This is a genomic window from Clostridium oceanicum, from assembly GCF_039521385.1.
Lineage (GTDB): Bacteria > Bacillota > Clostridia > Clostridiales > Clostridiaceae > Clostridium_F > Clostridium_F oceanicum.
On the sequence record NZ_BAAACG010000009.1, the window covers coordinates 1 to 115,343 of the forward strand.

Genomic DNA, 115,343 nt, shown 5'->3' on the forward strand with positions numbered 1-115,343 from the left:
CTACTATCATAGCTCTATTTAAAGAACCTTCTGTTAAATCTTTCATAGCAAATCCTAGGTAAGGTACTCCTGATGGAATATGTCCTTGTGTTGGAGCCCAACCTGGCATTCCATGATCTTTTATAAAGTCATTTAATGCTTTTCTTTCTATGTGTTTTTTCTTAACTCCTAATGCACCTATCATTTTATAGTTAGATTGCGGTACATCTCCAGCTCCTGCTGGTTTTGTTATATCTGGATTTTGCATTTCTGCTGAATATCTATCAATATCAGTTATTTTAAGTCCAGCTTTTTCTATAGGATCTGTTACTAAAGATCCTATTACAGCTTGTGGTGATGCTCCAGTTCCAACAGTGTGTCTACCAACTAAATCTGTTCTAAGAATTGGGTTTACTCCATCATTTTTGCTTATTAATACAGCAAATCCACCTAAACAATCTTCAAGAATTGGCATATCTTTTTTAACATGATCTTTACCATTCATTCCAAGTTTTGCGCTAGCTCCACCACCTACAATAACTACGTTATCGTAAACTCCTGATTTAACTAAAGCTGAAGCTGCAATTAATGAATGTGTAGGTCCTGCACAGAATCCTCTCATATCAGCACCTGTAGCATTGTTGCATCCGCAAACTTCTGCTAAAGATTTAGCAAAGTTTCCGCCACCTCTTTGGTTCATATCTCCACAAGCTTCTTCTGAGCATTCTATAACATAATCTATAGAATTAGCATCTAAGTTATTTTTAGCAATAAGGTTTGCAAGAGCTAATACTCCTGAAGCTTTTACTACTAAGTTTTCAAGCATAGTATGAGCTGTTAGATTAAGATCTACATCATGAGCTCTCTCAACACAACCTACTAATTCTCCATCGTTATATAATCCTTCAGAGTGAGATTCTTCTACAGATTTTTTTATACTTTCAGCATCTACACCTTCACCAATTTTTGAAACCATTTCTTCTGTGATTAATGGGTGTTTTGCTAATTTTTCTTTTACTTTTTCTGCAAAAGTTTTTTCTAGTTTTACTAAATCAAAAACATCACAGATTTCCATTAAACCTAAGAATTCATCTTGTGGCATTATTTCACCAAATTTTCCGTATCTATCTACTTCTTCCATTGGCTTATCAAACCAAGGCATTTTTACTTCTCTTAAATCATCTGGAGTTTTATTTCCTATGTAAACTTGATTAGGCATATATTTTACAACCTCATCAAATTTTCTTAGATGATTAGGTAACTCTTTTAAATAATCTGAGTCTGGATTTACTACCTTTTCTGTTGTTTGAGTAGTACCATTGTGAAGTACCATATCTGGAGTATGAACTAAAATATAGCCTGCTCCTTTTACTACTGGATAATCCATTTTTATCCCTCCGATTTTAATTTATAAGCTATTTTACAAACACAAATACTTTACATATAAAGTTTAAAACTATTCTTTTTAAAATCACACAATTAAAACTTCTAAATAACTAACAATTTAAACTTATATTTGACAAAACAAATAAGTTTAGAATATTATTAGTTATGATACTATAAATTTTAACAAACACTTTAACAAACACTTTAACAAACACTTTAACAAACACTTTAACAAACACTTTTAATTTTAACATCTATAATATATAAATGTTTTAAAATACTACTATATTAAACCTTAATTATATTTTATAGATTTAAACCATTTAATTAAAAATCATATTTGATAAGGCAAATATCAAATATCAACAAAACAAACATTTTAGAATACTACTAAATAAAACTATACTTTATATTAAAGTTAATAATTTAAATAAAATATATTAAACTTACAATATTTTATTTTATAAATGGGTGATATTATATCACCCATTTATAATGAGTTTTTTTAATACTAATCGTTAAATTTACAGAATTCTTCTCTTATATCAGTCATTTCTTCTATGATTTCATCAATATCTAAAACCATTTCCATCATACCTATTTGTTCATCGTATACTTCTTCATCTACTTCTGCTTTAAATTCTGGTTCTACTGCATGATAAGCTCTTAATCCTAAAGCTACATTTGATAAAGGTCCAGCAAATGTTGGATCTCCGTTTGTAACTGTTTCAGCTGCAAGTCCTGATGCTTCACCTTCTGCTGCACCTAAAACTACAACTATATTTTCTGCTCCGTATTTATCAGTTAATGCTTTTACTCTTTTTTGATTTTCCAAATCCATTGCACCAGCGGCAGTTCAGACAAAGCACTCAGTTGATGAAAATACCACTTCTGATTCTGTTTTTTCTAAACATTTTTCTATAGCTGGTCCTGGTATACCGTCTCTGTCTCCAATGATTATTACTTTTCTTCCTTCTCCGAATAAACTCATGTTTATTTCCTCCCTTGATTTATTATGTTAATTTATTTATGGTTAATTTATTATTAGATCCACTTAAACAAATTTTTAGCTTTTATAACTATCCAATGTTTTCAGTTATCATTTTTTCGATGTTTTCTTTTGTAGCATCTTCTTTAACTACTTCTGCTACTTTTTCACCATCTTTATATAAAACTATAGCTGGAAGACCTAAAACTCTTTGAGATATAGCAAGTCTTCTTGCTTTTGTAGTGTTTAATTTGCAGAATTTAACTTTTCCTTCGTATTTTTCTGCAAGTTCTTCTACATCTGGCATTAATGCCTTACATGGAACACAACCATCTCCAAAATAATCAACTACTATGAAACCTTCTGATTCTAGTACTTCTTCTTTAAATGTTTTTTTGTCTAATAATAACATTATTATTACCCCTTTCTAAACTGTATATAAAATTTATTTATAATACTTTGATAATAAACTAACTTATCAAAGCTTTATAACTTAAGTTAAAAACTATTTACTTTCAATGTATTTTTCTGCACAAACAGCTGCTGTAGCTCCATCTCCTGCTGCAGTAACTACTTGTCTTAAAGCTTTTTCTCTTATATCTCCAGCTGCAAATACACCAGGTATATTAGTTTCCATTTTATCATTAGTTAAAATGTATCCTTTTTCATTCATTTCAACTTTACCTTTAAATAGGTTATTTATTGGAACATTACCTATAAATACAAATACTCCAAAAGTTCCATCTTCTTCATCAGCAAAGAATTCATGAGTTTCTCCAGTTTTTCTATTTTCAAATACTGCAGATTCAACTATTCCATCACCTTTTATTTCAGTTATAACAGAATCCCACATGAAATCCATTTTAGGATTTTTAAAGGCTTTTTCTTGAATAGATTTTGCTGCTCTAAGTTCATCTCTTCTGTGAACTATTGTTACTTTTCTTGCAAATTTAGTAAGATATAAAGCTTCTTCTACAGCTGAATCTCCTCCACCTACAACAAATACTTCAAGGTCTTGGAAAAAGTCTGCATCACAAGTAGCACAATAAGATACACCTTTTCCTGTTAATTCTTTTTCTCCAGGACATCCTATGTATCTTGGAGATGCTCCTGTTGCTATAATAACAGCTTTAGCTTTATATTCTTCTTTTTCACCTTTTAAAACTTTGATATCTCCTTCAAGTTCTACTTCTTTTATGATATCTTTTTTTCTTTCAGCTCCAAATTCTTCAACTTGTTCTTCCATTCTAGCAATTAAAGTTTCTCCAGTTGCTTCTCTTACTGATCCTGGATAATTTGCAACTTCGTCTGTAATTACTATCTGTCCACCTGCTTTACCTTTTTCAAGTATTAATGTTTTTAATTTTGCTCTTGATGCATATAATCCTGCTGAAAGTCCTGCTGGACCTGCACCTATAATCACAACGTCATAAATATTATCCATTATTTCTCCCCCTTATGATAAATAAAATTAAATGTTATATTATTGATTTAAAACTTTTTCTCCTACTATTTTTTTCTTTGTTTTTTCCTCTGTAACATTCTCTGTTTTTAAAGCTTTAACTAAGGATATACACCCAAATACTAATATAAATATGAATGGGAATGCTGCTGCTACAGATATAGTTTGTAAGCTTTCAAGTCCTCCACTCACTAAAAGAGATACTGCAAGTGCTGCTTGTATTACCCCCCATAATATTTTCTTTGTATTTGAAGGATTCAAATCACCGTTAGAAGTAAACATAGCAAGAACAAAAGTAGCTGAATTAGCTGATGTAATAAAGAATGTACATAGTAAAACTATAGTTATTACAGATACAAATGTAGCTAAAGGATAATTTTTAACTACTGAGAATAATGCTGTGTCTGAAACTTTTGCTATCTCTCCAAGTGCTGTAATAGATAGTTTTTCTTTTAAATTAATTCCAAGTGTACCAAAAGCTGAGAACCATATAAATGATGCAACTGACGGTGCAACCATAACTCCAAGAACAAATTCTTTTATAGTTCTACCTTTTGATATTCTAGCTATAAATGTTCCAACAAATGGAGCCCAAGCAATCCACCATGCCCAGTAGAAAATTCTCCATTGACTTATCCAAGAATTATTACCAAAAGCCTCTATTTTTAAACTATCTCTAACAAAATCAGCTATGTAAAATCCTAACCCATTTGTTAAAGAATTAAAGATTTTCAAAGTAGGTCCTATTAATATAACTGACATTAATAAAACAAATGCTAAAATTAAGTTTATATCTGAAAGTATTTTTATTCCTTTTTCTATACCAGAAACTGCTGTCCAAATAAATATTATAGTAACTATTACTATTATTATTAATTGAACTAATGTAGTTTTAGGTACATTAAATAAAACATTAAATCCACTATTTATTTGAAGAGTTCCAAGTCCTAAAGATGTAGCAACTCCTGAAACTGTAGCAAATACTGCAATTCCATCAATTACTTTACCTAATGTTCCTTTTGCTCTTTCTTCACCGATAAGTGGAATAAATATGCTACTTATAAGTCCAGCTCTTTTTTTTCTAAATTGAAAATATGCAAGAGCTAATCCAATTATGCTATAACTTGCCCATGGATGAAAACCCCAATGAGTAAAAGAAGTCTTCATTGCAAAGTTAGCAGCTTCTACACTACCTGCTTCTAAACCATTTGGGGGGCTTGTAAAGTGAGAAAGTGGTTCTGCAACGCCCCAAAATACTAGTCCTATACCCATTCCTGCACCAAATAACATTCCAAACCATGAAGATGTTTTGTATTCAGGTTTTGAATCATCTGGTCCAAGCTTTATTTTTCCATATTTACTAAATGCTAAAATCAGTGCAAATACTACGAAGAAAAACATTGCCATAAGATATAACCAGCCAAATTTATCTGTTAAGAATCTATATACTGCATTACTAACATTAGAAAAATTTGTTGGAGCAATTAATCCCCAGAAAACTATAGTAAAAACTACTATTAGGGATCCTATAAAAACTTTATTATCACCTGTCTTCTTTTCTCCCATTAAAACAGCTCCTCATTTTTCCTATAGTGCTAGATCTTAATTTGAAATATTAATTAAAATATATTATAATCTAACACTATAGGTCTTATTATATTTTAAAAGTTCTAATTCTAAATTTTAACATCAAATATAGTTTGATCTTCAACATCAGTTGCTAAAGAGTCTAATGCTACACCTACTCTATGGTATCTAAGTTTCCATTGTTGGGCCTTTGGATCTTTTGGATCACCTAGTGGGTAAGGTATAGATATTGTTGGTACTATTTTGTTTGCTCCAACAGTTTTAGCAACTGGTATTAAGTTACACATTTGAACTACTGGGAATCCTGCTCTTTCTATTTCTTTTACCATCGTTGCACCGCAACGTGTACAAGTTCCTCATGTAGAAGTTAATATAACTCCATCTACCTTAGCTTCTTTTAAATATACTACTATTTCTTTTGCCATTCTAGACGCTTCTGCTTCTGTTGTTCCTGTTCCTACTGTTGAGTAGAAATATTCATGTACTTTTCCTATTTTACCTTCTTTTTCATATGCTCTTAAAGCATCTAAAGGTACTATAACATCTGGGTCTGCATCTGCTGCAGCTGGATCAAATCCTGCATGTATAGTTTTATAAACTCCACCTTCTAAATCATCTAAAGCTGATATATCATATCTTCCCCATCTTGTAGCTGAAGCTGATTGAATTCTATCTGGATTGTCTACTGGAACTATTCCACCTGTTGTTACACAAGCTATATTAGCTTTACTTAAATCTTTTATTGGTGCTGCAATTTCTACTCTATCTAATTTTGGAATTGGAAGTTCTGTTTTAAATTCTTCATCATTTAACTTTTTAATCATCATTTCTACTGCTCTATCTGAAGCAGGTTTTCCTGATTCAAGCCAAACTTGATGTCTTATTCCTCTTACAAAGAAACCTTCTTCTTCTGCTGATAATAATTTTTCACCAGCTAATATTTTATCTCCAAATGCTGCCATAGGTTTTATATCTTTTCTCATTCTTCCAGCATTATTTCCACCTACAAATACATAAGCATCTTTCTTAAACATATCTACGCCAGGATTTTCTACATGCATAGATGTTATAACTGGAACATTGAATTTTTCTTTAACAGCTTTACATATGTTACCACAAGCAACTCCGTATCTACCAGCTTGGAATGCAGGTCCTGCAAAGAATATATCAAATTCCTTATCTTCTAAAAATCCAAGTATTTTTTCTACTGCTTCATCTTTATTAGATCCCATAAAGTTATCTCCACATATTACTGTATGAGTAACTTCAGCATTTTTTAATCTTTTATTAAACTCTGTAGCAGGTCCAACTAAACCTTCTCTTATTTCTGGAGCAAAATCTGCTTTATCTTCTCCACCAATTTGTCCAAAGAATTGATTTAAATATACTATTGCCTTTTTCATCTCTATTGCACCTCCCTAAAATTCTTTCATTGTCTTAGGTGACCATCCTGTTACTTGGTCTCCACAGAACATTGCGTTGTTTTCCATTATTATTGATCCATCTTCTTTAACTGATGATCCTAATATTTCATCATCTGCCCATCCGCCAGATAAACCATCTCTAGCTAAAGATTCAAGTTCTCCTATAACAGTTTCCATTGGAGGAAGTTTTATAAGTTCTGAAACATTTCCACAAGAAACTATTGCATTTGCTTTTTCATCTAATGTAACTAATGGTTGAGATTGTCCATCTCTTCCTGTACATTCGTTTGTAACTCCAACTGTTTTAACTCCAACATCTTCTAATGCTACTATACATTCTATAAAGTCAGCATCTGGATTTCCGTATCCTTCTTCTGCAACTATAGCACCATCTGCTCCAAGAGATTTTGCCATTTGAGCTACAAATATTGCTGAACGTTTCTTTTGTTCTAAAGCAACATTTAAGTTTGACATTATAATTCCTAAGAAATTAATTGTTTTTCCATGTTCTTTGTAAAGTCTTTTTATTGTTTGATTGTTTTGGAAATCATAAGTTGACCATTTTGAAGAACAAGGCATAAAGCTTCCTGAAACTACTGCTCCATCTAAAATTTCATTTGGATTCATAAAAGTTGGTACCATATGATTTGCATCCCAACCATAAACTAAATCATTATATCCCATCTCTTCCATTTGAGATTGTGGTTGCATTACCATAACTACTGAAGGTAAATCTGAAACTTCTTTTGATCTTTTTATTACTGGTTGTAATTCATATTCTTCAACTTCTTCTGGTTTTAAATCTTTTACACATGAAGCAACATATTCTGCAAGTTTATGTCCTGCAAGTCTTAATGCTTTATTTTTCTTTTGTTGTTCACGTTTTTCAAAATCTTCATCTGTATCTGCAACAAGAACTATATTCTTAAGCTTAGAGAAGTATGTATATTTTGCTCCTTCTCCTGACATGTCTATAAGACCGTCTTGGAATCCACCCCAGTGCTTTCCTACTACTAAAACACTACAATCTTTTAAAGCATGAGTTACTCCTTTTCCTGCTGGAGCTACTTTTCCTGTAAATCCTGGGAAAATTGTTTCTCCACCTTCTACTTTAACTCTAGGTTCAATAGCTTCTTTAACAGGAACAAGTCTAACTTTATCTCCTGGTTTTACTATTACTAAATCTGCTTCTGTTATGTGTTCATCTTCTTTAACAAAGTTTAGTGCTTCTTCTTTATTAATTGTTAAAATTCCGTCATTGTAAGACGTAGTTTCTCCAAACTGGATATCCTTTACAAAGAAATTACCAATTTTTAAATTCATATTCTACACCCCTTTTTTTACATATTTTTTAATTATTACTGTAAATAAACAAAATATAACATTTTATTCGTTTACAATTTTCTGACTTGTCTTAATTTTACCACACAAACAATCTTTCTGTAAATACGATTATCATATAATCATGGTTATTTTTGTTATAAAAATAACAAATAGCACTTATCAATTTTACTTATGCATTCCACATATTGTAATTTAAATACATATTAAGGTAAATATATCCCCTTTTTTATTGAATTTATTACATATTAAATATATTTTAGAATTTTATTACATATTTTTTGTTTTTTCTTTAATGCTTTTATTAAAATTTCATGGATTAATTGTTTGATATTTTTTAATCTTTATCCATATATTAGAATAATATTTTTTTAATTTTCTAAAAAATAAAAAAACTATATCAAAACAAATATAAATTCATTTTAATATAGTCCTTTTACAAAAATAAAACTACTATTACTTAGCTCTTTAACCTAAGATTTAATAATTCTCTTTATCTTAATCATTAAATTTACAGAATTCTTCTCTTATGTCTGTCATTTCTTCTACGATTTCATCAACGTCTAAAACCATTTCCATCATACCTATTTGTTCATCGTATACTTCTTCATCTACTTCTTCCTTAAATTCTTTTTCTACTGCATGATAAGCTCTTAATCCTAAAGCTACATTTGATAAAGGTCCAGCAAATGTTGGATCTCCATTTGTAACTGTTTCAGCTGCAAGTCCTGCAGCTTCTCCTTCTGCAGCACCTAAAAGTACTACTATATTTTCTGCTCCATATTTTTCAGTTAATGTTTTTACTCTTTTTTGATTTTCCAAATCCATTGCACCAGCGGCTGTTCACACAAAGCACTCAGTTGATGAAAATACCACTTCTGCTGCAGTTTTTTCTAAACATTTTTCCATAGCCGGTCCTGGTATACCATCTCTATCTCCAATAATTATTACTTTTCTTCCTTCTTTAAATAAACTCATTTCAAATACTCCTTTATATATTAATTTAAAATAATTTAATGTAAATTTAAAGTTATACTACAACTTTTAAATCTTATACAAACTATTTATACTTAAGAACTTACATTGTTATTGCTTTTAACTGTTATATTTTTTTTCGAATCATTTTCTATAGTTTCCTTACCTTCTTGTTGCAAAGCCTTTACAAATGAAATACACCCTAAAATCATTATGAATATAAATGGAAAAGCTGCTGCTACAGAACAAACTTGTAAACTCTTAAGTCCTCCTGTTAATAACAATACTGTAGCAAGAAGAGCTTGTATCACACCCCACAATACTTTTTTACTATTTTTAGGATTTAAATCTCCATTAGAAGTAAACATACTTAAAACAAATGTTGCTGAATTAGCTGATGTGATAAAAAATGTACACAATAAGAATATAGTTATTAAAGATACAAGTACTGCTAATGGGTATTCATTTATAACTTGAAACAATGCAGTCTCTGGTACTTTTGCCATTACTCTTAAAGTATTTAAACTTAACTTGCTACCTAAATTTATTCCTAAAGTTCCAAAAGAAGCAAACCAAATAAAAGATGCTAAAGATGGAGCAAGAATAACTCCGATTATAAATTCTCTTATAGTTCTACCTTTAGATATACGAGCAATAAAAGTACCTACAAATGGTGCCCAAGCAATCCACCATGCCCAATAAAATATAGTCCAATTACTTATCCAAGAATTATCTCCAAAAGCCTCTATATGAAGACTATTTTTCACAAAATCACTTATATACATTCCTAAACCATTTGTTAAAGAATTAAATATTTTTAATGTAGGTCCTATTATTATAACTAAAAGTAATAGAACAAATGCTACATAAAGATTAATATCAGATATTAATTTTATACCTTTTTTTATTCCTGTAACAGCTGTCCAAATAAATATCACAGTTATTATACCTATTATAACCATTTGAACAATTTTATTTTGTGGAATATTAAACAAGTAATTTAGACCACTGTTAATTTGAAGAGTTCCAAGCCCTAAAGAAGTAGCAACTCCTGCAACTGTAGCAAATACTGCAAATATATCAATTATTTTTCCTTTTGTACCACGAGCCCCTTCTTCTCCTATAAGTGGAATAAATATACTACTTATAAGACCTGGTTTTTTCTTTCTAAATTGAAAATAAGCTAATGCCATTCCAAGTATGCTATAGTTAGCCCATGGATGAAATCCCCAATGCTTAAAAGATACCATCATTGCAAAATTAGCAGCTTCAGTTGATCCTGGTTTTAATCCTGGTGGATTTACAAAATGAGAAATCGGTTCAGCTACCCCCCAAAATACTAATCCAATACCCATTCCTGCACCAAATAACATAGCAAACCATGAAGATGTTTTATATTCAGGTTTTGAATCATCTGGTCCCAATCTTATTTTTCCATATTTACTAAAAGCTATAGCCAATCCAAAAAACACAAAGAAAAGCATTGACATTAGATAAAGCCATCCAAACTTATCTGTTAGAAAACTGTATGCTTTATTACCTACATCTGAAAAGTTTTTTGGAGCAATCAATCCCCATAAAACTATAGCAAAAACTATAACTAACGATATATAAAAAACTTTATTGTCCTTCTTCTCTATTTTATTTGCCATCAACACACCCCTTATTGTATATCAGAGCTGCCTTAAAGATAGCTTTATATTGGTATATAAAATTTAATATAAGCATTAATAAATACATATAGTATTTTTCCATTTTAAGACAGCTTCTTTTACATAAACTTTAAATTTTTACATCAAATATAGTTTGATCTTCAATATCTGTTGCTAAAGAATCTATAGCTACACCTACTCTATGGTATCTAAGCTTCCATTGTTCTTCTTTTGAGTCTGATGGATCACCTAGTGGGTAAGGTATAGATATTGTTGGTACTATTTTATTTGCTCCAACAGTTTTAGCAACTGGTATTAAGTTACACATTTGAACTACTGGGAATCCTGCTCTTTCTATTTCTTTTACCATCGTTGCACCGCAACGTGTACAAGTTCCTCATGTAGAAGTTAATATAACTCCATCTACCTTACCTTCTTTTAAACATTCTACTATTTCTTTTGCCATTCTAGAGGCTTCTGCTTCTGTTGTTCCTGTTCCTACTGTTGAATAGAAATATTCATGTACTTTTCCTATTTTGCCTTCTTTTTCATATGCTCTTAAAGCATCTAAAGGTACTATTACATTAGGATCTGCATCTGCTGCAGCTGGATCAAACCCTGCATGTATAGTTTTATAAACTCCACCTTCTAATCTTTCTAATCCTGATACATCATATTTTCCCCATCTTGTAGCTGAAGCTGATTGAATTCTATCTGGATTGTCTACTGGAACTATTCCACCACTTGTTACACAAGCTATATTAGCTTTACTTAAATCTTTTATTGGCGCTGCAATTTCTACTCTATCTAATTTTGGAATTGGAAGTTCTGTGTTAAATTCTTCATCATTTAACTTTTTAATCATCATTTCTACAGCTCTATCTGAAGCAGGTTTTCCTGATTCAAGCCAAACTTGATGTCTTATTCCTCTTACAAAATAGCCTTCTTCTTCTGCTGATAATAATTTTTCACCAGCTAAGATTTTATCTCCAAATTTAGCCATAGGTTTTATATCTTTTCTCATTCTTCCAGCATTGTTTCCACCTACAAATACATAAGCATCTTTTTTAAACATATCTACACCAGGATTTTCTACATGCATAGATGTTATAACTGGAACATTGAATTTTTCTTTAACAGCTTTACATATGTTACCACAAGCAACTCCGTATCTACCAGCTTGGAATGCAGGTCCTGCAAAGAATATATCAAATTCCTTATCTTCTAAAAATCCAAGTATTTTTTCTACTGCTTCATCTTTATTAGATCCCATAAAGTTATCTCCACATATTACTGTATGAGTAACTTCAGCATTTTTTAGTTTTCTGTTAAACTCTGTAGCAGGTCCAACTAAACCTTCTCGTATTTCTGGAGCAAAATCTGCTTTATCTTCTCCACCAATTTGTCCAAAGAATTGATTTAAATATACTATTGCCTTTTTCATCTCTATTGCACCTCCCTAAAATTCTTTCATTGTCTTAGGTGACCATCCTGTTACTTGGTCTCCACAAAACATTGCGTTGTTTTCCATTATTATTGATCCATCTTCTTTAACTGATGATCCTAATATTTCATCATCTGCCCATCCGCCAGATAAACCATCTCTAGCTAAAGATTCAAGCTCTCCTATAACAGTTTCCATTGGAGGAAGTTTTATAAGTTCTGAAACGTTTCCACAAGAAACTATTGCATTTGCTTTTTCATCTAATGTAACTAATGGTTGAGATTGTCCATCTCTTCCTGTACATTCGTTTGTAACTCCAACTGTTTTAACTCCAACATCTTCTAAAGCTACTATACATTCTATAAAGTCAGCATCTGGATTTCCATATCCTTCTTCTGCAACTATAGCACCATCTGCTCCAAAAGATTTTGCCATTTGAGCTACAAATATTGCTGAACGTTTCTTTTGTTCTAAAGCAACATTTAAGTTTGACATTATAACTCCTAAGAAATTAATTGTTTTTCCATGTTCTTTGTAAAGCCTTTTTATTGTTTGATTGTTTTGAAAATCATAAGTTGACCATTTTGAAGAACAAGGCATAAAGCTTCCTGAAACTACTGCTCCATCTAAAATTTCATTTGGATTCATAAAAGTTGGTACCATATGATTTGCATCCCAACCATAAACTAAATCGTTATATCCCATCTCTTCCATTTGAGATTGTGGTTGCATTACCATAACTACTGAAGGTAAATCTGAAACTTCTTTTGATCTTTTTATTACTGGTTGTAATTCATATTCTTCAACTTCTTCTGGTTTTAAATCCTTTACACATAAAGCAACATACTCTGCAAGTTTATGTCCTGCAAGTCTTAATGCTTTATTTTTCTTTTGTTGTTCATGTTTTTCAAAATCTTCATCTGTATCTGCAACAAGGACTATATTTTGTAGCTTAGAAAAGTATGTATATTTTGCACCTTCTCCTGACATGTCTATAAGACCGTCTTGGAATCCACCCCAGTGTTTTCCTACTACTAAAACACTACAATCTTTTAAAGCATGAGTTACTCCTTTTCCTGCTGAAGCTACTTTTCCTGTAAATCCTGGAAATATTGTTTCTCCACCCTCAACTTTCACTCTAGGTTCAATAGCTTCTTTAACAGGAACAAGTCTAACTTTATCTCCTGGTTTTACTATTACTAAATCTGCTTCAGTTATGTGTTCATCTTCTTTAACAAAGCTTAATGCTTCTTCTTTATTAATTGTTAAAATTCCGTCATTGTAAGACGTAGCTTGTCCGAACTGGATATCTTTCACAAAGAAATTTCCAATTTTTAAATTCATATTTTACACCCCTTTTATATTTTTTAACAATTTAATTAAAATTGTTGTGAATATTTTTGAATAATTGTTATTTATTGTGATGTATAACTAAATATTAACATATTATACTCCTAGATGTAAACACGATTAATGGATAATCATGTTTAATTTTGTTATTTAAATAACAAATACTACCTATAAATATAAATAATACCTTTATATTTTCATAATAATTTTATATTTACAATATTATTACTTTGTAATATATTCCTATTAGTTAACAAAATAGTAATTATTAAATACTATAAATTATATCTATAACTAATCTCCTTTACATAAGATAAATTAATAGTTATAATATGTTTGGATTTGAAAATAAATATAGAAACGGTGATTTAAATGGACAAGAAAACTATTCAGAAAAAAAGAATGATGAAATATTTTATATCTGCCACTCAAAAAATCATTGAAAAAGAATCTTTTGATTTAGTTACAATCAGAAAAGTATCAGATTTAGCAGGATTTAATAGTGCAACTCTTTATAACTATTTTAAAAACCTAGATGAACTTGTGTACTTTAGTTCAATAAAATATTTAGAAGATTATGTTCATGAACTACCTAGTTTTATAAAAGATTGTGAAAATACTTATGAAGTATTCATAAATATTTGGCGTTGTTTTTGTATTCATTCATTTGAAAAACCTGAAATATATTTTCATCTATTTTTCGCTACTGATAACGATTCAAATGAACTTATAAAACAATACTTTTCACTTTTCTCTGATGAAATTAGTAAACAATCTAAATATTTACTTCCTATGTTTTTGAGTGAAAATCTGTATGATAGAAATTTATCCCTTCTAAAAGAATGTATAAATGAAGATTTTTTAACATCTTCTTCTATTACAGAATTAAACGAAATGATTGTATTGTTATATGAAAGTATGCTTTACAATATTTTAAATAACAAAGTATCATATTCAGTAGAAGAAGCTACAGATAAGATATTAAAATATATAAAAAATTCTATCCTTTCTTATATAAACGATGAAATGCCTAATGCATTTTATAATTTATAAATTACTTCTAGAGTATATACATAAAAAATATTTAAATAAATAAAAATTAAAAAGATAGGGCTAAACTTTAAATTTAAAGTTTAGCCCTATCTTTTATTAGCCATTCTTTTATCAGTTTATTATTATAAACTTAACCTAATATTTATAATATTGCTTTACTTCATATCCTTTACTCTTTAGTTTAGACCATATAAATTCTACATTCTCTAACTTAACTTTTATAAGGTTCATATCTACTGAAAGTTTTTCTACGTTTATTTTTTTTCTTTTCATAAACTCCTTATAATCTTCACTTTCTTTTGGAATAATTGAAGCTAAACCATTAATCTGTATTCCTCCTAAATTGTCCATACTATGAAAATCATTATAAATAGAAATACTAACTCTAGGATTCATAATTATATTAGCAAATTTTTCTCCACCTTCTGATATAAAAAACATATAATCATCTATATAAGTATACTCTATGGCAGTAGACCTTACATTTTTATCAAATCCTGTACAAAGAGTAGAAGTATTGTGGTCACTTATAAACTCATCTATATATTTTCTAATATCCTCTTTATTTTTTTTAAAATCAAAATCTCTTTTTCTTTTAATCTCTAAACCACAATTAACTATCTCATAAGTATTGGATTTATCAATATTTTCAAATGGCATTCCTGACATATCAGAAAATTTTTTCATAGATAAATAGTCTTCTTTATTTAATTTATCTAATGTAAGTTTTCCTAATATAGTTTTCTTAAAAACTACTGATTCTCCTAATATGTCTAATAGTGGCTTTATATATTGTTTGCTTCTTTCCTTACTTAAACAAGTACAAATAACCGCTATAGGCTTATGAGTAAGCCACTTTTTATTTTCACAAACAAATTTATATATTTTTTCACTAATCTTTTCATAATTTACTGAAGATGCAATAACAAAGAAATCAAAATCTTTATACTCATTTTTAAATTCTTCTACTGTACACATTTTTGAAGGTCCTAATATCATGGAAATTTTTTCTATAGCTTCTTTTGTAAAACCATATCTACTTTCATATAAAAGTAAAGTTCTTTTCATAATTAATCACTCCTATTATATAGTTTTTCTAATTTAAAGTATATTCTTCAAGTCATATATTAATTATAAATCTTTTCTATTATTTTACATATGTTTATAATATGAAAAATAGAGCAATTACTTCTTTTATCCTACTACTTCATATTATATTTGCACTTTAATTAACAAAATCTGATTTATATAAAAAATCGTAACATTATAAATAAAAAATTTAATCTTATATAATTTTAATATTATAAATAAACTATATAAAAATAAGTCCATTAGTACTGGAAGATTTTTTTATATGCTTAACTAATTAGTGATATAATATATAGAGCATTAAATTAAAATTTAAGGAGAATTTATTATGGCAAATAATAATTTTTATACTAAAGGTGAAGAAATAGCAAATGCTATAACTCATGGTATAGGTTCACTTTTGGCTATAGCAGGACTTGTAATTTTAGTTGTTCAATCAGCAAGATATGGAGACCCATGGTATATAACTAGCTACTCTATATTTGGAGCATGTATGATAATACTTTATTTAGAATCAACTTTATATCACAGCCTTCCTGGAAAAACTGTAAAAAAAGTATTTAGAGTTTTTGATCATTGCTCTATTTATCTATTAATAGCAGGAACATATACCCCCTATATACTTACTTCCCTTAGAGACCCCCTTGGTTTTACTATATTTGGTATAGAATGGGGACTTGCTATATTAGGTATTGTAATAAAATCCTTTACTACTGGGAAATTCGAAAAATTATCTACACTTATATATCTTTTAATGGGTTGGCTTATAATACTTCATATAAAAAAACTTTCAATAGTAGTTCCTACTATTTCTATAATATATCTAATAGCAGGTGGACTTAGTTATTCTTTAGGTTGTATTCTTTTTATAAAAGATAATATACCTTATAATCATCCAATATGGCATCTCTTTGTAATTGCAGGAACAACTTTTCACTTTTTTTCACTTTTATATATGATTCCTAAAGTTTAACTAATATATAATAATATACTAATGATCAAAGGAGAGATATAGAAAATGATTAAGAATTATATGGAAGATATAATAGATCATATCTTACCAGATCTTATAAAAGAACATAAAGACATATGTACTTGCGATAGATGCATAGAGGATATAAAAGCTGTAGCTTTAAATAAACTTCCACCTTTATACATCGTTACAGAAAAAGGGTTAGTATATACAAAGCTTAATGAATTAAAATCCCAATTCAAAATCAATGTAATTACAGAACTAGCTCTTGCAATTGAAATAGTATCTCAAAATCCAAATCATTAAAATAAATTATATTATTAATATAAAAAACACATTACAATAAATAATTATAAAAAAATAGTACTAGAAAACTTTCTAGTACTATTTTTATACTTATAACCTATATTAAAAAACTATCTATTTCTTCCTCTAAATTTTCTATTATATTTTTTAGTTTCCTTATCTATATTAAGCATTATAACTTGGAATTTAGTATAATCTTTTCCTAGTAAAATTTCAGCAGCATCTTTTACATCTTCCATAGTATATATATGGAATTCTCCTTTTAGTATAGCTCTTTCTACTTCTTCATTTAATACTAAATTATCTTTATTAGATTTAGGTATTAAAACCCCTTTTCCTTTATATCCTCCTAAAGACTTGCACACATTAAAGAAGCCTTCTATTTTTTCATTTACTCCACCTATTGGCTGAACTTCTCCAAATTGGTTTATAGAACCTGTTACTGCTATATTTTGTTTTATTCCTATCTTAGACAAAGCAGATATTATAGAAATAATTTCTGCGACAGACGCACTATCTCCATCTACTTTTCCATATATTTGTTCAAAACTTATATGAAAATCTACTGGTAAGTTATCATAGGCTCCCACTAAATTATTTATATAACCTTTTAATATATTTATAGCTTTGTCGTGTATACTACCACTTAAATTACTTTCCTTTTGTATATCAATTATATTTCCATGACCCTTATAGCAACAACAAGTTATCCTTATAGGTCTTCCAAATCTATGATATCCTAAATCTATAACAGATAATCCATTTATTTGCCCTACTTTAGTTCCTTCTATACTCATAAATATTGTATTATTTTTATACTCATCTAACACTTCTTTTTCTATTATTTCATCTTTATATATTACTTTTTCAATATCTTCTCTTTGTATTGTATTGCTATCTTTTTGTTTTTTCACTAATCTATCTGCTTCTACCAATATATTATTTAGTTCAAAATCATTGAAATAAATTTTATTTCTATTTTCTGCTTTTCTAGAAAGATATTTTGCTACTTCTAAAATTCCACCTTCAGATATATTACTTAGCTTTTTACTATTACATATAGATTTAATATTATAAAATAATTCACTTTTACAAGAAGGTGTCATATTTATTACAGGATTATATTCTCCTTTTAACTTGAATATTTTCTTAAAGTCTTCATCATAGCTGTATAGTAAATTATAAGTTTCATAATCTCCTATAAGTATAACTTTAGTATTTATTGGTATTGGTTCTGGTTTTAAACCACTTAAAGCTAAAACTTCTAAATATCCTTTATTATAATCAAAATCTACTTTTCCATTAAGAAGTGACTTTTTTAAATAATAATAAGCTAATGGATTTGAAAATAAACTATTTACCCTTAATATTAAACATCCCTCATTAGCTTTTATCATAGAACCTGCTTTTATTAAATTTATATCTGTTACATATACGCCATTTTTATTTTCATACTCTATACTACCAACTAAATTAGCCATGCTAGGGTCATCTTCAAATATAACTAAGGGATTTTTATTTTCACTATTATCAACTAAAACATTAACTTTATACTTATATATTATTTTTGCTATTTCCTCTAAATCTTCTTCATAATTTATTGTATAATTTTCAATCAATTCTTCTTCTATATTTCTACAAACACTATTTAAAAATTCTAAAGCTTCCATGCTATTTTCAAATTCTCTTCTAAAGTCTTCTTTATCTTCTTTCATGTTTTCTAAAAGATATTCTTCTAAAAGTACTTTTATTTTCTCTACTCCCTCTTTTTCTATATCCTTTAACTTCTCTAACACATTTTGTGCTTCTTTTTTAAGTTCTGTAACTTTACTTAATATAGCTTCTTTTTCTTCAACTCCTAAATTATCATAATCATCTTCACTTAAAATTTTGTCTTCTTTTATAGGCATAAATACAAAACCATTATCACTAGATTTTATACTAAATCCTTCTTTTTTAGATAATTTAAGAAGATCATCTATAAGCTCATTTCTTTCCTTTTGCAAATTTTCTATTATAGTTTCTTTATTATTAGATAAATTATTATAAAATTCATATATGTGTTCACTGTAATTATCTTGAATTTTCTCAAGAGTTTTACTAAGAACCTTGCCCATACCTGAATCCAGTTTTATTGAATATGGATATTTTTGATCCTCATTAGTTACATAACAAATATCTTTAGGTGAAGGCTTATAGGATAATTTGTTTTGTATAAATTCTTTTATATTTTCCACTTTATCATTGGAAAAATCATCTACTATATATAAGTTATACCCTGATTTATCTATCTCCAAAGAAGTTTGTATTTTTTCGTAGATGCTTTCATACTTTGGAATAGTTTTTAAAGATCTATCTATATTAACATCACTAAAATCTAAATCATACAATATATCTTTCACATTTAATTCCTTTAGCATTATACTTTTCCTCCTTTCACCGATTACTATAATAATATTCATAAATAACCAATTTAGTAACAAAAATAGAACAAAAAACTTGGATATTATTTTAATATTTAAGGTTAAATACTTCTATTTAATTACATAATCTCTTGTTTTTAATAAACTTTATATTTAAAATACATTTATATATAATTTTTAAAATTAACTTACTAATACATATATATAGTACAAAACTAAGTTTTGTTAACGGTTTAACGTATTTATCAAGTTAATTGTATAATTATTTCATAAAATAAAAACACTTGATTACCAAGTGTTTTAGTTTTATGCAAAATAAAAAACTAGCACAAGCTAGTTTAGTATTATATTAATTTATATCTATAATTATGTCATATTTAAAGTAAAACGTCTTTAAATTTTATAAAAAAATAGGTCATTAAAAATGAACAGCCAATTAATAAAAAAGTTATAACTATCCTTTTGACGGCATAGCTTTTACGGTCCACAAAAATCCACTCCTAATATGTTTTAAAATAAATAAAACTCTTGTATTAATTTTAACTTAATAAGCATTTTCAATCAAATTTGATAACACTTAAGTTTTCCTAGAATTCAACACTCTAGTCTATTTATTATCTATAAATCTATGTCTTTAACAATATTTTAACACAATTTGTTAATATTTATTCATAATTATTAAATTCTAATAATAAAATAGTATTTACTATATATTATATTGATAAATTCGTATATAATAAGTAATATAAAATAGTTATTATATTGTATCTATTTTGTTATATATGGGAAAACTATAATTAGATTCTAACTTGTTTAAAAAATTTTAATATTATGTTATAATTAATTATTGTATAATTAATTTCATTATATTATCAACATAAATACATATTAGTAAAGGAGTTATACTTATGGGTTTTAAAGAAAAGCTTGGAAAATACTATACAGATTCTTATTTAAAAAAATATGGTGATAGAATTACCCAAACTCAAGGTAATGTTGTTTCAGTAAAAGTTGAAAAGAAATCTATTCTTTGGGTTTTCCATAAGCTTACTGTAACTTTGTTAGTAAGACCAGAAAGAAGCAGAAATATCGTAAGATGCATTTATAAGAAAAATAAGTGGTTTAAGAAACCTGAATTTATAAATATGTCTCAAGGAAATTTTGTTATTGTTCAAGGACTTAAAGGCAAAAAAGGCAAATCAGCTAGAGAAAGTATAGAAGTAATTAACGTTAGAAACATGACTACTAAAAAAGATCTAGTTCCTATGGAAGGTAAAATTCAAAAAACTAGAAAAGTTCAAAGAATGAAATAAAAAATAGAACTTAGAATTTACTAAGTTCTATTTCTTTATTTATCTAAAATATCAATATGATCTTCCTCTACTTTTGCAAGTGCTTTAAAAACTTTTTTAACAGAGTCTATTTTTATTTCTCTTATATATTTATTATAATAAGCTACAGCATGCTTTTCTCTTTTAGATGCCATATCTAAAAATATTTCATCTTCTTTATATTTAGTATAGTCCATATCTTTAAGTTTAGGAATTTCTTTTATATGTGCTAATCTTTTATGAACATTGGCATGAGAATTTTCTATATTTGCTAAATCACTAAAAATCTTAGATATTTTTTTATCTTTAACTAAAAATGATGCTTTTTTATAAAAATCACCATTAAAAGTCTCTAGTTTCATCGCATGGTCTAGTATTTTTAATGTATTTTCATCTAACTCTTCTTCTTTAGTAGTATATATATAATATTCTTCTTTTAAATACTCTCTTGTAACACCACATATTGGACAAAATTTTATCATATCATTTACATTATAATCTTCAAATGCAAATTTATTAATGTTGTAATTTTTTTCATTTATTTTAGCTCCACATATTGGGCAAAATAGTTCTTCCATATAAACACTCCTCAAAGTACAAGTTTATCAACTATTCATATTATAGTATAACACATTAAATAGAAAAAACATAAATTTTTTCCTTGATTATTTTATTAAATTATAATAAAATTATCCTATAAATTATAAAATTACTATTTAAAGGGGAATCACTAATGAAAACTTGTAAAAAAAAGGGCTTTTTAAACTTAGGTAACGCAATTATAATTTCTATGATTTTAGGTATTTTAGCTGGTATACTCCTAGGCAAAAAAGCCTCTGCACTTGCTCCTCTTGGAGACTTATTCATGCAACTTATCAAAATGGTAGTAATACCACTTATTCTATGTTCTATAGTAACAGGAGCAGCATCTATAGGTAATAGTAAATCTGCTGGTAAAATAGGTGTTTCGACTTTTGTGTACTACTTAGCCACTACAGCTATAGCTGTATGTATCGGTCTTGCTTTTGGAGAAATATTCAAACCTGGTTCTGGAGTACCTGTAGACTCCATCAAATCTATGTTTTCTAATGAATACGCAAACAAAGGATCCATACCTGGCTTTTGGGAAACCGTAAAAGGTTTTATACCAGAAAACCCTATAAAAGCATTAGTAGATGGAAATATTCTTCAAATTATAACTTTTAGTTTATTCTTAGGATTTGGTATATCTTCACTACCAAAGGAGAAAAAAGAATTTGCTGTTAATGTTTTTAGTTATGTAAATGATGCTTTAGTTTATGTAATATTAAAAATAATGTATGTAGCTCCTATAGGAGTTTTTGCACTTATGGCTGACGCTACAGGAACTTTTGGATATGAAATACTAAAGAGCATATTAAAACTTCTTATAGTATACATTGGCGCTTTAGCACTTCATAACTTTGGTGTATATTCTTTATTTATAAAACTTCTATCAAACACACCTTTAAAAAAGTTTTGGAAATCAATATACAAATCTGAAGCATTAGCATTATCAACAGCCTCTTCAATGGCAACTATTCCACTAAATATGGAAATCTGTGAAGAAGAGTTTGGAGCTTCAAAGGAAACTACTTCTTTTGTTCTTCCTCTAGGAGCAACAATAAACATGGATGGAAATGCTATATACTATGCATTAGTATGTTGCTTTTTTGCCCAAATGTTTAATATAGATTTATCCTCCACTCAATATATAGCTATAATATTCACAGCTACTATAGGATCAATAGGTCAAGCTGGAGTACCTGGACCTTCTCTTTTAGTTGTTGCTGTTCTACTAGCTGCAAATATACCAGTAGTTGGATTACCTATACTATTTGGAGTAGATAGATTATTTGATATGTTAAGAACTGCAGTAAATATAACAGGAGATGCTTCTTGTGTATTAGTAGTAGATAATATTGCTAATTCATCAACATCAAAAGAAACTATTTCTAAAGAATCAATTTAACATTATCTAAAAAATATTATAATTAATATATAAGAGGCACAGATATCACTCTCATCTGTGCCTCTTACCTTATTTTTATTAAATTTATCCATATTTTCAATTATAACGCTATCATTACCTTTAATCTACTATAGTATAAATCTTTAATTTTTTATTAATTTATTATATCCTTTATAAAAGGAGGTTTTATATTTATGAGTTTAAAGAAAAAATTATTTTCAATCTTTTCTACTTTTTTTGTTTTATTAATTTTAACATCTACCAATGTATTTGCTAAAGATTCTAGTAACATTACATTTTTCACAAAATATGTAGTGAAAAGTGGGGACTCTCTTTGGAAAATCTCTAAAAGATTCAATTCTTCTATAGCTAACTTATATAGCGCAAATCACCTAAGTAACTATAACTTATATCCTGGACAAGTTATATATGTTCCACCAAACAACATATATATAAATGCAGTTAACATTAAAACTAGCAATTACACAGTACAAAGTAATGATAACATATGGTCTATATCAAAAAAATTCAACACATCTATAGATGCTATAATGAAAAGTAACATGTTAGTTACTAATACATTAATGCCTGGTCAAACTTTAACCATCCCTGTAAATTCAAAATCCACAGTACTTCCTAAAGGAATAACTATATATAAAAATAAAATTAATTACAACTATGGGGATGTGTATACCTGGAAAAATGCAATGAGAGTTTGGACTGTAAATACTACTGGAACATTAAAAGATTTGTATACTGGAATATCATTTAATGTAAAATATTATGGTGGTTCTAATCATTCTGACGTAGTTCCTCTAACATTACAAGACACAAATAAATTGAAGAAAATAGTTCCTAAATGGTCTTGGAGTGCTAAAAGACCTATGATTTTATATTTTAGGAAAAATGGAATGAACTATCAAATGGCTGTTAGTTTTACTGGATTTCCACATTCAACTACTAACATATATAATAACGGAGTAAATGGACATTTTGATTTATATTTTTATAACAGCAAAGGTCATTCCAACCCAAAAACAGATCCTACAGCTCAAAAAAATATTCTTAAAGCTAGTGGAAGATAAAATATAAGTAATATAATATTCTCCCCTTACATAATTATATTAATATTAATAATTTGTAAGGGGCTAGTTTGATTTGAAAAGAAGTAAATTTTTTAACCAATCCTTAATACTTATAATATCTAATCTAACTACAGGTGTATTTGCTTTTATTTTTTCTATAATACTATCAAAAAAACTTGGTGCAGAAGGTATGGGGCTTTATGGTATTATAATGCCTATATATGATTTATTTATTTGCTTAATAAATGGCGGAATGGTAGCGGCTATTTCTAAATCATCTGCAATTTATATAGGTAAAAATGATTACAGTAATCTACATAAAACAATAGAGTCAACTATAACATTTGAAATCATTTGGGCCATAGTCATAGTTTGTCTAGTTTTTATAAATGCTCCTTTTATAAGTTCTAAAATAATAAAAGATGGAAGATCTATTCAGGCCTTAAGAGTAATGTGCCCTGCAATGTTATTTATAGCCTTATCAGCTATTTTGAAAGGATATTTTTACGGTGTATCAAAAGCTAAAACTGCTGCAGTAATCGATATACTAGAAAAGGGATTTAGAATAGTTATATTTATGTGTATTGTAAATTTCCTAAATATATCTTCTGTAAAAAATACAGTAACAGCAGCTTATACTACTTTAACCTTTGGTGAATTAATAAGCTTTATTTTCTTATATTTAGTTTATCTTAAACACAAAAGACATCATCTTTACACTTACAATTATAACAATCGAAAAAGTGAAGATGGTCTTCAACTTTTATTTGATGTTTTAGTAGTTTCCGTACCCTTATGTTTAAATGGATTTTTAACTACAGCTTTATCTACTGTTTCTACTTTAATAACACCTAGAAGGCTTGTAGATATAGGTTTTACTCATAAAACAGCTTTATCTATGATAGGAAGATTTTCTAGCATGGCAATTTCCATACCACTTTTTCCTTTAGTAATTGTAACTTCTATTTGTACTATACTAATTCCAAACTTATCAGAAAACTTAAGTAAAAAAAATTATTTTTTAATGGAACATAGAATAACTAAAGTAATAAAAATATCAATACTTTTAGGTTTATCTTCTTTAATAATTTGTAATACTATCCCATCTGAATTAGGATTTATGTTTTTCAAACGTAAGGATTTAGGAAATTACATAAGATTTTTAAGCTTTATAGTTCCATTTATTTATATTTCAGTATTAAGTTATTGCGTTTTAAATGGAATAGGAAAACAAAAGATTTTACTAAAAAATTCTATAATAACAGCTATCGAAGAAGTTATTTTACTTTATGTTTTAACAGGAATACCTTTTATAAACATATATGGATGTGGTTTAACTATACTAATAACTTGTTTAACATCTATAATTTTAAATTTTAAAGAAATAAAAAAAATTTGTTTTGTAAAAATTATAGATTATGAAAATTTTATATATTTACTTTGTTCTGTTCTTGGCTTTTTTATTTTAAATATAGTTTCAAAATTTATAAACTTTAAATTAGCCTTTATAAATAACATAATAATAATTTTATGTGGATTTTTAATTATGTTTTCTTTAGCAAAAATATTAGGAAAAAAAGAACCTACAAATATTTACTATACTAAATAAAACTAGAAAACATAATAAAAGCAAAAGATAAAATTAAAATAGCTACTATAGGTGTTAAAACTTGCATAAATGACAATATTGCTTCTTTATCCATATTATTTTGGTTATTTAAATCTTCTTGATTTTTCATTTTTCAAACTCCTAACTAATGATATTTTATATTCAATTAAATTTTGATATATTTTAATTTTAAACTAAAACAGTAGAAATTATACAAATTTATGGTAGAATTATAATATTCAAACAATTTCAACTAATGAATAATTTACTATTTTTTTACTATTCAAGTATAACACTAATTATTACTATCTTTCAATATATTTTTTATTATATTAAGAGTTAATTTATACTTTATACATTTTTAAACCTAATATGAATAAATTTATAACACAAATTTTTATAATATTATACTCTAACCTCTGTTACTACAAAATACTAAATATATTTGTAAATTCATTATTACTACTCTTATTTTCGTTTATTTCATTTATATTGTAAGCTAATAACAATTTTATTCATAAAAACTTTATAAATATCTATATCATTAAAAGTTCTAATCAATATTCCACTTATTTTAATGTATCAATTATTGAAAAAAATAAAAAATATGCATTTAAAAATAATTATTTTTAAATGCATATTTTTTATTTATATTTTATCTAATCATTCTTTTCATAAATCCCGGTATAATCTTTACTATTTTAGGTGGAAACTGATTTAAATCCTTTTTCCTTATCCCTCTAGTTAATATAAGAGCCATTCCATAGGCAAATACTCCTAATAAAATTGAAGATACAGTAGATAATACAACAGTTAAATAATGAATATTAGTTAATATAAATATTGAATTAAATAGCTTGTATCCTATAAATACAACTGCTCCCATCAAAAGAGATGAAATTAATGGCTTTATAGATATCTTTATTAAAGATATTTTTACTCTTAATGAATTTCTTATAGTTAAATGGTTTAATATAATAGGAATTAAAAATCCTGTTACACTACCATATATAGCTCCCATTATGTTTATACTAGGAATAGCTATAAGAGTATAATTAACTAATATTTTTGCAACTATTCCTATAACAGAATAAAAAGTAGCTAAATATAATTTACCGATACTTTGAAGTATTGTTGTTTGAATTTGAGATAATGCCATAAGAATAAGAACCACCGCTCCATATTTCATTATGTCAGATCCTTCACCTAAATGTATCATTTTATATATAGGAGAAGAAAGTACTGTAAGACCTATAGCTGAAGGAAGTGTTATTAAAAAGCATAATCTAAAGCTATAATTTATATTACCTTTAGCTTTCTTTTTATTACCACAAGCTATTGCCCCTGATATCGCTGGAAGTATAGCTGCTGCCAGTGAGCTTACTATAGCTATAGGAACATTTATAAGCTGCTGATATTGACCTAACTGGCCATATAATATATTTGCCTCACTATTTGAAAGGCCAGCTACTAATAATCTGGACTTTGTATTCCATAAATCCACTATGTTTCCAGCATAATTCATTCCTACACATAAAGTTATAGGTACTCCATATTGAATTATTTTTCTAGCTAATTGTTTTTTAGTATATCTATGTTCTCTTTTTATTTCACCTTTATGTTTATATGGTCTAATTTTCCCATGTTTGCTGTAATAATATATTAGATATAATGCAGAAATTAGAGCTCCTAAAGATGTTCCTACCGTTGCACCTGCAACCCCTTGTTCCAATCCTTTTCCTATAAAAAAAGCTGCAAATATTAAAGAAAATACTATATTTATAAATTGTTCTACAATTTGAGATATTGCAGTAGGTGTCATATTACCTCTACCTTGAAAATATCCTCTATATGCACAGGATACAGCAGTAAATAACACTGATGGAGCTAAACATAATACAGAAAGATAGGCCCTATTATATTTAACTAAATTAGCTAAAGGCTTAGCAAATACTACTGTAGCTATAGCCATTAAAGTACCTATACCTAAAAGCATAAGCCTTGCTATTTTAAAAGCTTTTAATGCATTTTTATGATTTTCTGTAGCTGTAAATTCGGATATTAGCTTAGATATAGCCACAGGAACACCAGCATTTGTAATTACAAATATAAAGGTATATACCTGATAAGTAGCCATATATATACCATATCCTTCAGGTCCAATTATATGTTTTAAAAATGGTATGTATAAAAGTGATAAAACCTTTCCTAGCATCCCTGCTATAGAAAGTATAGCAAATCCCTTTGCAATTGATTGTTTTTTCATATTCTACTCCCCATCACAATATGTTCATTCTGTTAAGTTAAAAGGATTAAACTAACTCCACTTGAAAATTATAATAACTTCACTAAAGAAAATATTATGCCCTTTTTAAAAAGTAGTTTAATACCTAAATCTATATTAAAATTTAAATACATCTTTTTTAATTTTTTTAAATACTGGAGGTAAACTTTCAGATATTGTTTTATTTTTCATGTAAGATAGTTTTTCTCCACATTCTCTAAATATAAGTTTATAAGCATACAAATATTGATAACTTAATCCATATCTATTATGGAAAAAACTATTTAATTTTTTATCTCCATATTTGGGATCACCAACTATTGGATTACCAATATAGCTTAAGTGAGCTCTTAATTGATGACTTCTTCCTGTTAAAAGCTGTATCTCTATAAATGAAAATGTTCCACATGTTTGTATAGTTTTAACATCCATAGCAATTTTTTTAGAACCCTTAACTTCATTTTCATATATCCTTGATATATTATTATTTTCATTTTTGTGTATATATGCTTCATAAGTTCCATCTTTTAGTTTTCCTTTAACTAAAGCACAATAATATTTATCTATATCTCTATTTCTTATAATTTGATTTAAAGCTTTTAAAGACTCATAGTTTTTACCAAAAATAACCATTCCAGATGTATTTCTATCTAATCTATTACAAGATGCTGGAGTAAATGTAACTTCTTTTTCTGGAGTATAATCACCTTTATCATAAAAATATGAAAGAACATAATCTGTAAGCGTTGGTTCTCCATTTTTCTTATCTGAATGAACTAAAACTCCTGGCCATTTTTCTACTAGAAGCATATTTTCATCTTCATAACTTATTTTTAAATTATTATCTATTCTTTCAAACTTTGCTTTTTTAGCATTTGTACTTATGTATTTTACTTCTACAATATCTTCTTCTTGAAGAAAATATTTTTCTTTAGACTTTTTTCCATTTACTCTTATGTCTTTTTTTCTTATAGCTTTATATATAGTACTTAAAGGTACATCTTCTAGCCATTTTCTTAAAAATTTATCTAATCTTTGTCCTGCCTCATTTGGTCCTATTACTACTTTCATTTTTTTAACACTCCTTACAGAATTCTATGCAAAATTCTAATCAACATTCAAATAATCCCTTTTATCTTTATTACTAACAATTAATTATATATCACTATAATAGTTTAATCAAATAAATATTTAATTAAATAACCATAAAGATAAATAACTATAAAGAAAAGGGGACTGAATAATATTCAGTCCATAATTTCTTATTTATTTAATATATCAAAGGCTGCTTTACAGTGAAGAGCTACTCCAATCTTAAGACAATCTTCATCTACTTTAAACAAACTATTATGCGCAGGATGTATTATACCTTTTTCTTCATTTCTACATCCTAAATAATAAAACACAGAAGGTTTTTCCATTGAAAAGTAAGCAAAACTCTCTACACCCATACTTGGTGCTTTAAGCATTTCTATATTATTTTTTCCTACAATATTTTTTGCAGATTCAACAAATCCTTCTAAAACATTATCATCATTATAAAGGCAAGGATAACTTTCTTCTATATCTATTTCACACTTACCTCTTAAAGATTTAACTATGCCTTCAGTTATCTCTACTAATCTACTTTTAACATATTCTCTGTGCTCAGTTTTCATAACTCTTATTATTCCAGATATCTCTACTTCATCTGGTATTATATTTTGAGCTGTTCCTCCATGTATAGTGCCTATAGTAAGTACTGCTGGGTCTTCTGGTGGAAGTTCTCTACTTACTATTTGTTGAAGAGCTATAACTACATTACTTGCTATAACCACAGGATCAATTGTGCTATTAGGTTTTGCTCCATGACCTCCTGCTCCTTTTATCTTTATAGTAAAAGGATTTGAAGCAGCATTAACTACTCCTTTTCTAAGTCCAACTTTACCTGTTTCTATCCTTTCATCTACATGAAGGCCTATAATCTTATCTACTTTAGGATTATCTAATACTCCTTCTTTTATCATAAGTCTTGCTCCACCTGTAGTTTCTTCTGCCGGTTCAAAAAACAGCTTTATATTTCCTTTAAGCTCATGTTTTATACTATTTAAAATTTTTGCAGTTCCCATTAAAATAGCTGTATGAGCATCGTGACCACAAGCATGCATTCTTCCATCTATTTTAGAACAATACTCGCACTGATTTTTTTCTTGCAAGGGAAGTGCATCCATATCTGCCCTAATCCCTACTGTTTTATTTCCTTCACCTTTTATTAAAGCACATATTCCAGTATCTGCTGTTTCAAAATACTCAATTCCTTCATCTCTTAAAAACTCTTTTACTTTTCCAGAAGTTCTAAAAAGATTGTAATCAAGTTCTGGGTTTTCATGAAAATCTCTTCTAAATCCTATAACTTCCTTTTCTATTTTTGTTGCCATTTCCATAAAATCAATTGAATTTATTTTTTCCATTTTTTATACCCTCCAAATGTGATCTATTCCCATCTTATTTCTATTTTGTCCCCATTTTTTAGGTTATCATAATATTTTGCTTCTTTTCCATTTAACTTCATTACTAAATTTCCTCTAGGAACAGACAAATCAAATTCTACTTTATTAAATATATCTACAAATACATAATTTTCTTTTCCTTCTAGTTCAATTTCTTCCTCATTAACTATAACATATAATTGTTTTTTGTTATCACCTTTGTTTAAGTCATCCTTTTTAGTATCTCTTTCACAATCTACAGCTACTTCTTCTATTGCTTCCTTTGTTTTATGTAAATCAAAATTTTCATCTTCTTTTTTTATTTCAGAGTTATATATATCTTCTTTTTCATTTTGAAGCTCATCATCCATGTTATTATTTTCTATATCTTTTATAACATGATCTTTTTCTTTTTTTATTTTATATATTCTATCTCCCTCTTTTATTATATATTCATCTTCAATGAATTTTGACTTTAAAAAATAAGTATATCCTTTTGTTTCATTTTCATAATATCTTTTAAAATCACCTAAAGTTTTTGGAAATACTATTTCAACTTTATCATTTTCTTGTATTTTAGAATCTATTGAAACTTTATTATTATTTATTATTGCTATAGGCTCTAAATTTTCCATTATATCATTTATGTAAAAACTTACTGAATTTATTTTTTTTATATAATCTTTAATTTTAGGTTCAGCTGTTTTACCATTCTTTGCAAACTCAATTTCTATATTGTCTCCTTCTTTTACGTTACTTTCTACAGTAGACTTTATACCATTTACTTTTATTTCCGCATTAGATGCTAATGTACCAAAGGCTACTCTTTTTATATTATTTAAAACAAACCTAATATTTTTCCCATTTTTACCCATCAAAACTTTAGGATTAATACCAGCCTGAAGTATTGCATCCATAACAGAGTGAGTGTGAGAATTAAATAAACTCACTATATTTCCATTTAGCATAACATCTATAAAATCATTACCTATTCTTCTTATAGAAGTTAAAGCAATACCTAAAACTGTTACTCCTTCACTTCCAAATTTGTTTTCTTCACATTCACAATCTGTAACAGCTTGTCTATCTTTTATTGCTATTCTTCCAAGTGGTAAATTTAATCTTTCACTTATTTTTTCTTTTAAAAGAGGGGTATGTGCTCCTCCTCCTACTAAAAACACTGCATTAGGAGCTTTTTCTCCATTGACCTCTAGCATTTTAAGGGATATTTCTTCAGCTATTTTTGTTACTACCGGTTCTATAATCTTAATTATTTTATCAGATTCAATTTCATTTTCTAATCCTACTACATCTGTATATTTAACAGTATCACTAGATAAACATTCCTTTTTTATTCTTTCAGCTGTATCAAAATCTACTAAATAATTTTGAGCTATTGCCTCTGTAACTTCATCTCCTGCTACAGATACCATTCCAAAAGCACTTATAGAATCTTTACTACATATAGCTATATCAGATGTTCCTGCTCCTATATCCACTAATGCTAAATTTAAAAGTCTTAATTTTTTAGGTATGGCCGCTTCTATAGCTGCTATTGGTTCTAAAGTTAAACTATCTACTATAAGTCCTACTTTTTTCATAACAGAATATAAACTATCTACTACATATCTAGGCAAGAAAGTTGCTATCACATCTACTGCTATACTATCTCCTTTTTGAAGTAATAAATTACTTATAATGTACTCATTTAAATAATAATTTTTTACACTGTATCCAACACAATAAAGTTTACCTTTAGATTTTTGGGATATTTCTTCTTCTGCTTTTTTTACAGCAGTAAGTTCTAAGCTTCTTATAGTATCCTTATCTATTTCTATACTATTATCTACTTCTACTTCAACTTTTGACATATGAGTCTTTAAAAATCTACCTGCTGCTGCTATAGATACTTTTGTAAGCTGTATATTCAATTTATCCTCTAAATTTCTTTTTACCTTTTCTACAGTACTAGAGACTAATGAAACATCATGAATCTGTCCATCTACCATAGCTCTTTCTTCATGTTCTATATAACATTCTTCTAAAACATGAAATTTTTTGTCTCTAATAACACCTACAGTTCCTAAAACAGATCTTGTCCCTATATCTAAGGCAAATATTATATTTTGTAAATTATTTTCTGTATCTTTCATAATATAAACCTCTTTTATAATAATTTAAAAGCTCATATTCCAATTTAAAATTAAGAATATGAGCTTAATAAAATTATATAACATTATATACAAAGATTCAACAAATTACTCTGATACAGTTATAACTCCGTTGTTATCATTTACATAAGGTAACTTTTTAACCAAATTAAAAACATATTCTTCACATGGGTTACCTAACTCACTTATTTCGCTTTTATTTACCTCATTTAAGCATAGCATTTTACACCAAAAATCAACAAAATCGTCTTTTGTTACAATTTCTGTACCCTCATTAGTTTTAACTACAAAACCTGTTTTAAACATTTCTACTATTTCTATATCTTCTAATGTATCACTTTTTATAATATTACATACATCTTCCCACATTTTTTTAAAATGTATCATTTATTTTCCTCCTTAACCCTAATAGAGTAACACATATTATTTTCTTCAAATATAGTATATCACTTTTATGAATCATGTCAATTATATTATGTATTTTAAACTATAAGATTATGCTATATCCTTTTAAATTTAAATTACTTATAAAATTATATACACATATACCATATATATAATATAAAATATGCTTAATACATGGTATATGATATAAGTATTACTTTATTTTATTTATTATTTTTCCTCTTATTAAAGTATCAATATCAAATTGTCTCTCTATGTTATCAGAAAACACTATTGTAATTATATTTTTATTTATATTTTTAATTGTTCCTTTTCCAAAAACTTTATGAAATATTACTTCCTCTTTTGAAAAGCATTCTTCTTTAGATCCAAGTCCTTCAAATTTACATTCCTTTATAAAAGGAGATTCATCTACATTTCTACCCCTTAAAAGCTTAGTTGTACATATACAAAGATTATCTATAGCTCTAGTTATACCTACATAAAAAAGTCTTCTCTCTTCTTCTTTATTTATTTCTCCACTATAAGTTTTATATGGTATATTAGAATCATTACAATTTATTATAAATACATTTTTAAATTCCATTCCTTTTACACCATGTATTGTACTTAAAGTAATACTCTCTTCATTTAAATCTTTTTTATTTATTTCATCTTCCACCGCTTCAACATGAACTAAAAATGTAAGAATACTTGTATATCCTTTAGAAGACTCTTTAAGTTCTTCAACTATTTCCATAAGTTCTCTTTTATCTACTTTTATTTTTTCACTATAACTTTTTATATATTCACTATATTCTAAATTTCTAACAATATAGTTTATTGCATCTTCTACATACATTTTTTTTATTTTCTTTATATCCTTTTGCAATTTTTCTAAGTTCTTTATTTGAAAGGGTTGAATATCTTTTACTTCTTTTAAAATGTCAAAACAATCCTCTTCATATTTATAATTTCTAACTTTTTCAGTATTTAATTTACTTACATATCTAAAAGGCTTGTTTATTATTCTTAAAAAACTTTTTTTATCTTCAGTATCTAAACTTAATTTCATATAAGCTAAAATATCTTTACATATAAAGTGGTTAAAAAAATTATACCCTTTATCTAATATTGTAAAAGGAATAGATTTTTTAAAGAGCAAATCTGTTATACTTCTGCTTTCAATATTAGTTCTATAAAGAATTGCTATATCTTTATAATCATAACCATTTTTTATTATTTCATCTATTTCTTCCGCTATACTTTCAGCTTGACTTCTTTCATTTAAAAAATTTCTTATTTTTATAACTTTGTTTTCTTTATTATATGCTTCTATAACCTTATCATTTCTAACTTTATTATTATTAATTAAATTTTTAGATATATGAACTATATTATTGGCACTTCTATAATTATATTTCAAATAAAGTTTTTTAGATTCTTTAAAATATTCATTGAAATCAACCATACACTCTGGCTTAGATCCCCTAAAAGAATATATGCACTGATCTTCATCTCCAACTGCAAAAACAGAATTATGTTCCCCTAGCATCTGAACTAATCGTATTTGAGTATAATCGCAATCTTGAAACTCATCTACTAAAATATACTTAAATAGTTTTCTATATCCTAAAAGTAACTTTTTATTTTCTCTAAATAATTTTATCATTTTTATCTGCAAGTCATCAAAATCTAAAAGATTCTTTTCATTCTTATGCTCTTCATATGTATAATAACAATTTTTAAATATACTTTTATCTATTTTAGAATCAAAAGATTCTATATCAGCTTCAGTATTTTTTAATAAAGATATATCATTTAATACATCCCTTACTTTATCTTCATTAACATTATCTAAATAAGATGTTAAAACATAATTTATAAGATAATAACTTTCTTTAGTTTGTATAATATTTATTTTCCCATAATATCTACTTAAAATTTTATAAAACAGTCCATGAAAAGTCCCAAAAAAAGGTGTTCTTCTTCCTTTTGTTATTTTCTTATATCTGTTTTTCATATTCATAGCCGCTGCTCTAGTAAAAGTTATAACAACTATATTACTAGGATCAACTTCTAGTTCTTTTATTAAATAGGCTACCCTATTTATTATAACTGTAGTTTTTCCACTTCCTGGTGGAGCTACCACTAGAGTATTTTTCCCTTTTGTTTTAACAACTTTTTTTTGATATTCGTCAAGAAAATCATAATCTACCATAATGAATCTCCTTTATTTTAATTTCTAGTAAGTATCAAATATTACTTTACTAGAATAAAAATAAAATATCAAACCTATAAAAAATTAGGTTTGATATTTTATATAAATACTTAAATAAACTTATTTATAACTTTGAGATAAGTTTTTTAACATTCTTCACCAAAACTTCTCCAGCCTTTATATCAAAAGGTGAAGACAACGCTTCATAATCTCCATGCTTGTACGATTCTTCAGTATATATATACCCTTTCATAGAATTAGTATAAGCAGCTATTATTACATTTTTAAAATTAATAGTTTCTTTTATTTCCAATCCATATTCTACAAATAATTCTGCTGGAATTCCTACGATTAATATAAATCCTAATTGTATCAATTGTATAGGTAAAACTATATCTTCTTTTTCTTCTTTAAAATTCTTTATATTATCAAGAGTTATTTTAGCTCCCTGATATCTTGTAATAGCTATCCTTTTATCAAAAGGTTCACTGTCTTTATTTTCTAGAATCTTTTCTTTTTCTTTCTTTGCTTTATTATATATTTCCAAAGCTTCTTCTTTAGATGGTAATTTTTTTCTAGGAAATTTCTTATCTTCTTTTATACTAGATAAATCTATCCAATTTTTAAACTGTTTTATTCCCTTTATTGCTCTAATGGAATTTTTATATAAAATATTTCCTAGTCTTTCTACCTCTTCAAAGTCTTGACTTCTTCTTGTAAATCTAGTACTTTGATTTCCACAAGCCCCATTTATAAACATAGCTACACACTCACCATCATACTCATTTTCAATAAGAGTTTGAAGTACTCCTGGATAATCTGAAGATATATATAAATTGTCACATCCTAATACAGTAGGATGACAAGCATAGTTAATTAAGGCACATATAGCTCTATCATTATAGTCTACAATTTTAATAACATGTAATAAATTATCTGTAACTGCTTTTTTATCAATTCTATTTGAAGCTACATCATTGCATATACTTTGTCCAAATCCTATTTTTGCAGGAATAAGATTTTCTATAGAAGTCAAAGCATTTTCTGCTATAACATTTATTATATTTTCTTTTAGTTCTTTGTGCTTTTTATCCATTTCGTAATTACCCATATGCCATTTGCATATATCTGGTCCAGAATGAGTATGAGATGCACAGATAAAAATATTTTCTTCAGGTATGTCATGTTTTTTGTTAATTATACTTACCACATTATTAACAATATAGCTATCTATACATAATAAATCATTAGTTATAAGAACAATCTTCTCTTGCCCATTATCTATAGTAACAGCTTTTGTAAATAGATTATCATGTGTCCCTATGTTTTCTTTTTTTCTATTAATATATCCAGACATTTTTATTCCTTCAGGAATATCTAAAACAGACTTTGATGCATTAGCCATCAATTTATCTAACATACAATACTCTCCATTCTAAATTTAATTTGTATATTATTAATTTTAAATTGTGTATAGGTTTAATTATATTTTATATAATTTATAGTTTCGTGTAAATACAGATATGCAACTGTTATCTAATTTTTAAAAACTTATTTTCTATTTAGCACTCTATATAATACATGTTTTTTATATTTTAACTAACTTTACTGTATTTTCCTCACTTTATTATGTCTATTAGTATCAATAGTATATACTAATCTGTTTTTTTCTTTATCAGAAAGTATTATTTTAGCTATACCATCTTCCCATACTATCTTACAATTATGTTTGTTAGGGGTTTGCCCATCATTATAAAGGTAAGTTCTAATTATATTCTGTTTAAATAAAGATGTTTTTTTTCTACAATAAATATTTACTTCTTGAGGTCCAAACAAAAAACCATCTTTATAATCTACTATAACTTCATACTCTTTACTTGGAGATTGAGAAATAAGAAGTTTATTTTGAGAAAAAAACACATAATAAATACAAATTAAAAATAAAGCAAGCATAGAACATAAGATCATAGAACTTACGCTCAATTTTTTGTGTAATTTATTTTTATAATTTTTCATATCTATAGAACACCCACTTAAGAATAATTCTTTTCTATAAATATGCTTAAAAATATAATAATACTACTAACACACAGTATTATTTAACATTTTTAAGCATTGGGTTATATATAATAACATTTTTTTATTATCTAGTACTTATATAACATTGTAGATAAAATCAAATTTGTTTTTAAATTAATCTATATTTATTTAAATTTAAATAACCTCTATAGGATAAAAAAAAAGGCAGCTTTTAGCTGCTAAAAATAAATTAATATATATAAATTGTGTAGTTAGCATATTAATTATTTAACTCTCTTTTAAATCAATTCATAAATTTTAGTAACTGAATTCATTTAAAATTTTCAAGAATAGTTTCTTATATTTAAATACAAATGATTTATATCAATCTATATTTAATATAATTGAATTTTTTCTTGAACTCACATTTTCATTATAACTCTTTTTATATAATTTTGTCTATTGTTGTATTAAAATATAATTGGAAATATATAAAATATCTTTAATATTATAAGTTATATATTAGTAAAATATTATTTATTTTCTATTTTTTATTTATGTTGTAAATATTTTAATCATATTAATAATTTCACTTTATTTATTTACGTAAATAATCTTACCTACATAATAGTTTTTTTGTATAATGTATATTAAATAGATTTAAATAAATAACTAATAAGTATATTAAATAATTTAAATTCAAGTTAATATTTTAACTTAAATACTAAGTATTGTAATAATCTCTCCAAAGTATTACAATATTTATGTAAATTATAATGAATATACATTTACTTAATATCGCATCCCCTTATAAATAAAATAGAGGAGAATTGACTATGAAATTCAAAAAAAATTTTGATGTGAGAAATACTAGAAATCTTACTATGCTTGTAGATTTTTACGAACTTACAATGGGTAATGGATATCTTGAAAGTGGCGTAGGAGATAAAATAACTTATTACGATATGTTCTTTAGGAAGGTACCAGATGGCGGTGGTTATTGCATCATGGCTGGTATACAACAACTTATAGAATATTTATCTAATTTGAGTTTTTCTGATGAAGATATAGAATATTTAAAAAGTAAAAACCAATTTTCAGAAAAATTCTTAGACTATCTAAAAAACTTTAAATTTTCATGTGATGTATGGGCTGTAGAAGAAGGAAATCCTGTTTTCCCTAATGAACCTTTAGTTACAGTAAAAGGGCCTGCAATTCAAGCTCAATTTATAGAAACTATGGTTTTACTTACTATAAACCATCAAACATTAATAGCCACTAAGGCTAATAGAATTTGCAAAGTAGCAGAAGGACGATCTGTTATGGAATTTGGTTCTAGACGTGCACAAGGATATGATGGTGCAATATATGGTTCTAGAGCAGCTGTAATCGGTGGATGTGATTCAACTGCATGTACAATATCAGAAGAAATGTTTGGAATACCTGCTGTAGGAACTATGGCTCATAGTTGGATTCAATTATTTGATAGTGAATATGAATCATTTAAATATTGGGCAGAAGTTTATCCTGATAATTGTGTTTTACTTATAGATACATATAATGTTTTAAAATCAGGACTTCCAAATGCTATAAAAGTTTTTGATGAAGTTTTAAAACCTAAAGGTATAAGACCAAAGGGAATAAGAATCGATAGTGGAGATATTACTTATTTAACTAAAAAATGCAGACAAATTTTAGATAATGCAGGTTATACTGATGCAAAAATAATAGTTTCTAATTCATTAGATGAATTTATAATAAGAGATGTATTAAGTCAAGGAGCTAAAATAGATGGCTTTGGTGTAGGTGAAAGATTAATCACAGCTAAATCTGAACCTGTATTTGGAGGAGTATTTAAACTATCTGCAGCAGAAAGTTCAGATGGTCTAATTATTCCTAAAATAAAAATAAGTGAAAATGAAGAAAAAATAACTAATCCTGGGTTTAAAAAAGTTTATAGAATATATGATAAAGATTCTAATAAAGCTTTAGCAGATCTTATTGCTATGCATGATGAAGAAATTGATGAAAATAAGCCTTTAGAAATATTTGACCCTGTATTTACTTGGAAAAGAAAAAAATTAAAAAATTATTATGCAAAACCTTTATTAACTAAAATATTTGATAAAGGTAATTTAGTATATGAAAGTCCTAGTGTTATGGAAATTAAGAAATTTTCTGAAAAGCAAACAAAAAGATTGTGGGAAGAAGTTTTAAGACTTGAAAACCCTCATAATTATTATGTAGATCTTTCTCCAAAACTTTGGAGAATAAAACAAGAACTCCTTCATAAATATTCTGATATTTATGAATAATAAATAAGATAGGGATCTCCCTATCTTATTTTTATTTATCTTAAAATGGACTTATTATTTTTTTTATTTTATTACTACCAATATTGGTTTGAAGAATTATCATAACTTTTAGTAAAAAAACTAAAATTTTCATTCATTATACTTTCTAATTCTTTATAATTTGAACTATCATCCTCAGTTATTTTTTCTTGTATAGCTTTAAAAGGACATACACCATTATTAAAATCACATTTATATAAAGCACATTCTTTAAAGCATTCCACAGACTCTTCTAAAGTAGATAAAAATGGACAGTCCATAAAAAAATTCCCCTCTCCCAAATATGATTTAATACAATTATACATTAATTATTATTAAAAATAAAACCCTATTTCAAAAATTAATTAAATTTTTATAATATTTAAAAAATAATATACTTTTTATATAAATCATATTTTAAATAAAAATTAACAATATAATAATTTTTATAATTATATTATATCTAATTGGTTATAATAATAACAATTATTTTATTTAGTTTATAAAAGGAGGAACTTATATTGATAACGACTATTTCTCTTTCTTATTTATTTTTAATAATAGCTGTATTAGATTTAATATTTTTTATCTATTTTAAATTAATAGTATCTGCATCTTCAAAAGAAGATGGTAAGAAAAATAAGATAACTGGAAAAATGAAAAACCCAGAAGAATGGCTCAAAAGAAACTCTAAGATGAGTTATGTATGGCTTTTCTGGTCTGTAGTATCTTTATTTTTATTTGTATACCTAAAATTTTTCATAACCCCTAGTCTAGTTTCTATATTTTATATAATAGGATACGCTATTGCTCTTATATTATCTGTTATCATATTTGGAATAAAAAATCCAAATTTTAAAAAACAAAAATAATATTTAAAAAGCTGGTAGTAAATTTTAAAATTTACTACCAGCTTTTTTATTATTTCTTTTTAAAATAAAATCTTATTTTAAAAATGTTTAAATAATTAATATCTATACTTCATCATTCATTATATCAGTAAATTTTTTTATAATTAAAGCAGTAAATCCCCAAATAACATATTTATCATATTTATAAAAATACTGATTTATTTTTCCTTTTTTAAACTTATACTTTTTTCCTCCTCTTATAAGTGAATATGGAAAATCAGAACTTAACCTAGGTATTATTTCTGATTCATAAGATAAAGGTGTTTGTTTTATAAAATGATCCATAGGAACTTCAAAAATATGATCCACTTCATTTTCATTAGGTATTATTTTATCTGTTGTTTTTAATATTCCTACAAAAGGATATATTATAAAGTTATATGGACTTATAAAAAAATCCATCTCCCCTATAATTTCAATATCCTCTTTTTTAACATTAAGCTCTTCTACTGTTTCTCTTATAGCTGCCTCTGAAGTTTTCTCTCCTTTTTCTACTTTTCCCCCTGGAAGACATACATCTCCTGGTTGATGCCTTAAGTTATAGGATCTAACTTCAAATATTATATTAGTTTCATTATTCTTTTGGTGTAACAATATAAGTACTGCACTTTTTTTAAACTCACCTATAGGCTTACTCTTTCTATTTTTAAATATATTATGAACTATATCAATACTTTTGTTTTTAAACATACTTTATCCTCCTATGAAAACTATTTAAATTTATTTCATAATAGACTTATATTTATTTCATTAACATTAAGGAAATAAAATGTTAATAACCTTATTTCAAGTTTGTAAATGAATTTATATAATGATATACTTGTATCTGTAATTATACTACATATAAATAAATGGAGAGATGGCCTATGAAAATTAAACAAAAAACACTCACAATAATCACAGTATTATTTTTATTATTTACTTTTAATTCAAATATATTAGCTGCTTCTTCTAACAATAATGCCCAGCCTAATATATATGGAAAATCTGCTATAACAATAGATGTTAAAACCGGTGAAATAATATATGCTAAAAACGTTGATAAAACCATGTATCCAGCAAGCACAACTAAGCTTTTAACAGCTCTACTTTTTGCTGAAAATAAAAATAAAAATGATGATATAACTTACACAGATTCAGCTAAAAAACAACCAGCTTTTTCACTAAACACTAGCCTTCACGCAATTAAAGTAGGTGAAACAATTAAAGCTTCAGATGTAATGGATGGTCTCCTTTTATATTCTGGAAATGATGTAGCTTACATGATAGCAGATAGTGTTTCTGGAAATTCTAAAAAATTTGAAGATGCAATGAATAAAAAAATACATAGCTTTGGATTAAAAAACACTCATTTTGTAACACCAAATGGATTACATAATAAGGAGCATTACACTACAGCTTATGACTTAAGCGTAATTTCTAGAAAAGCATTTGAAAACCCTTGGGTTTATGAATCTTCTCATAAAAAGAAAAGCTCTGTTACAACCTCTACTGGTACAAAAATGCTTATAGAAAACAGAAATAAACTTTTACAAAAACATGGAGAAGAAGATGCTGCAGCAGGTAAAACTGGTTATACTAGTCAAGCTGGTAGATGTTTAGTCTCTTTATTTAATAGAAACGGTAGAAAAATATTAGGTGTAGTTTTAGGATCTGTATATGATGCAAAAGATTCTTTTGTATTTAACGATATGGAGAAAATAATTGACTGGAGTTATTCTGCTAAAAAAACCTCTTTATATAAAAAGGGATCAAAAATTAATAAAAAAGATATATCTTATAAACCCTTAGGTTTTGGTCCTTCTATAAAATTAACAGTTCCTTTAGAATCTAAAGACGATATTAGTTATTATAAAAATGATGTAAACTCTAAAGAACTAAAAAAATCTATTAATTTAACTTCAGTATCTAGAAGTTCTCTTTTAGGGAAAAAAGAAATAGGAACCTTATCCCTTACTGAAAGAGAATCAAAGAACAACTATAAATTATACTCATCTCTTTCATCTAGTGAATTAAATAAAAAATGTCTGCCAATATATTTAGGGGCAGGAATACTTATTATAATAGTTATTATTTTAATAATACTATTAATGAAATTCATAAGCTTTTTAAAAAGAAGAAGAAGAAGAAAAAGGAATAGATATTGGTAACTTACCATAAATACTAAAAAGATATGGATTAAATAGAATTTTATTCTATTTAATCCATATCTTTTTTTATATTACTATAATTTAAACTAATCATCATTTAAATTCTTATTATTTATTACATTTTTATCTCAAAACTAAATCATCTAATTTACACCTTAAAACTTGCGATAACACAACAATTTTTTCAAAGCTTGGGTTCATTTTATCTCCTCTCTCTAGTTCTTCTAAATAAGATTTAGATATGGATGTATTAAACCTAGGATTTTTTGAAAGTTTTTCAACATCCTTTGATGTATATCCTAATTTCAACCTTATATTTCGGATTTCATTACCATTTAGCATAAAAGAATCCCCCTTAATCAAATGATATAAATATTAAGTTCTTTAATACTATTATACAACCATTTTATAAAATTTTGTAGCTACTATATTTGTATGCAATGTTAAGTTTTTGTATTAGTAACTTAACATTCTAAAATATAATGAAAATTCATAAAATTTGTTATATAATAGTATAATCGTATGTTTTAATATAATATCAATTCTAATAATTGGTAATTATATTATGCAAAAAAATTACTTTCATGGGAGATGGTTTATATGAAATCAATAATCACTGTATTTGGAAAGGACAAGTCTGGTATAACTGCATCTGTAAGTCAAACTCTTGCAAATTCAAATGTAAACATACTAGATATACAGCAAACAATCTTACAAGAATATTTTACTATGATTATGATAGTAGATATTTCTAAATGTACAAAAACATTTAAAGACTTAAGAGAAGAACTTAATAAAACCGGTACTAAAGTAGGTGTATCTGTAAATATACAAAGAGAAGATATATTTAATTCTATGCAAAGCATTTAAATTATATTTAGTTGGGGAACTATGGGGTAAAAATCCTTACAAATTCATAACATGCTAAAAATCAAAAGGAGAGATTTTTATGGACAATCGTAAAATATTAGAAACTATAAAAATGATAGAAAATCAAAATTTAGACATTCGTACTATTACTATGGGAATATCTTTAAGAGACTGCTGCAGTTTCAATGGAAAAAAATCACGAGAAAAAATATATGATAAAATAACAAAGTATTCTGAAAATCTAGTTAAAGTTGCTAGAGATATTGAACTTGAATATGGTATTCCTATAATAAATAAAAGAATATCAGTAACCCCTATATCTTTAATAGCAGAATCTTCTGATGATGACAACTATGTAGAATATGCTAAAACACTAGATAAAGCTGCAAAAGCTGTTGGAGTAGATTTCATTGGCGGATTTTCTGCTTTAGTCCATAAGGGTTACTCTAAAGGTGATATAAAATTAATTAATTCTATCCCTGAAGCATTAAGTATTACAGATAAAGTTTGCTCTTCTGTAAATATAGGTACTAGTAAATCTGGAATAAACATGGATGCTGTAAAACAAATGGGAGAAATAATAAAATCTACAGCTTATCTTACAAAGGATTCAAATAGTATTGGTTGTGCTAAATTAGTAATTTTTGCAAATGCAGTTGAAGATAATCCTTTCATGGCTGGAGCTTTTCATGGTGTAGGTGAAAGCGAATGTATAATAAATGTTGGTGTAAGCGGTCCTGGAACTGTTAAATGTGCTCTTGAATCTGTTAAAGGTCAAAGCTTTGATGCAGTTTCTGAAACTATAAAGAAAACTGCTTTTAAAATAACTAGAATGGGACAACTAGTAGCTAGAGAAGCTTCTAAAAGACTTAATGTTCCTTTTGGTATAATAGATTTGTCTCTTGCTCCAACCATTGCAGCTCAAGATAGCGTAGCTCATATACTTGAAGAAATCGGTGTAGAAAGTTGTGGTGCTCCCGGTACTACTGCAGCTCTTGCCCTTTTAAATGACGCTGTAAAAAAAGGTGGTATAATGGCCGCTTCTTCTGTTGGAGGATTAAGTGGAGCTTTTATTCCTGTAAGTGAAGATTCTGGAATGATAAATGCTGTTTTAAATAATTCAATAAACATAGAAAAATTAGAAGCTATGACCTGTGTTTGTTCTGTAGGACTTGATATGATAGCAATACCTGGGGATACTCCAGCAGAAACTCTCTCAGGCATTATAGCTGATGAAGCAGCTATTGGAGTTATAAACAATAAAACTACTGCTGTAAGGCTTATACCTGTACATGGTAAAACTATAGGAGACACCGTTGAATTCGGTGGACTTTTAGGTAGCGCACCAGTAATGAAAGTAAGTCAGTTTAGCAGTAAAGATTTTGTTAATAGAGGTGGTCATATTCCTGCTCCTATTCATAGTTTTAAAAACTAAATCTTACTAACTAAATTAGTACATTATAAATAAAATATGCTTATAAAAAAGTGGTATTAATGAGTTACACTAATACCACTTTTCTTTTATATTCTACTTAAAACTACCACTTATTAAATAGTATCTATAGCTTTCTTAATTCTTTTTAAAGCCTTTTCTAGTATACTTCTTTGACAAGCTATGTTTATTCTTTCAAAGCCTTCTCCTTCTTTTCCAAATATATATCCCTCATCAAAAGCTACTCCTGCTTTTTCAAGCATAAATACTTTTAATTCACTCTTTGTCATACCTAATTCTCTACAGTCTATCCAAATAAGATATGTACCCTCTGGTTCTATAACTTTAAGTTTAGGTATATTTGTTTTTACATATTGCTTTAAAAATTCTTTGTTACCTTCTAAATAGTCTATAAGCTGTGAAACCCATTCTTCTCCCTTTCTATAAGCTGTTTCACATGCAATATATCCAAATAAATTGAGCCTGTTTATCCCGGTATTTTCCATAGTCAAATTATAAGCAGTTCTCAATTTTTCATTTGGAATTATTATATTAGATGTTTGAAGACCTGCTAAATTAAAAGTTTTGCTAGGAGCTGTGCATGTTATAGAAATATCAGCAAATTCTTTACATATTGACGCAAATGGTATATGCTTATATTCCTTATATATTAAATCTGAATGAATTTCATCTGATATAACTAATACATTATGTTTTAAACACAGCTTGCCCAGCTTTTCAAGTTCCTGTTTTTGCCACACTCTTCCAACAGGGTTATGTGGACTACATAGTACCATAATCTTAACTCTAGAATCTTTAAGTTTTTTATCTAAATCTTCAAAATCCATTGAATATTTTACACCATTAAACTTTAATGGATTATTAACTATATGACATCCGTTGTTTTCTATAGCTTTAAAAAATGGATAATAAACTGGTCTTTGAACTACTACTTTATCACCTGGCCTTGAAAAAGTTCTTATAATTGTATTTACAGCTGTTACTACTCCAGGGCTTTCAGTTAACCATTCTTTCTTTATTATAAATCCATGCCTTTTTTTCATCCATTCTATAACAGCTTCATGATAAGATTCTGTGTTTTTAGAATATCCATAAATCCCATGACTACATCTATTAATTAAAGCCTCTTTAACTTCTGGAACAGTTTCAAAATCCATATCAGCTATCCACATAGGTATAACATCTTCATAGCCTAATAGTTCTTTATTGAAATTCCATTTAACAGAAAAAGTATTATCTCTGTTTACTAATTTGTTAAAGTTATACTTCATGTAACCCCTCCCATTTTTTACATAATATATCATATTAACTTTTTTAATTATAATACCAATTTTTTACACGGTCATATTAACATAATATATTATATTATTTCATTAGTAAATATTATAACATAGTTAATTTTTTTAAATTATTCATCTATGTGCATAAATATATAATACATTTTTTAATATATTATATATTTATGTAAATAATATATTTGAGTCTTTTAAAAAAAAACTATACTAATTGCCGGTTTTTTAGTATAATAAGTATTAAATTTAGTTTCTATAAGTATTTTAATACAATACAACATTTAATTATATATTTGTAATATATTGGAATGTATATTTTTAAGTTTTAAATTATAAGGATGTGATAAATTGGAAAGCTTAGATAAATTATATACTCTAAAGGGTATATTAAAAGACAATAATAATGATGGTCTTTCTGACGATTTAAGAGGAAAAATCATAATAGATAAAAATTCCAGTATAACTGAAAAAAAAGTAGCAATAAACTTATGTGGTAGACTTTCTTTTGAAAGCACAGCATTAAATCTACCTATTGTAGAATTTAACGATAATGTACCTAATTGTGAAAATCTTAACATAATAATAGAACCAATAAAAAATCCAGGAGATTGTTCAAAAAAATACAAATCTAGTATTGATTTTAAAAAGGGAAAAGATGTAATTATAAAATCCTCTTCATCTACGTCCCTTGAAAACATAGGTCAATACCTTTATTCCAGATTTCCTTATATATGGGAAGTAAATCCTAACACTCCAAAATTAGATAACATTAAGGATGTTTTGTTTAATAACTTAGATACAGATAAAATAACAATATCTGAAATAATATTAGATGAAAGATATATTGGAATTGATAACTTAATAATAAATATAAAATGTAATGATATTATGCTTTTAGAAAAAGATATAAAAAATAATATAAATAAATTAAAATGGACTTTTATAAAAAAATTAACTTTTATAATGAATGATGGATCACTAACTAAAGAATTATTAATTGAAAATGAACAATTTTCAACTAATATCTCAAAAATTACAAATTGTACCTCTACTTTAAATACTAATAAATTTGCTTGTGAAAATATGGATTTATCTAATATCTTTTCTACAAATGGAATATTAATTGATACTAATAATGATTTTCTTCCAGATACTATAAACGGAAAGATAGTTATAAAAGACAACGCTAACGATTATGAACTTATGGCTGCCTGTAATGTAGCATCAAGACTGGGTCTAGAAACCTTAGGTATTGAATTTCCTATAGTTTATACAGAAAAAGAAGCGAAAAACTATTCTTTTAACAAAATCTTAATTGGAAATGAATTTAAAACTAATAGCTTTTTAGAAGAAACTAATAGCTCCTTTATTAAAATTATTAAAGAAAATGATACTACATCAATATTATTAAAAGGGGAAAATGAAGATTTAATAAAGTGTTCTGAAATATTTTCTAAAAATATACCTTACATAGATAAAAACAAAAAAATAACTTTAAATAATCTTAAAGACAAAATATCCTCTTCAATAAAATTAGAAAATTTAGAAGGTCAATTATCTTATCTTTTAGATTCATTAAACAAAAAGGATTTTTCTAATAGTTCAATAGACTGCTATTTAGAAAAAAATAAAGACAATTTAGATTCTAATAAAATATTAGACTTATTTAAATCTACATATAATTTAACAAATTTCAATTTACTAGAATATGCAAAAAAAGAAACAATATTAGAAAAAGAATTTGATATTCCCTGGGAAGTAGATGAGTTTCAATCTATATTAGAAAAAAAATTATATAAAAACATAAATCCTGGTGATACTGTATCTATTTTAGGAATTTTAAGTGAAGAAAAATCAGTAAGAGATATTTGCAAAAATAGTATAACTCAAAAATTAAATATTAAGAAAGCAACCATTGAAAGATGTGATATATACTGCTCCTATAAACAAGGATTAAGTTTCATTATGGAAGATATTGTTCCTAAGCTAAAGGATAATACTCTTATAAAAAAAATTGATACAGTAACTATTAAAGTTAAGCCTTTCCTTCCAAAAGGAAAAACTGAATGGGATGAAGAAGATGGAGTTATTCCTAATCTTACAGCTCCAGTAAAAGATGATAAAGGTAAATGGTTTGACTTACCTATAAGGTTTTTACAAGAACTGTATCCTATAGATGATTTAATCTCTAATGAAATTAATATTCCTCGTGATAACATAGTTTTTGAATTTATGGAAAATAATAATACTAATAACACTTATGAAGTAGAAGTAAAAGATTCTTCTTCTAATATGTTATTAAAAGATAGTTTTGAAGTAAAATATTCTGAAAGACCTTATTTAGACGAATATCCTTCTATAGGAAAAGTTCATCCTTCTACAGGATTCATAAAAGTTTTAGTAAATGGAAAATGTATAATAGATGAACCTATAAAAACTGATTTAGAAAGGATATGGGATATATATCAAAAGGATATATTACCTGATTGTAAAAACTATATTTTAGAAAAAACTAATAATAATCCTACTAAAGAAAAGCAACCATTTTTTAATCAACTTAAGTTAGACATAAATGTAAGTGAACCTGATTATCCTTTAGATGTAAGAAAAGATATGATTTCTTCTCTAGATGCTTTACATGAAGATTTGTATTTCGTAGGGTTAGATTTTTTCAAAACCTTTGGAATGAAAACAGTTAACGAGAAATTAGATGAACCTGGATTAATTTTACCTTGTATAAACAAAGTAAATAATTCTAAACCTTACATGAAAGTTTCTTTATACAATGAAAAATTTAAAACTCCAACTATATTTATAAATGGTAAGAAAGACTTTTGTTATAAGAAACCATCTTTTTCTTTAAATATAAATGAAATTTCCTTTAAAGATTCTAAAATAGACAAAATATACTTTGATGTAAAAACAGATTGTGATTACAAAACAATATCATCTACTATCAAAGGTTACTCTAAACTATTCAATTTATTAAACATAAAAGATACTTTCGAATATAATTTTAATTTTAATGAATTAATCTTTAGAGTATATGAAGAAAATATTTTAAAAGATACTATAAAACTACAAGATGAAAAGAATAATAAAAATGATCTTTCATTACAGCCTGTATCTATAGAAGACATAAAAATGCCAGATGATGAAGTTATAGGTTATGAAGATTACATAGAGATAATAAACAAATTAAAAAGAGTACCTGAATTAAATGTATGGAAGGTTTCTGATTCTTATCAAGGTAGAGACATATATGCTATAGATTTAGTACACTCATGTAAAAGTAATGTTATATCTACAAATAAACTTATAAACTATAAGCCTGTATTTATGATAAATAACAGACATCATGCAAATGAAATATCTAGTACTAATTCTGCATTTATGCTTATTAAAAATATGTTATTAGATAAAAATTTAAATAACTACCTAAAAAATATAAATTTAACTATTATTCCTTTTGAAAATGTAGACGGTGGTTATATTCATCATAAACTTCAAAAGGATAATCCTGAATGGAAACTTCACATAGCTAGATTTAATTCAGTAGGAAAAGAATTTTACTATGATTATTTCCAAGATAGTAAGTATCCTGAAAGTACAGCAGTACCAAAGGTTTGGAGAAAATGGCTTCCTGACTTTGTAGCAGATAACCATGGTGTACCATCTCATGAATGGGATCAACAATTTTCAGGTTATGTATCTCCTTGGTTTAAAGGCTTTTGGCTTCCTCGAGCATTATTTTATGGATATTTTTGGTACGTAGATTCTGAAAAGTATCCTAAACATAAATCTTTAAATGAATCTTTACAAGACAAAGTAGCCACTTGGATAAATAATGATGAAGAAATTTCAAAATGGAATGAAGATTGGAAAGATAGATTTGAAAAATATGCTCATAAATGGATGCCAAAATTATTCCCAGCTAATTACTATAAGAATCTAATTTTTTATTGGCTTCCTTATAAACCAGATAAAGATTCAAGACATGTTTCTCATAGATACCCTTGGATTACAGCAGTAGATTGGACTACTGAGGTTTCTGATGAAACAGCTCAGGGAGATTACTTAAAATTATGTACAAAAACACACTATATATCAGATGTAGCAACTATAGATATGCTTTCAAAAGCAAATTTTGATATAGAAGATCTATCAAAAGAAGAAAGCACTAAAATAACATTAAAAAAACTAAGAAAACGTCCTTTAAAATTAAAATAAATAGAAAAACTATTTACTTATTTTTCTATTTTATATATCAAATTTTATATACAATAAACAAAGGAGATGAAAAAAATGATTAGATTAATTGGTGTTTTAATTATCATTGTAGGTTTTGCATTAGGTTTAGATGCAATAGGCATCGTAATGGGTGCAGGACTTGTTACCGGTTTAGTTGGTGGCATGAGTATAAATGATATTTTAACTACTTTAGGAGGTACTTTTGTAGCTAGTAGATACATAGCTTTATTTCTAATTACACTTCCTGTAATAGCAGTTTTAGAAAGAAATGGATTAAAACAATCTGCTGCTAACTTTATAGCTAAAATAAAAAATGCTACTCCAGGAAAAGTAATTATAAGTTATGGATTTGTAAGAATAATTCTTGCTGCTTTCAATGTTTCTGTTGGTGGTGTTGCAGGTTTTGTAAGACCAATTGTTTATCCTATGGCTACAGGTTCTATAGAAAATGAAGGTCACAAATTAGATGAAAAAGATGCAGATGAAATCAAGGGCTTAGCTTCCTCTTCTGAAAATGTAACTTGGTTCTTTGGTCAAGTACTTTTCATAGCTGGTGCCGGTATACTTTTAGTTAAAAGTACATTAGAACCATTAGGATATTCTATAGATCCTCTTCAAGCTGTTAAAGCAGAAATTCCTGTAGCAATAAGTGCTCTTGTTCTGTCTTCCCTATACACATATTTTAAAGATAGAAAAATGATGAAAAAATACACGAAAGTTTCTAAAAAATAGAGGAGGTACTATAGATGAAAGCTAATATATTAGAATTTATGTATATAATATGTGGTTTAATCTGCATATATATTGGATTTGTAAGTTTAAATGATAAAAAACATAAAGCTAAAATTGGAACAGCAATATTTTGGATTGGATTAGGTGTATTAATGGCTTTTGGTAAATGGATTCCTAGTTTATACGCTGGAATTATCATAGTTATTACTACTCTTCCTGCAATGTTTGGAAAAGTTAAAGTTGGGACTAATAAGACTACTAGCATTGAACATAGAAAAGCTATGGCAAACAAATTAGGTTTCTTTATATTTATACCTGCTTTTACAATAGGTATTACAGCTTTATTATTTGCTGTAATAGCACCAAAACTTGGTGCTTTAGTAGGTCTTGGTGTTGGTACTTTAATTTCTGCAATAATAATATTATTAATGTCTAAAGATAAACCTACAGTAGTTCTATCAGAAGGTAAAAGACTTCTTGAAGCAGTAGGACCACTTTCTATACTACCTATACTATTAGCCTCTTTAGGTAAAATATTTACAGAAGCTGGTGTTGGTGAAGTAATAGCTTCTGGTGTTAGTAAAATTATACCTCAAGGAAATATAACTGTTGCAATTATTGTGTATTGTGTTTCTATGGCATTATTTACAATGATTATGGGAAATGCTTTTGCAGCTTTCTCTGTTATAACTGTTGGTATAGGAATTCCTTTTATACTAAAATTTGGATTAAATCCTAATATAGTTGGTATACTAGGATTAACTAGTGGTTATTGCGGTACTCTTTTAACTCCAATGGCTGCTAACTTTAATATAGTTCCTGTAGCGGTTCTTGAGATGAATGATAAATATGGAGTTATTAAAAAGCAAGCATTAATAGCATTTTGTATGCTTATTATACAAATATTATTAATAAACTTCTTAGCATAGTAATTTTAAAAATTAAAATTTATTTTCTTATATAAAAAATAACCTAGTTAAGTTTAAAAATATAAAATTACTTAGCTAGGTTATTTTTATAAGTAATTAAATGTTTACTTTTTTATTATTTCTAGTTCAGTAGATTAATAACTATTTCATTAAAATTATTACCATCTTGCATTATGCTCTTCTGCTATACCTTTAATATTTTCTATTAGTATTTTTTCTTCTTTTTTATTTCTTATATACCCAGAAAATTCCCCTATGATTTGATGTACTTTAGAGCCTAATATTAAAAACTTAGTCTTAGAAATCCTATCGTATAAAGGATGAAATTGCAGATTAACTTTATCAGAAATCTCTGTTCTTATATTCCATGTACCCATTAAATTATTAAAATCATAATCATATATAATATTTTCATTTAACTTAATTATTTTATTATTGATTGAAATAGCATTTTCTGTAATTCCAGTTCCATCTGTCCATTTTCCTCCTAAATTTATGCCTATCAAATTATCCTTTTGAATTCCAGAAAAGGTTGCCCAATTCCACATAATTTTAAAAGGCCAAACCCCTCTACCAAAATCAAGGCCTGCAAAACTATTTTCTTTATAAAACTTATAACTTTTTTCATCTAACCTTACTTCTCCATCTACAGGAATACAATTTTGCTTAGATGTAAACTGAAATCTATTTTCATTCCAAGGAATAACTACATTTAAAGTTTCATAATCTTTTGAGTATATAACATTAAAATATGCTGTGAGTTTCTTTCTCATAAAATTATTATAATTAACTATTATCTTCATAATATTATTTTCTTTTTCCCATTTAAAAAAAATGTTTGTTTTTCTATTAGAAAATTCCATATTATCAAAAACATTTTTGCTCATATTACATCCTAGAGCAAATGGAATAACTTGAGTATCTTCTGTAAATTCTCCATCAGTAAAATCATATAAATAAGTAAATACCATACCTATATAATCTACATTTACTATTGTTACAGAAAATAAGCATTCATCATTTACCATATACCAATAATTCCATTTTTTTTTCCTAAGTAAGTGTTTACTTATATTACAATCTATTATAGGTTTCTTAGCCCATCCTATACTTTCATTAGATAAATATCCCTTCTCGTCACATAAACATTTATATTCTTTTATCTCTTTTTCATCAAAATATTTTTTATTTATTGACATATATACCCCATTAAATAAACATTATTATATTAAACTTTATGTTATAAAATTTAATTTTAGTATTTATTTACAGCATCCTATATTTTATTAACAAAATTGTAACTTAAATCCCTAAAATAAAATCATTATTTAAAATCAAATTTTTAAATTATTCATATTATAATATTATAGTATTTTTTAATGGAGGATTTTAATTGAAAAAGTTAAACCCTAATAAATTATATGTAGAATACAGAGATGGTACAACTAAAAAAAGCCCTATACTAAATAGAAAATATACCTTAACCCATTCTGATGAAACAGGAGATTTATTTCTTACTATAGGACTTAATTATGCCTATGATAAAATTTCTAAAAAAATGAGAGATGAAGTCTTAGCTACTTGGTACAAAACATATAATGGTTCTTATGCTCTTTATGTAAATGTATTTGTAGATGATCCAACTAAATTTACTTATAAAAGTTCATTAAGAAGAAATGAAATTTTCATTAGAGAACTTCCCCTAGCATTACAAGCTATATTTTACGGAGATAGAGATCTTTTAAAAACTAATCCTGAGTTATATAATGCTCCTATATATATAAAGTTCAACTCTATGTATCCATGTATAGATCGTACTGAATATTGGTTAACCCCTAAAGATTACATGGTAAAATAAAAAAAAGCATATATTAATAAAAATCATTTTTAATCTTAAAAAATACTAATTTGTTTTTAAGATTGTTTAAATGTTTTTAACTTAATATATGCTTCTTTATCATTAAAATATAAAAATAATATTTTATTTTATAACATTACCAGCTTTTTTATTCCCTGTAGATTTAATAAATTCTAGCTTAGTTTCTGAAATAATTATAGCTATAAATATAATAATACAACCTACAACCATATTTATAGTAAATACATCACTTAAAAATATTACAGACAAAACAGCTCCAAAAACTGATTCTAAACAAAGTATTATACCTACATGATTAGGCTGAGTGTATTTTTGTGCAACATTTTGAATTAAAAATCCAAGCATAGTACTAAAAACTACAAGATAAATCACAGGAAAAAGAGCATTTTTACTTATTCCTACAAATTTAGGTTCAAATATAATTCCTGAAATTAAAGATATAATTCCGACAAAAGCCATCTGCAATATAGATAAAACTACTGGATCTAATCCTTTAGATCCCTTTGCAAAATGATTAACTGCTACTATGTGACCTGCAAATAAGACCGCACATATCAATGTTAAGACATCACCAAAATTCATACTAAACTCAAAACTTTTATTTATAGTTAAAAACCCTATTCCTGCAAATGCTAATAATGTTGCTCCTATATCATAATAATCTGGTTTATTCTTATCTACAAACCAAACTAAAAAGGGTATTATAACTACATATACTGCTGTCAAAAAAGCTTGCTTACCTGCAGTAGTATATTGAAGCCCTATAGTTTGAGTAGTAAATCCTCCAAATAAAAACAATGCAATAATAAAACTAGCCTTAAGATCTTTTTTTCTAATATTTTTTAATTTTTTAAAAAATATTATTCCAAGTATCAAAGATGCAAATATAAATCTTATAGCAGTAATATACATAGGAGTTACATTATCTAAAGCATCTTTTACTGCTACAAAACCTCCTCCCCACATAAGTGCTACTATAAGCAAAGATGAATCTGCTAACATGCTCTTTTTATTATTTTCTTTTATCATAAATAAGCCCCTCCTTTCAGCTATACAAACAAACTTAAATATAAGTATATATCTAACACTTATTTAATTCAATACATATTTTAGAGTATTGATTTAATTAAATTTACTGTATGGTTAATCATTTAAATATAAAAATATTTTTATATTTATATGAAGTTTAAAAGTTATATTTTTATATAAGAATTTACTATAGATGAACATAATAAAAAAGCTATCTTTAAATTTTATTTTAGATAGCTTTTTAAAATTAGGATATAATAGTTTTTAATTATATGACTTAAAACAAATTTCTATGAAAATATTTATTTTATTCTTACACATTTTCCATCACTAGGGTAAGTATCTTTATATATGTGTCCTGAAAAATCTATATAATATCTTCCTATGGCATATTCTTCACCGGAACTTCCCATAAGTCCTTCAAAAGTATATACTCTCTCATCTATTAATTCTTTTGGAAAAGCCTTATAAGATTCTCTTATATTAGGATATGGAACTTTTTCTATTCCTAAATATTGAAGCTTAACATTTTTTTCTTTAATAGAATCTACTAGTTTTTCTGCTGTTTCTCTTGTTATCATTATACTTGAATTAACCTTTTTAGCAGTATCTATATCTTTATTATTTCCATCTGAATTTTCTTTTTTATGATTATATTGATTATTGTTAAAATTATTATTAGAATTAATCTTCTCATCTATAGAATTTTTAATATCTATTGCATCTTTATTATCTGGATCAAATTCTAATACTTTATTTAAGTTATTTTTAGCTTTATTATACTCACCTTTTTTAAAATATTCTTTAGATTGAGTTATTATTTCTTTGTTACAATTTCTAATTTCTTTGTTAGCATTATAATAAAGTTTCTCATCCTTTTGTGTTATCTTATTAAAATTTTTTAAAGCTTTATAATATTTTTTGTTTTTTACTAAAGTTATACCTTCATCATATAAATCTTTTTCATTTTTTAGTTGTTTTGATGTTTTAATATATTTATCTACTTTCTCATTTTTTTTATAATCTAAAGAACTATTAAAACATTCTAAAGCCTTATCATATTTTCCCTTATCCATATAGGTTTTACCTGAAGATACTAACTTATCATAACTTCTAATTTTATTATATCTATAACCACTAAATATAGCACATATAGCTACTATAAAAATTACTAAATATATAGCTTTATTTCTATTTCTTTTCATAATATTACCTCCTTATCAAACTAAATATCAAAATTTATATAAAATAACATCTTTATAAAATATTATTCCATTATAGTTTATTATTTATTATATACATTTGATATTTATTATTATTAATTTTAAGGAGTATATATAACTATTTTATAAGTTATATATTAAAAATTTAAAAAAGAAAACTTATTTTTAAATTTAAAATTACACATAAAAATAGAAGATAAGTAAAAACTTATCTTCTATTCATCATACACACTCTATAAATATGGGGGATATTTTAGAGGGATTGATTTAACTTTACAATATCTATTATATCCACATATTATTAACGTATTATTAATTTAATGCTAAATTTATTTTAAATTTCACAAAGTTATACTTTTTATTCTTTTAAATTACAATCATTCTTACTTATTTTTCAAAATAAATTCTTTAATTGTTTTTTCTAAAAGTATCCCTTCTTTATAAGGATAATCATATTTTAAGCTAACTTTCATTCCTTCTTCTACAAAGTCTGTTGCTATTTTTAAAGCCTTATCTATAGAATACTTTTTAAGTAAACTTCCAACTATTACACTAGTAAATGCATCTCCTGTTCCTGGATAGTTAGCCTTTAATTTTTCTTTATGTATTACATAAAATTTATCATTTATTTTATCATAACAAGCAGTTGTAACAACGTTATCTTTTATAGGCACACTAGTTATTATAACAATATCTGGTCCAAATTTTGAAAGACTTTTCAACATATTTTTTATACTAATTTCAGATATAGGTTTTACACACTCTTTCCCTAAGATATAACATGCTTCTGTAAAATTAGGAGTAATAACATCTGCTAATTTTATAAAACCTCGCATTTTATCCACCATATCTAACCCCATATTAGAATATAGTTCAAAGTCATCGCCCATTACTGGATCTATTACTACTAAAGTGTCTTTATGTTTAAATCTTTTTATAAAATTTGTTATAATATCTATTTGATAAGCTGAACCTAAATATCCACTATATATACAATCAAAATTTAAATTTAATCTTTCCCAATGGGATATGTATTCTTCTATATGATCTGTTAAATCTACTATTTTAGGCTTTCCAAAACCTCCAGTATGTGTAGATAAAACTGCTGTAGGCACAGGACACACTTGGCATTCCATTGCAGATATTATAGGTATAACTGTAGTTAAAGATGCTCTTCCAAAACCTGAAATATCATGAATAGCAGCTACTTTTTTTAAATCTAGCTTCATTTGTACATCTCCTAACACTATATAAAAACTAATATTTTAAATAAATTGATATTTTTTAAATTCATATATAATATAACTATTTATGAGTATAAATCAATTCATTATATTTATCAAATAAATTATAACTTTTAAAAGACATATTATACAATATGAAAACTAAATTTTCTAAACAATTTTATTTTTTATGGCTAAATAATATGCTCCTTTACAAGAAGATATATCTTCATCTATTATTTCTACACTTTTAATCTTACTTTTCACATAATCTTTAAAAGTGTTATTTACTATAGTTATCTTGGTCAATATACTACCTTTTATTCCTATTTTTACATTTGTAGGCTTGCCTAGTTTTATAAAAGCACCTTCAGTTATTTTTCCAAGTTCATTACCTGAATTTTTTAATATTTCCCTAGAAATATTATCTCCCTCTTCTGCCATTTTTGAAATTAAAGGAACAATAGATGCAATTTTATTTTTATTATTGTTATATACAAATTCCTTAATTTCATTCACATCCTCTATATTTAATTTTTTCATTATATTTCTTGTAAAGTCACTTCTTTCTAAACTCATATCCTCTTCTAAAATCATTCTTTTTAAAGCAGTAATAGCTATGTAATAACCGCTCCCTTCATCTCCTAATAAGTGTCCCCATCCACCAGTCATGACCTTTTTATTATTTGATATAGCATAACATACCGATCCCGTACCGGATATAGTAAGTATTCCTTCTTCACCTTTTAAAAGAGAAAACAATGCCATTTCTGCATCATTATACACTTCTACTTCTGTTTTAAATTTTTCTTTTACTGCCTTTAATATTACTTCTTTATTGTTTCCAACTTCTACTGCTGCTACCCCTAGATAAATTCCTTTTAAACTTTCCTTATTTAAATTTTTAATACATTTTTCTATAGAACTTAATATATTTTCTATAGCTTTTTCTTTATTCATAACCATATTTCCAAAACCAGTACATTCTTTCCAAATCTGTTTTCCATCTGAATCATATGCTATAGTTTCTGTTTTTGTTCCTCCTGCATCAACACCTACTATATAACTCATTCTAGTCACCTCTTATATTTTTATGAAGCATTCTATATAAAATTCTTATTTTTCTTTAAACTTAAATTTTTTCCATCCATCTATATAATCTATTAAAAATATTTCTTCTCTTGATATTTTCCCAACTATATTAGTTCTTCCTGAGTTTTTCATATCTTTTAATGCTACTTGAAGTTCACCAGCATACTGCCCATATAATGATGTATCTATGATTATATCTCCTCTTTTTATATCTTTAACATTAAAAATTTCAAATTTATGTCCTTTATATTTAACTCTACTTTGAGTAGATCTTATCATATATTCTGATACATCTCCTCTCCTAAAATGAGGTTCTTCTAAAACTATTTTTTTCTCAATACTTGGTATATTATCAACTAATTCAACATCTAAAGTTAATATATTTTTGTTTATCTCACTTAACTTTTTAAGTTCTTCTTCAGATGCAAAAGCATTTGCTATAATTACATCATCAATAACTTCTGTTGCAAAAAGGTGTTTAGCTTGAACTTCTATAGGCAAATCTCTATGAATCTCTAAAGTAGATAATCCATCATCTACTGGCCAAGGACCAAACAAAGCATCTTTAGATGATACAAATGCTGCTGTTCTAAGTGATAGATCTTTAAACTGTTTACTAGTTTTTATAAAATGATTATAACTTAACCCTGTATATCTATGAGGATAAAAATTATGACATGCCATTAAATTTTCTCTGTTAGGATTATAACTTATAATATTATCTATATATTTAGTTCCACTACTCATATTAACTTCTATTTTAAGATCATATGGATTAAATGTCATAATCGATTCTTCTAATCCACTAAATCCCATATCTAATCTTAAGCCATAGGCTCCTATCTCTTTAAAAAACAACAAATCTTTATAACTTATATTTAAAGTTTTAAAAACTCTTGGACTAACATCTGCTATAACATACATATCCAAACTATTTGCAAAATCTATCATTTGCTTAAATTCTTCAACTATCTTATCCTTTTCTTCATCTACAGAAAGAAGGCACGTAAATATCCTTTTAAAGCCATATTTATGTGCAAGTTTTATATAATTTAAATTTTCTTCAAGTTTAGCATGAATTGGATAAACTGAAATACCTAACTCTCTCATATACTTACCTCCTTATTTTAGGTGTTATATTTCCTAAAACAACTCTCTCTTTTGCTCCAGTTGCTTCAATTATATTACTACAATTTCCTTTTAAAGTTTCATTTGCAAGAACTGCAAATGCTATAGCTTCTTTTGCATCTGAATTCATTCCTAAATCTTCACCTGTTAATACTCTACATTCTTTTAAAAGTCCTTTTAACATATCAATTAAAGTAGAATTATAGCTTCCACCACCACCTATAATAACTTCATCTATATCATATTTATTTAATATGAATTTTCTATAGTTTATTTCTATAGATTTAGCTGTAAACATAGTAACCGTAGCTATGATATCTTCCGATTTTAAATTATTATATTTTTTCAAAAAGTTATCTACAAATTCCTTTCCAAATTGTTCCCTTCCAGTAGTTTTAGGTGGATTTTTAGTTATATATTCAATATTTAAAAGTTCATTCAAAACTATTTCATTTACCTTACCTTGAGCTGCAAATTTTCCACCATAATCATATTTTTTCCCTTTTAATCTTTGTACTACTTCATCAATTATCATATTCCCAGGTCCTGTATCAAAAGCATATATTTGATCTATACTACAATCAGCTGGAATAATAGTACAATTTCCTATTCCTCCTATATTCTGAAGAACTCTATTTTTATTACATTTATATAACAAATATTCTGTATATGGAACTAAAGGAGCCCCTTCTCCCCCTGCTGCCATATCCATAGTTCTAAAATTTGATACCACTAAGCTACCAGTTTCATAAGCAATAACTGATGGCTCTCCAATTTGAAAAGTAGATTTATTCAAATGATTTTTATCTTTAGGTATATGATATATTGTCTGTCCATGTGACCCTATAAAATCTAGTTTTTTCAAATCAAATCCCGCTTTTGCACATACAGATTTTACTGCATCTGCAAAAACATACCCTAATTTAAAATTAAGGCTACAAATTTTATCAATACTAGATGTAGTAGGACTACAACATTCTTTAATTTCTTTTTTTAAACCTTTATCCATATCTTCATTTGAAAATCCTAAAAGATCAATTTGAGTGTTTTCTCCATAACCTGTTATTTTTACAAGAGCAGCATCTACACCATCTAATGAAGTACCAGACATTAATCCTACTCCATATTTAATATCTTGATTCATTATTATAACCTCTCTTTTTTTATACCATTTCACAAACTATTTTTAACAAGAAATAAATTTAAACATTAACTATTATTCCAACTAATTGTGTGATACTATTGTCTGAAAATTCTACACTTAATTTTTCTTCTATACTTTTTAATCTATCTTTAAAAAACTTAAATAAGTCTTTATGTCTGCCGATAACTATGTCATAATCTTCATAATCACTTATTTTTTCTCCATTTACCAACTTTTCAACTAAGCATCCAAAATGCATTAGTAATCCTTGAAGTTTTTCATAATCTAGATGTATAGAATATATATTATTTATATCATGTAAAATATTTATAAATTCATCTACAATAAATTCATATCCATCTAAATTAAGATAGCTCTTATATATTAATTTTATTTCTTTTATTACCTTTTCATCTCTCATGTAGGTTTCACATTGATTAAGAGAAAAACACCTGAAAAATTCTTCTAAAGATATATATCTTATTTCTTCTATTTGTGGATTAAATGCACCTATAATACACTCTATATCATTTTTCTTCTTAATATTTTTTACTGCTTTTTTAAATTCATACTGATCTTTAATACTTAAATTTACTATTTCATATTCTCTTTTATCATATTTTTTATATAATATATCCTTAAGTTTTTGAGCTGTTCCAATTCCTGTATAACAAGCTGTTATTATAATTTTTTTATTCTTTTTTTCATCTAACATTTGATCTTTTATTTGTCCTAAATATTTACTTTCAGTAGTTACAGTTTCCAATATTTTATCTAAATCCTGATTCATAATTGCCCTTCTAGTAGCTTCTATAACAATAGCTGTTGTAACCATATCTATAGTTCTTATTTTTATACTTGTATTTTGCTCTATTATCTCCCCAAAATATTTTAATGATCCCATATCAACTAAAATTAAAGCACCTCTACCTTCATCTTTTTCCTTAACTATTTTTTCTATATTTTGAAGAGCTATTTCTGGCTTCATAGAAAGATTCATATCAAACCCAACTGCATGATTTGTATTTAATAATTGATTTGCCACTTTAGACATTGAAGTTGCTGTACTTTCTCCATGCATAGCTATTAAGATTGAAACTTTTCCTCTAGATTTTTTTATATTCTTAGTAAAAAACATTGTCAAGAACCCGATTTCTCCCATAGGTATAGTTATATTATATTCTTCTTCTAATTTATCAGCTAAAACAATTGCTAATTTAAATTCTTTATTATACTGTTTTCTTATATTATCTATATTAGGATTTTCTATTGTCTTGTTATCTTTTATTCTTCCTAAAAATGTGTCTATGTGAAGTAGCAACCCAATAAAAACATTTTTTGATATTTTTCTTTTTAATTTATGCTCAGCATACTGTAAGAATGATTTTAAAATATCGTATAACTTATTATCCACAATTTTTTTGATAGTATCTTGGTTTCTTTTATCATCTATGTTGTTTAAATATTCTTTTATAAAAACTTCAACTTCTCTCGTTAATTTCTGCTGTATTTTCCCCTTTTCAATTCCTTTATTTTGTAATTCAGTAGTTTTTTTATCTATAAAATCATATATATTTTTAGATAAACTATATTTATCTTTAATAATATTTTTCTCATTTATATCTAAGGAATTTGTACTGTTAAATTTCATATTTCTATAATTAGTCTTTTTAGACATTAAAAATCCATTTCTAACTTCTATAGGAAAATCATCTAAATTTATTTTCATATTATCTTTTTTAAACATATTTCTTAAAAAAGCTTTTGCAGAAGCTATTTGAATATCGCTTTTTAATTGTCCTATGTTGTTAGGACAATCATAGTTCAATAAAGATGTTATAGCTTCCTCTTCTACTTCTATATTCCTATTTATTCTTTTTGATTCTTCATAAAAAAAGTGCTTTATTAAACTTAATCGTTCTTCATAACTTCTCTCTTTTAAAGAAGGCAATTCTATAGTAACAGGTATCCTTCTAGCAAATGTTTTTAAAAGCGAAGATTGTATATTTTCCGTGGTAGCACAAATAATCATCACATCTATTTTTTCTTCTTTGTTACTACCAAGAGGAGTATATCTTCCTTCATCTATTAAAGTAAATAGCATTTCTTGACCTTGTGGTGGAAGTCTATGCACTTCATCTAAAAACAAAATTCCGTTTCTACATTTTTCTATAATGCCTTCTCTATCTTTACTAGCACCAGTATATGCTCCTTTTTTAACTCCAAAAATATGAGATATTAAAAGCTGCGGATTATTACCATAATCCGCACAATTAAATACAGCAAAACTTTTTTCATGTTTTATAGTTTTAATTTCCAAAGCATATTTAAACATACACTTAGCAAAATAAGATTTACCAACCCCAGTTTCTCCAATTATCAACGTATGAAGTCCTTTTGGTGGATATACTATAGCTGCCTTTGCAAGTGATATTACACTTCTTAAACTATTATTCTTACCTATAATAGTATCCATCACTGATATGCTATTCTTGCTAGAAATCTCTTTCGAATAATTTTTTAAAATATCATCATCTATATAATAAAGAACTGGCCTTCCATTAACTTTCTTTATTTTTTTCTCTAAAACAAGTCTACTTAATTCTCTAGATACATTAGATCTTTGCATATTTAAATCTTTAGCAATTTCTACTGTACTTGCACCCTTTATACACTCTTTGTTCAAATACTTATTTAAGCATATTTCTTTCAATTTGTAATAAACTTGCCTATATTTCATGGCACCCCATCCTATCTTTTTTTAGTCCTAAAATTATTCTTCATTACCATTTGTCTTTTTTCTATTTTAACCCGATTTAATTCAAAAAACATTATGCACATAACAAAAAATATAAATATTAAAATAAACCAAGCTACATTACTTAAATTGTCAAAGACAACAGAAGGTATTATAAGTACTAATGGGGCACAAAAGGCAAGTATCCATCTATTAATTTTAAATTTATTTGTTATAAATTTAGTAAAATTAATACTAAAAATAAGCATACCTATTAAAACAAAACTATATAAAATCTTTATCATTTTAAAGCCTTCTTTTTAATTGATTTATTTCATCACACATATTTATCATTTGTTCTATTAAGCTATTTTCAGCTATTGCTGTCATTAACTGATCTTGAGCATGTACTAACAAAAGAGACATATCTAAAGGTCTTCCATTAATCTCTGATTGTATAAGTTTTGTTTGAGTATTATGGGCTAAATCTAGTTCCTCTTGAGCTTTTTTCATCATTTCTTTAGCTTCTTTAATATTACCTTCCCTAGCTATCTTTAAAGCTTCATAAGAATAACCTCTTGCATCTCCACCATGAGATATTATATTAAAAATTTCTTGTTCCATATATATTCCTCCATTTAAATAAAATTATTGTTCGTTAAATTGCGGCAAATATTTTTTGTTAATAGTTAATAAATCTTCTAATAATTTTTTAGCTATATTTACTGAAGGAACTAAAGGATGATTGACTAAAGCCATTAAAGCCTTACTTTTATCCCCTGCAACTGCTGCTTTAGCTGCTAACACTTCATAACTTTTAACCTTTTGTATAAGTCCTAATATTTCTGTAGGTAACTCTCCCTTTAAGTTTAAAGGTGTCGCTCCTCTGCTATCTACTATACAATTAGTTTCTATAACAGAATCATCTGGTATTCCCTTTATTGTGCCATAATTTCTAGTATTAACAACATGTATTTCTTTTTTATTATTATATATAGAACTTATTAAAGATACTGCTGCATCTGAATAATAAGCTCCCCCTCTTTTTTCTAACTCTTTTGGTTTTTCTTTAAGTTCTTCACAATCATATAAATCAAAAAGCCTTTTTTCTATAGCTTTAACCTGCTCAGCTCTTGTTCCCTTACCATTAGCATCTTCTTTTTCTTCTTTAACCATTGTATCTGTCATATAATAATATCTATGATATGGACATGGAATCATATTTAATCCATTTAAAAGATCTTTATCCCATTTCAAATCTGATATATTTTTCATAGTCAAACTTTCTCCATCTTGAAGTTTTTCTATAACTTCTTTTGTAACATTTATGTCTTTATTCCAAACCTTTTTACCCCATACCAAATGATTTAATCCTACAAATTCTATAAATATATCTTTATAAGGTATATCAAGCATTTTAGCTACATCCATAGTCATATGAATAGGAACATTACAAAGTCCTATACATTTTATATCTGTATATTTCAAAACTGCTTCTGTAACTAATCCTGAAGGATTAGTAAAGTTTATAAGCCATGCATCTTTACACAATTCTTTTATATCCTTACAAATATCTAAAATAACTGGTATAGTTCTAAATGCTTTTGCCATTCCTCCTGGACCTGTTGTTTCTTGTCCTAATACATCATACTTTAAAGGAAATCTTTCATCTTTAGCTCTAGCTTCTAATCCTCCAACTCTGAATTGAGTAACCACAAAATTTGCATCTTTTAAAGCTTCCCTTCTATTTAAAGTTAAAATAACCTTTGTATCAAGGCCTGCTTTTTCAAACATTCGTTTAGCTAAAGCTCCTACAATATTTAATTTTTTTTCTCCTTCCTTTATATCTACTAAATAAAGCTCTTTTAATGGAAGTTCTTTAAATCTTTTTATAAATCCTTCTACTATTTCTGGAGTATAACTACTTCCTCCGCCAATTACAACTACCTTTAATCCTTTCATTGTATACGCCTCCAAAGTTAAATTCATTTATATTAAAACAATAAATTTAGATTACCTAAATTATAATGCTATGAGTATGAAATACCTTTTAATGGCTTCATACTCATAACAGTTTAAATTAATTATCTTTTACATAGTAGCATTAGTTTCAGCTTCTATATTTTCTTTTTGTTCTTCAAGCATTTTCTTTTCATATGCTTTAAAGAATGGATAATATATTAAAACACTTAGCACTATGTTTATTATTACTAAAACAACAGCTTTCCAATCACCACCAGTTGCAAAATATGCTCCTATAGGTGCTGGCAAAGTCCATGGAGCTAAAACACATGGTCTTGCTACTATATTAAAAAACATAGCATAATAAGTTATTATTCCTGATACTAATGGTGCTAATATAAACGGTATCATAAACATTGGATTCAACATTATAGGTACACCAAATATTACTGGTTCATTAATATTACATATTCCTGGAATAATGCAAGCTTTCCCTAAATCTTTCAAATATTTAGATTTTGAAAAAAGCATTAAAAATACTAATGCCAAAGTAGCTCCTGACCCTCCAATCCATACAAACCATTGGAAAAATGGTTCTGGAGCAATATTAGGCATTGCATTTCCTGCAGCTTTTGCTGCCATATTTCCATCAAGCAATGTAAGCCATATAGGTCTTGCAACAGTTCCCACTATTGAGTCGCCATGAATACCACAAGCCCACAATAAAGTAACAAGTACTATAGGAACTAAAACCCCTGGAAGAGTATTTCCTGCTACTACAAGTGGCTTAAATATATTTAATATGAATGCTTGAATATCAAAATTTAATATTCCTCTTACAATCCAAATAAAAAATATTATTATTGCTGCTGGGATTAAAGCTGCAAACGAATTAGCTACTGATTCTGGAACACCTTCTGGCATTTTTATTGTTAAGTTCTTTTCTTTAGTAAACCTTAAAACTTCTACAGCAAATATAGACATTAATATAGCTGTAAACATTCCAGATCCACCTAAATTTGCTAAAGGTAAAACCCATCCTAAATCGTTTTGTTCTATTGATACTGGAAGATTAGTTAATAAAAATGCTGCAACTGCAAGTCCACCTCCAGCTAGTGCATCTAGTTTATAAGTTTTAGCTAAATTATGCCCTATTCCAAATGCTGCATATAAGGCCATTATCCCCATAGTAAGTCTATATGGGAACATGATTTTACCTATATATGGTTTTACTGCCTCTGCCCAAGCAGGTACTGGTGGCATAGCTATTATAAGAAAAAAACTTCCAACAATTATAAGTGGTATAGTAGAAATTATTCCATCACGAACTGCTCTTAAATGCCTTTGCTCAGAAAGTTTTGTCATAAAAGGAACTAAGTATTTTTCCATGAATTCAAAAAACTTCTTCATTGAATTTCCTCCCTATATTAAATTCTAATCATTTGTTATTTAATCTTATGTTTCTTAACTCACATTTTTTTATCTACTTGCCTTTAAATTTATATGTTAGCCTTTTCTTAGCTCACATGTTTTTTTATTTGTTCTAATACTTTTGGAGCTCCAATTGGTGTATACCCCATTGGTACTATTATTTCCATTGGTATATCTAGATCTCCTAATTGTTCTTTCAAAACATCAAACTTATATTTAACTTGTGGTGCTATAAGTGCCATTTCATATCCATTTTTTATTTCTGCTTCAAATTCTGAAGTACCCACCGCTTTAATATCAATATCGTACCCTTGTTTATCTGCTTCTTTTTTTATTGCTTTTACTACAATGGCACTAGACATTCCTCCTGAACAAACCATTAAAACTTTCATAATTAAATACCTCCCTTTTAAAATTAAATTATTTATAAAAATATATACGCAAAAAACATGCCAACTAATATAAATGGCTTTAAATCTATATACTTAAAAAAGTGTATCATCTTAAATAAAATGATACACTTTATTTGATACACTATTTAGTAGAATAAAAAGGCCATATATTACTCTAAAAACTATTTATTTTACTAATAAATCTTAATTTTTTTGATATATGCTAAAAATGTATTTCTATTTTTCAAACAAACCTACTACCTCTTTTAACATATCTCTAATAAGAATATGTTGAGGACATGCTTTTTCACATTTTCCACATTCAATACATTTAGATGCTTTTACTTCTATAAGATTATTATACATTTCTTTTCTTCCATCTACATCATCAAACATAGATGCTTCATTATATAGTCTAAATATACTAGGTATTTTTATTCCACAACTACAAGGCATACAATACTTACATTCTGTACAATTAACTTTTATTTTAGAATTATATATTTCTTTAGCTTGATTTATAAGTTTTAATTCTTTCTTAGTAAGAGAATTTGGATTAGAATGATTTGCTGTTTCTATATTTTCTTTAACTTGATTAATACTACTCATTCCACTTAAAACTACAGTTACTTCTTTATGATTCCATAAAAATTTTAATCCCCACTCTGCTGGGGTTCTCTTAATGTCAGCTTTATCCCAAACCTCTTGTACATCTTTAGGAACACTTTTAACAATCCCTCCGCCTCTTAAAGGCTCCATTATTACTACTGCCATTCCTTTTTTATGAGCATATTTTAAACCTTCTAATCCTGCTTGATATTTTTCATCTAAATAATTATATTGAATCTGGCAAAAGTCCCAATCATAAGAATCAACTATTTCTTTAAAAACCTCTAAGTTATCATGAAAAGAAAATCCTATATTTTTTATTTTACCATTCTTTAATGCTTTTTCTATAAAATCAAATACATTATTTTTCTTTAAAATTTCCCACTTATCTTTACTCAAAGCATGCAATAGATAAAAATCAATATAATTAGTTTGTAATTTTTCTAACTGCTTATCTAAATATTTATCCATATCTTCCCTAGTATTTATAAGCCAAGAAGGTAATTTAGTAGCTAAATATGTTTTTTCTCTATATCCATCTTTTAACGCTTTACCCACTATATATTCACTATTTCCTTCATGATATGGGTAAGCAGTATCTATATAGTTAATACCATTATCTATAGAATATCTTATTTCTTCTATAGCTCTTTTTTCATCTATATCTTTATTGCTGTTATTAAAAACCGGAAATCTCATACACCCAAGTCCTAGTATTGATGTTTTCTTATTAGTTTGTCCAAAATTCCTATATAACATATTTATCCTCCTAATAAATCAAATAAATTTTATTGAGTAACCATTATTATAAGTATGATAAAATTTAGCATCAATCACTAAAAGTTAAAATAAAAACTAATTTTTATTATTGCTAATAATTTTAGTCATCATATAAAACTACATATCAATATCATTTAACATTAATACTGTAAATACATATGCATTTACATATAATAAGAAAAATAAAACATATAGCTTCTATTACTAAATGCTATATGTTTTTTATTTATAAATTTAATATCCTAATTGTTTTCCCACTATAATAACTTTTATTCTGCCTTTATTTCCTTGTCTTCTTATAAGTACGTAGTCATTACATATTCTGTCTTTACTTTTACAATCCATACAATACCCTACTTTTGCACAAGGAGTAGCTCTATTTAATCTTTTAGCATTAGCTGGAGCTGCTATTTCTCTATTTCTTTCAATAGCTTCATCAACATCTTTTACTATTTTATTAGTTCCTACAATAACTATTACTTGGTCTGGTCCATATATCATAGATGCAACCCTATTGCCTGTACCATCTACATTATAAAGTTCCCCATCTTCTGTAACAGCATTAGTACTTGTAATATAGGTATCTGCATAAAAACTTTTTCTATATAGATCTTTTATATCTTTAGGAGTTAGCCCCTCTTTATATCTATCTAAGAAATTATAATCTCCATTTCTTATAAGATCTATAATCCCTGTTTCAAATAAAGTCATAGAACCACCTACAGAAATCATGTCTCCTTTATTTGCAAGCTCTTTTACTTTATCTATAAGCTCTTTTTCATCCTCTACATAATATCCTTCCATATTATTTTCTTCTAACGATTTTATTGTTCTTTCTACCTTTTTTTCCACTACAAACTTTGCATTATTATCCATTTTACATTTCCCCCTAACTTATTAAAAACATATATTATATATAGATTCTATAATATTTATAGTAGTTAAATCAATAACTAAATTTAACAGTTTCAATAAAAAACCTAATAAGTATATTATGAAATCCTTATAATATGCCACCTAAGAAGCTGTCCATTTTTTTAGACAGCTATTTCATATTTTATCTTATATTAATTAAAACTACTTTAAATATCATTATTCCAGTAAACCATAAAGTTTCCTTCGTGTTCTTTTCCATCAACCTGAACTTTATATTCTCCTTCTTTAGATATTTCCACTCTTTTATTATCTTTTAATTCAACAAAAGGTTTTCCATCTGGATAAATAAGCTCACATTTTATCTTACCTTTAACACTACGTATATCTATGTGAAATATTATTTTATCTCCTTTATCAAATTTTACTTTTTTACAATACTTCCCATTAAAATTACCATAAGCTCCTGTAATACCACTATCACAAACCTCTATGCTACCCTTGCTTATAGTATAAGTTTCTGCTGAACATCCTACAAATATAAGTAATATAAAAAATAAAGCTGAGAGTATGCTAATCTTTTTCCGCATATTTTCCCTCCTAATTTTATATTTGATAAAATATTTACAATTTAGTTTTATAAAATTTCATAAGTTCCATAGCTTGTACCCATTAATATTTCATAAACCTTTAGTTAATAAAATATTTTTTATAAACTTATCTACAACAAATATTATAACATTTACATCTGTAATATATAACCATTATTTACCAGCTTTCGTAATTCATTTTTTGATAAATTCTATATCATTTTAATAAAAAAAATCATATATTATAAAAAAACATTCCATTTCGATAAGAAATTCTAATTTATTAAAAAAGCCATTGCAAATATACTCTATTTACAATGGCACAATATGTTAATAAAATCTTAAATTTTATAATCTACATCATATCTAGTTAAAATAGGAACTATATTTATAACTGGCTCTTCATAAGGATGTACTCTATTTATAGTTTCTACTGCTTTTTTAACCAGTTCCCTTTTACACCCAAACTCTATTTTATATTCTTCTTCCCTAAAAAGCTTTCCTACTTCTCCTTTAAAAGGATCAGCTCCTTTTAAGGGTCTAAAGCATCCCATTCCTTTAGACATATACATACAATTGTCATAATTCCCTCCTATAGTAAGAGCTCCTATTTTGTTTAGTTCCTCTCTAAGGTCTTGTATATTATCATAAGGTATATAAACTTCTATTTTAAAAACATCATACTCCATTTATAAAACACCTCTTATATTTCTTTTATATATAGTATTAAATTAAATACTTTCATCTATACTTATAAATTTAAAATTATTAACATCAAATAATCCTTTATCTGTAATTTTAATTTCTGGTATAACAGGTAATGCTAAAAAAGCTAAAGTCATAAAAGGTTGAATATCTTTGTTTACTTTCAAATTATTATATGCAATAGAGAGCATTTTCCCTAATTTTTTGCTAACTTTTTCTATAGGTAGCTCTGACATAAGTCCAGCTATTTTTAATTCTAAACTCTCTAAAACCTTCCCTTTAGAGCAAATTGTAATTCCTCCGCCAATTTTTTTAACTTCATTGATTGCCAAAATCATATCTTCATCATTATCGCCTATAACTACTATATTATGTGAATCATGGGCTATAGTTGAAGCTATGGCCCCTCCTTTTATTCCAAAGTTTTCTACAAGTCCTAATCCAACATTCCCTGTAGCTTTATGTCTTTCAACTACTGCAATTTTTACTATATCATTTAAAGAATCATACTTAAACAATTGATCTTCATCTAATAAGACTTTTCTCTCTACTTTTTTGGTCAATATACTTTTAGAAATAACTTTAATAACATTTGCAGTATTTCTATTCATTTTTATATTCAAATCTTCTTTAGTTACTTTTTTTATATTAATAGTATTTGTAACTAAAGAATTTGATTTTATATTGAAATTAAATAATGGTTTATTATTGTCTACTACTAATTTACCATTCTTAAAAACTTTTACTATATTAAAATTTTCTAAATCATCTAAAATTATAAAATCTGCATCATATCCCGGTGCTATAGCCCCTAAATTTTTTAATCCGTAACATTCTGCAGTATTTAAACTTGCCATTTTTATAGCTGATATAGGATCAATACCACTTTTTATTGCTATTCTTACACTGTTATCTATATGACCTTCATTTAATATGTCTTCTGGATGTCTATCATCTGCACAGAGCATACATCTTCTAGAATTTTCCTTAGTAATTCCTTTTAAAAGAGATTTTAAATTTTTAGCTGCAGATCCCTCTCTTATTGCTATATACATTCCTTCTCTTATTCTTTCATTCATTTCTTCTACAGTAGAGCACTCATGCTCTGTTTTTATTCCTGCAATTTTATAAGCATTTAGATCTTCACCTCTGATATTAGGACCATGACCATCTATAATCTTATTATAATCCTTAGCCATATTTATTTTATCTAACATCTTGCTTTCTCCATTTATAATTGCTGGATAATTCATAACTTCTCCTAATCCTAATACTCTTGGATTGTTTATGAATGATTTTAATTCATTTTTTTCTAGAATTGCACCAGATGTTTCAAAAAATGTAGCAGGAACACAAGAGGGTAGCATTACAAAAACATTTAAAGGAACATCATCAGTTTCATCTAATATATACTTTATTCCTTCTAATCCACATACATTGGCTATTTCATGTGGATCTGCAATTATAGTAGTTGTCCCCTTTAAAACTACAGCTTTTGTAAATTCTTTTGGTGATAACATAGATGATTCTATATGTATATGTCCATCAATAAGACCTGGACAAATGTATTTGCCTTTCATATCTATCTCTTTTTTTCCTTTATAACTGCCTATTCCAATTATTTTACCTGAATCTATAGCTAGATCTCCTTCAACTATTTCATGAGAAAAAACATTAATAACTTTACATGACTTTAATACTAACTCAGCTACTTTTCTACCAGATGCTACATCAATTAAATTTCTCATTTTTACCCCTCACATTTAACTATTTTATTTTTACTATTTTAATTAATCATTTTATTGCATTTTAGCATCATTGTCAATAATTTTATGACTTTTTTTATTCATATTATTGATATATTGAAATATATCAATAATTTATATTTATAAAATAATAAGAGTATATATAACAAAGCTTTTATTTAATAAAGCTTTATTTTACATACTCCTTCTATCTATAAATAGTTATTAAATTTAAAAATCCATATAGTCAATCTATTTAGTTATAAAACTCCAGCCACTATATTTCACAAAATATCCTCTAAGTCTTTTCCTTATTATTTATTTTTATATTCCTAATTAATCATTTACCTTAATATTATTACTTAGAGTACCTATTTTTTCTATATAACATTCTACTATATCACTATTTTCTAAAACTTTAATAGGTTCAAAACCCATTCCTACACCACTTGGTGTACCTGTACAAATTATATCTCCTCTTTTTAAAGTTATCCCTTTAGATAAATCACTTAGAATATATGGTATGTCAAAAATAAGATTCTTAGTATTTGAATTTTGTCTTACTTCTCCATTAACTTTAGATTGTATTTTTAAATTAACAGGAAAAGGCACAGCATTTTTATGTACTATAGATGGTCCCATAGGACAAAATGTATCTAAACTCTTGCCTTTAAACCATTGCTTATGATCCCCTTGTAAATCTCTTGCTGAAACATCATTTATTATTGTATATCCAAATATATAATTTTCCGCTTCTTCTTTCTTTATGTTTTTTCCATCTTTACCTATTATTATAGCTAACTCTACCTCATAATCTACTTTACTAGTAACACTCTTTGAAAACTCTATGCTATCTTTATCCCCTATAGCAGGAGATGCTATTTTACTAAAATATATTGGCTTCTCTGGTATATCCATACCTGCTATTTGTGTTAATTTAATTTCTTTTACATGATCAACATAGTTTTTTCCAAGACATATAATATTTCTTTTTGGATATGGTATAGGTGCTTTTAATTTTACTAAATCTAAAGAAATATAGTTATTGTTTTCTTTTTCTAATAACTTTTCTAATTTGTTTAATATAGATTCATCATAATTTTCTATAAGATCTAACATATCTTTAGGAATTACCTCATTACAATCCTTTAATAATTCTTCTAAAGATATAACCTTATCTTCCTTTAAAACTCCAACTCTTTCTTTGTTGTCATAAACATATGTTATAAAATTCATTTAATTATTCCCCTTCCATAAATATCATATATTAGTATTTAACATTATATTAAATTAATTATATCTTCTATATTTATTAAGGAACTAGCACTATATATTAAAAGTATTGCCATTATAATATTAAATTTTTTTCTATGCTTACTTATGATATTTTGAAGTAAAAATCCAAAAATAACCCAAGTAGAAAGCGCTATGAATCCTATACTTGCCATTAACACAGTAAATAATATTAAGTGTATATTAGATTGATAATATGGAACTATAAAACTTGATGTTACAGTCATTCCAAAAAGTATTAATTTGGGATTCATAAGTTGTATAAAAATGCCAGTAGTAAAAGTATTAATCTCTCTATATTTACCTACTGTTTCCTTGGAATCACTTTTCATAATCTTTATAGATAGATATATCATATAACAAAACCCTAAGACGTTCATTAACTTTTCAGCCTTAGGAAAAATACTTGCCAAAAATAAATTCAAATAACTACAAGTTATCATAATTATTATAAATCCTATAATAACTCCTAACATAAATCTTAAGCTTTTCCTATATCCAAAATAACTTCCATTGGTCATAGCCATAATATTAACCGGTCCTGGCGTAAATGTATTAATTATTACATAAAATAGAAATCCAGCGATGCTAAACATTATTTTCTCCTCCTTTACATCTATCTTTTATATATGAAGATTATATACTAATTAATCAAATTAAAACAGTTTAAATATGTTGTTTATGTAAAATTATATTATTACTTATATATTTAATTATATAAAAAACTATTCAGTAAATTTATAACTAATAAATAATAAAATATCTCTTAAAAAAACAAAAAGATATTAATCTTAAATTTTAAGTTAATATCTCTTTATTTATAAATTTCTATTAATTATATATTATTTTATACAATTCAACTAAATACTTATCATTTATTTAATATACTATATTAAATTATAAATTCAATAAATGTAAGCGCATACACATAGCTTTAAAATCTTTTTTATTTATTTTCTACTGATTCCCAATCTTTTAAAAATCTTTCTATGCCGTTATCTGTAAGTGGATGTTTTATCATTTTAAGTATTACATTATAAGGAATAGTAGCAATATCTGATCCTGCTTCTGCAGCTTCTATTGCATGCATAGGTCCTCTTACACTAGCTGATATTATTTCTGTACTAATATTATGAATTTTAAATATATTAGCTATTTGTTTTACAAGTATCATTCCTTCAGTTCCTATATCATCTAGTCTTCCTAAGAAAGGACTTACATAAGATGCTCCTGCTCTAGCTGCTAAAAGAGCTTGACTTGCTGAGAAAATTAAAGTTACATTTGTCTTTATTCCTTTCTTTGAAAGAACTTTAACTGCCTTTAGACCTTCTACAGTCATAGGTATTTTTATTACTATATTTTTGTGAATCTTTGAAAGTTTTTCTGCTTCTTTTATCATCCCTTCAGACTCTAAACTTATAACTTCTGCACTTATAGGTCCATCTACTATATCTGTGATTTCTTTTACTACTTCTATGAAATCCCTTCCTTCTTTTGCAATTAAAGAAGGATTTGTAGTTACACCACATATTACTCCCATGTCATTAGCTTTTCTTATTTCTTCTACATTAGCAGTATCAATAAAAATTTTCATATATTACAACCCCTTTACCTTTATGTTCATATTAAAGTTTTACATCATTAAGATTAAACAATCTCAATGATGTAAATGTTTATATTTTAAATTATAAATGTTATTGGCTAATTTTTCAAATATTAATGTGTAAATAATTTTAATATATTACCTAGTATTATTCCTACAACACCAAAATCAGCATCACTAAATGTAGTATTAGAAAATCCTAAACTTCCCAATGTAGGCAATAATAGTACTGGTAAAAATGTTATTAAAAGTCCATGAAAGAAAGCCCCAAATACAGCACCTTTTCTTCCTCCTACAGCATTACCAAAGACACCAGCTGCTGCACCACAGAAAAAGTGAGGAACAACTCCTGGTAAAATAACTGGAGCTTTTAATTGTATTAATATAAACATACCAATTATTCCACCAACAAAACTTGATAAAAATCCTATTAAAACTGCATTAGGTGCATAAGGGAAAACTACTGGACAATCTAATGCAGGTTTTGCATTAGGAACCAATTTCATTGCTATTCCTCTAAATGCCGGTACAATTTCTCCAAGTACTAATCTAACACCTGCAAGTATTACATAAACTCCACCTGCAAAAGTTATAGCTTGTATTACTGAAAACACCATGTAATTTTGTCCCTCACTTAATTTTGACTGTACATAAGTAGGACCTGCTGCTATAGCTACTATTATATATAATATTCCCATTGTTAAACTTATAGCTACAGAAGTATCTCTTAAAAAAGTTAAACCTTGTGGAAATTTAATTTCTTCTGTAGATTTAGAATTTTTTCCTACTATCTTAGCAACTAATACTGAAACCATATATCCCATTGTGCCAAAATGTCCAAAGGCCACATCATCTTGACCTGTTATCTTTTTCATGGTAGGGTGGGCAATTGCCGGGAATATAGCCATTATAAATCCTAAAATCAAAGCTCCCACTATAACAAGGGCTGTGCCTTTCATACCACCTGCTACTAATATTGCACCTATCATACAAGCCATATATAATGTATGATGACCTGTTAAAAATATATATTTTAATTTAGTAAACCTTGCTATTAATATATTTACCACCATTGCTAATGCCATTATAAGAGCTGTTTGTGTACCATAAGTCTTAAGGGCCAAAGCAACTATAGCTTCATTATTTGGAACTATTCCTTGTATTCCAAAACCATATTGAAACATTTTTCCAAAATGATTTAAAGAACCTATAACAATTCCTGCTCCACCACCTAATACTAAAAATCCCATTATTGTTTTTATAGTACCTTTAATAACTTCAGATGAAGGTTTTTTTTGAGCTACAAGACCAATTAAAGCCACTAATCCAACTAAAATAGCTGGAGTACTTAATATATCTAGTAAAAATTTTAACACCATTATTCCTCCTTAGTATAAAATCTTTAAAATATTATATAATTCCTTTTTCTTTTAAAAGTTCTGTTATTTTTTCTTTAAGTTCATTTTTATCAAGCATATTATTTAATGATATTATTTTTCCATCTACTGATGATAATTGATCTGCTAAATCTTTAGTTGCAACATAAACATCAGCTCTTGTTCCCTTTGCTGAACCTAAATCTGAATGATCTACTTCTACTCCACTTACATTTAATTCTTTTAAAATATTGTTGATATTCATCTCCATCATAAAACTAGATCCTAAACCATTTCCACAACAAACTAAAATTTTCATTTTTTATTCCTCCCTTTAATTTATACTATTTATTATTTAGAATATTTTTGTACTATTTTAATGATTTCATTTTTATCTTTAGCATTAAATATGTTCTCAAGATCTTTACTATTCATAAATATTTCCATAAGCTGTGATAAGGCTTTTAAATGCCCTTCACTATCTTTAGCTGCCAATGTTACAATTAACTTTACAGGGTCATTAAGCTGACTTCCAAAATTTATTGGATTTTTTAAAGTAACTATACTCATAGAAATTTTTTTTACACCGTTTTCAGGTCTAGCATGAGATAAAACTATTCCTGGAGCTATTACCATATAAGTTCCCATTTTTTTAAAATTATTAAATATTGCATCTTCATATTTTTTTTCTATACAATTTTCTTCTATAAGAATTTTTGTACCTTCTTTTATAGCTTTTTTCCAATCACCACATTGTACATTTACATTTATAAAATCTTCTGTTAGTAAATCTTTCAGCACTTTTACACCTTCTTATTTTTGCTTTTATTTAATTTTTCTATTTCCTTTACAGTTATATTATATTTGATGAAAACCTTAATTTAAACGTTTTAAAAATACTTTCAATTTCTAATTCTTTAGGAAAAATTGAACTTTATATTAATACTTATTAATTATTTCAATTACCTTTTCTTTATTTATAGCATTAAATATCTCTTTTAAATCTTCACTATTCATAAACAATTCCATAAGCTCTCTCATTGCTTTAAGATGAGATTTTTCATCTTTTGTAGCTAATGTTACAATAAGTTTTACTGGATCATTAAGTTTATGATTAAACTTAACAGGTTTATCTAATGTTATAAGACTCATAGAAGTATTATTAACTCCATCACTTGGTTTAGCATGAGATAAAACTATTCCTGGAGCAACTACCATGTAAGGTCCTAAATCTTTAAAACTTTTTATTATAGCCTCTTCATAACTATTACTTATACTATTATTTTCTATAAGTATGCTTGTACCAATCTTAATTGCTTCTTTCCATTTTCTACACTTAACATTTAGTTTTATATTTTCCCATTTTAATAAATCCTTTAATCCATATTGAAATACTTCTACCTTTCCTTCATTGTAATTTTTATTCTTAACAGCATACATTATTTCATACTCTAATTGATTTCTATCTTTAATGTCACTGTATTTATCAACTATGTTCATGATTTTTTTTACAAACTTAACTTCATCATCATTACTATTTCTTTTGTATTTTAAATTTAAATTACTTTTCAATTTTTTATAATCATTTTTTAAAAAAAGAGGACTTATTTTTATATATTTTTTCTCATCAACATTAGCTATATAAACGGTACTTATTATAAAATCATAATCTTTAGAATCTAGCTTTTTAACTTCTCTACTAGAGACTATATTAACTATCTTTACATCAAATTCATTTACAATTTGAGATGCTACCATTCTAGCTGTACCAATTCCAGTACCACAAACTAATACTATTCTAGCCTTAAAATTCTTTTTCTTTTCACAATTTTTAAGGGCTGCGCCATAATGTAATACAACATAAGCTACTTCATTATCATCTATAGGTTTACCTATATAATTCTCTAAATGTTTCATTATAATTTTTGTGTTTATAAATAGTTCTTTATATTTAACCTTTATTTCACGAAGAAAGGGATTTACAAGCTTAAGATTAAATTTTATTCTATATATACTAGGCCTTAAATGCATAACTAACCCATCTACAACTTTTCCTCTGTTTTTCCCTAATTCAACAGCATATATCTTTTCAAAATCATCAGTCATATTATTAACTACAACATATAAATCATCTATTTTATATTCATCTTTGTTTTGATAAACAGTATCATTTTTAATAACTTTAGCACCTAAAAGATGTAATACTATATAGCTTTTTTCTTCTATTGGGATTTTTATATTATAATGATTTTCAACTTCATATATTATATTATTAGCTACTTTATATTCTTCTTTACAATTCATATAATTTATTTTTAATTCTGGTAGATAAATAGATTTATTAAGTTGAATTCTTTTTATCATTAAAGCAACATGGGTAACTAGACTTCCATAAGCTTCATCACTAAATTGTCTTTCTAACTTAATCTCTGAATTTTTAATTATTTTATCTATAAAATCTATATCTATATCAGAAAACAGTATATCAAATTGCAAATTATTTATTTTAGATTGACATATTCTTCTATTAACATAATTCACAATGTCTTCTGTAGACACACTTTTAGACATTGTTTCAAGAATAGCCTTCCTTTTATCTACTTCCTTTCCTTGAACATTTATTCCAACTCTAGGTTTTCTTAACATCTTTATATTTCTTTCATTTAACCATTTTTCAACTTTGTCTAACTCCTTTAAAACCGTATTTCTTGAAATACAAAGTTTTTTTTCAAAATAAGATATATTCATAGGATTATTGTCTTCTAGAAGTTTTAAGATTATAAATTTAAATCTTTCGTCTTTAGAATACACATATCTATAGGGTGTATAATTTCCTATAAAATCATCTAAAAATTTCTGAAGTTTTGGCTCTTCTACTAAGCGAACACCTTTTAAATGCTGCTTTTCTAAATATTGAAATCCATTCTTAACTAAAAAGCTTTCTATTTTATCTATTCTATATCTTATAGCTCTATCTGTAAGTTTATACTCTTTTGCTAACTCTCCTATTTTAACAAAATCCTGTTTTTTTCTTAAATATTGTAAAATTTCAATACAATTTTTATTAAGTTCCATATTATCCTCTTTTCTTAAGATTTTATTTTATAGTTACTTTCTATCATTATGTAATATACTATAAGGTTACTAACTTTATAGTATATTACATAAATAAAATAAAAAAACACTTTGATTATATTATTTTTTTCTAATCAATTAGGAAATTTTAAACTATTAATAATAAATTCATTCTTATTTAAAATACTATTTGGTAATTATATATTGTTTTAAAAAATGTAGAATCATATAGTGTATATATCTTCACATAATTAAGACTAAATTATTAAATACTAATATTATTATTGTAGCTATAAAATTTATATTCTATAAAATCTTAATGCTATAAAGGAGTGATTAAAAATGGAGAAAACCTTAGTTCTCATAAAACCTGATGGAGTTAAAAGAAAATTAATAGGAAAAATTATAGATAGATATGAACAAAAAGGTCTAACTATAAGTAATATGAAAATGACTAAAGCTTCTAGATCTACTTTAGAAAAACATTATGAAGATCTTAAAGATAAAGATTTTTTTGAAGATTTGATAAATTATATGACAAGCGGTCCCTTAATTGCAATGATAATTGAAGGGTCAAATGTTATAAGTTCTGTAAGAAAAATGCATGGTAATACCAATCCTATAGACGCTGAAATGGGAACAATACGTGGAGATTTTGGAAATAGTAAAACAGAAAACTTAGTTCATGCATCTGATTCTAAAAGCCATGCTTTAAAAGAAATTTCTATATGGTTTAATAATTTATAATAATAAAAAAGAGTTATAAATTATTAACTTATAACTCTTTTTTAATTAAATTATATTATGTGAAAAGGGGCTTTTTAGAAAGCTTATCTATTACTTTATCTATGTCTTCATATGCTTTTTCCATAGCCTTTTCTTTTCCTACAGATGGCATATCAACACCTTCAACTAATATTTTTTCAAATTTTTCAACTCCTAAGAATTTAAAAGAATCATGAAAATAATTTACGCCATGATTTAATTTCCAATCCATAATTTTAGGATATACTCCACCTGAGGATTGAATATATATCATCTGTCTTTCCTTATCTCCTAATAATCCTTCTACATTCTCTGGCTCAACCTTTATAGTCTTATTATTTATTATAACGCAATCAACATAAGATTTAAGTCTTGCTGGAAAACTTATACTCCACATTGGAGCTGCAATAACGTAAGTATCTGCACTTAAAAATTGATCACAAAGTTCATTTATTCTATCTACTCCTTTTTTATCTTCACTTGATAATGCATCATATTCAGCTCCTGTAACTGTTTCAGCTCTTGTTTTAAACATTTTATAATTTAATTCTGGTATATAATCTTTATAAAGATCTAATTCTTCTACTTCAAAATCTGGATTTTCAGCCATGTAACTTTCTATAAATTTTCTTGCTACAGTTTTACTAGTAGATAAATGTTCCGGTTTAGTATTTACAGATATATATAATAACTTTTTCATTTAAACACCTCCAATTTTACAATTATTTTTTGCTTATTTAATTTATTTATTCAAGTAATAAGATAAAAGTTATAATTTTATAATTTTTATTATTCTATAACTATAAAAAAAATTCATCTATGATTTTAACTTAAATTAAGATATTCTTTATTAAATAACATCTATTATTAATAAAAAATTAATAGTATTAACTTAAATAAGATGTTATAATAACTTAACATAAAACTTGAGGAGGAATTAGGGATGGAAATTTACATATGCAATGAATGTGGTTATATTTATAATCCAAATAAAGGAGATACAGATAACGGTATAAAACCTAATACACCTTTCGAAGAACTACCTCATGATTGGTTTTGCCCTATATGTTCAAAAACTAAAGAAAATGAATCTTTAAAATCTGCTTAGTTTAAAATATTTTTATAAAAACAATATTATAATCCGAAATTATCCATTATTATTAAATTTTAAAATTAATAGACTGTTGATATTTTAATATCAGCAGTCTATTAATCAATTTATCACTATTACAAAAATGAATCTAATTTTAATAACTTAAATCCCGAAAATTAAAATTAATTAATAATTTTTATTAAAAAAAACTTAATATTATTTATTTTAAAATTATGTTATAATAAATCCATAGAAAATTTAAAGAGGAATTATATATGAAAAAATATGTATGCAATATATGGAGTTATGTATATAATCCAAATAAAGGTGATTCAGATAATAATATTGAACCTAACACTCTTTTTTGAAAAACTACCTAATGATTGGTTTTACCCTCTATGTGTAGTTGAAAAATATGAATTTTCTGAAACAGATTAATTATTAAGCTTATTCCCAAATTAATTATATATATTTATTGAATACCAAAAAACACTCATTATTTTAAAAACCTTTCCTAAAAAAGATAAGAAGTTACTTATAATATTATAAGTAACTTCTTATCTTTTTATTTATTAGGATCAAAGACTACAGTTAAAAGCATCTTAAATCTTTCCTTTGCTAAAAGTGCATGTGGTCTGTTTACCGGCATAACTATAGTCTCTCCTTTTCCAACATTAAAAATCTCCTCATCTATGGTAATTTCACCTTTTCCATCTAATATATATACCATAGCATCTCCTCCAGCTGTATGAGAACTAATTTCTTCATCTTTATCAAAAGCAAATAATGTAACACTTAAAAATTTGTTTTGAGCAAGTGTTCTGCTTACTACTGTTCCTTGTTGATATTCTACAAGGGACTCCATATTAATTACTGTAGATTTGTCTATATTTTTTATTAAATCTTTACTCATATCAAAATTACTCCTTATAAAATCATATAGTATCTCTATATTATTTTATTCCCATATATATAAAAAATATTTATCCTATTATTTTTCATTTTTATATAAATTAAAAAATAATCTAACTAACCATATCAAATTCATTTATTATTAATTAATAATTTTTATTAACAAAATATTAATATCATTTAGTATAAAATATGATATAATAAATCATAGAAAGAAACTTAAGGAGGAATTATATATGAAAAAATACGTATGTGATATATGTGGTTATGTTTATGATCCATCTAAAGGCGACCCAGATAATGGTATAGAGCCAAACACACCTTTTAAAGATTTGCCTGATGATTGGACTTGTCCTCTATGCGCAGTTGAAAAAGATGAATTTTCACAAACAGATTAATTACTATTAAATAAGCTATTACTAAATTTAATATATATTGTTTATACTAAAATTTATTTAAAGATGATTTAAAATAAAAATTCTCATTATTTCAAAACCTTTCCTTATAACAAAATACAAATAATAAACTGTTGATATTAATATCAACAGTTTATTATTTATTATCTATATTATTTTTCATTATCTTATTTTACTCTACACATAGATAGAAAATATTTGTGAAATTCTAAATCATCTGAAAGTTCAGGATGAAATGATGTTGCTAACATATTATTTTCTTTAACTGCTACTATTTTATCATCTAACTTGCACAAAACTTTTACCTTATCACCTATTTCTATAACCTGTGGTGCTCTTATAAATATAAGAGGAATTTTCTTACTGGAAATATTATTTATTTTACTATAAGTTTCAAAGCTGTCTAATTGACTACCATAACTATTTCTTTTTACTTTTATATTCATAACTTTTAAATACGCATCTTCTTCATCTTGTATTTTATCTGCTAAAAGTATCATTCCTGCACAAGTACCCCAAACAGGCATACCTTTTAATATTTCTTCTTTAATAGGATCTAAAAGATTCATTTTTCTAAGTATTTTTCCTATAGTAGTACTCTCTCCACCAGGTAATATTAATCCTGAAATTTCTTTAAGTTGAGAGGGCTTTTTTATCCTTAAAACTTCTACATTTAGCTTTTTTAAATGGTCTATATGCTCAAAAACTCCTCCTTGAAGATCTAATACTCCTATTTTCATGTTACCAGCCTCTTTCTGCCATCTTACAATCTAAAGTTTCAATTTCAAGACCATCCATTGCTTCACCTAAATTTTCAGACACTTCTGCTAGTTTTTTTGGATCATCATAATATGTTGTAGCAAGTACAATAGCTTTAGCTCTTTTTTCAGGATTACTAGATTTAAATATTCCTGAACCTACAAATACACCTTCCGAACCTAATTTCATCATAAGTGCTGCATCAGCAGGGGTAGCTATTCCTCCAGCAGCAAAATTAACTACAGGGAGCTTTCCTTCTTTCCATACATATTCAATCAACTCATAAGGAGCATTAATATCTTTAGCTATAGTCATTAACTCTTCACTAGATGCACTTTTAACTTTTTTTATTTCATCCATGATGCATCTCATATGTGTTACTGCTTCTACAACATTACCAGTACCTGCTTCTCCTTTTGTTCTAATCATTGAAGCCCCTTCTCCAATCCTTCTTAAAGCTTCACCTAAATTTCTAGCTCCACAAACAAAAGGGATTTTAAAATCTTTTTTATTTATATGATATACATTGTCTGCTGGAGTTAAAACTTCACTTTCATCTATAAAATCTACATCTAAAGCTTCTAATATCTCAGCTTCTACAAAATGTCCAATTCTAACTTTAGCCATAACAGGAATAGAAACTGCTCTTTTAATTTCTTTTATCATCTTAGGGTCTGACATTCTAGCTACTCCACCTTCTTTTCTTATATCCGCTGGAACTCTTTCTAATGCCATAACTGCACAAGCACCTGCTTTTTCTGCTATTTGTGCCTCCTTAGCATTTGTAACATCCATTATAACTCCGCCTTTAAGCATTTTAGCAAGATCCTTGTTTAGTGAATATCTTTCCATTTTTAATCCCCTTTCACTCTTATCAAATTTTACGCACACTAAAATAAATAACTAACATTAGTATTTTTGTAATCTATTCTTTTAAAATGCTATTAGTACACCTATTAAAAAATCCAATTTATTATATATAACAAAATATAAATTCTAACTTTAAGTTATTATTTTTCATATGCTTAAAGATATTATAAAGTCCAATAATAGTTCCTACAAATGAATCGATACATTTACCCTTATACTATCTATAAAATAATAAAAAAGGTAACAGTTAAAATGTTTAAATAAACATTTCACTGTTACCTTCTTTAAATTATAATTTATCTTTATTTTTTAGCTAAATCAAATACTTGTAAATTTTCTTTATCTATACCTTTTGTTTTTACATTTGCCATAGCTCTTAATGTATCTAAAGATGTTATAACTCCTATATTTCTCTCTATAGCTTCCCTTCTTATGTGGAATCCATCTCTTTTAGAATCATTTCCTTTAGTAGGAGTATTCACTACTAAATCTACTTCTTTATTTTTTATTACATCTATTATATTTGGATGATCTTCCTTTAATTTTCTAACTTTTAAAGTATTAATCCCTTCCCTTTCTAAGAGCTTAGCTGTGTTTGAAGTTGCTACAAAATTTATTCCTAATTTATTAAGATCTTTTGCAATATCTATAAATTCTTTTTTGTCATAATCCTTAATGGTAGCTAAAATTGTAGCATTTTCTTTTTTAATATACATATTAGCTCCTACAAATCCTTTATACAAAGCTTCATCAATATTTTTACCAACTCCAAGAACCTCTCCTGTAGACTTCATTTCAGGTCCCAATGAAACTTCTACATTAGGTAATTTTTGCGTTGAAAAAACTGGCACTTTAACAGATACTAAATCTGGCTCTTTGTATATATCTACTCCATAGCCTATATCTTTTATTTTTTCTCCAATCATAACTCTAGTTGCTATATCTACTATTGGAACTTTACTTACTTTACTTATATAAGGAACAGTTCTTGAAGCTCTTGGGTTAACTTCAATAACATATAATTCATCATTATACTCTATAAATTGGATATTTATCATACCTTTTATACCTATTCCTAAGGCAAGCTTTTTAGTATAATCTAAAACTTTTTCTTTTATCCTAGTACTTATATTTGGACTTGGGTACATAGTTATACTGTCTCCTGAATGAACTCCCGCTCTTTCTAAGTGCTCCATAATTCCAGGAATTAATATATCTTCTCCGTCTGAAATAGCATCTACTTCTATTTCTCTTCCCATTAAATATTTATCAATAAGTATTGGATTTTCAGTATCCTTTTCAAAAGCATTACTTAAATAATAAGTTAATTCTTTTTGATCATGTGTTATTTCCATCCCTTGACCACCTAATACATAAGAAGGTCTTACAAGAACTGGATATCCTAGTTTTTCTGCTTCTAAAATACCTTCTTCTACTGTCCATATTCCTTTTCCTTTAGGTCTTGCTATATTAAGTTTTTCTAAAAGTTCATCAAATTTTTCTCTATCTTCTGCCATATCTATTTGATCTGCTGTAGTTCCAAGAGTATTTATATTTTTTTCTTTTAAAATCTTAGCAAGTTTTATAGAAGTTTGTCCTCCAAATTGAAGAATTACACCATCAGGATTTTCTTTATCAATTATATTTAAAACGTCCTCTTCTGTAAGAGGTTCAAAATATAATTTATCAGATATATCAAAATCTGTACTAACAGTTTCAGGATTATTATTTATTATTATTGTTTCAATTCCTAATTTATTTAAAGACTTAACACAATGAACTGATGCATAATCAAATTCTATACCTTGTCCTATTCTTATTGGACCAGATCCTATAACTATAACTTTCTTTTTATCTGAAACTTTTACTTCATCATAAGTTTCATAAGTAGAATAATAGTATGGAGATAATGCCTCAAACTCTCCTGCACAGGTATCTACCATTTTATAAACAGGTTTTATATTCCATATACTTTTCAACTCATGTATAGCTTCTGAAGTAACATTTAACATATCCGCTATTCCTTTATCTGAAAAACCTTTTTTCTTTAACTTATAAAGCCATTTTTTATCTAAGTCATCTATTGTACTTAACTTTAATTTTTGTTCTTCTAAAACTATCCATTTGAATTTTTCTATAAAGAATTTGTCTACCCCTGTTATTTTTGAAACTTTATCTATTTTATAATTTCTTCTAATCATCTCAGCTAAAGCAAAAATTCTTTCATCATCTGGAGTTACTACTTTTTCTTTAAGTTCACTCATAGTCAAATCTTCAAATTTACTATGCTCTAGTGAAAATTTTCCAATTTCTAAAGAACGAATTCCTTTTAAGAATGCTTCCTCAAAATTTCCTCCTATAGCCATTATTTCTCCTGTTGCCATCATTTTAGTTCCTAAGGATCTATCTGCTTTTTGAAATTTATCAAAAGGCCACTTTGGAATTTTAACTACTACATAATCAAGAGAAGGTTCAAAACATGCGTAAGTTTTTTTAGTAACTGCATTTTTTATTTCATCTAAAGCATACCCTAAAGCTAATTTTGCAGCTACTTTCGCTATTGGATATCCTGTAGCTTTAGAAGCTAAAGCAGAAGATCTACTAACTCTTGGATTTATTTCTATAACTGCATATTCAAACGAATCTGGATTTAATGCAAATTGTACATTACATCCTCCTTCTATTCCTACTGCATTTATTATATTTATTGATGAAGTTCTAAGCATTTGGTATTCTTTATCAGATAAAGTTTGACTTGGAGCCACTACTATACTATCTCCAGTATGAATACCTACAGGATCTATATTTTCCATATTACAAACTGTTATACAATTTCCAAATTCATCTCTCATAACTTCATATTCTATTTCTTTCCAGCCTTTAACACTTTTCTCAATAAGCACTTGCCCTATAGAACTTAATTGAAGACCAGACTCTAATATAGTTTCTAACTCTTCTTCATCTTCAGCTATTCCTCCACCAGTTCCTCCTAGGGTATAAGCCGGTCTTACTATAACTGGATAACCTATTTTAGTTGCAAATTCTTTTCCTTTTTTCATATCTGTTATTATTTCACTTTGTATAACCGGTTCCCCTATTCTTTGCATCATAGATCTAAAAAGTTCTCTATCTTCCCCTTCTTTTATAGATTCTATGGATGTTCCTATAACTTTAACATTATATTTTTGGAGTATTTTTTTATCATAAAGTTCTACTACTAAATTTAGACCTGTTTGTCCACCCATCCCAGCTAGGATGCTATCTGGCTTTTCTTTTACTATAACTTTTTCTACAAATTCTATTGTTAAAGGCTCTAAATAAACTTTATCTGCTATTTCTTTATCTGTCATTATAGTAGCTGGATTACTATTTATAAGTACAACTTCTAATCCTTCTTCTTTTAAAGCTTGACATGCTTGAGTTCCTGAATAATCAAATTCTGCAGCTTGACCTATTATTATAGGACCTGAACCTATAACTAAAACTTTTTTTATATCTTTATTTAATGGCATTTAAGTACCTCCCAAATCACTATTTTTCTCAATCGTCTTCGTTTTTTTAATTTTAAAACCGTCTATTATAAAGAATATTCCATAAATCTATCAAATATATAATCACTATCTTTAGGTCCTGGACTTGCCTCTGGATGAAACTGTACAGAAAAAATAGGAAAGTTTTTATGTTTCATACCTTCAATAGTTTGGTCATTCACATTAATATGAGTAACTTCCATATTTTCCGGCAATGTATCCACTACATATCCATGATTTTGAGAAGTTATATGAACTCTGTTTCTTTCTAAATCTTTAACTGGATGATTGCATCCTCTATGTCCAAATTTAAGTTTAGAAGTTTTTCCTCCAAGACTTAGTGCTAAAAGTTGATGTCCTAGGCAAATTCCTACTATAGGCTTTTTCCCTATAAGTTCTTTTATATTTTCTATAACTTCTTTTAAATCTTCTGGATCTCCTGGGCCATTTGATAAAAATATTAAATCTGGATCTTCTTTTAAAATATCTTTTGGCTTTGAAGTTGCAGGAAATACTGTAACTTTACATCCTCTTTTTAAGAAAGATCTTATTATATTTTGCTTTATTCCAAAATCAATAATAGCTACATGCTTGCCCTCACCTTTTATAATATATTTACCCTTTGTTGTAACAGTTGAAACTGCTTCTTTATTAGAAAAATAGTTAAAACAAGTTTCAATTTCATGTTTTGAAATATCATTTTCTAAAGCTATTATGCCTTTCATAGTACCACTATTTCTTAAAATTTTAGTTAAAGCTCTAGTATCTATACCTTCTAACCCAGTTATTTTATTTTCTTTCAAATAATCTTCAAGTTCTATTTCTGATCTAAAGTTACTAGATGATTTACATTTTTCTCTAACTATAAAACCTTTGACTTTAGGAGCATTTGATTCCATATCTTCTAGGTTTATTCCATAATTTCCTATAAGAGGATATGTCATTGTAACAATTTGACCATAATAGGATGGATCTGTAAGCACCTCTTGATACCCTGTCATACCAGTATTAAATACTACTTCACCTACAGTGTTTTTAAGATACCCAAACGCCTTTCCTTTAAATACCATTCCATTTTCTAATATAAGATTTGCTTTCATATATAGACCTCCTTCTCTTCTGATAGTCAAAATACACTTTTGAAGGTCTTTAAATTTAAAATAAAAGAGTAATCAAAAAATCATTTTTTAAGTCAAAAAATGATCCTTCTATTACCCTTTAATATTCAAAAGCATTGAACTTAACAAGTTCACTTGTAACTATATTTATTTTTTTTATTGCACAACAAAAAAACATTTTCATAATTTATACCTCTTTCTGGCCTCTCTGGACCAAATTAAAGTGCATTTTCAACATCAGTTTTTCTTATAACTTATTTTAGTTTATGTATAAAAATAAGTCAAGGTAAAATTAGTATTTTTTTATAATTATACATAAGTTTTTTTATTTTCCTAAGTTTTTTATAATTAAATAACGTAAAAATATTTAAAAATTCAATATTTTTGAAAAACATTTGAATATTTATTCATTAAAATGTATAAAATTAACCTTTTTCAATAATACTCTACCTCTTTTTATAGAAGCTTCTATGTAATTTAAAAACACATTTGTGAATAATTATAATTATCCTATATATTATATCAAATAGAGAATCTCTATCATATTATGATAACTGTAAAAGTATTTATTTATAACCTCGTTATGTTATTTTATTATTAAAATATATAAGGATGATATATATGAATATTTATTGTGATAAAAAAACTTCTGTTATACGTATTAGAAACTATGAAGACTATAATATATACGGATCTGACAATGATAATTGCTTTTTAAAAAAGCTTATAATATTAGACCATATAAAAACTCATAAGACAATCAATATAAGAAATCTATCCATAGAAAATATATATTTCTATAGCTATTCTTCTAAAATTAATTTAGAAAATTGTAAGATAAAAAATATACTTTTAACCTCAAGTTCTTTTAATCTACTAACAATTGGTGACAATACTTGTATAGACAATATTTCAATTGAAAGCAAAAAACACACTACTATAGATTTTAAAAGTAAAATTTCTAATATTAATAATATAACTATAAATAAAAGTATGGATAAAAAATATATTCCTGATATATTTCTATTTGGTAACTTTAAAGATTGTAATTTAAAAATTAATAGTAATATTTCTTTAACTTGTGGAAATTTTCATATTTTTAATCCAATAAAAATAGATATAAAAAGCTCTTACAACAACTCAATAAAACTAGGTGGAAATTTTAACAAAGCACAAATTGATATACTAAATTGCAAGTATATAAGGGGAGATACTATAAATATCCCTGAAAATGTACTGATAATAATACACCCTAAAATATCCTTTTCTAATATAGTATTTGATGGTAATCTTAAAAACTGTAATATAAAAACAAAAAATAAAGGCATTATAACTTTGAAGTCTTTTTTTATTAAAAAATTTATTGTTGATGAAAACAGTGAAATAACTTTATATTCCAAAACCAATACAATTTTTAAATTATTAGGCATAAAAGGATCTCTAAAACTTGATGGTTCCTATGCTTGTGTAAAAAATCTTTTAACACAATGTATCCTTCTAAAAGATAGAGCTCTATTGAGTATAAACTCTAATAATTTAGATTTATTACCTTTAAAACCTATGTTGCCTTGTATAAATAACCTATTAAAATATTTTATAGAAGAAAAATCAGAAACTTTAACTCTAAACCAAATAAAATGTAACTGTATAGATCCTAATATAAATTTAAATATATATAAACTTATAAAATTAAATCCTTATTCTAATATGTTTAATTTAAATGAAAGAAAAGATATGCTGCTTTATAGTGAAAAAGAACCTAATATTTCAAATCCTGATTCTCATATATTTATCTTAATCTTTAAAATATATTATAAAGATTTATATTTTTATAAGTCAGTAATATTAAAAGCTAAATATTTATATTTACAAATTGACTATGAAAGTCATCAATGTATAATAGAAAACAATATAAATACCCTTAATTATGTATTTAATCAAAATTGGATAAATAATATAAAGTTAAAAGAAAATATAAATATTACAAACTTTAGTTTAAATATAAATAGAAGAAATTTAATCATAGATTTAAATAATAATAGTTTTTTACTAAATAATATAGTAATATCAGATTCTAAAACAGTAATAAAAAACGGTACCATTTACTTAAATAGTATAGACTTATGGAATAAGCACACAAGAAATGATATTACAAACAAAAGTTTTGTTAAAGTATTTAGCACCAACCTAAAATCTATATTAAAATGTTTAAATATAAAAATACTAGATTTTAGCTATAACGTAAAACTAAGCCCTTCTGATAATATATTTTTATTTTATATTGGTGATTCTACATCTTCAAATATGATTGATTTTAAACTAAAAAATAGTATTATATCTATAAATAATAATACTATGAATAATTATTATTTAATAAATACTTTTGCCAAAAACAATTATATATACAACAATTCTTTTTATGGATTTAAAAACTTTATAAAAATACAATCTTTAGATAACTGCTCCTATTGTAATTCCTATTTATCAGAAAATGATTTTTCTAAATCCATAGAAAACAATACTAATATTTTAGAATTAATTCCTTTTAAAAATAGTAAAGGAATTAATATAAATGATGAAAAAATCCCTTCAGATTTGGATAAAAAAGAAATGAAAAAAATATTACTTCAAATAGGATATTCTTTAACAGAAGGTTCTACAAAAACAAAACCTAATATAATAAATAAAGGTTCTCGTATAAAATTATATAAAAACCAGTATTGTATTTCTTATGTGATATTAATATACGATGGAATCAGTTGGGTAGAAAAGTTAATTCCACCTGTTTTATCTCCTGATACTACCTATAATGATATGAGTCATGTTATTATAATCACATTTCCTCCAGATAAAGTTTGGGTAAATGGATTAATTTCCATAGAAATAATAAACAGTTCAACACATCTTCTAAAAAATAATGAATACCATATTGATAACAACTTAGGAAAGCTATCCATAAAAAATGTAATACTAAATGAGTATGAAATTCCTCTATACCAAGGTCTATTAGAACCTGGTATAAATAAAATTATTATAAAATCCAAAAATTATGATACTGCTAAAACTATACAAATTATAAAAGCTATACAAATAGTAGAATTTAAAAATGGTATTGGAAAAGCTATAACTAGAATAAATAAAGAAGGAATTAATCATATAAAAGCTAGTTTAATTTCGAATAAAGAAAAAATAGATTTAGGTTCTCCTATTAAAGTTGATATAAATCCAAATTAAAAATTAGGTGGTATGTAAAAAACTACACTACCACCTTTTTAGTAGCTATCTATTTCCACTTCATACAATCCATCTATAATTGAATCCTCATCTTTGTTTATTATTTCTATATTTGTATTTATAATTTCACCTTTATTGAAATTTTTTTTATCTGTCCATATTTTACACTTATTACTGTCTATAGGTTTACTTATAATTATAGGCTCACTATTAAAACATTCATCTGTGTCATCAATATTTTCTATAGAAAATATATATTTACCTTCATATTGGCTTTCTACTTTTATAGACAGCAAACTTTCACCTTCACAATCAAATTTTTCACAAAAATATATTTTAACTTTATTAGATATATATTCATGGTCAACTATTTGAAAAGTTAAAACATCTTTTAAATCAAATCTAATATAAGGTATAATTTCATAAAAACAATCGGATATATCTTCATTATAAAAAATATTATAGTCTATAAAATTATCATCATTCAAATAAATGTTTATCTGGTTTTTTTCTATATGTGCTATATTAGGTTTTAATTTAAATTTTATTTTATCTAAATCTATCTTTTCTATATTTATTTTCACCTTATTAATACTCACTAATAAATCACACCTTTATAATGTATAATTAAAATTTAGGGCCATCTAAATGATAGCCCTAAATTATTATTTAAATAAGATTTGCATATAATGATACTTCACTGTTTCCTGCTAATGGGTTATCTGAAGAATCTTTTAAAGTAACTAATAAGTTTACATCTAATCCTCCAGCTGGAATAACTTGAACTAAATAAGGTTTTGTAAATTGAGGGTCTATAGAACTATTAGTAGCATCTGGTGGATTAACAAAAGTATAATTAGCAGATGCTTTATTTAATGTTTCACCATCTGCACTATCAATTACAAAACTATATTCTCCTGGGGTGGTCATATTATATTGATAAGTGGCTTCACCATTTGAATCAAATAATTGAGAAAAATCTACAAATAATCTATCTGATTCATTAGCTCCTTTAACAATTTTAGTAATTAAATAATTGGTATTTAAAAGTTCATTTCCTGAATTAAATCCTATTTCATAATTTCCATTTGTTGCATCTGTAGTATCTAATGTCCAGTTAGCTGAGTCTATACTCCCAGATGAATCTTGCAATTGAAAATCAGCTTGAACAAGATCAGTAACAGGACTAGAAGCATTTTCAACATAAACTTTTACTTTTTCTATTTTAGAAGTATCACTTGCTAACGGAGTAACTGATTTTAAAGTTAAATCATAATAATTAGCCATGAAAGAACTTCCTTTCTTCTTTTATAAAAATTTCCCCTACTATATAATAGTATACTTGTCCCAAAAATGTGATTAAGATATAAAAAGTTACACTAAAATAGAGTAAGAAAATAACAAATTGATTATTAATTTATTATTTTTTTATCCCATTTTTTTATAATATATAAATAAAATTATATTCTAATATTATTATTATAATTAATGTATAAATATATATTAATTAGTAATATTTTTAATTAATTTATGCTATAATTCAGTTAAGATTGTTAAAATATTAATTAACACTCATACTTTTAAGGGGGATAAAAATGAATTCATCTATTGTTAATAAAAACAAAGGACTTCTTTTAGCACTTATTGCCTCTATATCTTGGGGATATATAGGTATACCTAGCAGAACTCTACAGTCTATTAATTTAAATTCTTGTGCCATTGCTTTCTTTAGAACCTCAATAGCTACTATACTTTTTTTAATCCTTATCATTAGAAAAAACATTAATTATTTAAAAATCAATTGTAAAGGTTTACTTGAATGTTTTGCCTATGGTATTATTGCCATTTGTGGTTCTTTCGTTACCTATAATCTAGCTATTGAACATATTTCTATAGCTCTAGCCACTATGCTTATGTTTATGTCTCCCCTTTGGGTTTTAATAATATCTTATTTCTTATTTAAAGAAAAATTCACATCAAAAAAAATTTCATCTATGATTTTAACTTTAAGTGGCTGCTTTATAGTCTGTGGTCTTTATAATCCCACTATTCTTTCAATAAACTTAGTGGGTATGGTATATGCTATTATTTGCAGTTTTTCATTTGCTTCTCAAACTATTTTAGGTAAAATTGCTGTAAAAAAATATAATCAAAATACTTTCTTATTTTATTCATTTTTATCTTCCTCTATAGCTTTATTACCTTTTATAGATATAACATCTACTATAAACACAATAGTCTATACAAATAATTTTTCATTTATAATAAAAGATATACTTATTTTAGGAGTAATTAATACTTTTATAGCTAGTAGCGCCTATACAAAATCTATTAACTTTATAACAGCTAATACTGCTAGTGTAATTGCTACCTTACAATTAGTTATAGCATCAATTTTAGCATACTTTATATTAGGTGAATCACTATCACTTATTCAAATAATAGGTATGGGATTAATAATCTTATCAATATTATTACTAGAATTTAAAAAAGAAACTTTCATTTATATTTTAAGTAAAGTAAATCTCAACAGAAAAACTCTTCATTATATAAAAAAATCCTAACTTAGTTTTTAAATAGATACTAAAAAATATTAACTAAATACATCAAAGAAACTATATTTTCTTTAATATATAATAGAACAATCTTATATATATTAATAAGATTGTTCTATTTATAATTATTAAAATTTAATATAAATTAACCTACACTTAAATAACTTCTACTTTATAACTACAAGAAAATGTTTCTCCAATGTTTAATTTTTCTATTCCTTTTTTATCTTCTATTTTACCCTTTGATTTTTCTAAATCAGGTATGCCATACCATGGTTCAATACATAAATAAGGGGACTTTGGTGAATGTTTTGTCCAAATTCCTAAATAAGGGAACCCCTTTATAGTAATTTTTATTTTCTCTTCAGTTTTACCATCTTTAATAAATATTGAATCTAAATTACTACTGTCAAATATAAGTGCATCATCATAAAACAAATCGTATTTAAGCAATAATTCTTTTTGATTTTCAATTATTTTTTTCTTTTTATCTACTATAATACCAGTTTTTAAATCTGCCATATATGTCTCTAAGTTTACTTTATCCTCAAATTCAAGATATTTATCACCTTCTCTTATATCACAATTAAATGCAGGATGACCACCTATTGAAAAATACATTTCTTTACTGTCTTTATTGTTAACTTTATATGTTATGTCAAGGATTTTTCCTTTAATCTCATAAATAACATACAATTCAAAAATAAAAGGATATTTTTTCATTGTATCTTCGTTACTTTTTAATAAATATTTTAATTTTCCATCACTTTTTTCTACAAGCTCAAATTCAGAATCTCTAGCAAATCCATGCTTTGACATTCTATATTCTTCACCTTTATATGTATATTTTCCATTCTTTGAAGCTCCTACAAAAGGAAATAATATAGGTGCATGCTTACCCCAATATTTAGGATCTCCTTGCCACAAATATTCTTTATCATTTTCCAAAGATTTAAAACTACAAATTTCTGCTCCATGACTCTTTACGGATATGCTTATTAAATCATTTTTAATTGTTTCAATCATTTAAAATCCTCCTTTTAGGTTTATGAAAATAAATACTGAATTTATAACTATATTTCTAAGCATAAAAAAATTCACTCTTTAATTGTAAAGCTTTATTACAACATACATTTTAATATTTTATTAATATCTTATTAAATATCAGTAACATTTTTGTTATATTAATGATATAATCTTATTGGTATTATTATTCTATAAATCATAAAATTGTAATATTACTTCAGGAGGATTTAGAAATGAATATCTTAAAAGATAAAAAAAATAAGGGTCTTATATTAGCTTTGGCTGCCGCTGTATTTTGGGGATACATGGGTATACCTAGTAAACATTTACAGAACTTAGGAATAACCCCTTTCTCTGTGGCTTTTTATAGAACTTCTGTAGCAGCTGTTCTTTTTGCTTTATATGCTATAAAAAAAGATTTTAAAAGCCTAAAAGTAAATATAAAAAGTTTGTTATTCTTTATGTTTTATGGCATAGTTGCTATAGCTGGATCTTTTATAGGCTATAATGTATCTATAAATTACGTACCTATAGCTTTAGGTACCATGCTTATGTTTACTTGCCCTTTTTGGGTTGTAATTCTATCTTTTTTCTTATTTAAAGAAAAGTTTACTATAAAAAAAATTATATCTATGATTTTAACTTTAATTGGTTGCTTTATGGTATGTAAAATATATAAATTTGGATCTATGTCTATAAATATTAAAGGTATTATTTTTGGTCTTGGATCTGGTTTTGCTTTTTCTATGCAAACAATTTTAGCAAAAGTAGCTGCTAAAAAATATAACCAAAGGGTTTTCTTATTCTATTCATTTTTATTTGCTTCTTTATTTTTAATACCTTTTATAAATCTAAAATCCACTATAGCAATAGTAGTAAATAGTTCAAATTCTATATTTATAATAAAAAATATACTTATATTAGGTATAGTAAATACATTTATAGCTAATGGCTCTTATATTACATCTGTAAAATATATAAAAGCTAGTACTGCTAGTATAATATCTACTTTAGAATTAGTAATAGCTTCTATTTTTGCATATTTTATATTTAATGAATCTTTAGATATAGTACAGCTATTAGGGATGATATCAGTAGTTACTGCAATAGTTTTATTACAACTAAACAAAGAAAATGTACTTAAAATCTTTAAAAACATTCATTCTAGATATAATAAAACTTTAAGTAAAAATAATTTCAATTAGATATTTAAATCTATATAATAACTTAAAGCATATATAAATAAGCTTTCTTATTTTAACTTATTCATATATGCTTCTATACTTTATTTAACATACTTTTATAACTTTACTTATAAAACAAATATCTTAATTTCAATTACATTACCCTTAAATCCTAAGAAATAAATTCTACTTTTAAACTAGCAACATCCTGATTTCATTTCTATTCTTTTTCCTGTAGAAATAGCCTTATAAAGTTGCTCTTCATTTGGATAGTTTTTAACTGAAATCACTTTCCCTGAAACTGAAATTAATGGAACTATTTTTGGTAATATAAAATCTAAATTTGATTCATCAAGTATAAGTCTTTCACCGCTATCCAACATTATTTTATTTATTTTTTCTATAAAGTCTTTTTTATTTTCTTTTGTAATTTTATAAATTTTAAAATTCCAACTAGAGTGGTACTTTTCATTAAACCTTTCTACTAATTGATCAATTGTAAATGAGTTACTTTCTCCACAATTACATCCACATCCACAACTACTGTTGTTATTAAGAAGCTTATTATTTAATACTTCATTCAACATAAAAATTTCAATTATTTTCTTATTCATACTACTTATCACCTTTCATATATCATATTTATTAAAATTAAACTGGACAAATATTTCTACATTTTCCACATCCACATTTATCAAGGTCTCCTTTTTTATATGGCACATCTCTTATAGGACATACCTTTAAACATTTCATGCATTTAATACAAATACCTGAAACTTTTTTATCCCCTATAAGTGGAGCATCTGTAATAATTGCACCTAAACTTGTTGTTAATCCAAATCCTTTAACTACCAAAGAATTAACAGGACTTAATTCACCAATTCCAGCTTCAATTCCCATTTTCACAAGGGATAAATCTTTGCTAGTTCCTTCTATTACAGTAGAATTATATCCTAGTGAATCTAGATATCTAATAACTTCACTTTGGGCTGAAATGGTACCTAAATAATCACTAAACCCTCCCATCTTATCATTACTATTTTTCTTTTTTCCTTCTGCAAAAACTATTATAGATTTAAATCCTTTTAATAATTTTCCAGGATCATATTTCTCTGGTATATTTCCCATAGTTTCTTTTGTTGTTACACCAACTTTATCAAATATATTTAATATATTTTTTATTTTTTCTGTTATATTTTTATCTTTATTAGTTACTTGTAGCATTAAAACAACTATCCTCCTTGTTATAACTTAAATTTTAAGCACTTCACTAATAAAGACGAAGACTTTAACAAAGGGTCACATTTTTACTTATAAAAAATTAACTTAAATATAAAAACTCCAATGTTTATATATATAAACATTGGAGTTTTTAATAAAACTTTATTCACATTTATCATGGCATTTTTTGCATTCAAATTTTTTCTGTTTGAAATCAACCACATTACCAAATGAATCTAACTGAAAATCACAGCATTGAAACAAAATATCTTTTAACTTAGCTTTTGCCCTTTGAACTCTCATTTTTGAACAGGATATTGTAATGTTAAGTTTATCAGAAACTTCTTTATGGGTCATTCCTTCTATATCATATAGAAAAATAGCTTCTCCATATTTTTTAGGGAGTTCAAAAATCATTTTTTTTAAACATTTACTTATCTCTTCATTCATATTATCTAATCTATCATAGTCTAATTCTTTCTCAAATTCTATAATATCAAGGGTTACATCTTTTTTCTTTCTATAATAATCAATAATTGTATTTTTAGTTATTTTATAAATCCATGAGCTAAGCTTTAATTGATCCTCTATTTTATTAATATTATTATGAATTTTCACAAAAACATCTTGAAGAATATCTTCTGCATCATACTTATTTTTCACTTTACTTTTAATATACTTATAAAGTTCATCACTAAATTCATTCCAAATACATTTAACTTTGTCCTCCATATTAGATCCTCCGAATTAAATTAAATATATTTATTATTATACCCTATATTTTTTAATCTTTACTACTACATAAAATAATTATTGGTTTATCCTTAATAAATGACTATAAAGCAATACAGAGCTCTAATAAATAGAGCTCTGTATTTAAATTTATATTAACTTTATGCTACATTTTTTGTAATTTGACTTTCCTTTCTTGTTTTAATTCTTATCCTTTTCTCTTCAGCATAAGCTACAATTAAAAGAAGTACAATTCCAATAACAAGGGCTCCATAAAATACAAAGAATACATCATTCCATCCATGTAAATGTATAGATCCAATATTTATTCCTGATGATTTAGGATCTGCTATTTTAGCTAAAGCAACTTTAGCTGTTGAATCTCCAAATAAATATCCAAAAGTACCACTAAGACCATTTGCAACTGCAATAGATTTTTTAGGAGCAAACCCTACAAGAGATACTCCAATTAAAAGTTGAGGACCAAATATTAGTGCTCCAAGGGCACACAATGAAACATTTATCATTAATACACTTGTAGCATATCTATATCCAAGTACTGCAAATCCAGTTAATACTAAACACACTACTGCTACAATAGCTCTTCTACCTTTTAATAAATCCGATACATAACCCCATGTAAGACTTCCTAAAAGTGCACCTATTTCAAAATAGAATATTGTATTTACCGCATCTCCCATTCCAAAATGTAGTTGCTCTGTAACATATAATGGTGCCCAGTTATCAATTCCTATACGTACTATATAAACAAAAACATTAGCTACACATAAAATCCAAATCCAAGGATTTTTCAATATATATTTTTTAAATATATCAAATTTACTCATCTTATCTAATTCACTATCTTCATTACATTTAGGCTCATTAAATATTTCTTCTGCTGAATTCCATCCTAATTCTTCTGGTTCATCTTTTCCAATGAATAAAATTGAAACGCTAACAACTATAGCTAAAATAGATGGAACTATAAACATTCCAGCAACATTTCCATGAAAAAATGTATTAGCTGCCCATAAAGCAAATACCCCTGCTAATGCTCCACCAATATTATGTGACATATTCCAAAATCCTAAATATCTCCCCCTTTTCTTAGTAGGTGTCCATCTAGAAATTGTAGAATAAGCAATTGGTCCACCAGGTGCTTGGAAAAATCCACTTAATCCCCAAAACAATAAAATAATACCAATAGGTTTCTTCCCTGACAATAATATAAATCCAATTATTAAAACCATAGTTGCAGACATTGCTAACAATACGGATACTACACGTTTAGCATTTTTTCCATCAACAATATATCCTAAAACAGTTTTTCCTATAGCATAAGTTATAGAAAACCCAAAACCTATATACCCTAGCTGACTAGTAGTAAATCCTAGCTGAGTCTTTAATAAAGGTTGTCCCGCCTTAAAATTATTTCTTATTAAATACATACACACATATGAAATAAAAACAACAAAGAATGCCTTTAAAAATTCTTTTAACCACTGTTTCCTTTGTACTTCAATTGGTACAGATACACTTTTTTTGTGAATACTAAAAAAATCAATTACTTTTGTCATATTACGCCTCCTGTTATAACGTTTTCATGCTATAACAAGATAATAAGTTATTATTTGCACATAAATACATAATAAATGTTTCATAAATGTAACATTTAAATCTAATTTAAATTATCCCATATTTTCATTAAATCCTCTCTTTTATTACCAGCTTCTGTGAAATCATATTCTTTATATATATTTAGTTTATAAAAATCCATATTTTCTTTTATTTTGATATCAGATCTAGTAGGCATTCCCATAGAGATTTTTTTTAAAGTATTACCTACTTCTTTTGAAGTACAAAAATCTATAAATAAATTTCCTATGTCTCCATTAGGACCATTTTTTATTTTTGAAACTGCATCTATATTCCATCCTGCATTATTAGGTATATTAGATATTATATTAAAGCCAGATTTTTTCACTAATAATTGATCCCCTAAAAAATTTATACCAATCAAATACTCACCTGTTCCTACCTTTTGTGCTGGTGTATATCCATTTATAGTAAACTTACCAACATTACTTTTTATTCCTTTTAAAAGCCTTAGAGCTTTATTTTTACCTAAAGTTTGCATAAGAGAAGCTATCATTGTATAAGCTGTACCAGAAGTTTTAGGATCTGGCATTACTATTTCACCTTTATATATAGGATTTAATAAATCTTCATAATTTTTAGGAATTTTAATTCCTTTTAAAGCAAATTCTTTTTCCCATCTATCCTTATTTATAGCAATAGATAATGGTTCTATTTCAATTCCTGTCCAGTAGCCCTTTTTATCTTTATATTGCTCTTGAATTTCACTATAATTTTCTGAAATATACCTTTCTGATAACTTTTCCTCTTTCATCATCTCATGAGCATCACAACTTCCTCCCATGAAAATATCTGCTTTAGGATATTTTTTTTCTAGCCTAACTCTTTCTACTCCTTTTTCTGTAGGCATCCTCATATATTCATAGGTACATCCTGTTTTTTCCTTAAAAAGCTCTAAAAGTGATTTGCCAACTTCATCCCTTGAAGCTACATATACTACCAAATGCTTTCCTTTCAAATCAGGATAACCATTTTTATAAGTTATATTTAAAGATTTCTTACCACAAGACGTTGTATTTAAAAGTGTAACTACTATAAAGATAAAACAAATATATTTTTTTAATTTCATGTTTTTCTCCTACCTAAAGCACATTTTAATAAATTAAAAAGCTAAAAATCAAAAATAAAATCTAATTAATTTTTCTGCATATATCATTTAAATTTCCTCTTATATATATATGTCTTCCATTTTCATCTCCCATATACTGCACAACAAAAAAATTATGATCATACACATCAATATTAACCACATTATAACTTTTAGACTTTAAAAAATCGTCATTTTCTTGATCTATGTAAACTTTTATATGTGCCGTTGGATTTTCACTTTTTGTTGTTAAATCTACAATTTCTTTATCATTTTCAATTTTATAGGATTTATAAATTATGTTTTTAATAGTTTCTTTATCTACATTTCCAAGCTTCAGTGCTTCTTTATCATTATTAGAAATTGTTACTTTATTTCTAGCATTTATAAAATTTCCTATATTCTTTGGAGTATATAAATACCCAAACAAAGTATTTTTCAAAGTATTTATAATAGGTACTTTATAGCTATCATTATATATATATTTATTCAATTTCAATGAATCCTTTATTTCAAAATCATCCTTCATTCCATTTAAATAATATATAGTTCCATTAATACTACCTTCTGTAATTTTATTAACTTGATTCTTTTCTTTCAAAGAATCATTTGTAATCTTATTCATTAGGTTCCATATTTGTTTTATAGAATTGTTATCTTCTAAAATATAACTTCCCCATATATTGTTGGAAATTTTAATTTTTACTGGTATAGACATATTAATTTTTTTTACTACTTCATCTTTATCATTTATTATTGTTACTTTATTATATAATTTACTATAATTTAGGTTAGTTACTATAATACAGAAAATTATTATAGAAAAATATATAAATATTACTTTTATCTTTCCATTAGTTTTTTTCATTTTTTATATCCTCTTGAATAAAAAAATTTGATTTATTAAAAATAATTTTTACACATGTATTTCTTTTATACTCACTAGAAATAAATATATTCCCCTTTTGTTTTTTCATTATTTCTTTACATATAGAAAGTCCTAATCCATTACCTTTATCTTCGTTATTCAAATTATATCCTCTATAAATAGGTTCAAATAACTTCTCTAAATCTTCATTTTTTATTCCTATTCCATCATCTGTAATATTCAATACTATACTAGAATTTTCTATTTTCATACTTATAGTAATATTCTTACATTCACTATATTTTATAGCATTGTCTAATACATTTAATATTACTTGTTTAGTTTTATCTTTATCTATAACTAAAGTTATGTCAAACAAATTCTTTACTATTTCTATATTATACTTTTCTAATCTAGGTTCCATAGTAGTTAAACTCTCTTCTACTATTTTCTTTAAATTACTCCTTGTCTTATCTATAATAAATTCACTCTTACCTAATTTTGATAAATATAATAATTCATCTACCAATTTAAGAAGTCTAGTTCCTTCTTTTTTTATATAAAATAGACTATCATCTATATCTTCTTTTTCTTTTAACCTTGGCATCAATTCTGAATATCCTATTATGGCTGTTAAAGGAGTTTTAAATTCATGGGTTACATTATCCAAAAAATCTTTTTGTTTTTTTCTTTCTTCTTTTAAACTTTCTATGTAGGTTTTTATATTATAAGACATTTTATTAAAAGTTTTTGATAAATCCTCTATTTCATCTCCACTTTTAATATCTATTCTATTTTCATACTCTCCAGCAGCTACCTTTTCTGAAATATTTTTCAGTTTCTTTATAGGTCCTGCTATATTATTTGAAAAAATATTACTTAAAAGCCAAGATATTAACATAGCTATAATTGCTATAATACCCATAATTATAAACATATTGTCTATGAGTTTCTTACCGCCATCTACACAATACACATACCTTACACAACCTAATGTATTATTTTTAAAATATATTGGACTGGAAAATAAAATATATATATTACCATCTATTTTTTTTACAATATATGCTTTGTTTCCTTTTATAGCATTATTTATATCTTCATCATATAAACTAAGGCTGTCCATAACTGAATCCTCTAATATTTCTCCATTTTTATTATAAATTTGTGTCCTAAACCTTAATCTGTTAGATATATATGTATTAATAAGTGAACTTTTACTTAAAAAGTTATCTTCCACATTCTTTTCATTATATTTCTCTATATAATTTGATATATAAAGTTGAGTTGTATAACTTTCTTTAGTTAAAAAATCTATAGAATTTTTTATAACATTGCTATACAAATTATTTATAGTTATTATGTATATAAAAACTATGGTAGGGATTAGTATTGCCATATTCATTAGCATAATTTTAGTCTTTATTTTTAATTTTATTTTTTTCACTAGCCCTCACACGTCCTCAAATATATTTACAACAAAATTTACAGCTAATCTTCATTAATATTAGCTGCATCTTTCTTAATATTTATAATTCTAATTTATACCCTACTCCATAAACAGTTTTAAGTCCTTGTGAATAAGGTGCTAGTTTCTTTCTAAGTCTCTGTATCAATATATCAACGGCTCTAGTGTTTCCTATATATTCATAACCCCATACCTTATCTAAAAATTCTTCTCTTGTAAATACTTTATTATAGTTTTTCATCATTAAAAATAATACATCAAATTCTTTATAAGTAGTATTTATTTCTTTTCCATCTATAAATACCTTTCTTTCATTTTTTAATATCCTTATTGACTTTATATTTATTTCATTGCTTTTAATTATTTCTTCTTTGCTTTTTCTGTTTAATCTCTTTGTTATAGCTTTTATTCTTAAAATAAGTTCTGCAGTGTTAAAAGGTTTTGTTATATAATCATCTGCCCCTAGCTTTAACCCTAATAATTTATCATTTATTTGACTTTTAGCTGTAAGCATTATAACTGGCACTTCACTGTCTATTTCATGAAATCTTTGTATAACTTCATGACCACTTATATCTGGAAGCATTAAATCTAATATAACCAAATCTGGATTTTCTCTTTTAAATTTTTCTATAGATTCCATTCCTGTACTACTAACTACAACTTCATATCTTTCTAATTTTAAATTCATTTTTACTAAGTTAAGAATGCTCTTCTCATCATCAACCACTAATATTTTCATAAAAACAGCCTCCTTATTTATGCATAGAAATTACTTTATAATATTAATCTGGTTTTAAACTAAATTAGATGATTTACTACCTTTTTTGATAAAAAACTACAAAATAAGGTAAAACACTATAAAAAGTATACCATAAAACATTAAAAGAAGACTATTTTATTTTAAAGTTCTGTTATATAAAATTCTAATGTAGCACCACCTAACCTATTATTATATGCTTTTATTTGTCCATTATAATTATTAACAATCTTTTTAGATATATAAAGCCCTAATCCAAAATGATTTTTATAATCTTCATCTTGATAAAAAGCTTTAAATAAATCTAATGTATCCTTAGTTTTAAATCCAGTTCCTGTATCACTACATTTAAAATAAATCTTTTTACTATCATTTTTATCACTATAAACTTTCAAAGATACTTTTCCTTCTTTAGTAAATCTTAAACTGTTGTAGAGTATATTATCTACTACCCTAAATAACATATTTTTATCTAAAATATATTCTTCTTTTCTTAAATTTATATGAAACTCAATAATTATATTCTTTTTTCTAATGAAGCTTTCTATTTCATTTTGTTTATATAAAAGTTCTTCCTTTAAATTAACTTTCTCTTTTTTAAAAAGAAAATTTTCTCCTTCTACTTTATAAAATAAAGATAAATTATCCGTTAATGCAGTCATCTTATCACAGTTTTTATTTATTATATACATATTGTTATCTATCTTAAAATCAGCTTCATCTTTTAAATCATCTATTATTTCAAGTTGACCTTTTATAACAGTTATTGGAGTTCTTATATCGTGTGATATAGATGAAACCATCATTCTACGTTCCTTATCTATTTTAGATAAATGTTCAATATTTTCTCTAAGTACTTTTACCATAGTATTAAATGATTTTTGAATTTTACTAAACTCTTTCCCTTCTACTCCATCAACATAAAAATCTAAATCACCATCACATATTTTTTCAGCCCCATTTAATAGTAAATCTACATTTTTTGAAATAGATTTATATAGTTTAGAAGTAAATAAAAATAAGTATATTATAAAATATATTATAGGAGAAAATAAAGCTATGAAAAATATAAGCATTCTTCCTTTACTGGTTTGAAAATTATTTTTTATAAAAGAAAAAGGAGCTTTAACAACATAAATAGCTTTTATATTGTTATCTTTAACTATAGGTATATATCTATAAATATAGTCATTACTGCATTTATCTTGATTTATAGAATTCAGTATTCTAAAATCATCATTTTTTACTGCTTTTTCCCCATACAAGTGTTTTCCTTTTAAATCTATAACTTCACCTTGAATTTTTTTACTATATTTTTTTATATCTATAAGATTTCCTTTTAAAATACTACTTCCATTTACCTCAACTTCTTTAGCTATTTTGTTTATATGTTTTATATAATGATCTGTTGTTTTAGTACCTCCTAATAACATAATCATTACAACTAATGCATATGTTATTATTGTTGTAATAACTGTATAAATAACTATCTTTAAAACTAAATTATAAAAATCTTTTTTTATAGTTTTATTTTTCATCTTTCACTTCCCACTTATATCCTAGTCCATAAACTGTACTTATATAAGATTTACTTTTATCTTTTCTTTTAATTTTTTTTCTAATATTTTTCATACTTTCTGTAACAGTTTCTAAATAGCTTTCTGAATCTAACCCCCAGGCATTTTCAAAAATTTTCTCTTTTGAAAACACTATATTTTTATTTGTAATTAAAAATTTTATGATTTTATATTCAGTTTTTGTTAACTTAATTTTTTCACCATTACAAAAAACTTCATTTGCTAAAACATCAATTGATATATTCCCAGAGGTTAATATATATACCTTTTTGTTTTTTATTCTTTCCTCTCTTCTTAAATGACTTTCAATTCTAGCTTTTAATTCTTTTAAGCTAAATGGCTTTGTTATATAATCATCTCCACCTACAGAAAGTGCTTCAACCTTATCTTCTTCTAAAACTTTAGCACTAACAAAAATTATAGGGCAAGATACTTTATCTCTAATAATCTTACAAAATTCCATTCCATCCATACCAGGCATCATTATATCTAATATAATTAAATCAAATCCCCTATTTATATTACTCAATGCTTCCTTACAACGATAAACGGTTTTAACATTATAATTATAATTTTCTAAATATCCTTTTATAGTAGTGCAAACATCTTCATTATCATCAATCACTAAAATTTGTCTGTTTTCTCCCATAGTCATCCTCCATATGTATAATAATTAATATAAGAACTTTTATTAAACCTATTATATAAAATTACTAGAAATCAAAATAAATTATCACATTGTTTATTTTATAACATATTTTACTATATTTTCAAGTAAGTTCTTTTTTATTTTATAAAATAGAAACTCTTTTAAAATTTAAATATAGTTATTACTTTATTACAAATTTATTTTTTATAGTTTAAAACTCTTCTGTATTCTAAGGTACTTTTAATTACAACTTTATATCTCTTTATCATATTTTTTTTAATAATAAATTAATTTTCTTCTACAATAAAATTATAGGGTCTATCCCACTAATAATAAATCATTCAATATATTGCATTTAATTTAAACTTATAAAACAGTATATTGTATGTTAATTTCTTAATGGAATAGCCCCTACTAAATAACTTATTAAACTTCTTAATTAATTAAATCAAATTACTTAAACATTACTAGTAAGATTTTCTTCCTTCCCACTTTTTAAACCATAAAGCTCCAATGATACATATAACCAAGAAAGATATAATTAAAATAGGCATACCTTTATAAAATTCCTTCATCATAATCATAGTACTATCCCCATATCTAGAATCTACAGCTCCTTTAAGTTTAGCTATTGGTAATATTCCTATTCTTCCACTCCAAGACCAAGGTATAAATTGCCATATTCTATCTCCCATGCCGGTCTGCATTAAAGCTCCAAGTATAGTACCACCAGCTGTTATTGCTATTGTGTGGCCCATACCAAAATTTATACTTATGATTAAATAGAAACCATATAAAAATAATACCCCTATTGTTGTAAAAAGTGTTCCTTGTAAGAATGGTCCATATTGAATATAGGCACCTTTATAAATAAATTTCATTCCTATAAGTAAAATCCCAAGAGATACAAACATATCAATTATAGTAATTAAAATTATCATAAATAACTTACCAAAATATATGGTATTTCTAGGTAATGGGCTAGCTAGTAATGCTCTAAAATCTCCAGAAGATTCCTCTCCCATAATATTAAGAGCTGTTAAAAGCCCTGCCATCAAGGTTAATCCTAAAGCTATAGTTTCAAAATAAAGGTTATAAACTTTAATTTGAAAAGTATAGTCAATTTTATAAACAGATATATAGGATAACACTAATGCTGGAAATAGTATTGGAACTAATAGTACTATATATCTAAAAGCTGTTCTTTTTGTTTTTATCCAATTTGATATGATAGCTCTCATTAAATCCATAATCTTTAACGAGCCTCCTTTTTAGCAAACCATAAACTTGTTAATATTGCTAATATTATAAATCCTACTACTGCTATAATAATTCCTATAGGTATTACTGAAGGATTTAATAAAGAACTTCCACTTTTTAAAAGTTCACCATTAGGATGTATTTTTAAAATTGGAGATATTAGTCTAACATTTATGCTCCAAGGGCATAAATACCAAAATGACTTTGGTGCAACTAAAGCTCCTCCTATAAAACCTACACAGGTTACAATTACTGATGCAAAACTTCCAAAGCTTTCAGATAAAAATAAACATATTGGAATCAATATAAGTGTTGTAAGCCAAATTATAAATACAGCTAAAAAGAGCTGATTTAAAATAACTAATAAGCTACCACGAACTAACTTAAATATTAAAAAGTATAAGATAAAAGTTAATGAAGCTAAAAATGTATAAAAAGACATAACTAAAACCTTACTAATCCACATTTTCTTTAAATTTATATCTTTAGATTTTAATGTTCTATAATTACCTGACTTTTTTTCTCTAAGAGATGAAAGTGAACATAAAATAGCTATAATAAAAGGCATAAAACAAAGGCTCCACCAGTTTATTGAGTTAGTAAAAACATAATCATCAAAGCTCAAAATTTGAATCAATATATACATTGGAGCAATATAAAAAAGCTTTTTAGAAAAAGTGTTTTTGTATTTTAAATTCTCTGCTTGAATCATATTAATCATTTTAAAAATTCCTTCTTTCTTATCTAGTTATAATATCCATGAATAATTTTTCTAAATCTTCATTTTTATTAATTTTATTTTGATATTTTAACTTTCCTTTATATATAATTCCGATATCTTCTGCTACTTCATGAACTTCTGATAAAATATGACTTGAAAAAATAATTGTTATCCCCTTATTTTTTAATGATTTAATTAAACTTCTTAAATCTTCTATTCCTATAGGATCTAATCCGTTTGTGGGTTCATCTAATATAAGAAGTTTAGGATCATTTAAAAGTGCTATAGCAATTCCAAGTCTTTGTTTCATTCCTAAGGAAAATTGACCTGCCCTTTTTCTTTCTGTATCTTTTAAATCTACAATATTTAAAACTTCATCTATTTTACTTTCCTTTATATTTAAAAGTTTTGTATGAACTTTTAAATTTTCTCTTGCAGTTAAATTACCATAAAATGCTGGTGACTCTATAAGTGCGCCTATATCTTTAAGATCAGATCTTCTCCATTTATGACCATCAATAAAAATTTCTCCTCCACTTTTATATAAAAGACCTGTAATCATTTTTAATGTGGTAGACTTGCCAGCTCCATTAGGTCCTAAAAATCCATAGATACTAGCTTTTCTTATTTTTAAATTTATAGAATTTACAGCTATTTGCCCTTTAAATTTTTTTGTTAAATTCTTTGTTTCTAAAAAATATTCACTCATTTTTTCTACCCCTATCTATATTAGTTATAAAAGAAATACTATATTGATAAAAAACTATTTATAATTTCTAACTAAAAATATCATCTCTTTTTCTTTCTATGGGAATATAGTAACAAACAAATCTAATGATTTTCTAAGGAAAATAAAAAAATAAATAAACCATACCATCATAAATGGTACGGCTTATTTAAGAGTAATATTTTTTCTCAATATGTTATTAATTTCTTTACTTATTTCTATACGTTTTTTATAAACCCACTCTACATCTAATTCTAAATTAAAAACTTTTGAAAAAGAATAATATAAATCTATTTGTTCATAATATATCTCTAAATTTTGTAAGTCTTTTATTAAACATTTAGGCTCTAATAATTTTTCATGTTTTCCTATAAATAATTCATCTATATAACTTAAAAAAGTTCCCATCAAAACTTTACTTGTAACATCAAATGGAATTTTTAAAAGCTTCCATTGTATTTCTTCTTTAAGATTATAAAACTTTATACTGTCTAAAAGAAAAACTAACTTTTCTACATCCATTTTTCTATAAAAATCTAATTTTTCTTTTTTAGTACTCCAAAGAGCTAGTTTTTCCTTTAAAGATAAATTTTTAACTTTTAGTATAGCTTCACTCGGTCCTAATACTGCCTCATTTATAGGATAATCTTCTGTTTCTATCATTTCTTTTATAAACTCACCAGTATTTTTATATCCTGCTACATAACCTACATCATATATTCCTTTTCTTCCTGCTCTACCTGCAATCTGTTTAACTTCTTGAGATGTTAAATATCTAAATTCATTTCCATCAAATTTTTTTATATCCATAAAAACTATTCTTTTTATAGGTAAATTAACTCCCATACCTATTGCATCCGTTGTAACTAAAACATTAGCTTTCTTATTTATAAATTTTTCATATTGTTTTATTCTTACTTCCGGTGGCAAATCTCCATATATTATACTGCAATTTACTCCTATATTTTTATAATAATTAGCTATATCTAATACCTTTTTTTTAGAAAAAGCTACTAAAGCATCACCTTCTTCTACATCTTTGTATCTAAAGGATTTTTCTTGCACTTTTAATTCTATATTTCTTTTATATTCTATTAATTCATATTCATCCTCACAATCTTCTATTATTTTTATTATTAAATCTTTTACATTTGCTGCTCCGCAAATATGAATTTCTTTACTTTTAAGTGCCAAAACCGCTCTAGTCCAAGCATTTCCTCTTTGATCATCACCTATCATTTGAATTTCATCTATTATTGCTACATCATATTCTTCTTTAGTGTTAAGTTTTTCTACTGTTGAACTTATATGTTTTGCTCCTTCTATTTGTATTTCTTCTTCTCCAGTTAATAAACTACACTTTACTCCTTCTTTATTTAGCTTTTCATAGTTTTCTAAAGCAAGTATTCTAAGGGGAGATAAATATATACCTTTTTTACATTTTTTTAATCTTTCCATAGAATTATAAGTTTTCCCTGTATTTGTCTCTCCTAAGTGAAGATAAAACTTTCTCTTGATTTTTCTAGTTTTTTTATATTCATCTTTAGGATTTTCAGGAAAAACCTTTTTAAACTCTCTAGATACTATAAAAGGAATATGTTTACTTATAAGAACATTTATAATACCTGATTTTAAATAACTATATTTATTCATTTTTACTATTTCATAAAAATCAAAACTAGTATTGTTTCTCTTATTATAGTTATCTACAAGCTTTATGGATATATAATCTAAAAGCTCCATGTATTTATTATAAACTTCATTGAAATCTCTTAAGTTTTTATTTCTTATCTCTTTTAAAAATTTTATCTTTTTTCTTACAGCAGCTTCATGTTCCCATAAAGAATTTGGCTTAGTATTTTTAACTATTTGTTCTATATTATTGAATTGCTTTTTTATTTTTATATAATCTCTGTTAACTGCTGTCTTCTTCATTTATACACTCCCTAGGTATTAAATATTAGATTCTATCAAATTTACTATAATATTAAATTAATATACTTTAGTATTTTCATATTTTAACTTTAATATTAGTTTATTAGATAATTAAAATTATAAAAGTAGCTATAGATAAAAAATACAACATTGCAATCCCTAGTTTATCTATATCTTGTATAATAAAAAACAAGTTTCTAGTATCCTAACTAAAAACTTGTTTTTTAAATTTACTTATTAAAATTAAAATCACTAATATAATCTATTAGTTTTCTTCTATTCTTTCAACTTCATATCCAAAATCTTTTATTGTATCTTTTATTTTGTTATCAGTTATACTATCTGAATCAAATTCTCCTTTAGCTTCTTTTGTACTTAAATTAACATCTATGTTAGTTCCACCTATTTCCTCTAAAGCTTCTTTTACATGACTTACACAATGCATGCAACTCATTCCTTCTATTAATATTGTTTTTTTAATTTTCATTTTATTATTCCTCCTTTTAATATATAGATTATTTAAGATTATATCTACTAACCTTATTTTTTATTTTTACCATCTTTATCAGAAGATTTATTAAGATCACAACAATCTAGTTTTTTGTTTCCAAAAGTACTTTCATTAGTTTTTTCTAGCTTTTTCAAAAATTTCCCTATAATTTTCTTCATTTGTTAACACCCCTAATATATTTTTATTTTTAAAACAATATATAGTATTTTATTTTATTTCTATTTATTGTTTAATAACTAGGTTTGAATGTTTTTAATCTTAAAGCATTTAAAAGTACTGATACTGAACTAAAACTCATTGCAAGAGCTGCTATCATAGGATTTAAAAGTGGACCACCAAATATATGCAAAATCCCCATAGCTATTGGTATTCCTATTGTGTTATATCCAAAAGCCCAAAATAAATTTTCTTTTATATTCTTTATAGTCTTTTTACTTAAAAGTACTGCTGTTGCCACATCATTAAGATCATTTTTCATAAGAACAATATCTGCAGATTCTATTGCTACATCTGTTCCTGAACCTATAGCCATACCAATATCCGCTTGTGCTAAAGCTGGTGCATCGTTTATTCCATCTCCAACCATAGCAATTTTCCTACCATTTTTTTGAAGTTTTTCTACTTCTTTTTTCTTATCTTCTGGTAAAACTTCTGCTAAAACTTTGTCTATCCCAACTTGCTTTCCTATAGCTTCTGCTGTACTTTTATTATCTCCAGTAATCATAAATACTTCTATTCCCATGTTTTTAAGCCTATTTATAGCACTTTTACTACTTTCTTTTATTGTATCTGCTACAGCTATAATTCCTGCTATTTCACTATTTATTGATATATACATAGGTGTCTTTCCTTCTTTTGCTAATCTTATTGAATCTTTTTCTATTGTTTTTAAATCTATATTATTTTCTTTCATAAGCTTTTTATTTCCTAAAAGAATATTTTTATCATTTAATTTTGCACTTATTCCATGTCCTGGTATTGCTTTAAATTCTCCTATATTATATAGATCCATATTTCTATTATGAGCCTCTTTTACTATAGCTTCACCTAAAGGATGTTCAGATCCTTTCTCACAACTTGCTGCAAATTTAAGTATTTCACTTTCACTGGATTTTTCAACTGTTATTATATCTGTAACTTTAGGTTTACCTTCTGTTATTGTTCCTGTTTTATCAAAAACTACTCCATCTAATCTATGGGTGTTTTCTAATGCTACTCCACTTTTAATTAACACTCCATATTCTGCGCCTTTTCCAGTACCAACCATTATAGCTGTAGGAGTAGCTAATCCTAATGCACAAGGACATGCAATTACAAGTACTGCTATAAGTATAGTTAAAGAAAATATATTGCTTTCTCCTGATATCTTCCAAGCTAAAGATGCTACTACAGCTAAAGTCATTACTATTGGAACAAAATACCCTGATATTATATCTGCAAGTTTAGCAATAGGTGCTTTACTACCTTGAGCTTCTTCTACTAATTTTATTATTTGTGAAAGAGCTGTATCTTTTCCTACTTTTGTAGCTTTATATTTTATAAATCCATTTTTATTTAAGCTGCCCCCAATTACAGGACTACCTATATTCTTTTCTACAGGTATACTTTCTCCTGTAAGCATTGATTCATCTATTGAAGTAATACCTTCTATAATTTCTCCATCTACAGGAAGCTTTTCTCCTGGTTTTACAACTATAATATCTTCTTTTTCTACTTCATCTATTGATATTTCTACTTCTTTTCCATTCTTTATAATCTTAGCTGTCTTAGGAGTAAGACCCATTAGCTTTTTAATAGCTTCAGAAGTTTTGCCCTTTGTAACTGTTTCTAAATATTTTCCTAAAGTTATAAGTGTTAAAATAACTGCTGCAGATTCAAAATATAAATTTTTAACATAGCCTACTTCTCCATTAAAAATTTTATATACAGAAAATATGCCATATAAAAAGGCTGCTGAACTTCCAAGAGCTACTAGTGTATCCATATTAGGTTCTTTTTTAAAAAGTGTTCTAAATCCTACTGTAAAAAATTTATATCCTATAACTACTACTGGTGTAGTTAATATAAGCTGTATTAAAGCAAAATTTTCAGGATTTATAGCTGGATCTATAAGAATCGGTAATTTAAGACCTGCCATGTGTCCCATAGTTATAATAAGAAGTGGTACTGTAAATATAGCAGATACTATAAATCTAGTTAAAATTATTTTTCTTTCTTTTTCTTTTTTTTCTTTTCTAACATCAACAAGCTCTTCTTCTAAAAGCTTATATCCAGCTTTTTCTACGGATTTTTTTATATCTGAATTATTTATCCTTGTAGGATCAAAAGTTATAGTTAATTTTTCAGAAGCAAAATTTACATTTGAATTTTTGACTCCATCTAATTTTCTGGTAGCTCTTTCTACTGCTTTTGAACAAGCTGTGCAAGTCATTCCTTCTATATTAAAATTTTTAGTTATAGTGTTTTCTATAGCTTTATATCCAGATTTTTCTATAGATTTTTTTATATCTTCTAAACTAACTTTTGAATCGTCATAATTTATATTCAGTCTTTCTGTTGCAAAATTTACATTTGATTCTTTAACCCCATCGAGCCTTCTGGTTGCTCTCTCTACCGCTTTTGCACAAGCTGTGCAAGTCATTCCCTCTATATTAAGAGATTTTTTCATATTATCACCTCTATTTACATAAAATATATTTACTACCCCCTCCCGTGGGGGGTGTGTTTTTATAATAGCACTTATTTATAGTATTTTCAAATAAAAAAAATATATTATTAAAATAAATAAAATAGTTAACTTATAATAAGCTAACTATTTTCAATAAATTCTATATTATATTTTTAAATATTAATCTACTATTTTTTTTAAAACCTGCATTATTTCATCTACTTTTTCTTCTCC

The 115,343-nt window shown here is 26.1% G+C and carries 102 protein-coding genes (1 of these 102 running past the window's edge); 23 read left to right on the forward strand and 79 right to left on the reverse strand.

The features are described from left to right. From grdC to ABDZ71_RS09600, 11 genes are all read right to left on the reverse strand, one after another. The coding region (grdC, locus tag ABDZ71_RS09550; protein ID WP_343761119.1) for a glycine/sarcosine/betaine reductase complex component C subunit beta at window positions 1-1,366 on the reverse strand (1,366 nt) is incomplete at its 3' end. A gap of 510 nt (window positions 1,367-1,876) precedes the next feature. Continuing rightward, on the reverse strand, window positions 1,877-2,356 hold the full coding sequence (grdA, locus tag ABDZ71_RS09555; protein ID WP_343761122.1) for a glycine/sarcosine/betaine reductase complex selenoprotein A: 480 nt from the start codon (window positions 2,354-2,356) through the stop codon (window positions 1,877-1,879). An 88-nt stretch (window positions 2,357-2,444) separates the two neighbouring features. Next, window positions 2,445-2,765: a thioredoxin TrxA gene (gene trxA, locus ABDZ71_RS09560; RefSeq protein ID WP_343761124.1), complete on the reverse strand. Its 321-nt coding sequence runs from the start codon at window positions 2,763-2,765 to the stop codon at window positions 2,445-2,447. Window positions 2,766-2,858: 93 nt separating this feature from the next. Continuing rightward, window positions 2,859-3,797 (reverse strand): thioredoxin-disulfide reductase, encoded by a 939-nt coding sequence (trxB, locus tag ABDZ71_RS09565; RefSeq protein ID WP_343761125.1) that lies wholly within the window; start codon window positions 3,795-3,797, stop codon window positions 2,859-2,861. A gap of 39 nt (window positions 3,798-3,836) precedes the next feature. Then, on the reverse strand, window positions 3,837-5,381 hold the full coding sequence (locus ABDZ71_RS09570; RefSeq protein ID WP_343761127.1) for a glycine betaine uptake BCCT transporter: 1,545 nt from the start codon (window positions 5,379-5,381) through the stop codon (window positions 3,837-3,839). A 110-nt stretch (window positions 5,382-5,491) separates the two neighbouring features. Next, window positions 5,492-6,805, reverse strand: a complete 1,314-nt coding sequence (gene grdH, locus ABDZ71_RS09575; RefSeq protein ID WP_343761129.1) for a betaine reductase selenoprotein B — start codon at window positions 6,803-6,805, stop codon at window positions 5,492-5,494. 15 nt (window positions 6,806-6,820) lie between these two features. Beyond that, window positions 6,821-8,149 (reverse strand): glycine/sarcosine/betaine reductase component B subunit, encoded by a 1,329-nt coding sequence (locus ABDZ71_RS09580; protein ID WP_343761131.1) that lies wholly within the window; start codon window positions 8,147-8,149, stop codon window positions 6,821-6,823. Between the two features lie 516 nt (window positions 8,150-8,665). Next, on the reverse strand, window positions 8,666-9,145 hold the full coding sequence (gene grdA, locus ABDZ71_RS09585; protein WP_343761133.1) for a glycine/sarcosine/betaine reductase complex selenoprotein A: 480 nt from the start codon (window positions 9,143-9,145) through the stop codon (window positions 8,666-8,668). A gap of 92 nt (window positions 9,146-9,237) precedes the next feature. Continuing rightward, a complete protein-coding gene (locus tag ABDZ71_RS09590) occupies window positions 9,238-10,794 on the reverse strand; it encodes a glycine betaine uptake BCCT transporter (protein ID WP_343761135.1) in 1,557 nt (518 codons plus the stop codon). A 130-nt stretch (window positions 10,795-10,924) separates the two neighbouring features. Beyond that, on the reverse strand, window positions 10,925-12,238 hold the full coding sequence (grdH, locus tag ABDZ71_RS09595; protein WP_343761137.1) for a betaine reductase selenoprotein B: 1,314 nt from the start codon (window positions 12,236-12,238) through the stop codon (window positions 10,925-10,927). A 15-nt stretch (window positions 12,239-12,253) separates the two neighbouring features. Next, entirely contained in the window at window positions 12,254-13,582 is a 1,329-nt protein-coding gene (locus tag ABDZ71_RS09600) for a glycine/sarcosine/betaine reductase component B subunit (protein WP_343761139.1), read from the reverse strand. A 378-nt stretch (window positions 13,583-13,960) separates the two neighbouring features. Between ABDZ71_RS09600 and ABDZ71_RS09605 the strand changes: the two genes are divergently transcribed. Further along, window positions 13,961-14,641 (forward strand): TetR/AcrR family transcriptional regulator, encoded by a 681-nt coding sequence (locus tag ABDZ71_RS09605; protein ID WP_343761141.1) that lies wholly within the window; start codon window positions 13,961-13,963, stop codon window positions 14,639-14,641. Between the two features lie 135 nt (window positions 14,642-14,776). Here the strand turns inward: ABDZ71_RS09605 and ABDZ71_RS09610 are convergent, their stop codons facing one another. Further along, on the reverse strand, window positions 14,777-15,709 hold the full coding sequence (locus tag ABDZ71_RS09610; RefSeq protein WP_343761143.1) for a flavodoxin domain-containing protein: 933 nt from the start codon (window positions 15,707-15,709) through the stop codon (window positions 14,777-14,779). A 349-nt stretch (window positions 15,710-16,058) separates the two neighbouring features. Here ABDZ71_RS09610 and trhA point away from each other — a divergent pair, with 349 nt between their 5' ends. Then, complete coding sequence (gene trhA / locus ABDZ71_RS09615) at window positions 16,059-16,703, forward strand: PAQR family membrane homeostasis protein TrhA (RefSeq protein WP_343761145.1); 645 nt, start codon at window positions 16,059-16,061, stop codon at window positions 16,701-16,703. Window positions 16,704-16,748: 45 nt separating this feature from the next. Continuing rightward, the gene (locus ABDZ71_RS09620) at window positions 16,749-17,009 is read left to right on the forward strand and encodes a late competence development ComFB family protein (RefSeq protein WP_343761147.1); all 261 of its coding nucleotides are present in this window, start codon (window positions 16,749-16,751) and stop codon (window positions 17,007-17,009) included. A 110-nt stretch (window positions 17,010-17,119) separates the two neighbouring features. On the opposite strand, the gene ABDZ71_RS09625 is transcribed toward ABDZ71_RS09620, so the two are convergent. Beyond that, window positions 17,120-19,429: an AAA family ATPase gene (locus ABDZ71_RS09625; protein WP_343761148.1), complete on the reverse strand. Its 2,310-nt coding sequence runs from the start codon at window positions 19,427-19,429 to the stop codon at window positions 17,120-17,122. A gap of 911 nt (window positions 19,430-20,340) precedes the next feature. Between ABDZ71_RS09625 and ABDZ71_RS09630 the strand changes: the two genes are divergently transcribed. Further along, the gene (locus ABDZ71_RS09630) at window positions 20,341-20,745 is read left to right on the forward strand and encodes a hypothetical protein (RefSeq protein ID WP_343761150.1); all 405 of its coding nucleotides are present in this window, start codon (window positions 20,341-20,343) and stop codon (window positions 20,743-20,745) included. 35 nt (window positions 20,746-20,780) lie between these two features. Here the strand turns inward: ABDZ71_RS09630 and ABDZ71_RS09635 are convergent, their stop codons facing one another. Then, the gene (locus ABDZ71_RS09635) at window positions 20,781-21,341 is read right to left on the reverse strand and encodes a ferritin family protein (protein WP_343761152.1); all 561 of its coding nucleotides are present in this window, start codon (window positions 21,339-21,341) and stop codon (window positions 20,781-20,783) included. Window positions 21,342-21,496: 155 nt separating this feature from the next. On the opposite strand from ABDZ71_RS09635, the gene ABDZ71_RS09640 reads away from it, so the two are divergent. The 3 genes from ABDZ71_RS09640 (at window position 21,497) to spoVB (ending at window position 25,447) form a co-directional block, all read left to right on the forward strand. Beyond that, window positions 21,497-22,753 (forward strand): dicarboxylate/amino acid:cation symporter, encoded by a 1,257-nt coding sequence (locus ABDZ71_RS09640; RefSeq protein WP_343761154.1) that lies wholly within the window; start codon window positions 21,497-21,499, stop codon window positions 22,751-22,753. A 194-nt stretch (window positions 22,754-22,947) separates the two neighbouring features. After that, entirely contained in the window at window positions 22,948-23,838 is an 891-nt protein-coding gene (locus ABDZ71_RS09645; RefSeq protein ID WP_343761155.1) for a LysM peptidoglycan-binding domain-containing protein, read from the forward strand. Window positions 23,839-23,911: 73 nt separating this feature from the next. Beyond that, window positions 23,912-25,447, forward strand: a complete 1,536-nt coding sequence (spoVB, locus tag ABDZ71_RS09650; RefSeq protein ID WP_343761156.1) for a stage V sporulation protein B — start codon at window positions 23,912-23,914, stop codon at window positions 25,445-25,447. On the opposite strand, the gene ABDZ71_RS09655 is transcribed toward spoVB, so the two are convergent. The 9 genes from ABDZ71_RS09655 to ABDZ71_RS09695 all read right to left on the reverse strand — a co-directional run bounded on the left by ABDZ71_RS09655 (window position 25,440) and on the right by ABDZ71_RS09695 (window position 36,991). Next, the gene (locus ABDZ71_RS09655; protein WP_343761158.1) at window positions 25,440-25,577 is read right to left on the reverse strand and encodes a hypothetical protein; all 138 of its coding nucleotides are present in this window, start codon (window positions 25,575-25,577) and stop codon (window positions 25,440-25,442) included. The two genes, spoVB and ABDZ71_RS09655, sit on opposite strands and share 8 nt — an antisense overlap. A gap of 525 nt (window positions 25,578-26,102) precedes the next feature. Continuing rightward, complete coding sequence (locus ABDZ71_RS09660) at window positions 26,103-27,713, reverse strand: putative polysaccharide biosynthesis protein (protein WP_343761160.1); 1,611 nt, start codon at window positions 27,711-27,713, stop codon at window positions 26,103-26,105. A 135-nt stretch (window positions 27,714-27,848) separates the two neighbouring features. Further along, window positions 27,849-28,802, reverse strand: coding sequence for an RluA family pseudouridine synthase (locus ABDZ71_RS09665; RefSeq protein WP_343761162.1), 954 nt, complete (start codon window positions 28,800-28,802; stop codon window positions 27,849-27,851). A 191-nt stretch (window positions 28,803-28,993) separates the two neighbouring features. Continuing rightward, window positions 28,994-30,181, reverse strand: a complete 1,188-nt coding sequence (locus ABDZ71_RS09670; RefSeq protein ID WP_425544704.1) for a M20 metallopeptidase family protein — start codon at window positions 30,179-30,181, stop codon at window positions 28,994-28,996. A 23-nt stretch (window positions 30,182-30,204) separates the two neighbouring features. Further along, complete coding sequence (locus ABDZ71_RS09675; protein ID WP_343761165.1) at window positions 30,205-32,352, reverse strand: cell division protein FtsA; 2,148 nt, start codon at window positions 32,350-32,352, stop codon at window positions 30,205-30,207. Window positions 32,353-32,457: 105 nt separating this feature from the next. Further along, a complete protein-coding gene (locus tag ABDZ71_RS09680; RefSeq protein ID WP_343761167.1) occupies window positions 32,458-32,757 on the reverse strand; it encodes a hypothetical protein in 300 nt (99 codons plus the stop codon). A 211-nt stretch (window positions 32,758-32,968) separates the two neighbouring features. Continuing rightward, entirely contained in the window at window positions 32,969-34,975 is a 2,007-nt protein-coding gene (locus tag ABDZ71_RS09685; protein WP_343761169.1) for an ATP-dependent helicase, read from the reverse strand. A 124-nt stretch (window positions 34,976-35,099) separates the two neighbouring features. After that, window positions 35,100-36,395: a neutral/alkaline non-lysosomal ceramidase N-terminal domain-containing protein gene (locus ABDZ71_RS09690; protein ID WP_343761171.1), complete on the reverse strand. Its 1,296-nt coding sequence runs from the start codon at window positions 36,393-36,395 to the stop codon at window positions 35,100-35,102. 185 nt (window positions 36,396-36,580) lie between these two features. Beyond that, window positions 36,581-36,991, reverse strand: coding sequence for a hypothetical protein (locus tag ABDZ71_RS09695; RefSeq protein ID WP_343761174.1), 411 nt, complete (start codon window positions 36,989-36,991; stop codon window positions 36,581-36,583). Window positions 36,992-37,830: 839 nt separating this feature from the next. On the opposite strand from ABDZ71_RS09695, the gene ABDZ71_RS09700 reads away from it, so the two are divergent. Next, window positions 37,831-39,309, forward strand: coding sequence for a nicotinate phosphoribosyltransferase (locus ABDZ71_RS09700; protein ID WP_343761176.1), 1,479 nt, complete (start codon window positions 37,831-37,833; stop codon window positions 39,307-39,309). A 74-nt stretch (window positions 39,310-39,383) separates the two neighbouring features. On the opposite strand, the gene ABDZ71_RS09705 is transcribed toward ABDZ71_RS09700, so the two are convergent. Further along, window positions 39,384-39,608, reverse strand: coding sequence for a hypothetical protein (locus ABDZ71_RS09705; RefSeq protein WP_343761177.1), 225 nt, complete (start codon window positions 39,606-39,608; stop codon window positions 39,384-39,386). 240 nt (window positions 39,609-39,848) lie between these two features. On the opposite strand from ABDZ71_RS09705, the gene ABDZ71_RS09710 reads away from it, so the two are divergent. Beyond that, window positions 39,849-40,199: a hypothetical protein gene (locus ABDZ71_RS09710; protein WP_343761178.1), complete on the forward strand. Its 351-nt coding sequence runs from the start codon at window positions 39,849-39,851 to the stop codon at window positions 40,197-40,199. Window positions 40,200-40,301: 102 nt separating this feature from the next. On the opposite strand, the gene ABDZ71_RS09715 is transcribed toward ABDZ71_RS09710, so the two are convergent. Further along, the gene (locus ABDZ71_RS09715; protein ID WP_343761180.1) at window positions 40,302-40,928 is read right to left on the reverse strand and encodes an NUDIX hydrolase; all 627 of its coding nucleotides are present in this window, start codon (window positions 40,926-40,928) and stop codon (window positions 40,302-40,304) included. A 182-nt stretch (window positions 40,929-41,110) separates the two neighbouring features. On the opposite strand from ABDZ71_RS09715, the gene ABDZ71_RS09720 reads away from it, so the two are divergent. Beyond that, window positions 41,111-42,388 carry a D-alanyl-D-alanine carboxypeptidase family protein gene (locus ABDZ71_RS09720; RefSeq protein WP_343761507.1) on the forward strand — a complete coding sequence of 426 codons (1,278 nt, stop codon included), beginning with the start codon at window positions 41,111-41,113 and terminating at the stop codon, window positions 42,386-42,388. 123 nt (window positions 42,389-42,511) lie between these two features. Here ABDZ71_RS09720 and ABDZ71_RS09725 read toward each other — a convergent pair whose 3' ends face one another. Continuing rightward, window positions 42,512-42,730, reverse strand: coding sequence for a helix-turn-helix domain-containing protein (locus tag ABDZ71_RS09725; RefSeq protein ID WP_343761181.1), 219 nt, complete (start codon window positions 42,728-42,730; stop codon window positions 42,512-42,514). Between the two features lie 258 nt (window positions 42,731-42,988). Between ABDZ71_RS09725 and ABDZ71_RS09730 the strand changes: the two genes are divergently transcribed. Together ABDZ71_RS09730 and ABDZ71_RS09735 are read left to right on the forward strand one after the other, a co-directional pair. Further along, window positions 42,989-43,258: an ACT domain-containing protein gene (locus ABDZ71_RS09730; RefSeq protein WP_343761183.1), complete on the forward strand. Its 270-nt coding sequence runs from the start codon at window positions 42,989-42,991 to the stop codon at window positions 43,256-43,258. A 79-nt stretch (window positions 43,259-43,337) separates the two neighbouring features. Then, window positions 43,338-44,693 carry a PFL family protein gene (locus ABDZ71_RS09735; protein ID WP_343761184.1) on the forward strand — a complete coding sequence of 452 codons (1,356 nt, stop codon included), beginning with the start codon at window positions 43,338-43,340 and terminating at the stop codon, window positions 44,691-44,693. A gap of 113 nt (window positions 44,694-44,806) precedes the next feature. On the opposite strand, the gene ABDZ71_RS09740 is transcribed toward ABDZ71_RS09735, so the two are convergent. Next, complete coding sequence (locus ABDZ71_RS09740; RefSeq protein ID WP_343761186.1) at window positions 44,807-45,982, reverse strand: MalY/PatB family protein; 1,176 nt, start codon at window positions 45,980-45,982, stop codon at window positions 44,807-44,809. A 369-nt stretch (window positions 45,983-46,351) separates the two neighbouring features. Here ABDZ71_RS09740 and ABDZ71_RS09745 point away from each other — a divergent pair, with 369 nt between their 5' ends. The 3 genes from ABDZ71_RS09745 (at window position 46,352) to ABDZ71_RS09755 (ending at window position 51,915) form a co-directional block, all read left to right on the forward strand. Next, a complete protein-coding gene (locus ABDZ71_RS09745; RefSeq protein WP_343761188.1) occupies window positions 46,352-50,233 on the forward strand; it encodes a M14 family metallopeptidase in 3,882 nt (1,293 codons plus the stop codon). A gap of 75 nt (window positions 50,234-50,308) precedes the next feature. Next, window positions 50,309-50,986 (forward strand): DUF969 domain-containing protein, encoded by a 678-nt coding sequence (locus ABDZ71_RS09750; protein ID WP_343761189.1) that lies wholly within the window; start codon window positions 50,309-50,311, stop codon window positions 50,984-50,986. Window positions 50,987-51,000: 14 nt separating this feature from the next. Further along, a complete protein-coding gene (locus ABDZ71_RS09755) occupies window positions 51,001-51,915 on the forward strand; it encodes a DUF979 domain-containing protein (RefSeq protein ID WP_343761190.1) in 915 nt (304 codons plus the stop codon). A gap of 158 nt (window positions 51,916-52,073) precedes the next feature. Here ABDZ71_RS09755 and ABDZ71_RS09760 read toward each other — a convergent pair whose 3' ends face one another. Continuing rightward, on the reverse strand, window positions 52,074-53,114 hold the full coding sequence (locus ABDZ71_RS09760; RefSeq protein WP_343761192.1) for a DUF2804 domain-containing protein: 1,041 nt from the start codon (window positions 53,112-53,114) through the stop codon (window positions 52,074-52,076). A gap of 194 nt (window positions 53,115-53,308) precedes the next feature. On the opposite strand from ABDZ71_RS09760, the gene ABDZ71_RS09765 reads away from it, so the two are divergent. Beyond that, the gene (locus tag ABDZ71_RS09765; RefSeq protein ID WP_343761193.1) at window positions 53,309-53,773 is read left to right on the forward strand and encodes a staygreen family protein; all 465 of its coding nucleotides are present in this window, start codon (window positions 53,309-53,311) and stop codon (window positions 53,771-53,773) included. 123 nt (window positions 53,774-53,896) lie between these two features. On the opposite strand, the gene ABDZ71_RS09770 is transcribed toward ABDZ71_RS09765, so the two are convergent. The 24 genes from ABDZ71_RS09770 to ABDZ71_RS09885 all read right to left on the reverse strand — a co-directional run bounded on the left by ABDZ71_RS09770 (window position 53,897) and on the right by ABDZ71_RS09885 (window position 79,804). Then, the gene (locus ABDZ71_RS09770; RefSeq protein WP_343761195.1) at window positions 53,897-54,823 is read right to left on the reverse strand and encodes a DMT family transporter; all 927 of its coding nucleotides are present in this window, start codon (window positions 54,821-54,823) and stop codon (window positions 53,897-53,899) included. A gap of 302 nt (window positions 54,824-55,125) precedes the next feature. Continuing rightward, window positions 55,126-56,028, reverse strand: coding sequence for a tetratricopeptide repeat protein (locus tag ABDZ71_RS09775; RefSeq protein WP_343761197.1), 903 nt, complete (start codon window positions 56,026-56,028; stop codon window positions 55,126-55,128). Window positions 56,029-56,429: 401 nt separating this feature from the next. Then, on the reverse strand, window positions 56,430-57,275 hold the full coding sequence (locus ABDZ71_RS09780) for a pyridoxamine kinase (RefSeq protein WP_343761199.1): 846 nt from the start codon (window positions 57,273-57,275) through the stop codon (window positions 56,430-56,432). Between the two features lie 165 nt (window positions 57,276-57,440). Beyond that, window positions 57,441-58,340, reverse strand: a complete 900-nt coding sequence (locus tag ABDZ71_RS09785; protein WP_343761201.1) for a BadF/BadG/BcrA/BcrD ATPase family protein — start codon at window positions 58,338-58,340, stop codon at window positions 57,441-57,443. Window positions 58,341-58,385: 45 nt separating this feature from the next. After that, window positions 58,386-59,471 carry a DUF871 domain-containing protein gene (locus ABDZ71_RS09790; RefSeq protein WP_343761203.1) on the reverse strand — a complete coding sequence of 362 codons (1,086 nt, stop codon included), beginning with the start codon at window positions 59,469-59,471 and terminating at the stop codon, window positions 58,386-58,388. Window positions 59,472-59,475: 4 nt separating this feature from the next. After that, entirely contained in the window at window positions 59,476-60,633 is a 1,158-nt protein-coding gene (gene anmK, locus ABDZ71_RS09795; RefSeq protein WP_343761205.1) for an anhydro-N-acetylmuramic acid kinase AnmK, read from the reverse strand. A gap of 58 nt (window positions 60,634-60,691) precedes the next feature. After that, window positions 60,692-63,373, reverse strand: coding sequence for a sigma-54-dependent transcriptional regulator (locus tag ABDZ71_RS09800; protein ID WP_343761207.1), 2,682 nt, complete (start codon window positions 63,371-63,373; stop codon window positions 60,692-60,694). Window positions 63,374-63,384: 11 nt separating this feature from the next. Next, entirely contained in the window at window positions 63,385-63,675 is a 291-nt protein-coding gene (locus ABDZ71_RS09805; RefSeq protein ID WP_343761209.1) for a hypothetical protein, read from the reverse strand. A 1-nt stretch (window position 63,676) separates the two neighbouring features. After that, entirely contained in the window at window positions 63,677-63,994 is a 318-nt protein-coding gene (locus ABDZ71_RS09810; RefSeq protein ID WP_343761211.1) for a PTS lactose/cellobiose transporter subunit IIA, read from the reverse strand. Window positions 63,995-64,018: 24 nt separating this feature from the next. After that, on the reverse strand, window positions 64,019-65,332 hold the full coding sequence (locus ABDZ71_RS09815; RefSeq protein WP_343761213.1) for a 6-phospho-beta-glucosidase: 1,314 nt from the start codon (window positions 65,330-65,332) through the stop codon (window positions 64,019-64,021). 129 nt (window positions 65,333-65,461) lie between these two features. Continuing rightward, window positions 65,462-66,742, reverse strand: coding sequence for a PTS sugar transporter subunit IIC (locus ABDZ71_RS09820; protein ID WP_343761214.1), 1,281 nt, complete (start codon window positions 66,740-66,742; stop codon window positions 65,462-65,464). Window positions 66,743-66,849: 107 nt separating this feature from the next. Continuing rightward, window positions 66,850-67,155: a PTS sugar transporter subunit IIB gene (locus tag ABDZ71_RS09825; protein ID WP_343761216.1), complete on the reverse strand. Its 306-nt coding sequence runs from the start codon at window positions 67,153-67,155 to the stop codon at window positions 66,850-66,852. Window positions 67,156-67,392: 237 nt separating this feature from the next. Then, entirely contained in the window at window positions 67,393-68,523 is a 1,131-nt protein-coding gene (locus tag ABDZ71_RS09830) for an aldo/keto reductase (RefSeq protein WP_343761218.1), read from the reverse strand. A 255-nt stretch (window positions 68,524-68,778) separates the two neighbouring features. Continuing rightward, entirely contained in the window at window positions 68,779-69,420 is a 642-nt protein-coding gene (locus tag ABDZ71_RS09835) for a lactate utilization protein (RefSeq protein WP_343761219.1), read from the reverse strand. Window positions 69,421-69,626: 206 nt separating this feature from the next. After that, a complete protein-coding gene (locus ABDZ71_RS09840; RefSeq protein ID WP_343761221.1) occupies window positions 69,627-70,007 on the reverse strand; it encodes a hypothetical protein in 381 nt (126 codons plus the stop codon). A 341-nt stretch (window positions 70,008-70,348) separates the two neighbouring features. Continuing rightward, window positions 70,349-70,696 carry a YqfO family protein gene (locus tag ABDZ71_RS09845; RefSeq protein ID WP_343761222.1) on the reverse strand — a complete coding sequence of 116 codons (348 nt, stop codon included), beginning with the start codon at window positions 70,694-70,696 and terminating at the stop codon, window positions 70,349-70,351. 42 nt (window positions 70,697-70,738) lie between these two features. Then, entirely contained in the window at window positions 70,739-72,460 is a 1,722-nt protein-coding gene (gene ade / locus ABDZ71_RS09850; RefSeq protein WP_343761224.1) for an adenine deaminase, read from the reverse strand. A gap of 333 nt (window positions 72,461-72,793) precedes the next feature. Next, complete coding sequence (locus ABDZ71_RS09855) at window positions 72,794-73,693, reverse strand: fumarylacetoacetate hydrolase family protein (protein ID WP_343761226.1); 900 nt, start codon at window positions 73,691-73,693, stop codon at window positions 72,794-72,796. A gap of 44 nt (window positions 73,694-73,737) precedes the next feature. Beyond that, window positions 73,738-74,346 carry a LysE family transporter gene (locus ABDZ71_RS09860; RefSeq protein ID WP_343761227.1) on the reverse strand — a complete coding sequence of 203 codons (609 nt, stop codon included), beginning with the start codon at window positions 74,344-74,346 and terminating at the stop codon, window positions 73,738-73,740. A gap of 350 nt (window positions 74,347-74,696) precedes the next feature. Next, window positions 74,697-75,344 carry a fructose-6-phosphate aldolase gene (gene fsa / locus ABDZ71_RS09865; RefSeq protein ID WP_343761228.1) on the reverse strand — a complete coding sequence of 216 codons (648 nt, stop codon included), beginning with the start codon at window positions 75,342-75,344 and terminating at the stop codon, window positions 74,697-74,699. A 122-nt stretch (window positions 75,345-75,466) separates the two neighbouring features. Then, a complete protein-coding gene (gene ulaA / locus ABDZ71_RS09870; RefSeq protein ID WP_425544705.1) occupies window positions 75,467-76,729 on the reverse strand; it encodes a PTS ascorbate transporter subunit IIC in 1,263 nt (420 codons plus the stop codon). 34 nt (window positions 76,730-76,763) lie between these two features. Next, window positions 76,764-77,048: a PTS sugar transporter subunit IIB gene (locus ABDZ71_RS09875; RefSeq protein WP_343761231.1), complete on the reverse strand. Its 285-nt coding sequence runs from the start codon at window positions 77,046-77,048 to the stop codon at window positions 76,764-76,766. 32 nt (window positions 77,049-77,080) lie between these two features. Further along, window positions 77,081-77,530 carry a PTS sugar transporter subunit IIA gene (locus tag ABDZ71_RS09880; protein ID WP_343761233.1) on the reverse strand — a complete coding sequence of 150 codons (450 nt, stop codon included), beginning with the start codon at window positions 77,528-77,530 and terminating at the stop codon, window positions 77,081-77,083. A gap of 138 nt (window positions 77,531-77,668) precedes the next feature. Continuing rightward, complete coding sequence (locus tag ABDZ71_RS09885) at window positions 77,669-79,804, reverse strand: BglG family transcription antiterminator (protein ID WP_343761235.1); 2,136 nt, start codon at window positions 79,802-79,804, stop codon at window positions 77,669-77,671. A gap of 342 nt (window positions 79,805-80,146) precedes the next feature. On the opposite strand from ABDZ71_RS09885, the gene ndk reads away from it, so the two are divergent. Further along, complete coding sequence (gene ndk, locus ABDZ71_RS09890; protein ID WP_343761237.1) at window positions 80,147-80,551, forward strand: nucleoside-diphosphate kinase; 405 nt, start codon at window positions 80,147-80,149, stop codon at window positions 80,549-80,551. Between the two features lie 55 nt (window positions 80,552-80,606). Here ndk and ABDZ71_RS09895 read toward each other — a convergent pair whose 3' ends face one another. Then, window positions 80,607-81,269: an FMN-dependent NADH-azoreductase gene (locus ABDZ71_RS09895; RefSeq protein WP_343761239.1), complete on the reverse strand. Its 663-nt coding sequence runs from the start codon at window positions 81,267-81,269 to the stop codon at window positions 80,607-80,609. Window positions 81,270-81,512: 243 nt separating this feature from the next. On the opposite strand from ABDZ71_RS09895, the gene ABDZ71_RS09900 reads away from it, so the two are divergent. Continuing rightward, a complete protein-coding gene (locus ABDZ71_RS09900; protein ID WP_343761242.1) occupies window positions 81,513-81,677 on the forward strand; it encodes a rubredoxin in 165 nt (54 codons plus the stop codon). Window positions 81,678-81,937: 260 nt separating this feature from the next. Then, window positions 81,938-82,030, forward strand: a complete 93-nt coding sequence (locus ABDZ71_RS09905) for a rubredoxin (protein WP_343761244.1) — start codon at window positions 81,938-81,940, stop codon at window positions 82,028-82,030. A gap of 197 nt (window positions 82,031-82,227) precedes the next feature. On the opposite strand, the gene ABDZ71_RS09910 is transcribed toward ABDZ71_RS09905, so the two are convergent. Next, window positions 82,228-82,575 carry a cupin domain-containing protein gene (locus ABDZ71_RS09910; RefSeq protein ID WP_343761246.1) on the reverse strand — a complete coding sequence of 116 codons (348 nt, stop codon included), beginning with the start codon at window positions 82,573-82,575 and terminating at the stop codon, window positions 82,228-82,230. A 235-nt stretch (window positions 82,576-82,810) separates the two neighbouring features. Between ABDZ71_RS09910 and rd the strand changes: the two genes are divergently transcribed. Continuing rightward, the gene (gene rd / locus ABDZ71_RS09915) at window positions 82,811-82,972 is read left to right on the forward strand and encodes a rubredoxin (RefSeq protein WP_343761248.1); all 162 of its coding nucleotides are present in this window, start codon (window positions 82,811-82,813) and stop codon (window positions 82,970-82,972) included. A 185-nt stretch (window positions 82,973-83,157) separates the two neighbouring features. Here rd and pdxT read toward each other — a convergent pair whose 3' ends face one another. The 4 genes from pdxT to ABDZ71_RS09935 form a co-directional block, all read right to left on the reverse strand. After that, the gene (pdxT, locus tag ABDZ71_RS09920; RefSeq protein WP_343761250.1) at window positions 83,158-83,730 is read right to left on the reverse strand and encodes a pyridoxal 5'-phosphate synthase glutaminase subunit PdxT; all 573 of its coding nucleotides are present in this window, start codon (window positions 83,728-83,730) and stop codon (window positions 83,158-83,160) included. Between the two features lies 1 nt (window position 83,731). Continuing rightward, on the reverse strand, window positions 83,732-84,601 hold the full coding sequence (pdxS, locus tag ABDZ71_RS09925) for a pyridoxal 5'-phosphate synthase lyase subunit PdxS (protein WP_343761252.1): 870 nt from the start codon (window positions 84,599-84,601) through the stop codon (window positions 83,732-83,734). Between the two features lie 320 nt (window positions 84,602-84,921). Beyond that, window positions 84,922-88,131, reverse strand: coding sequence for a carbamoyl-phosphate synthase large subunit (carB, locus tag ABDZ71_RS09930; protein ID WP_343761254.1), 3,210 nt, complete (start codon window positions 88,129-88,131; stop codon window positions 84,922-84,924). Window positions 88,132-88,196: 65 nt separating this feature from the next. Next, window positions 88,197-89,249 carry a carbamoyl phosphate synthase small subunit gene (locus ABDZ71_RS09935; RefSeq protein WP_343761256.1) on the reverse strand — a complete coding sequence of 351 codons (1,053 nt, stop codon included), beginning with the start codon at window positions 89,247-89,249 and terminating at the stop codon, window positions 88,197-88,199. A gap of 639 nt (window positions 89,250-89,888) precedes the next feature. On the opposite strand from ABDZ71_RS09935, the gene ABDZ71_RS09940 reads away from it, so the two are divergent. After that, window positions 89,889-92,501 (forward strand): hemoblobin-interacting domain-containing protein, encoded by a 2,613-nt coding sequence (locus ABDZ71_RS09940; protein ID WP_343761258.1) that lies wholly within the window; start codon window positions 89,889-89,891, stop codon window positions 92,499-92,501. 38 nt (window positions 92,502-92,539) lie between these two features. On the opposite strand, the gene ABDZ71_RS09945 is transcribed toward ABDZ71_RS09940, so the two are convergent. Both ABDZ71_RS09945 and ABDZ71_RS09950 read right to left on the reverse strand, forming a co-directional pair. Beyond that, window positions 92,540-93,100 (reverse strand): hypothetical protein, encoded by a 561-nt coding sequence (locus ABDZ71_RS09945; protein ID WP_343761260.1) that lies wholly within the window; start codon window positions 93,098-93,100, stop codon window positions 92,540-92,542. Window positions 93,101-93,170: 70 nt separating this feature from the next. Beyond that, window positions 93,171-93,788 (reverse strand): hypothetical protein, encoded by a 618-nt coding sequence (locus tag ABDZ71_RS09950; protein ID WP_343761262.1) that lies wholly within the window; start codon window positions 93,786-93,788, stop codon window positions 93,171-93,173. A gap of 308 nt (window positions 93,789-94,096) precedes the next feature. On the opposite strand from ABDZ71_RS09950, the gene ABDZ71_RS09955 reads away from it, so the two are divergent. Then, window positions 94,097-95,065, forward strand: a complete 969-nt coding sequence (locus ABDZ71_RS09955) for a DMT family transporter (RefSeq protein ID WP_343761264.1) — start codon at window positions 94,097-94,099, stop codon at window positions 95,063-95,065. 147 nt (window positions 95,066-95,212) lie between these two features. Here ABDZ71_RS09955 and ABDZ71_RS09960 read toward each other — a convergent pair whose 3' ends face one another. After that, entirely contained in the window at window positions 95,213-96,082 is an 870-nt protein-coding gene (locus ABDZ71_RS09960) for an aldose 1-epimerase family protein (protein ID WP_343761266.1), read from the reverse strand. Window positions 96,083-96,315: 233 nt separating this feature from the next. Between ABDZ71_RS09960 and ABDZ71_RS09965 the strand changes: the two genes are divergently transcribed. Next, window positions 96,316-97,287, forward strand: coding sequence for a DMT family transporter (locus ABDZ71_RS09965; RefSeq protein WP_343761268.1), 972 nt, complete (start codon window positions 96,316-96,318; stop codon window positions 97,285-97,287). 176 nt (window positions 97,288-97,463) lie between these two features. Here ABDZ71_RS09965 and ABDZ71_RS09970 read toward each other — a convergent pair whose 3' ends face one another. The 18 genes from ABDZ71_RS09970 to ABDZ71_RS10055 all read right to left on the reverse strand — a co-directional run. Beyond that, window positions 97,464-97,880, reverse strand: a complete 417-nt coding sequence (locus tag ABDZ71_RS09970; protein ID WP_343761270.1) for a hypothetical protein — start codon at window positions 97,878-97,880, stop codon at window positions 97,464-97,466. A gap of 37 nt (window positions 97,881-97,917) precedes the next feature. Then, window positions 97,918-98,490, reverse strand: a complete 573-nt coding sequence (locus tag ABDZ71_RS09975) for a hypothetical protein (protein WP_343761271.1) — start codon at window positions 98,488-98,490, stop codon at window positions 97,918-97,920. Window positions 98,491-98,649: 159 nt separating this feature from the next. Then, entirely contained in the window at window positions 98,650-99,219 is a 570-nt protein-coding gene (gene sigZ, locus ABDZ71_RS09980) for an RNA polymerase sigma factor SigZ (RefSeq protein WP_343761273.1), read from the reverse strand. Window positions 99,220-99,380: 161 nt separating this feature from the next. After that, entirely contained in the window at window positions 99,381-100,799 is a 1,419-nt protein-coding gene (gene uhpT, locus ABDZ71_RS09985; RefSeq protein ID WP_343761275.1) for a hexose-6-phosphate:phosphate antiporter UhpT, read from the reverse strand. A gap of 101 nt (window positions 100,800-100,900) precedes the next feature. Then, complete coding sequence (locus ABDZ71_RS09990) at window positions 100,901-101,947, reverse strand: ABC transporter substrate-binding protein (RefSeq protein WP_343761277.1); 1,047 nt, start codon at window positions 101,945-101,947, stop codon at window positions 100,901-100,903. 61 nt (window positions 101,948-102,008) lie between these two features. Further along, window positions 102,009-102,833: a DUF3919 family protein gene (locus ABDZ71_RS09995; protein WP_343761279.1), complete on the reverse strand. Its 825-nt coding sequence runs from the start codon at window positions 102,831-102,833 to the stop codon at window positions 102,009-102,011. Next, complete coding sequence (locus tag ABDZ71_RS10000; protein ID WP_486187743.1) at window positions 102,820-104,280, reverse strand: sensor histidine kinase; 1,461 nt, start codon at window positions 104,278-104,280, stop codon at window positions 102,820-102,822. Before ABDZ71_RS10000 ends, ABDZ71_RS09995 begins: the two co-directional genes overlap by 14 nt. Before the next feature lie 82 nt (window positions 104,281-104,362). After that, on the reverse strand, window positions 104,363-105,043 hold the full coding sequence (locus ABDZ71_RS10005) for a response regulator transcription factor (RefSeq protein WP_343761280.1): 681 nt from the start codon (window positions 105,041-105,043) through the stop codon (window positions 104,363-104,365). 161 nt (window positions 105,044-105,204) lie between these two features. Beyond that, window positions 105,205-106,599: a HAMP domain-containing sensor histidine kinase gene (locus ABDZ71_RS10010; protein WP_343761282.1), complete on the reverse strand. Its 1,395-nt coding sequence runs from the start codon at window positions 106,597-106,599 to the stop codon at window positions 105,205-105,207. Beyond that, the gene (locus tag ABDZ71_RS10015) at window positions 106,589-107,287 is read right to left on the reverse strand and encodes a response regulator transcription factor (RefSeq protein WP_343761284.1); all 699 of its coding nucleotides are present in this window, start codon (window positions 107,285-107,287) and stop codon (window positions 106,589-106,591) included. Before ABDZ71_RS10015 ends, ABDZ71_RS10010 begins: the two co-directional genes overlap by 11 nt. A 467-nt stretch (window positions 107,288-107,754) precedes the next feature. After that, window positions 107,755-108,537, reverse strand: a complete 783-nt coding sequence (locus tag ABDZ71_RS10020; RefSeq protein WP_343761286.1) for a lantibiotic immunity ABC transporter MutG family permease subunit — start codon at window positions 108,535-108,537, stop codon at window positions 107,755-107,757. Between the two features lie 5 nt (window positions 108,538-108,542). Continuing rightward, the gene (locus tag ABDZ71_RS10025; RefSeq protein ID WP_343761288.1) at window positions 108,543-109,268 is read right to left on the reverse strand and encodes a lantibiotic immunity ABC transporter MutE/EpiE family permease subunit; all 726 of its coding nucleotides are present in this window, start codon (window positions 109,266-109,268) and stop codon (window positions 108,543-108,545) included. 19 nt (window positions 109,269-109,287) lie between these two features. Next, window positions 109,288-109,977 carry a lantibiotic protection ABC transporter ATP-binding protein gene (locus tag ABDZ71_RS10030; RefSeq protein WP_343761290.1) on the reverse strand — a complete coding sequence of 230 codons (690 nt, stop codon included), beginning with the start codon at window positions 109,975-109,977 and terminating at the stop codon, window positions 109,288-109,290. Between the two features lie 183 nt (window positions 109,978-110,160). Beyond that, window positions 110,161-111,930: a helicase-related protein gene (locus ABDZ71_RS10035; RefSeq protein ID WP_343761292.1), complete on the reverse strand. Its 1,770-nt coding sequence runs from the start codon at window positions 111,928-111,930 to the stop codon at window positions 110,161-110,163. A gap of 265 nt (window positions 111,931-112,195) precedes the next feature. Continuing rightward, entirely contained in the window at window positions 112,196-112,417 is a 222-nt protein-coding gene (locus ABDZ71_RS10040) for a heavy-metal-associated domain-containing protein (protein WP_343761295.1), read from the reverse strand. A 53-nt stretch (window positions 112,418-112,470) separates the two neighbouring features. Then, window positions 112,471-112,599: an LDCC motif putative metal-binding protein gene (locus ABDZ71_RS10045; RefSeq protein WP_343761297.1), complete on the reverse strand. Its 129-nt coding sequence runs from the start codon at window positions 112,597-112,599 to the stop codon at window positions 112,471-112,473. Window positions 112,600-112,670: 71 nt separating this feature from the next. After that, on the reverse strand, window positions 112,671-115,109 hold the full coding sequence (locus tag ABDZ71_RS10050) for a heavy metal translocating P-type ATPase (protein ID WP_343761299.1): 2,439 nt from the start codon (window positions 115,107-115,109) through the stop codon (window positions 112,671-112,673). 180 nt (window positions 115,110-115,289) lie between these two features. Further along, window positions 115,290-115,343 carry the final stretch of a metal-sensing transcriptional repressor gene (locus tag ABDZ71_RS10055; protein ID WP_343761301.1) on the reverse strand. It continues 210 nt past the right edge of the window, so only the last 54 of its 264 coding nucleotides appear in the window; its start codon lies beyond the right edge, outside the window; its stop codon occupies window positions 115,290-115,292.

Bases quoted from the DNA above. Each gene is read 5' to 3' on its own strand.
- ABDZ71_RS09625 (WP_343761148.1), bottom strand. From the start codon at position 19,429: ATGCTAAAGGAATTAAATGTGAAAGATATATTGTATGATTTAGATTTT.
- ABDZ71_RS09600 (WP_343761139.1), bottom strand. From the start codon at position 13,582: ATGAATTTAAAAATTGGAAATTTCTTTGTGAAAGATATCCAGTTCGGA.
- ABDZ71_RS09655 (WP_343761158.1), bottom strand. From the start codon at position 25,577: ATGAAAAATCAAGAAGATTTAAATAACCAAAATAATATGGATAAAGAA.
- ABDZ71_RS10030 (WP_343761290.1), bottom strand. From the start codon at position 109,977: ATGAGTGAATATTTTTTAGAAACAAAGAATTTAACAAAAAAATTTAAA.
- ABDZ71_RS09700 (WP_343761176.1), top strand. From the start codon at position 37,831: ATGAAATTCAAAAAAAATTTTGATGTGAGAAATACTAGAAATCTTACT.
- ABDZ71_RS09905 (WP_343761244.1), top strand. From the start codon at position 81,938: ATGAAAAAATATGTATGCAATATATGGAGTTATGTATATAATCCAAAT.
- ABDZ71_RS09640 (WP_343761154.1), top strand. From the start codon at position 21,497: ATGAAAACTTGTAAAAAAAAGGGCTTTTTAAACTTAGGTAACGCAATT.
- trxB (WP_343761125.1), bottom strand. From the start codon at position 3,797: ATGGATAATATTTATGACGTTGTGATTATAGGTGCAGGTCCAGCAGGA.
- ABDZ71_RS09800 (WP_343761207.1), bottom strand. From the start codon at position 63,373: ATGAAATATAGGCAAGTTTATTACAAATTGAAAGAAATATGCTTAAAT.
- ABDZ71_RS09935 (WP_343761256.1), bottom strand. From the start codon at position 89,249: ATGAAAGCAAATCTTATATTAGAAAATGGAATGGTATTTAAAGGAAAG.
- ABDZ71_RS09995 (WP_343761279.1), bottom strand. From the start codon at position 102,833: ATGAAAAAAACTAATGGAAAGATAAAAGTAATATTTATATATTTTTCT.
- ABDZ71_RS09825 (WP_343761216.1), bottom strand. From the start codon at position 67,155: ATGAAAGTTTTAATGGTTTGTTCAGGAGGAATGTCTAGTGCCATTGTA.
- ABDZ71_RS09950 (WP_343761262.1), bottom strand. From the start codon at position 93,788: ATGGCTAATTATTATGATTTAACTTTAAAATCAGTTACTCCGTTAGCA.
- ABDZ71_RS09910 (WP_343761246.1), bottom strand. From the start codon at position 82,575: ATGAGTAAAGATTTAATAAAAAATATAGACAAATCTACAGTAATTAAT.
- ABDZ71_RS10005 (WP_343761280.1), bottom strand. From the start codon at position 105,043: ATGAAAATATTAGTGGTTGATGATGAGAAGAGCATTCTTAACTTAGTA.
- ABDZ71_RS09875 (WP_343761231.1), bottom strand. From the start codon at position 77,048: ATGAAAATTTTAGTTTGTTGTGGAAATGGTTTAGGATCTAGTTTTATG.
- ABDZ71_RS09805 (WP_343761209.1), bottom strand. From the start codon at position 63,675: ATGATAAAGATTTTATATAGTTTTGTTTTAATAGGTATGCTTATTTTT.
- ABDZ71_RS10025 (WP_343761288.1), bottom strand. From the start codon at position 109,268: ATGATTAATATGATTCAAGCAGAGAATTTAAAATACAAAAACACTTTT.
- carB (WP_343761254.1), bottom strand. From the start codon at position 88,131: ATGCCATTAAATAAAGATATAAAAAAAGTTTTAGTTATAGGTTCAGGT.
- ABDZ71_RS09965 (WP_343761268.1), top strand. From the start codon at position 96,316: ATGAATATCTTAAAAGATAAAAAAAATAAGGGTCTTATATTAGCTTTG.
- ABDZ71_RS09660 (WP_343761160.1), bottom strand. From the start codon at position 27,713: ATGAAAAAACAATCAATTGCAAAGGGATTTGCTATACTTTCTATAGCA.
- ade (WP_343761224.1), bottom strand. From the start codon at position 72,460: ATGAGAAATTTAATTGATGTAGCATCTGGTAGAAAAGTAGCTGAGTTA.
- ABDZ71_RS09740 (WP_343761186.1), bottom strand. From the start codon at position 45,982: ATGAAGTATAACTTTAACAAATTAGTAAACAGAGATAATACTTTTTCT.
- ABDZ71_RS09665 (WP_343761162.1), bottom strand. From the start codon at position 28,802: ATGAAAGTAGTAATAGGACCAAATGAGGCAGGACAAAGATTAGATAAA.
- ABDZ71_RS09900 (WP_343761242.1), top strand. From the start codon at position 81,513: ATGGAAATTTACATATGCAATGAATGTGGTTATATTTATAATCCAAAT.
- uhpT (WP_343761275.1), bottom strand. From the start codon at position 100,799: ATGACAAAAGTAATTGATTTTTTTAGTATTCACAAAAAAAGTGTATCT.
- ABDZ71_RS09840 (WP_343761221.1), bottom strand. From the start codon at position 70,007: ATGCGGAAAAAGATTAGCATACTCTCAGCTTTATTTTTTATATTACTT.
- ABDZ71_RS10045 (WP_343761297.1), bottom strand. From the start codon at position 112,599: ATGAAGAAAATTATAGGGAAATTTTTGAAAAAGCTAGAAAAAACTAAT.
- ABDZ71_RS09770 (WP_343761195.1), bottom strand. From the start codon at position 54,823: ATGATAAAAGAAAATAATAAAAAGAGCATGTTAGCAGATTCATCTTTG.
- ABDZ71_RS09940 (WP_343761258.1), top strand. From the start codon at position 89,889: ATGAATATTTATTGTGATAAAAAAACTTCTGTTATACGTATTAGAAAC.
- ABDZ71_RS09610 (WP_343761143.1), bottom strand. From the start codon at position 15,709: ATGAAAAGAACTTTACTTTTATATGAAAGTAGATATGGTTTTACAAAA.
- ABDZ71_RS09830 (WP_343761218.1), bottom strand. From the start codon at position 68,523: ATGTTATATAGGAATTTTGGACAAACTAATAAGAAAACATCAATACTA.
- ABDZ71_RS09680 (WP_343761167.1), bottom strand. From the start codon at position 32,757: ATGATACATTTTAAAAAAATGTGGGAAGATGTATGTAATATTATAAAA.
- ABDZ71_RS09620 (WP_343761147.1), top strand. From the start codon at position 16,749: ATGATTAAGAATTATATGGAAGATATAATAGATCATATCTTACCAGAT.
- rd (WP_343761248.1), top strand. From the start codon at position 82,811: ATGAAAAAATACGTATGTGATATATGTGGTTATGTTTATGATCCATCT.
- ABDZ71_RS09810 (WP_343761211.1), bottom strand. From the start codon at position 63,994: ATGGAACAAGAAATTTTTAATATAATATCTCATGGTGGAGATGCAAGA.
- ABDZ71_RS09970 (WP_343761270.1), bottom strand. From the start codon at position 97,880: ATGAATAAGAAAATAATTGAAATTTTTATGTTGAATGAAGTATTAAAT.
- ABDZ71_RS09835 (WP_343761219.1), bottom strand. From the start codon at position 69,420: ATGGATAATAATGCAAAGTTTGTAGTGGAAAAAAAGGTAGAAAGAACA.
- ABDZ71_RS10040 (WP_343761295.1), bottom strand. From the start codon at position 112,417: ATGAAAATTAAAAAAACAATATTAATAGAAGGAATGAGTTGCATGCAT.
- ABDZ71_RS09590 (WP_343761135.1), bottom strand. From the start codon at position 10,794: ATGGCAAATAAAATAGAGAAGAAGGACAATAAAGTTTTTTATATATCG.
- trhA (WP_343761145.1), top strand. From the start codon at position 16,059: ATGGCAAATAATAATTTTTATACTAAAGGTGAAGAAATAGCAAATGCT.
- ABDZ71_RS09820 (WP_343761214.1), bottom strand. From the start codon at position 66,742: ATGAAGAAGTTTTTTGAATTCATGGAAAAATACTTAGTTCCTTTTATG.
- pdxS (WP_343761252.1), bottom strand. From the start codon at position 84,601: ATGGAAAGATATTCACTAAACAAGGATCTTGCTAAAATGCTTAAAGGC.
- ABDZ71_RS09605 (WP_343761141.1), top strand. From the start codon at position 13,961: ATGGACAAGAAAACTATTCAGAAAAAAAGAATGATGAAATATTTTATA.
- ABDZ71_RS09895 (WP_343761239.1), bottom strand. From the start codon at position 81,269: ATGAAAAAGTTATTATATATATCTGTAAATACTAAACCGGAACATTTA.
- ABDZ71_RS10035 (WP_343761292.1), bottom strand. From the start codon at position 111,930: ATGAAGAAGACAGCAGTTAACAGAGATTATATAAAAATAAAAAAGCAA.
- ABDZ71_RS10010 (WP_343761282.1), bottom strand. From the start codon at position 106,599: ATGAAAAATAAAACTATAAAAAAAGATTTTTATAATTTAGTTTTAAAG.
- ABDZ71_RS09570 (WP_343761127.1), bottom strand. From the start codon at position 5,381: ATGGGAGAAAAGAAGACAGGTGATAATAAAGTTTTTATAGGATCCCTA.
- ABDZ71_RS09885 (WP_343761235.1), bottom strand. From the start codon at position 79,804: ATGGAACTTAATAAAAATTGTATTGAAATTTTACAATATTTAAGAAAA.
- ABDZ71_RS09685 (WP_343761169.1), bottom strand. From the start codon at position 34,975: ATGGTAGATTATGATTTTCTTGACGAATATCAAAAAAAAGTTGTTAAA.
- ABDZ71_RS09790 (WP_343761203.1), bottom strand. From the start codon at position 59,471: ATGAGAGAGTTAGGTATTTCAGTTTATCCAATTCATGCTAAACTTGAA.
- ABDZ71_RS09715 (WP_343761180.1), bottom strand. From the start codon at position 40,928: ATGTTTAAAAACAAAAGTATTGATATAGTTCATAATATATTTAAAAAT.
- ABDZ71_RS09960 (WP_343761266.1), bottom strand. From the start codon at position 96,082: ATGATTGAAACAATTAAAAATGATTTAATAAGCATATCCGTAAAGAGT.
- ABDZ71_RS09860 (WP_343761227.1), bottom strand. From the start codon at position 74,346: ATGTTTAGCATCGCTGGATTTCTATTTTATGTAATAATTAATACATTT.
- ABDZ71_RS09955 (WP_343761264.1), top strand. From the start codon at position 94,097: ATGAATTCATCTATTGTTAATAAAAACAAAGGACTTCTTTTAGCACTT.
- ABDZ71_RS09990 (WP_343761277.1), bottom strand. From the start codon at position 101,947: ATGAAATTAAAAAAATATATTTGTTTTATCTTTATAGTAGTTACACTT.
- ndk (WP_343761237.1), top strand. From the start codon at position 80,147: ATGGAGAAAACCTTAGTTCTCATAAAACCTGATGGAGTTAAAAGAAAA.
- ABDZ71_RS09730 (WP_343761183.1), top strand. From the start codon at position 42,989: ATGAAATCAATAATCACTGTATTTGGAAAGGACAAGTCTGGTATAACT.
- ABDZ71_RS10020 (WP_343761286.1), bottom strand. From the start codon at position 108,537: ATGGATTTAATGAGAGCTATCATATCAAATTGGATAAAAACAAAAAGA.
- ABDZ71_RS09735 (WP_343761184.1), top strand. From the start codon at position 43,338: ATGGACAATCGTAAAATATTAGAAACTATAAAAATGATAGAAAATCAA.
- ABDZ71_RS09750 (WP_343761189.1), top strand. From the start codon at position 50,309: ATGATTAGATTAATTGGTGTTTTAATTATCATTGTAGGTTTTGCATTA.
- ABDZ71_RS09630 (WP_343761150.1), top strand. From the start codon at position 20,341: ATGGGTTTTAAAGAAAAGCTTGGAAAATACTATACAGATTCTTATTTA.
- ABDZ71_RS09690 (WP_343761171.1), bottom strand. From the start codon at position 36,395: ATGTTAGATAAATTGATGGCTAATGCATCAAAGTCTGTTTTAGATATT.
- ABDZ71_RS09635 (WP_343761152.1), bottom strand. From the start codon at position 21,341: ATGGAAGAACTATTTTGCCCAATATGTGGAGCTAAAATAAATGAAAAA.
- ABDZ71_RS09580 (WP_343761131.1), bottom strand. From the start codon at position 8,149: ATGAATTTAAAAATTGGTAATTTCTTTGTAAAGGATATCCAGTTTGGA.
- ABDZ71_RS09645 (WP_343761155.1), top strand. From the start codon at position 22,948: ATGAGTTTAAAGAAAAAATTATTTTCAATCTTTTCTACTTTTTTTGTT.
- ABDZ71_RS09755 (WP_343761190.1), top strand. From the start codon at position 51,001: ATGAAAGCTAATATATTAGAATTTATGTATATAATATGTGGTTTAATC.
- ABDZ71_RS09855 (WP_343761226.1), bottom strand. From the start codon at position 73,693: ATGAATTTTATAACATATGTTTATGACAACAAAGAAAGAGTTGGAGTT.
- ABDZ71_RS10050 (WP_343761299.1), bottom strand. From the start codon at position 115,109: ATGAAAAAATCTCTTAATATAGAGGGAATGACTTGCACAGCTTGTGCA.
- ABDZ71_RS09760 (WP_343761192.1), bottom strand. From the start codon at position 53,114: ATGTCAATAAATAAAAAATATTTTGATGAAAAAGAGATAAAAGAATAT.
- ABDZ71_RS09725 (WP_343761181.1), bottom strand. From the start codon at position 42,730: ATGCTAAATGGTAATGAAATCCGAAATATAAGGTTGAAATTAGGATAT.
- anmK (WP_343761205.1), bottom strand. From the start codon at position 60,633: ATGAATCAAGATATTAAATATGGAGTAGGATTAATGTCTGGTACTTCA.
- ABDZ71_RS09815 (WP_343761213.1), bottom strand. From the start codon at position 65,332: ATGAAAGGATTAAAGGTAGTTGTAATTGGCGGAGGAAGTAGTTATACT.
- ABDZ71_RS09675 (WP_343761165.1), bottom strand. From the start codon at position 32,352: ATGAAAGATACAGAAAATAATTTACAAAATATAATATTTGCCTTAGAT.
- pdxT (WP_343761250.1), bottom strand. From the start codon at position 83,730: ATGAAAATAGGAGTATTAGATCTTCAAGGAGGAGTTTTTGAGCATATA.
- ABDZ71_RS09705 (WP_343761177.1), bottom strand. From the start codon at position 39,608: ATGGACTGTCCATTTTTATCTACTTTAGAAGAGTCTGTGGAATGCTTT.
- ABDZ71_RS09845 (WP_343761222.1), bottom strand. From the start codon at position 70,696: ATGGAGTATGATGTTTTTAAAATAGAAGTTTATATACCTTATGATAAT.
- sigZ (WP_343761273.1), bottom strand. From the start codon at position 99,219: ATGGAGGACAAAGTTAAATGTATTTGGAATGAATTTAGTGATGAACTT.
- ABDZ71_RS09695 (WP_343761174.1), bottom strand. From the start codon at position 36,991: ATGAAAAATTATAAAAATAAATTACACAAAAAATTGAGCGTAAGTTCT.
- trxA (WP_343761124.1), bottom strand. From the start codon at position 2,765: ATGTTATTATTAGACAAAAAAACATTTAAAGAAGAAGTACTAGAATCA.
- ABDZ71_RS09775 (WP_343761197.1), bottom strand. From the start codon at position 56,028: ATGAAAAGAAATAGAAATAAAGCTATATATTTAGTAATTTTTATAGTA.
- ABDZ71_RS09670 (WP_425544704.1), bottom strand. From the start codon at position 30,181: ATGGAAAAAATAAATTCAATTGATTTTATGGAAATGGCAACAAAAATA.
- ABDZ71_RS10015 (WP_343761284.1), bottom strand. From the start codon at position 107,287: ATGGGAGAAAACAGACAAATTTTAGTGATTGATGATAATGAAGATGTT.
- ABDZ71_RS09785 (WP_343761201.1), bottom strand. From the start codon at position 58,340: ATGAGTTATATAGTAGGTGTTGATGCAGGAGGAACAAAAACAGAAACT.
- ABDZ71_RS09780 (WP_343761199.1), bottom strand. From the start codon at position 57,275: ATGAAGCTAGATTTAAAAAAAGTAGCTGCTATTCATGATATTTCAGGT.
- fsa (WP_343761228.1), bottom strand. From the start codon at position 75,344: ATGAAAATTTTTATTGATACTGCTAATGTAGAAGAAATAAGAAAAGCT.
- ABDZ71_RS09975 (WP_343761271.1), bottom strand. From the start codon at position 98,490: ATGCTACAAGTAACTAATAAAGATAAAAATATAACAGAAAAAATAAAA.